Origin of the sequence: Ramlibacter sp. AN1133, from assembly GCF_037890035.1 — a bacterium.
In the GTDB taxonomy this organism is placed as follows: Bacteria; Pseudomonadota; Gammaproteobacteria; order Burkholderiales; family Burkholderiaceae_C; genus Ramlibacter.
Map to the genome: position 1 here is coordinate 170,737 of NZ_JBBKTQ010000007.1, position 107,405 is coordinate 278,141.

Here is a 107,405-nt window from a genome sequence, read left to right on the forward strand (position 1 = left end):
CGGGCTAAACCAGCATGGATAGCGATGGATATAGGTGGTGTGGGGCCGCGGGCCCGCAGCGTGACTGTTGCAGCGGCCCAACCGAAGCGCCGTTCAGTCCCGCGCCACTCAGTTCCGCGCCACTCAGTCCCGCGAGCCATTCAGTCCCGCGGGCCGTCCAGTTCCCGCGGGCCGCTCAGTCCCGCGCGCCGGTCTGGCGCAGCACGCTGTCGCTCAACTTGCCACCGAAGAATCCCCCGCGGTCCAGCAGGCGCCTGGCCAGCCGCGCGAGTGCCTCCCGATCGCGCACCTCACCCGCGAGCAATGCGCGAGCGTAGCGGCCCGTGACGTTGGCGGCATCGAGGCGATCCGCCACGTCCAGGTGGAACGTCGACTCGGCACCTTGGCCAGCGAGGCCCAGCACGAGGCCGAGTGCCCCGTGCGTTTCGGCGAAATTGCGGTCGATCTCCAGCGCCGCGCGGAAGGCCTCCAGGGCGCCGGCGCGGTCGCCTTGCAGGAGCCGGGCCCAGCCGAGCGCGTGCCAGGTCCCCACATGAGCGGGCATGGTGCGCACCGCCTGCTCCAACTGCGCTTGCGCCTGCGGCAGGTGCTGCGCCTGCAGGCTCGCCATGCCCAGGGCGGACCAGGTGCGGCCGTCCTCGGGATTGCGCGCGAGGGCCTGCTGCAGGAGTTGCCCGGCTTTCGCCGGTTCGCCCATGGCGAGGGCGACGGATCCGCGGGCCACCAGCGCTTCGACCTGCTCGGGCTCCGCGGCGAGCGCGGCGTCGGCCCATTCGCGCGCCTCGGCGAACTCCTCGAGGTCCAGTGCGATGAGGCTGGCGGCACCGGCTGCCTTGGGCTGCAGCGTGCCCGCCGCCGCCTGCGCCTTCGCCCACGCCATGGCTTCGTCAAGCTCCTGCAGCCGGTGCATCGCGCGCAGCCAGAGCAGTTGCAGCGCGCCGCGCTGCTCCGGTGCATCGCCGAGGGATGCCTCCAGCCAAGGCTGGACGATGTCGCGGCAGGCCTGGGCGTTGTCCTGCAGCAGATGCACGTAGCCGAGATCGTGGGCGAGAACGGGATGGTCGCCGGCGACGGAACCCACGCTCTCCAGCAGGTCGGCCGCCCGCGAGAGCTCGCGCCGGGCGATCGCGATGCGCGCGCGCCGGAACATCCACTGCGCGGCATCGAGCTGAAGGCGTTCCGCCTCGCAGATGAACGCTTCCGCCTGTTCATGCCGGCCGCAGGCGATCGCGGCATCGCAAGCCTCCGCCAGCAGCGTGGCATTGGCGGGATCCTGTTCCAGGTAGGCCACCAGGCGCTGCAGGCGTTCGGCGGCGGAGGAAACGGCGGCGGTCATCCGGGCAGCATAGCCGCATGCCCCGCCAGTCCGCAGTGGCGCATCGTGCGATCGGAGGACGGCGTGCGACCCGCCGCCTTCAGCGGCGCCGCTCCCGCACCGCCCCCGCCAGCTCCCGCAGCACCTCCTCCGTCCCGGTCCACCCCACGCAGCCATCCGTGATCGACACCCCGTGCGCCAGCGGCACTCCCGGCTTCAGGTCCTGCTTTCCCTCCTGCAGGTGGCTCTCGATCATCACGCCCATGATCCGCTTCTCGCCGCCGCGGACCTGCCGCGCGACCTCTCGCGCGACCCACGGCTGCCGCCGCCAGTCCTTCGCCGAATTCGCGTGCGAGCAATCCACCATCACCCGCTCCGTCGTGCCCGCCTTGCGCAGGATCGCGCAGGCCGCCTCGATGTCCTGCGGCTCGTAGTTGGGCCCGCGCGAGCCGCCGCGCAGGATGATGTGGCAGTCCTCGTTGCCCTCGGTCTCGAACACCGCGCCCACGCCCATCTTGGTCATGCCCAGGAAGGCATGCGGCGAGCGGCAGGCGATGCATGCGTCGGCGGCCATCTGCACGCTGCCGTCGGTGCCGTTCTTGAAGCCCACCGTGCAGCTCAGGCCCGAGGCGAGTTGGCGGTGGCTGGGGCTCTCGGTGGTGCGCGCGCCGATCGCGCCCCAGGAAATCAGGTCCGAGATGTACTGCGGGCTCAGGAGGTCCAGGAACTCCGTGCCGGCGGGCAGGCCCAGCTGCGCGATCTCCAGCAGCAGCTCGCGCGCCAGGCGCAGGCCCTCGTTGATGCGGAAGCTGCCGTCCAGGCGCGGGTCGTTGATGTAGCCCTTCCAGCCCACCGTGGTGCGCGGCTTCTCGAAGTACACGCGCATCACCAGCAGCAGGTCGTCCTTCAGCTCGCCGGCCAGCGCGTGCAGGCGGTGCGCGTATTCCATCGCCTGGCCGTGGTCGTGGATGGAGCACGGGCCCACCACGCACAGCAGGCGCGGATCGCGCCCGTGCACCACGTCGGCCACCTGCGCGCGGCTGCGCTCGACGAAGGCCAGCACCGCGTCGTCCACTGGCAGCTCGTACTGCAGCAGCGCGGGGGAGATCAGCGGGCGCACGTCGCGGATGCGCACGTCGTCCAGGCGGGTGGACTGGGGCATTTCCTCGGCGCCTTCGGGGCGGGGGGAGAGTTCTTTCATCGGGGGAGCTCCAGATGCAGGCGCGCGGCCGGTGGGGTGTGCGCAGCGGTTGCCGGATTATCTTCGGCGCCGGAGCGGGCGCCGGGTCGTGGCTGTGACGGGGAGCAGCCAGCCGCAAAGCGACCAGGGATCCTGCGCGGCACCGGGCAAGGTTGACATTCCGTACCCGACGTCGGCCGGCGCCCTAACCCAAATGGAGGATGCATCCGCTTCATCAACTTCGCTTCGTCGGCGTGCAGTTGCCCGAAGGAGTTCGTGAGCCGAGTCCTACGTGCGCAGGCGGCGCTCGGAGGCACGCCGGTGATCGGACGTCCATACCATCGCATGCACGCGAAAATTCCGCCTTTCAGGGAGGGCACATGTTCAACCAGTCTCGTCACTGCGGCGCGCGGATCCCCGTCCGCGCAAGGGCGTCGGCCCCTCTCTGTCGAACGTTTCCCGATTCCCTCGGGGGAGTCACCGTCATGGCGTCTTTCTCCAACCCCAGTCTCGCGCCATGATCCTGGAGCTTGGCGGCGGTGCCCAGCTTCTCCGCCTGTTCGGCTGGGTATTGTGGGCGCTCATTGCCGCAGGGCTGGTTGCCGCCCTGGTGTTTCCCCCCACCCGGCCTCGAAAAGCGTTGTGGGCGCTGCTGGTGCTATCGCCCGTGCTCGCCATGGTACTCACCGGGTGGCACACGCGGTCGGAGTTTCAGGATCGGCAGGCTGAGGCCCAAAGACTCTTCGACGAGCATTGCAAGACGGCCGGAGTACGCATCTTCAGAACTGTCGCGAACGTCGATAGCGTGCTGCTGATGAAGCGGCGCCTCGAGAACTGGGACACGAGAGAACAGTACGCGTTGGTTGATCCGTACGGCACTGACACATCCGGCGACGGCTACGCAGAATCGTTCCTGTGGGGCCGCAACAAGAACGGATCCCCAATGTCCACGGCACCCTCCCCATTCGGATACCGATACGTAGTGATGGTGAACTCCGATGGTAAGGGGTACACGCGCTACGAACTGACGGGGAGGCTGGACGAGACCGGTCAGCTCGAGGTCCTGCGCACACCGACGAGTTCGTTGCCACGCTACGCGGTTTCCTTTGAGGACATCTCGTCTCGCAATGACCGTGACCACTGGATCGCGGGCAGCAGATTGTTCGTTGTCGACAGGAACAATGGTGACGTGCTCGCCGAGCGAGTGGGATGGATGTTTGATCGTGCCCTGGGCGCGGCGGACGGCATGCGCCATCCCTGGTTCTTCGCCGCCTTTAACGCGTGCCCGCCCTTCCCCACGATTAACAACGGCGTGCCCAAGCAGAGGGGGCAAACGCGGAGCTTTGTCGAGCGTGTCCTAATTCCTGCCCGGGAGACCAGCAAGTGATTCCGACTGCACAACAGATCCTGAAATACGCCCACCTGCAACTCGCATCCGAGGCAAGTGGGTTAGAGCCAGAGCTCAAGGGAACTGATCTAAGTAACGTCCTAGAACAAGGGAACTTTCGCGCCAGTGCCTTCACTCGTACAGAGGCTGACGCTTTCGCCGGCGACGGTTGGAAGGTCCTAGCACATGTCGAGAAGAACTCCGGGTTCAGCGGCACGCTATTCCGGGACAAGGCCGGCAATCTCGTGCTGTCTTTCCGCAGCACCGAATTTGCCGACGATGCAGTGCGCGACAACCAGCAGACCAACAAGACTGAGATCCAAAACCACGGCTGGGCGTTCGGCCAGATCGCAGATATGGAAGCGTGGTACGCCGACTTGCTGAGGGACCCAGACGCGCTTGGCGCCGGTCAGCGCTTCGCCGTGACGGGGTTCTGGCGCCGGTGGCGACCCGCGCGACGTGCTCGCGCAGGACATCGACGCCACCCACGTGGATTACCAGATCGCCGTCCTGAAGGCCGGGGGGCTCACCCAGGCATATCGCACCGACCTTGCGCAGGTCAAAGAAGATGTAGACGCCGGAACCCGAGCCCACGGGCCAGCTTATGAAAACTTCTACGACGTGCTCGGCACGGTGTACGGCGCAGACGACCCTTCAGCAGTTGGGAACTCCCAATTGCATTACGGGGTATTGGTGAACGTCGCGATCGAGAATCAGCCTCTCTACCGAGGAGCCGCGCTCCAATTTGCCGTTGCGGAGTCAATCAAGTACCTGAGCTGGAAACTGCTCGTTCCGAACTTCTCATTCAATGACTTCGGGGACACACACAGCCTGATGTTGATCATCAACGGCCTGAGCGCCAGGGCGGCCCTGGAGCGGTTGGATCCCTCACTCTCCGCAAGCACGTTCGCTGCGATCTTCACCCAATCCTCCAGTGCATCTGCGTGGCAGGACGCGAGCAGGGTCACGCGTGGCGGTTGTCCGAAGGACCTCGTAGGCGACTTCTACGTGCGCAGGCGGCGCTCGGAGGCACGCCGGTGATCGGACGTCCATACCATCGCATGCACGCGAAAATTCCGCCTTTCAGGGAGGGCACATGTTCAACCAGTCTCGCCACTGCGGCGCGCGGATCCCCGTCCGCGCAAGGGCGTCGGCCCCTCTCTGTCGAACGTTTCCCGATTCCCTCGGGGGAGTCACCGTCATGGCGTCTTTCTCCAACTCCTGTCTCGCGCCATGATCCTGGAGCTTGGCGGCGGTGCCCAGCTTCTCCGCCTGTTCGGCTGGGTATTGTGGGCGCTCATTGCCGCAGGGCTGGTTGCCGCCCTGGTGTTTCCCCGCACCCGGCCTCGAAAAGCGTTGTGGGCGCTGCTGGTGCTATCGCCCGTGCTCGCCATGGTACTCACCGGGTGGCACACGCGGTCGGAGTTTCAGGATCGGCAGGCTGAGGCCCAAAGACTCTTCGACGAGCATTGCAAGACGGCCGGAGTACGCATCTTCAGAACGGTCGCGAACGTCGACAGCTTGCTTCTGATGAAGCGGCGTCCTGAGAACTGGGACACGAGAGAACAGTACGCGTTGGTTGATCCGTACGGCACCGACGTATCCGGTGAGGGGTACGCCAAGTCTTTCCTTTGGGGACGTGACAAGAACGGGCATGTCTTGTCCACAGCCCCCGGGCCGTTCGGCTATCGCTACGTCGTTATGGTGGACGCGAAACCCGGCAGCTACACGCGATACGAGCTGAGTGGCAGGCGTGGACCGGCCGGCGAGGTTGAAGTCCGGTCAAGCGCCACGACATCGGTGCCGCGTTACGGCGTCTCCTATGAGGATATTTCCTCGCGAGAGGATCGCGATCACTGGATCGCTGGCAGCAGACTGTTCGTCATCGATACGCAAACCGGCGAACTGCTCGCGGAGCGCATCGGGTGGATGTTCGACCATGCGCTCGGTCAAAACACCGCGGCCAGGGACCCCTGGGCCTTCGCCGCGTCCAAGGCGTGCCCCACCTTTCCCACCGTGAATCAGTACGTGCCACTGCAGGCGGGCCAGACGAGGGACTTTGTCGAACGTGTGCTCATTCCGTCGCGGGAGACCAGTAAATGACGAATTTATCTTCACAGCAGATGCTGAAATATGCCTATCTGCAACTCGCTTCCGAAGCGACGGGGTTGGTCGACGGCCTCGAAGGCGAGCGTTTGGCTGATGTCTTAACCGTGGGCAACAGCCGCGCCAGTGTCTTCACGCGTACAGAGGCCAATACCTTCGTCAGCGACGGCTGGACGGTCGTAGCACACGTCGAGAAGAACTCCGGCTTCAGCGGCACGCTGTTCAAGGATAAGGCCGGTAACCTGGTCCTGTCGTTCCGCAGCACCGAGTTCGCGGACGACGCAGTGCGCGACAACCAGCAGACCAACAAGACTGAGATCCGAAACCACGGCTGGGCGTTCGGCCAGATCGCAGATATGGAAGCGTGGTACGCCGGGTTGCTGAGGGACCCAGACGCGCTTGGCGCCGGTCAGCGCTTCGCCGTGACGGGGTACAGCCTGGGCGGCCACTTGGCGACAGCCTTCGACATCATGCGACACGAGGACGGCACCAGCGGGCGTATCACTGAGGTTTTCACCTTCAACGGGGCGGGCGTAGGACAAACGCAATCGAGTCTATCGCTCCATACGGTGATAGATACGTTCAGCGCAGCACGCGTCGACGGCTCCAATGCCGCGAGCTTCGGTACGTCGGTCGCCGCCAATTTGTACGCACAGATGTCCGCGCAGATGAATGGCGCCGCCACAGTGGAAGTGGCCGATGGGTTCATCGGACAGATAAACGCTGCTGTGACGCAGCTGTCAACCAGCGACCCCGGTACACACAGAAGCTGCGGGAGCTGAACCTTCTTCAAACTGCAGCGCTTCGTGTGCACGATGTTCTCGCCGAGATTGTGCGCGTAAACGACCTCCACAACTCTGGCGCCGGTGGCGACCCGCGCGACGTGCTCGCGCAGGACATCGACGCCACGCACGTGGACGCCAGGTACTTGACGCCCCCGATCATCGAGCCGAGATAGAAGAACGCAGCGGCCCACCCGGCACTCAACAGCAGCCAGGCAAGTGCGGGAAGGTGGTTCATGGCAGCTCGCTTTCGCCTGTCCGACGCGGTTCCTCCACTATATTGCCTCCCCATGCCAGCCACCGTTGGAACCGCCTCCTTCGCCGAGATCCCCTGGGCCGGCCAGCCCGTCCGCATCGAATACCAGTGGGTCGGCACCGCCACCCCCGGCGCTCCCACCCTCGTCTTCCTGCACGAGGGCCTCGGCTCCGTCGCCATGTGGCGCGACTTCCCCGCGCGGCTGTGTGAGGCCGCGGGCGCGCGCGGGCTCGTGTACTCGCGCCCGGGCTACGGCCGCTCCACGCCGCGCGGCGCCCACGAACGCTGGTCGCCCCGCTTCATGCACCGGCAGGCCGAGGAGGTTCTGCCCGCCTTGCTGCGCGCGCTGCAGATCGATCCGGCGCGCGAGCCGCTCTGGCTGTTCGGCCACAGCGACGGCGGCTCCATCGCCCTGCTCTACGCCGCGTTGTTCCCCGACGCGCTGCGCGGCGCGATCGTGCTGGCGCCGCACATCTTCGTGGAGGACATCTCCGTCACCAGCATCCAGCAGGCCCGCGAGGCGTACCTGCGCACGGACCTCAAGCAGCGCCTGGGCCGCTACCACGAGGATGCGGATTCGGCCTTCTGGGGCTGGAACGACATCTGGCTGGACCCGGCCTTCCGCGGCTGGAACATCGAGCGCGATATCGCGACGATCCGCTGCCCGCTGCTGGCGGTGCAGGGCGTGGACGACGAATACGGCACGCTGGAGCAGATCCGCGGCATCGCGCGCATCGTGCCCCACGCGCAATTGCTGGAGGTGCCGGAGTGCGGCCACTCCCCGCACAAGGACCAGCCGCAGGCCGTGATCGACGCGGCCGTGCGCTTCATCCGCGCGGCGCCCTGAGCTCCCCTTCGCGGCCGGCCAGGAACACCGGGCCGTCGAACTTCACGCCGGGGCCCAGCGCGCGCTCGTCGAACCAGCCCTGGTTGACTTCCAGCACGAAGCGCACGGCGTGTTCCGAGGATTCGCCCTCCAGGTCGTGCGGCTGAAGGTCCGCGACCTTCAGTACCGTGCCGTCCTCGCGCAGGAAGGCGATCGACAGGGGCAGCGGCGTGTCCTTCATCCAGAACGACAGGACCTGGCACGCGTCGCACACGAACAGCATGCCTTCGTCGGGCGGCAATTCGCGCCGGTGCATCAGGCCCTGCGCCCGTTCCTCGTCGCTGCGCGCCACGTACACCTGCAGGCTGTGCTCTCCGGCCGTGAGTTGCATGCGGGGAAGGTTCATGCGTTGCCATGGTGCCGCGACCCTGCGATGCGCCTCGTAGGACAGCTCCAACGCGCCGACGCTGGCGCGTGCAGCCGCACGTTGTAGGATTCCCCGTGCCTTCTCCCGCAGTCCCATCCCCCGCCCCCGAGCCCGCCGCCGCCACGCGCGCCGCCGTCACCCTGCTGGCCACCGCGAGTTTCTTCAGTGGCGCCGCCCTGCGCATCTGCGATGGCCTGCTGCCGCGGATGGCGAGCGATTTCTCCGTCACGGCGGGCACCGCGGGCCAGGTGATCTTCGCCTTCGCTGTCGCCTACGGCTTCTCGCAGCTCGCCTACGGGCAACTGGGGGACCGCTACGGCAAGGCCCGCGTGGTGTGCATCGCGCTGTTCGCGTCGGCGGCCGGTTCCTTCGCCTGCCTGTTCGCGCCGGACCTCACGGTGCTGGTGCGCCTGCGCGTGCTGTGGGGCGCGGTGGCCGGCGGCGTGATCCCGATGTCCATGGCCTGGATCGGCGACAACGTGCCGTGGGAGAAGCGGCAGGCCACGCTGGCGCGGCTGCTGCTCGGCACGCTCTCCGGCATGACGGCCGGCCAGCTCGCCGGCGGCCTGTTCGCCGATTCTGCGTGGGGCTGGCGCGGCGCATTCGCCGCGCTGTGCGTCGGCTATCTCGTGGTGGGCACGCTGCTGCTGGTGCGCCTGCGCAGCATCGGCGGCCACACGGCGCCGCAGGCCCTGCGCGGCAACTGGCTCGCTCCCGCGCGCGACATCCTGCGCCTGACATGGCCGCGCGTGGTGCTGGCCGCCGTGCTGGCGGAAGGCATCTTCCTGCTCGGACCGCTGGCCTACCTGCCGGCCTACCTGCACCAGCGCTTCGGCCTGGCGCTCTCGGTGGCGTCGGGCTACGTGGCCCTGTATGCGATCGGCGGCGTGCTGTACGCGATGGTGGCGCAGCACGTCGTGCGGCGCTTCGGCGAGCGGCGCATGGTGCTGTGGGGCGGGATCATGGTGGGCGCGGGCTTCCTCGCGTGGTGGTTGATCCCCTACGGCTGGATTGCCGCGCCCGTGGCGCTGGCGGTCGGCTTCGGCACCTACCTGTACCACAACACCCTGCAGACGCACGGCACGCAGATGGCGCCGGCGGCGCGCGGCACGGGCATGTCGCTGTTCGCCTTCTCGTTCTTCGTCGGCCAGGCCATCGGCGTGTCGCTGGCCGGCCAGGCCTTCGACCGCTTCGGCGCGGCGCCCGTGCTGCTGCTTCCGGCCCTGGTGCTGCCCTGCGCGGGCTGGGCCTTCGCGCGGGCCCTCCAGCGCCGCGCCGCGGCCTGACGTACGCTAGCGGCCTGTGCAAAAGGCAGGAGGAGCCCCCGTATGCAGGCAGCGTTCTACACCAGGCAGGGTCCCGCGGCCGAGGTGCTGCAGGTCGGCGAGCAGCCCACCCCGCAGCCCGGTGCGGGCGAGGTGCGCGTGCGGCTGCGCACGTCCGGCGTCAACCCGTCCGACTACAAGGTGCGCAAGGGCGGCTTCGGCCGCACGCTGGCGTATCCGCTCGTGATCCCGCACAGCGACGGCGCGGGCGTGATCGATGCGGTAGGCGAAGGCGTGCCTGCCAGCCGCATCGGCGAGCGGGTCTGGATCTGGAACGGACAGTGGATGCGGCCCTTCGGCACGGCGGCGCAATCCATCGCCCTGCCCGCGGCGCAGGCGGTGCCCATGCCGGAATCGCTCGGCGACGCGGATGCGGCCTGCCTCGGCATCCCCGCGCTCACGGCGCTGCACGCGGTGCGGCTCGCGCAGGTCCGGCCGGGCATGAACGTGCTGGTGTCCGGCGGCGCGGGATCGGTGGGGCACTACGCCATCCAGTTCGCCAGGCTGCGCGGCGCCACGGTGCTCACCACCGTGAGCAGCGAAGAGAAGGCCGCCCATGCCCGGCGCGCCGGCGCCGCCCACACCATCAACTACCGCGACGAGGACGTCGGCGCGCGCGTGCAGCAGCTCACCGGCGGCCGCGGCGTGGACGCCGTGATCGAGATGGACTTCACCGCCAACGCGCGCCTGTATCCCGCCTGCGTGCGCGCCGGCGCAGCGATCGTGGTGTACGGCATGGGCCAGGTGGAGGCGAACCTGCCCACCTTCTGGTTCATGCGCAACCGCATCACCGTGAAGTTCGTCTACGTCTACGAGATGGAAGCCGACGAGCGCGAGGCCTGCCTGCGCGAACTCGGAGCGCTGCTGCGCGAAGGCGCGCTGCAGCACACCGTGGCCCTGCGCCTGCCCCTCGCCGACATCGCGCGGGCCCACGACATCGTGGAACAGGGCCGGGTGATCGGCAACGTCGTCCTCGACATCCCCCAAGGAGACCACTGACATGGACCTGCAACTTCGTGGCCGCCACGTGCTGATCACCGGCGGCAGCCGCGGCATCGGCCTCGCGTGCGCGCGCGACTTCCTGGCCGAGGGCTGCAAGGTGAGCCTGGTCGGCCGCAACCTGGAGCACATGGACCGGGCCCTTGCCGGACTGCGCTCGCTGGGCGAGGTCGACGGCTTCTGCGCGGACCTGGCCGACCCGGCCGCGGCCCTGAAGGTGGTGGACGCGGCGCAGGCGGCCCTCGGCCCCATCGACGTGCTGGTGAATTCCGCCGGCGCCGCCCGCCGCACGCCGCACGACGAACTGCAGCCGCAGGCGTGGCACGACGCGATGCAGGCCAAGTTCTTCACCTACATCCACGTGATGGACCCGGTGGTCAAGCGCATGGGCGCGCGCGGCGCGGGAGCGATCGTCAACGTGATCGGCATGGGCGGCAAGGTCGCGACCACGACGCACCTGGCCGGCGGTGCGGCGAACGCGGCGCTGATGCTGGCCACAGCGGGTCTCGCCGCCGCGTGGGGGCCGCGCGGCGTGCGCATCAACGCGGTGAACCCCACGCTCACGCTGACCGAGCGGCTGGCCGAAGGTTTCGCGGTGGATGCGCGCCTGCGCAACACGAGCCAGGAGGAGGTGCGGCGGCAAGCGGAGAAGAAGCTGCCGCTGGGACGCATCGCCACGCCGGAAGAAGTCGCGGCCGCGGTGGTGTTCCTCGCCTCGCCGCGCGCCTCCTATATCTCCGGCGCGATCCTGTCCATGGACGGCGCGGCGACGCCCCTCGTGGTCTAGTGGTGCGTGGCCAGCGGCCGCTCCTCGATCAGGTGATCGAGGGTGGCGACCAGCGCTTCGGTGTCGACGGGCGCCACCATGTAGGCGTTGGCACCGGCTTCCATGCCGGCCCTCTGTTCGGCCTGGCTCACGAACACGGCGGACACGTGCACCACCGGGAGTGAAGCCGTGCCCGCGCGCTGGCGCAGCAGCCGGCAGACCTCGAATCCGAGCAGGTCCGGCAGGTGGACGTCGAGCACCACGGCCGACACGAAGTCGACGAGTTCCAGCGCCTCGGCACCGGCGGCGGCCTCCACTGTATTGAAGCCCGCCGCACGCAGCACGCGCGCGGTGGCATAGCGGGTGGATTCGTTGTCATCCACCACGAGGACACTGTGGTGCGATCGGTCGATCATCTCGGGGGGGCGCGCTAAGGAAAGATTTCGCAGTGTAAGCCGAGGGCACGGCCCTGCCCAGCCACCCCGGATTAAGTGGCTCCCGTATGCTGGAATACATGCATCTCGTGCAATTGTTGCTTCCCCTGTACGGCCAGGACGGCGCCAGGTTGACGCCCACTCTCTTCGCCGCGGTGCGCGCGGAAATGGTCGAACGCTTCGGCGGGCTCACCGCCTATTCGCGCGCGCCCGCCAGCGGCCTCTGGGCGCAAGGCGAAGGCGAGCGGGTGGAGCACGACGACGTCGTGGTCTACGAAGTGATGGTTCCCCGGCTGGAGCGCGCCTGGTGGAAGACCTACCGCGAGGAACTCACCGCGCGCTTCCGGCAGAAGGAACTGGTGGTACGGGCGCAGCGCATCGAGACGCTCTGAGGCGTGCCGCAGCTCGGCCGCATGGTCGCCTGAATAGTGTTTGTCCTACTCCCTGCAGCGTGGTCTCTTACCAGAATGGGCCCGTAGCCCACCCTGAAAGGATCTGTTCCGATGAAAGTCGACATCTACCGGCGCGAGGAACCGCATCAGATGTTCAGCTATCTGATCGTCCCGCAGGGACAGGACATCCCACCGGAAGCGGACAACGTCGACTGGCACGTGCGCCAGCTCGCCGTGGACGTGGACGACACGCAGGAGCACCTGCACCCCTACGAGATCGACAACCCGCGCGCCCAGATTGCCGAAAAGGGCTACGCCATCACCAGCGTCTACCACCAGGTGCCGGCCCAGGCCGCGCCCTGAGTCCGGGGGGCGGCCGGAGTTCGCCCGACCGCTCCTACATCCGTCGGAAGAGGCGCGACGCGCATTGCCGCGTCGCGCTGACGAGCCAGGCGCCGCGCCGCCCCGAAGATCGCTCCATCAGTCGAACGGTTTTCGAGGACGGAACGATGTTTGCCATTTCAGTGCTTTCTTCCATCGCGCAGTCCCGCTTCGGGCAGTGGCTGCGTGCCCTGTCGACGCTGCCGCGCCGCACGCGGTATTGAGCCCTCAGGGATTCGAGCCGCCGCCCAGCGAGCGATACAGCTGCACCTGGTTCTGCAGCCGCGCCAGCCGCGCCTGCACCAGCGCCTGCTGCGCCGTGAACAGCGAACGCTGCGCATCCAGCAAGTCCAGGTAGCTCGCGACACCGTTCTCGTAGCGCAGGCGCGCCAGGCGGTAGCGGACTTCTTCCGCCTCCACCACCGCGCCCTGCGCACGCACCTGCTCGCCGTAGGTCGCGCGGCCCGCCAGCGCATCGGCCACCTCGCGGAAGGCCTGCTGGATCGCACGCTCGTACTGCGCCACGGCGATGTCGCGCGAGACCTGGGTCGAAGCGAGGTTCGCGCGGTTGCGGCCCGCATCGAACAGGGTCTGCACCAGCGCCGGCGCCACGGTGAAGCCCCAGGAGCCGCCCTTGAACAGGCCGGCCAGGTCGGAGCTGGCGGTGCCGATGCCGGCGGTGAGCGAGATGCGCGGAAAGAACGCGGCGCGCGCGGCGCCGATGTTGGCGTTGGCCGCCAGCAGCTGCTGCTCGGCCTGCCGAACGTCGGGCCGGCGCACCAGCACCTCCGAAGGCAGGCCGGCGGGCACGTCGGCCAGGCTCACCTTCTCCGTCGTGAGGCCGACCTCGTACTGCGGCGCGACCGGCTCGCCCACCAGCAGCGCCAGGGTGTTGATGTCGTTGGCGCGCTGCCGCTGCAGCTGCGCCAGCGTCGCCCGCGCCGTTTCGTAGAGCGACTGCGCGAGCCGGAAATCGATCTCGGACGAAGCGCCGTTGTCGAACCGCAGCTTGGTCAAGCGCAGCGACTCTTCGCGCGTGGCCATCGTCTGCTGCGTCAGCGCCAGCAGCTCCTCATCGGCCGCGAGACTCAGCCAGGTGCTCGCCACGCTGGACACGAGCGTCATCTGCGCGGCGTTGCGGCCTTCCTCGGTGGCGAAGTACTGCGCCAGCGCCGCCTCGCTCAGGCTCGCGATGCGGCCGAAGAAGTCGATCTCCCAGGCGCTGAAGGCGACGTTGGCCTGCAGCGTGGTCACCTCGTTGCCGTTGACGGGGCTCGGCGCGCGCGAGGCGCTGGCCGTCCCGGCCACGGTGGGCAGGCGGTCCGCATTGCGGATGTCGTACTGCGCGCGTGCCTGCGCGATGTTCAGCACCGCCACGCGCAGGTCGCGGTTGTTGCGCAGCGCCGTGGCGATCAGGGTGCGCAGGCGCTCGTCGGTGAAGAACTGCTGCCAGGGCAGTGCGGCGGCCGGCGTGCCCTGCTCCGTCGCCGGATACGGGAAGGCGTCCGGCACCGGCAGCGCGGGTCGTTCGTACTTCGGGATCAGCGAGGTGCAGCCCGCGAGCACGAGTGCGGCCGCCAGGGCGGAGAAAGTCCTCATGCGCGAACTCATATCTGGTCTCCCGCGGTGGCGCCGGCAGGCAGCTCGTGCTGCAGCTCGTGCCGGTACAGCTTGTTCTGGCGCTCGCTGCCGTGGAAGAAGCCGCGCACCACCACGAAGAAGATGGGAACGAAGAAGACCGCCAGGCCGGTGCCGGTGAGCATGCCGCCCAGCACGCCGGTGCCGATGGCACGCTGGCTCGCGGAGCCCGCGCCGCTGGCGATGGCCAGCGGCAGCACGCCGAGGCCGAAGGCCATGGAGGTCATGATGATCGGGCGGAAGCGCAGGTGCGCCGCCGCCAGCGCCGCCTCGACCACGCCCTTGCCCTGCGCCTGCAGGTCCTTGGCGAACTCGATGATCAGGATGGCGTTCTTCGCCGACAGCCCGATGATGGTGATCAGGCCCACCTGGAAGTAGACGTCGTTGGCGTAGCCGCGCAGCAAGGTGGCCAGCAGCACGCCCAGCACGCCCAGCGGCACCACCAGGATCACCGCCATCGGGATCGACCAGCTCTCGTACAGCGCCGCCAGGCACAGGAACACCGACAGGATGGCGAAGCCGTACAGGATCAGCGCCTGCGAGCCGGCGAGTTTTTCCTCGCGCGACTGGCCGGTCCACTCGAAGGCGAAACCGGTGGGCAGTTGCGCCGCGAGGCGCTCCATTTCGTCCATCGCGGCGCCGGTGCTGAAGCCCGGCGCCGGGGCGCCGGAGATGCGCATGGCCGGATAGCCGTTGTAGCGCACCGACTGCATCGCGCCCGTCACCCAGCGCGTGGTCGCGAAGGCCGACATCGGCACCACCTTGCCCTGCGTGCTCGGCACGTTCAGGCGCAGCAGGTCCTCCGGCTGCATGCGCGCCGGCGCATCCGCCTGCACCACCACCCGCTGCAGCCGGCCGCGGTTGGGGAAGTCGTTGATGTAGGCCGAACCCAGCGCGGTGGAGAGCACGCCGTTGATCGCGTCGAAGCTCACCCCCAGGGCCTGTGCCTTGTCGCGGTCGATGTCCACCTGCAGCTGCGGCGCGTCTTCCAGGCCGTCCGGGCGCACCTGCGTCAGCACCTTGCTCTGCGCCGCCATGCCCAGGAGCTGGTTGCGCGCGGCCAGCAGCGCGTCGTGGCCGTTGCCGCCGCGGTCCTGCAGGCGGAAGGTGAAGCCGGACGCCGTGCCCAGTTCGGGGATCGGCGGCGGGCTGAGCGGAAAGATGAAGGCATCGCGGATGCGCGACAGGGCGCCGAAGGAGCGCCCCGCCAGCGCCTGCGCGGAGTGCTCCTCGCCCTTGCGCTCGTCCCAGTCCTTGAGCGTGACGAAGGCGAGCGCTGCGTTCTGGCCCTGGCCCGAGAAGGAGAAGCCCAGCACGCCGACCATGCTCTGCACCTCGGGCTGCTTTAGGATGAAGGCTTCCACCTGCTCCATCACGTTGCGCGTGCGCTCCAGCGTGGCGCCCGGGGGCAGCTGCACGTTGACCAGCATGTTGCCCTGGTCCTCCTGCGGCAGGAAGGAAGTGGGCAGGCGCGTGTAGACCAGCGCCGCCACCCCGGCGATCGCGCCGTACACGATCAGGTAGCGCGCGGCGCGCCTGAGGAGGCGCGCGACGATGCTTTCGTAGCCCTTGGCGGTGCGCTGGAACACCCGGTTGAAGCCGCCGAAGAAGCCGCGCTTTTCCTCGTGGTGGCCGGCCGGCACCTGCCGCAGCAGCGTGGCGCACAGCGCCGGCGTGAGCGACAGCGCCATCGTGGCGGAGAAGCTGATCGAAGCCACCATCACCGCCGCGAACTGGCGGTAGATGTTGCCGGTGGAGCCGGCGAAGAAGGCGAGCGGCACGAACACCGAGATCAGCACCACGGTCACGCCGATGATGGCGCCCTGGATCTGGCCCATCGCCTTGCGCGTGGCCTCGCGCGGCGGCAGGCCCTCGTGGCTCATGATCCGCTCGACGTTCTCCACCACCACGATGGCGTCGTCCACCACGATGCCGATCACCAGCACCATGCCGAACATGGTCAGCACGTTGATGGAAAAGCCCAGCGCCAGCAGCGCGCCGAAGGTGCCGAGCAGCGCCACCGGTACGACGAGCGTGGGGATGATCGTGTAGCGCCAGTTCTGCAGGAACAGGTACATCACCAGGAACACCAGTGCCACGGCTTCCAGCAGCGTCTCGACCACCTGCTTGATCGAGATGCGCACGAAGCGCGAGCTGTCGTACGGGATGTCCCATTTCATGCCGCGCGGGAAGTACGGCGCGAGTTCGCCCATGCGCTTGCGGATCGCGTCGGCGGTGGCCAGCGCGTTGCCCGAAGGCGCGAGCTGCACGCCGATGCCCGTCGACGGTTTGCCGTTCAGGCGCGCCGCGGTGGCGAAGTTCTGCGCGTTCAACTCCACCCGCGCCACGTCCTTCAGGCGCACCGTGGAGCCCTCCTGCGTGGAGCGCAGCACGATGTTGCCGAACTGCTCCGGCGTGGTGAGCTGCCCCGGCACCACGATGGTGGCAGCGATGGACTGGCCGGTGATGTTGGGCAGGTCGCCCATCGTGCCGGCCGAGACCTGCGCGTTCTGGGCGCGGATCGCGTTGTTGACGTCGTTGGTGGACAGGTTGTAGCCCACCAGCTTTTCCGGGTCGATCCAGACGCGCATCGCCGCCTCGGTGCCGAACAGCTGCGCCTGGCCGACGCCGGGGATGCGCTGGATTTCCGGCAGCACGCTGCGCGAGGCGTAGTCGCCCAGGTCCACCGGCGTGAACTTGGGGTCGTCGGAAGACAGGATCGTGAACAGCAGGAAGTTCGAGCGCGACTTCTCCACCCGCACGCCCTGCTGCGTCACGGCCGACGGCAGGCGCGGCGTGGCGCGGGCGAGGCGGTTCTGCACGTCGACCTGCGCGAGGTCGGGGTTGGTGCCGGGCTCGAAGCTGATGGTGATCTGGCCGACACCGTTGGCCTGGGTGACCGACTCCATGTAGATCAGGCCCGGCGAGCCGTTCATTTCCTGCTCGATCACGCTGATGACGCTTTCCTCCAGCGTCTTGGCGGACGCGCCGGGGTAGACGGCCGTGAGCACGATGGAGGGCGGTGCCACCGGCGGGTACTGCGAGATCGGCAGCTTGGTGATGGCGACGGCGCCGATCACGATGATGAACAGCGCGATCACCCACGCGAAGATGGGGCGGTCGATGAAGAACTTGGACATGGAAGGCGGTCCTCAGCTCCGGGCGGACTGCGAGGAGGCGGCCGAAGCCGGCGCGGAGGCCGCGGCGGCCGGCGCGGGCGCGGCGGGCTTCGCCGCCGAGGCGGGCGAGGTGGAAGTGCCCGCCGGACCGGTCGATGCGCCCCAGGGCACGGGCTTGACCGGCGCGCCCGGGCGCACCTTCTGGAAGCCGTCCACCATCACCTGCTCGCCGGGCTGCAGGCCCTCGAGCACGACCCACTGGCCGTTCTGCGAGCCGCCGATCTTGATGGTGCGCGGCGCCACCTGCCCCTTGGTGTCGACCACCATCACGGTGTCGCCCTGCGGCGAGCGCGTCACGGCCTGCTGCGGCAGCAGCATCGCGTGCTGCGCCTTGGCCTGTTCGACCTTCACGCGCACGTACATGCCGGGCAGCAGCATGGCGCGCGGGTTCGGCACTTCGGCGCGCAGCGTCACCTGGCCGGTGTTCTGGTCCACGCTCAGGTCCGCGAACAGCAGCCTGCCCGGTTGCGGGTGCTCGGTGCCGTCTTCCAGCTGCACGCGCACCTGCGCGCCCTCGGTGCCGGCGCGCTTGAGGCGCCCCTGTTCGAGCGCGCGCCGCAGGTTCATCACTTCGGTGACCGACTGCGTGAAGTTGACGTACAGCGGGTCGATCTGCTGGATCACGGCCAGCGGCGTTGCCTCGCCCTGCCCCACCAGCGCGCCTTCGGTGACGAGCGAACGGCCGATGCGCCCGGAGATCGGCGCGGTGACGGAGGCGTAGCTCAGGTTGATGTCCGCCGTGCGCACGGCAGCGCGGGCCGCAGCGACGTCGGCTTCGGCCTGCTTCTCGGCCGCCACCGCGTTGGCGTATTCCTGCTTGCTGATCGCATTGGCTTCGACCAGCGGCTTGTAGCGCTGCGCCAGCGCCGCGGCCTGCGAGTGGTTGGCCTCCGCCTTGGCCAGCGAAGCGCGCGCGCTCTGCTGCGCCGCTGCATAGGGGCTCGGGTCGATGCGGTACAGCACCTGACCGGCGCGCACGTCGCTGCCCTCGCGGAACAACCGGTTCTGCACGATGCCGGCCGCGCGGGCGCGCACCTGCGCGACGCGCGAGGGCTCGAGCCGCCCGGGCAGCTCGGTCACGAGGCCGACGTCGCCGCTGGTGACCGTGACCACGCCGACTTCCGGCGGCGGCGGGGCGGCACCGGCGCCGGCCCCGCCCGCGGGGGCGGAAGTGCCGGAGCCCTGGCCGCAGGCGGCGAGAAGGAGCACGAGGAGGAGGGACGCAAGGACCTGCGGCACGCGAGCAGCCATGGGTTTTGTTGTTCGGTGAGGGTGGACAGGGAGACGGCGGCTCGTGGCGCACCGGCGCAAGCCGCGAGTATACATACAGCTTTGCATGTATATTCGGGCACCAACATGGTCCGCCGCTCCAAGGAAGACGCCCTCGCCACCCGCAACAGCCTGCTGGATGCGGCCGAGCGCGTGTTCCTCGCGCAGGGCGTGGCCGGCACCTCGCTCAACGACATCGCGCTGGAGGCCGGCACCACGCGCGGCGCCATCTACTGGCATTTCCGCGACAAGGCGGACCTGTTCAACGCGATGATGGACCGGGTCGTGATGCCCCTGCAGTGCGCACTGGAATCGGTGCAGGAGCCCGCGGGCGGGGACCCGCTCCCGCGGCTGAAGAAGGCCCTGCGTGCGGCCTTGCGCCAGACGGTGCAGGACCCGCAGACGCGGCGCGTGTTCGAGGTGGCCACGCACAAGGTCGAGTACGTCGACAGCCTGTGCGCCGTGCGCGAGCGCCACCGCGCCATGCGCGAGCGCGTGGTGGGCCAGTTCCGCCAGGCCTTGCTGCACAGCGCCGAGGCGCGCGGCGTGCGCCTCGCCATTCCGGCCAGCACCGCGGCCCAGGGACTGCACGCCCTCGTCGACGGCCTGATCCAGGACTGGCTGCTCGACCCCGAGGGCTTCGACCTGGAGGCGGTGGGCAGCAAGGCGATGGACGCCTACCTGCACGGCGTCGGCCTGCAGTAGGACGAGGCTGGCGGGCGGCGTCGAACGCCGCTTTCAGCGCAAAGCATGCCTGGCGCGTCAAGGGGAGGTGCCCCTTGCAAGGGCATGCATCCAAGACCGACATACCAGGAGAACCGCATGAAACTGCAGACCCTCGCCCTCGGCCTGGCCCTCGCCATGGCCGGCTCCGCCTTCGCCGCCACCACCGGCGACATCACCGTCACGCGCGACACGCCCCACGGCACCGTGACCAGGCACATCGTGAAGACCAACGACGATGCCCGCCATCGCGACCGTCACATGAAGCGCGTCGTGGTCGTGCACCCGCAGCACCGCCACCACGTCAGAAAGGTCGTGGTCTACCACCCAGCGCGCCACGGCCGGCACGAGGTGAACCGCACGGTCGTCATCCACAAGAGCTGACGCCGCGCGTGAAAGCAAAAGGTCCGGCAGATGCCCTAGCCGCTCTCCAAAGGAGTTGGTAAGCCAGCATGGTGGCCCCGAGCCTCAGTTGATGAATGGGGCCCTTCCTTTGTCCGATCGAACCTCCTCACTGAGCGGGACTTCAGGTGCAGCCCCGTGAGGGGGTCGAGCTGGTCCTCCCGCTTGCCGTACTCCTCCTCCGGCTACCGCATATCGGCGCCCGCTTAGGAAGGGGTTGGGCGCCGCTCAGTCCGGCCGCTGGCTCTCGCGCAAAATCGGCTGATCGTGCTGCTCCCTCGCCAGGCGGGCGAGCAGCGCCGCGAAGGCCCTGATGTCCTTGTCCCCGCTCGCCTCATCCAGGGCGGCCAGGTATTCCGTGCGGCTCTGCACCGTCACGATGGTCCAGCGGTATCCACCTGTCGTGAGCATCAGGTTCATGATGAACCGGCTGATCCGTCCGTTGCCGTCCTGGTACGGGTGGATGTAGACGAAGATGAAGTGCCCGAGCACAGCGCGCACGGCCGCGTCCTCTTCCTTTTGCATGAGCTCCAGGAACACGGGCATGCACTGGCGCACCCATTCCACAGCCGGCGGCACGTGCCGCGCGTTGCGGATGTAGATCGGGATGTTCCGGTATCCGGCGAGTGAAGCTGCGGAGGCGAGACCCGCTTGCACGCTGGGTCCGTACATCGTGCGATACCAGTTGCTGAAGTCCTTGCGGAACACCTCACCGGCAGGCTCGCCCTTCGACAGCACGCGCTCGATCAACTCCACGACATGATGATGCAGCTCGTAGTACCCGCGCGCGTTCATCGCGTTGTACAGCTCCTGGTCCGATTTGTCGCCATCGGGATTCCAGGACCCGGAACGCACCTTGCGGATCAAGTCGTCGGTGACCCTGAAGCCTTCGATCGAGAGGGAGTGGTACGCATCCGCCACGTAGCGGTCCTCAATGTCCTTCAAGAAGGCCGGCAGGTTGGTAATGTCCATTCGAGGGACGCCGGCGAACTCATCCAGCACCGCGGGCCGCATGTCGGCCCACATAGCGCGAATGCGCTGCACGTGCGGCGACTCGTTCTCCCGCCAGTCGTAAGCCGGCAGCTCGCAGTCGAAGGGGTTGCTCTCGACGATTCGGTGGCCAGCGGCCTTCATCGTCGCCGCGATGTCATCCGCGGCCTCCGCCCGCCCCACTGCGCGCAGGGCGCCGACCATCCGGCCGGCGATCGTGGCGTGGTGGCCCTGGAGCAGGGTGCGCGCCAGCTCGATTGCGTCGACGGCGCGCATCGCGATCTGCGCGGCCAGCCGCTGGCTCACGAAGAACTGCGGGCTCACTCGCACCAGCGCGTCTTCCAGCGCCAACAGGCGCAGCCCAGAGGGCGCAAGCGCTGCGCGTGGGCTCAGGGTCTCCTCCTTGACCTTGTACAGCAGCAAGGAGCACTCGTGCGGCAGTTTCAGCACTTGGTTGTTCGCGTCCGGCGAATGCACAACTAGCTGCCGGATCGCGCCAGTCTCGCCGCTGTGGCGCAGGACGGAGATCTCCGGCGACGCCTGCCAGCGCTCCCCGAAGCGAGAGTTCGCGTAGGCGGCCACGAACTGGTCCATGTTCGCGTACCAGAACGTCGACGATCCGGGCGGCTCCCCGGGGCGGTTTGCGATGTACCAGCCCGGAATCACCTGGGAGATGAATCCCTGCGCCTGCAGTCTGTCGCGGTGCACCCGGCTCATCGCGGGGTACTTGGAGAGTTCGAAAATGGGCCCGGCTGCGTCCTGCACTTGCTTGAGGATCGCCATCGAGTTCGACAATTTGATATGCGGGCGAGCCATACTTCGGTTGTATTTGGTTGCTCTAGTTTGTTGCGTCAGTGTAGCTATAGTATGTTGCTTTAGTCAAACTCTAGTCTGTTGCATCGCCCAAACTCTAGTCTTTTGCGCTGACCGCACTCTACTTAGGTGCTACAGAGCCAGATTTACTTTAGAAATCAATGATCTTCACGTGGCAAACCCCTGGCGGAATAGGTGAGGCGAGGCGCTCCGCAGAGCGCGGAGACGCAGCGCCAGCCGGTCCAACCGGTGGCTCACCAGCTGGAGACACGCCGCTGAATTCGAGGCAGGTTCCTGGACGGGCTTGCCTGAGCCCCGGTCGCAGGCATCACTACCTCAAGCGCGAGTACCCCCTGCTCCGCTAGCTCACGCGCCACTAGCTTGCCGCCTACAGCTCAACGGCGAGTTGGCTGCTCTGGCGTGAAGTACACGAGGTCCCCGGGTGCAATGCGGCCGGGCCGCCAGGCCCAGGCGCATTGCAGATGTCTTCCAGTCTTCGCCCACCTCGCAGTAGTTGAAATGGATCCGGAAGATTGTGACCAGCTTCAACAAGACGTGGGTGACCTAGATGCCGGCCGCCGTCGGCGGAAACCGCGGCGGCCAAGGGGTGGGCGAGCCGGAGGCCAAAGAAGAATCTTCCTCAGACAACGAAACGCCCCAGCCAAAAGACTGGGGCGGATTGAGGCGCGATCAGGGCTGGCTTACCAACTCCTTTGGAGAGCGGCTCCGGCAGATGCCGGACCTTCTTCCTTGATTGGGAACCGGCGGCCAAGGACCCCACCTTGCCGCCAGTCCCGGTCCTGAAGCGGCCGACCCGGCCGCCCCTCACTCAGGACTTGTTGAACTTCTTCTTGGCGTCGACCACGCACTTGTCCTTGGCGTCGCCCTTCATCGCCTCGCAGCGCTCCTTGGCCGCTGCGTACTGTGCATCGGCCGTGTCCTTGGAGGCATCCTTGCGCGCTTCGGCGGCCGCGCCGGAGTTGGCGCCGCTCTGCGCCGCCTTGGCATCCGCCTTGGCGTGGCCCTTGGCCGCGGTGTGGGCCGCCTTGGCGTCCTTCTTGCAGACGTCCTTGGCGTTGCCCTTCATGTCGTCGCACTTCTCCTTGGCGACGTCGTAGTCGGCATCGGCCCGCGCGATCTTCACCTTCTCGTCGGCCTTGGCGCTCGGCTTGTACTGGGCGTCGAGTTCGGCCCTGGCGACCTTGTCCTTGCCCTTGGCCTCGGCCCTGCAAATGTCCTTGGCGTTGCCGTGCATGCCGTCGCAGGCCTTCTTGTCGGCCTTGTACTGGGCCTCGATCTTCTCCTTCGCAGCCTTGAACGCGTCCTTGTTCATGCCCGTCGTGGTGTCCGCCGCGAAAGCGCTCGCGGTGAAACCCAGGCACAACGCGGCAGCCAGTGCGATCAGATCCTTCTTCATGGTGTAGTTCCTTTCCAGAGGTTTGAACACGTACCCTCTCAGGAAACGGCCCAGGGCATGCCCCAGCAGTAGGAGGCGTCAGTCGAAAGTTGTCAGCCTGCGGACTACAGGGCGTGGGACCAGCGCGGCCGCAAGCCCTGCGTGACGTCTGATCCGATGTCCGCGCGGGCCGGCTTCCTACACGCCCTGCCCCGGCTGCGACCCACGATTGGCGGAGTCACCATCCAGGAGAAACCATGTCCGACGACAAGAGCAAGGCCCAGGGCCAGGACCGCCAGCGCATCAACGTCAACGAGGACTACGAGTTGCGCGACTGGAGCAAGAAGTTCGGCGTGACGCCGGAGGAGCTCAAGCGCGCGGTGGCGAAGGTGGGCGACCGTGCCAACGATGTCGAGCGGGAGCTGAAGGCGAAGTAGGCGGCCTCAGGGCTGCACGACGAGCTCCGGCTGGAGCTCGCGGATACGTTCTTCCAGGTAGTAGCCCCCGTACTCCGTGTAGCGCAGGAACGCGCGTCCGCACTGCGCGCACTGCGCCACGTCGCAGCGGTTGTACGGAAAGAACGCCGGCGCGATCGGGGCGTCCGGCGACCAGCCGTGCGTGCCCCCCGGGTGGTGCTCCTCGAGCGTGGGATCCACCACGTCCGGCCGCCGCAGCGTCGCCACCGTGCGCAGCACGCCGCGATCGAGCGAGCCCGGCAGCGCCTCCCAGCCCGGCGCGCGCACGGCCGCGCAGGCGGGACAGGGCTGGCGCGGCTGTGCCGCGGCCAGGCGGCGCAGCCCTTGCGCATCGAGAACGGGCACTTCGGCTTCGGTCATTGCGCGATTGTGCGCGAGCGATGTACGCTGCCGCCCCATGAACGACCACCCCCACGACCACGGGCCCGGCGAGACGAAGTGGAAGCATGACGGCGTGCGCGTGATCCCCGGCACCCAGCTCGATGCGAACGTTCCTTCCACGCCCGGCATGGACCGCAAGGCCGCGATCAACTTCGCGCGCGTGGGCGCGCAGAAGCTGTGGGCCGGCACCGTCACCATCCACCCGAACGCGAAGACCGGCGCGCACCACCACGGCCACCTCGAAAGCGTGATCTACGTGGTCAAGGGGCGGGCGCGCATGCGCTGGGGCGAGCATCTGGAATTCACCGCCGAGGCCGGGCCCGGCGACTTCATCTACGTGCCGCCCTATGTGCCGCACCAGGAGATCAACGCCAGCCCCACCGAGGTGCTGGAGTGCGTGCTGTGCCGCAGCGACGGCCAGGCGGTGGCGATCAACCTGGACATCGCACCGGTGGAAAAGCCCGAGCAGGTGCTGTGGGTGGACCCCACGCATCCGCACGGCGGCGTGTGACCAGCGCGAAGGATCCGCGATGCAATACCGTCCCCTCGGCCGCTCCGAGCTGCAGGTCTCGCCCCTGTGCTTCGGTGGCAACGTGTTCGGCTGGACCGCCGACGAACGCACGTCCTTCTCGCTGCTCGATGCCTGGATCGACGCCGGCTTCAACTTCGTGGACACCGCGGACGTGTATTCGCGCTGGGCGCCCGGCCACACGGGCGGCGAATCGGAGTCGGTGATCGGACGCTGGGTGCGCCAGGGCGGCCGTCGCAGCAAGCTGGTGATCGCGACCAAGGTGGGCAACGACATGGGCGAGGGCCGCATCGGCCTGAAGCCGGAACGCATCCGCGCGGCGGTGGAGGAGTCGCTGCGCCGCCTGCACGTCGAATGCATCGACCTGTACCAGGCGCACCGCGACGACGAGTCGACGCCGCTCGATGCGACGCTGGAGGCCTTCGGCCGGCTGATCGCGCAGGGCAAGGTGCGCGCGATCGGCGCCTCCAACTACGGCGCGCCGCGGCTGCAGCAGGCGCTGGACGCGAGCGCGCGCCTGGGCCTGCCGCGCTACGAGAGCCTGCAGCCCCTGTACAACCTGTACGACCGCTTCGAGTTCGAGGAGGACCTGCAGGCCCTGTGCCGGCGCGAGCACGTGGGCGTGATCAACTACTACGCCCTGGCCGCCGGCTTCCTGACGGGCAAGTACCGCAGCCCCGAGGACGCGGCGAAGAGCGCGCGCGGCAAGACCGTGGTGCAGAAGTACCTGAACGCGCGCGGCCAGCGCATCGTGCGCGCGCTCGACGAGGCCGCCGAACGCAGCAGCGGCACGCCCGCGCAGGTGGCGATCGCGTGGGTGATGGCGCAGCCCGCGATCACCTCGCCGATCGCGAGCGCGACGTCGATGGCGCAGCTGCAGGACATGCTGAAGGCCGCGGAGCTGAAGCTCGATGCGGCGACGATGGCGCTGCTGGACGAGGCGAGCGCGGCGCACTGAAACGCCGGGGCTCGGCGCTTCGCCTCACGCCAGCAGGCCGATCTCCCGCAGCCGCTCCGCCAGTCCGCGCGCGAACATCTCGTACCCGCGATCGTTCGCGTGGATCGGGTCGGAGCGCAGGGCCGGGTCGCTCAGCACCCTGGCCCAGCCGCCTTCGTACAGCGGCAGCTTCAGCTCCGAAGCGAGATTCCCGTACATCGGATGGTCGCCGAGCGAGCGCGCCACGGCCGCCAGCGCGCTGACCTCCGGCACGGCGACCAGCACGACCGGCGTGTTCGACGCCCGGGCCTGCTCGCAGATCGCGCGGATGTTGGCGCGGGTCTCGGCGGGCGGCACATGGCGCAGGAAGTCGTTGCCTCCGATGCTCACGATCACCAGCGCCGGCGAATGCTGCTGCAGCAGTTGCGGCAGCCGCGCGAGCGCGAGCGCCGACGTGTCGCCCGGCACTCCCGCATTGACCACGTTCCACCGCGTCAAGCTCGCCAGCACCGCGGGGTAGCTGGCGTCCGCCGACGCCCCCGTGCCGAAGGTGATGGAGTCGCCCAGCGCCAGCACGGTGGCCCCGGCGGGAATCGCCGCCATGCGCGGCTGGCGCCGGCATGCCGCGAGCGCGCAGGCAGCGCCGGCGCCCAGCAGCACGCTGCGGCGGCGCATCACTGCGGCTCGATCTTCGCGTCCTTGATCGCCTTGGCCCACTTGGCCGTCTCGACGCGCGTGCGCTGCGCCAGCGCCTCCGGCGTGCCGGGCTCGACGGCGAAGCCGATGGGCGCGAACTTCTCCTGCAGCTCCCGGCTGCCGGCCGCGGCGTTGATCGCGTGATTGAGTTTCGCGATCACCTCGGGCGGCGTGCCGGCCGGCGCGAACATCGCGAAGTAGGCGATCAGCTCGTAGTCCTTCAGGCCGAGCGCCTCGTTGACGGTGGGCAGCTCGGGGATGGCCGGCGAGCGCTTCGTGGACGTGACCGCCAGCCCGCGGATCTTGCCGCCCTTCACCTGCGGCAGCATCACGGCGAAATCGGCGGTGAACATCATCACCTGGCCGCCGATCAGGTCCGTCATCGCGGCGGGCCCGCTCTTGTACGGCACGTTGGTGAGCTGCACGCCCGCCATGCTGGCGAGCATCTCGGTGGAAACCAGCTGCGAGGTGCTGGCGCTCGCGAAGGTCACGAAGCCCGGCTTCGCCTTGGCCATGGCCATCAGCTCGCGCAGGTTCTTCGCCGGCACCTCGTTGTTCACCGCCACGATCAGCGGCACCGAGCCCATGTAGCCCAGCGGCGCGAAGGCCGTGTCCTGGTTGTACGGCAGCTGCTTCATCAGGCTCTTGAGCGCAGCGTTGGTGCTGTTGGTGCCGATCAGGATGGTGTAGCCGTCGGGGGTTGCCTTGGCCACCTCGGATGCGCCCAGCATGCCGTTCACGCCGGGCTTGTTGTCCACCACGATGGTCTGCCCGAGCACCTTCGCCATCTCGGCGGCAAAGGCGCGGCCGATCTGGTCGGTGGCGCTGCCCGGCGCGAAGGGCACGATGGCCTTGATCGGCCTGGCGGGATAGGGGTCGGCCGCGAGCGCGGCGGCGGAACACAGGACGGCGGCGGCCAGCAGCGTCGCGCAGCGGATACGAGAAAGCACGGGAACCTCCGGGTCGGGGTAGTGCCGCGGATTCTAGGGGGCTCGCCTGGAGCGCGAGGGATGGCCGAGAATCGGCAGCGCCGTGAAGCTTCGCAACCTCCTCCTCCTCGCCCTCGTGCCGGTGGCGCTCGTGCTCGCCGCCGTGCTGGTGCGCGAAGCATCGTGGCGTCGCACCTACCCGCTGGCCAAGCCGCAGGCCGCCGCACCCGACGATGCCTTCGTGGCCGAAGTGCGCGCCATGCCGGACAGCCCCCTGCTCGCGCCTCGGAGCTCGGGGGTGTTCGTGCGCGCACGCTGGGCACTGCTGCGCAGCGTCGACCCGCAGCTGGTGTTCGTGGGCTCCTGCGACAACGTCGACACGCGCTGGATGTCGCGCCGCCGGCTCGTGATCGAGTGCCAGCTGCGTTCGGGCGAGCCGCGCCTGCTGCGGGCGCTGGTCGAGGACGTGGTGATCGAACTGGTGATCCAGCCGCACTTCGCGCGTGCCGCGCCTCCCGCCGCGGCCCTCAGAGCTCGCGCACCTGCACCTTGCGCCACTTGATCGGGCCGCCCGGCGCGTTGGCGCCCAGGCCGTATTGCAGCGCGATGCGGCCGGCCGGGAACTTCGCATCCTCCACGTCCACCGTCTTCACGCCGTTGAGCACCACCGTCAGGCGGTTGCCCTTGGCGGTCACCTCGTAGACGTTCCACCGGCCGCCCGCCTTCGGCATGGGCACCACCTTCGCCACGTTGACGATCGCACCGGTGCCGTAGGTGGGATCGGGCCGCTGGTCGAAGATGTTCACTTCGTAGGAGCTGGCCGATTCGATCTTCGCCGGGTTGGTGGCGCGGATGAAGATGCCGCTGTTGGTGGTGGTGTCCGCCCAGAACTCCGCGCGCAGGGCGAAGTCGCGCCACGATTGCCTGGACACGAGGAAGCCGCCGGCGCCGCGGTCGGCGACGATGGCGCCGCCCTCCGGGCGCCAGTTCGCCTCGCCCACGCGCTCGAAGTTCTCCAGCCCGTGGTCGCCGTCGATCAGGGTCGTCCAGCCGACGCCCATGCCGGGCAGGCTGGAGCAACCCCACAGGACGCTTGCCGCGGCGATGGCGCCGCAGGCCAGGAAGGCCGATCGCTTCATGTTGTCTCCTGTCGTGGAAGGGGGGCGCCCATGCTACGGGCATTCCGGCGCGCGCAGAAGGGGGCGGCAGCGCACTCGCTATGCTGTGGCGGATGACCCCCGACACATCCCCGAGCGCTCGCGCGCTGGTGCTCCTGAACGCGCGCTCCGGCACCGGCTCCGGTCCCGGGCGCGGCGAGGAGCTGGCGGCGCTGTTCGCGGCCGAGGGCCTCGAGGCCGAAGTGGTGCTGGCCGACGCCGCGCAGGACCTGCAGGCAGCCATCGCCCGCGCGCAGTCCGAGGGTACGCGGCTGGTGGTGGCGGGGGGCGGCGACGGCACGCAGGCCGCCGTGGCTGCCGCACTGGCCGGCACCGGGTGCGCCCAGGGGGTGCTGCCCATGGGCACCCTGAACCACTTCGCCAAGGACCTGGGCATCCCGCTGAAGCTCGAGGATGCGGTCCGCACCATCGCGCGGGGCCGGGTGCTGCAGGTGGACGTGGGCGAGGTGAACGGCCGCATCTTCATCAACAACTCCAGCCTCGGCCTGTACCCCGAGATCGTGCGGGAGCGCGAGCTGCAGCGCCTGCGCCTGGGCAAGGGCAAGTGGCGCGCGCTCGCCAGCGCCACCCTGCGCGCGACCGAGCGGCCGCACGGCATCGCGGTGCGCATCGAGTCCGAAGACGCGTCGGAGGACCAGGTGCGGCGCACGCCCTTCGTGTTCGTGGGCAACAACCGCTACACGATGGAGGGGCTGGACATCGGCGGGCGCGAAAACCTGCAGCGCGGAGAGCTGGCGCTGTACCTGGGGCGCAGGCGCGGGCGCCTGGCGCTGCTGCGGCTGGCGCTGAGCGCGCTATTCAAGCGCCTGGACCAGGCGGAGGATTTCGAGATGGTGACGGGGGCGGCCTTCGTGATCAGCACGACCGATGCGCGCATCCGCGTGGCCACCGACGGCGAGATCGCGATGCTCGACACGCCGCTGCACTATCGCATCCGGCCCGGGGCGCTGCGGGTGATGGTTCCCGCCGAGGCGCCCGGCGCCGCTTGATCCCTATTCCGAGCTGATCTTGCGATCGCGCACGATCGCGCCCCACTTGGTCGACTCCTTGCGCATGAAGTCGCCCAGTTCGGCGCGCGACGTCGGGTGCGGCGTGAGGCCGTGCTTCTGCAGCTGCTCGCGGATCGAGGGATCGTTCAGCACCTTCACGATCTCCTGGTTCCAGCGGTCCAGGAGGGGCGCGGGCGTCTTGGCCGAAGCGACGAAGGCGTACCAGTTCAGGGCCTCGAAGCCCGGATAGCCGGACTCCGCCACGGTGGGGATGTTGGGCAGGTAGGCCGGGCGGGTCAGGCCCGTGGTGGCCAGCGGCGTGAGCTTGCCCGATTCGATGTGCGGCAGGGCCGTCGGCGGCGCCGCGAAGTACGCGGTGAAGCGGCCGGCCAGCAGGTCCGGCATGGCCGCGGAGCCGCCCTTGTACGGCACGTGCGTCATTTCCACCTTGGCCTGCTGCGCGAACAGCTCGCCGGTGAGGTGCGAGGCGGAGCCCGGGCCGGTGGAGGCGAAGGTGACGGAACCCGCCTGCTTGCGCGCCAGCGCCACGAAATCCGCCAGCGACTTGATGCCGGAATTGGCGTTGACCACCAGCACGTTCGGGAAGTTCACCCCGCCGGAGAGCGGCGCGAGGTCCTTGAAGGGGTCGTAGCCCACCTTCATCATGTGCGGCGCGATGGTCAGCGGGCCGATCGAGCCGAGCAGGATCGTGGAGCCGTCGGCGGGGCCGTTGGCCACGAGCTGGTGGGCGATGTTGCCGCCCGCGCCGGCCTTGTTGTCCACCACCACGCTCTGGCCGATGTTCTCGCCCAGCTTCTTGGCGATGAGCCGGGCGGCGGCATCGGCGGCGCCGCCGGGCGCGAAGCCCACGACCATCGTCACGGCCTTCTTCGGCGGGAAGTCCTGGGCCTGCCCAATGCCGGCCACGGCCATTGCGGCGAGCCCGAGCGCGGACCGCAGCAGGTGGCGCTTGTTCATTCCATGTCTCCTTGCTTGTTCGGAAGACCGGATTGTGCCGGGGCCGCCGGCCGCAGGGCGAGCAGGTCGCGCTCCAGCAGCGCGATCCAGCCCGGATCCGCCGCGTAGCTGCGGAACCAGCCCGCGCCGGTGATCGTGGCCACCCCCTCGGCCTCGTCCGCGGAGGTCGGCTCCGTGCGCGACACGCAGACGTGCTGCAGCGCCAGGCCGCTGCGCACCAGCGCGTCGGCCAGGGCCTGGCGTTCGGCGGCAGGCAAGGCGGCAAAGGGAATGTGTTTCATGGGGTCCGGCTCCTCGATCCGCGGCGGATTCTGGCAAGGAGTCCTGAGGACATCATTTCCCCCCGGTAAACGCAAGGCCCGGAAGGAGGAGCCGTGCGATAAATCCGGCCCGGCGGCGCTCAGGACGCCGCGGACAGGGCCGGCGGCCGCCGCGTCGTCCAGGGTGCGATCGCCTCGAAGGCACGCGCGAGCGCCAGCACCGGCAGGTCCGCGCGCGCCGGGCCGGCGAGCTGCAGGCCCATGGGCAGGCCCGCGGCACTGAAGCCCACCGGCACGCTCGCCACCGGCAGCGAGGCCAGCGTGAAAGGCGTGACGATCTCCATCCAGCGGTGGTACGTGTCCATCGCGACGCCCGCCACCGACTGCGGCCAGTGCAGCCCGGCGTCGAAGGGGAAGACCTGCGCGCTGGGCGCGGCGAGCACGTCGAAGCGCTCGAACAGCCGGCGGAAGGCCTGGTACACGGCGCTGCGCTGGACGCTCGCCTGGTACAGCTGCGCCGCCGTGAGCCCGAAACTCTGCTCCACCTCCCAGCGCGCCTCCGGCTTCATGCGCTCGCGCAGCTGCGGCTGGGCGTACAGCGCGCCCAGCTTGCCGCCCACCAGCATCTGCCGCAGGCGCAGCCAGGCCGTCCAGTTGGTCTCGCGCGGAATGTCCAGCGTGCACGGCTCGACGACGCAGCCGGCGGACTCCAGCTTGCGCAGCGCCTGCTCGCACAGCTCGCGGATGCCCGGCTCCAGCGGCAGGTCGGGCCATACGCTGCCCAGCCAGCCGATGCGCTTGCCCGGCGCGCACGCGATCGGGTCCTGCGCCTCGGCGTCCGGCAGCGGATCGGCCAGCGATAGCGGCGCGCGGGCGTCCCAGCCGGCCATGGTGCACAGCAGCCGCGCCACGTCCTCCGTGGTCCGGCCCATCGGGCCTTCGGTCCCCAGCTGCTGGAAGAACACGTCCTCGGCCGGCACGGCGGGCACCCTTCCGCGCGAGGGGCGGAAGCCGACGATGTTGTTGAAGGCGGCCGGGTTTCGCAGCGAGCCACCCATGTCGCTGCCGTCGGCCACCGGCAGCATGCCCAGCGCGATCGCCACCGCGGCGCCGCCGCTGCTGCCGCCGGCGGACTTGCGCGCATCCCAGGCGTTGCGCGTGATGCCGAACACCTCGTTGTAGGTGTGCGAGCCGAGGCCGAACTCGGGCGTGTTGGTCTTGCCGATCACGATCGCGCCGGCGCTGCGGATGCGCTGCACGAAGAGCGCATCGCCACCCGGCATGCGCCGCCCGACCGCCGGTGAGCCCAGCGTGGTGGGCAGCCCCTGCGCGTCGCTCAGGTCCTTGATCGCGATCGGGAAGCCGTGCATCCAGCCGGCGCGCTCGCCGCGCGCCAGCGCCGCGTCGCGCGCGTCCGCTTCGGCCAGCAGTTCCTCTTCGGAGCGCAGCGACACGATCGCGTTGTGGCGCGGATTGAGCTGCGCGATGCGCGCGAGGCTGGCACCCATCAGCTCGCGGCAGGAAAGCTCGCGCGCGGCGATGCGCCGCGACAGCGTGCCGGCGTCGACGCCCAGGATGTCGTCGGCCACGCCTCAGGCCCCGGCGAAATGCGCTTCGTGCTGCCGCCGCAGCTCGCGCTTGAGCAGCTTGCCGCTCGGGTTCTTGGGCAGTGCCTCGCAGAACACCACCCCCTTGGGCGCCTTGAAGCCCGCCAGGTGCTGCTGGCAGTGCGCCAGCACCTCGGCCTCGGTGAGGCTGTGGCCCGGCTTGGCGACCACGACGGCCAGCACCGCCTCCACCCAGCGCGGGTGCGGCACGCCCACCACCGCCACTTCCGAGACGCCCGGCAGGCGATAGACCATCTCCTCCACTTCCCGGCTGGCCACGTTCTCGCCGCCGGTCTTGATCATGTCCTTCTTGCGGTCGACGACGGTGATGTAGCCCTCCTCGTCGATCGTGGCCAGGTCGCCGGAATGGAACCAGCCGCCCTCGAAGGCCGCGCGCGTGCGCTCGTCGTCGTGGAAGTAGCCGAGCATCAGGTGCGGCGATCGGTGCACGATCTCGCCGACCTGGCCCGGCGGCACGTCGCGCATCGCGTCGTCGACCACGCGCGTTTCCACGTTCAGCACGGCGCGGCCGCAGGAGCCCGGCTTGCGCAGCTGGTCCTCGGGGCCCAGCATGGTCGCCAGCGGCGCGATCTCGGTCTGGCCGTAGAGGTTCCAGAAGCGCACGTCGGGCAGGCGTTGTGCCAGTTCGCGCAGCACTTCCACCGGCATGATCGAGGCACCGTAGTAGCCCTTGCGCAGGGAGGACAGGTCGGTGCTGTCGAACAGCGGCGAGCGCAGCAGCGCGATCCACACGGTGGGCGGGGCGAAGAAGGACGTGATGCGGTGCTTCGCGATCAGCGGCAGCAGGTTGTCGGGCGTGGGCTTGGCGGTGATGAGGCTGGTGCCGCCCACGTAGACCATCGGCCCCAGGAACACGTCGAGCTGCGCGCAGTGGTACAGCGGCAGCGCGTGCAGCATCACGTCGCCGGCGGCGATGCTGGCGTCGACGGCGCAGCTTGCGTACTGCCAGATCACCGCGTCGTGCGTGAGCATGGCGCCCTTGGGGCTGGATTCGGTGCCGCTGGTGTAGACGATCTGCGCCAGGTCGCCGCCCTGCAGTTCCACTTCCGGCGGCGTCGCGCGCTGCTCGATCAGTTCGTCGAAGCGCGTCATGCCGGCGGCGGGCTGCGACGGCTCTTCCGAGGGCAGCCAGAGGAACTGCCGCACCTGCGTGTCGAGGGCGGCCGCGTTGCGCGCGAGCTCCGCCAGCCCCGAGTCGGTCGCCAGCACCTGGGCGCCGGCATGCCGAAGGATGTACGCGGCCTCCTCGGCTTTCAGCATGAAGTTGATCGGCACCAGCACGGCGCCCAGGCGCGCCAGGGCGAAGCGCAGCGCGGCGAAGGCATGCGAGTTGCGCGCGAGCACGGCGACGTTCGTGCCCTTGGCGACGCCCATGCGCGCCAGACCGGCAGCCAGCCGGTCGACGATCTCGTCGAAGTCACGGAAGCTCCAGCGCGTCTCGCCGCACAGGATGGCGGGCTTGTCCGGATAGCGCTTGGCGGTGCGGCGCAGCAGGTCGGCCAGGGTCTGGCGGCGGATGGCGGTGTCCACGGGCTCCTCCTGTCTTGGTCGGGGGCATTATGGTGCCGCAAAAGGAAACGCCCGCGGCTGCGGGCGTTTCCGGGGGTGGCCTAGTTCAGGACCCTATGACCTGGTACTGCTTGCCCGGCCCGAGCAGGTGGCGGACCTGCTGCGCGAGCGAGCCGAACATCCGGCCCGCCAGGCCCGGCTCCTCGGTGCCGAACAGGATCCGGTCGCAGCCGAACTCCCGTGCCGCCTGGGCGATCGTCTCCGCCGTGCGGCCCACCAGCACCGTGGCCGTGTACGGGATGCCCGCGGCATCCAGCAGCGACCGTGCATAGGCGAGGTCCTCGTCGCCCGCGTCCTGCTGCAGCTGCTGCAGCTCGCGGGTGCCGAAGAACATCGCGACGTGGCCCGAGAGCTTCGGCTGCACCCGCACCAGGCGGATGCCGACGAACTCGTCGCGGTAGATCCGCACTGCCTCCTCCACCGCCGAGCGCGTGCGCGCCGGGCTGTGGGGATCGACGGCCACCAGCAGCTGGCGCATGGCGCGTCAGGCCGCCGGCTGGTCGGCAGCGGCCTCTTCCTGCGCGCTTTCGGCGCGGCTGGCGAGGTACTTGCCGAGGGCCACGACGATCACCGCGCCCACTGCCGGGGCCACGGTGTGCAGGTAGTGCATGTTGGCATCCACGTACGCCTTGATCGCGGGGTCGCTCACCGCCATCTCGCCGGCCACCCAGCCCAGCAGCGCAGCGCCGATGGTGATGATGATGGGGAAGCGGTTCATCAGCTTCAGGATGATGGTGCTGCCGAAGATGATCAGCGGGATGCTGATGACGAGGCCGATGATCAGCAGCGGGACGTTGCCCTTGGCGGCGGCGGCGACGCCGATCACGTTGTCGAGGCTCATCACGAGGTCGGCGATGATGATCGTCTTGATGGCCGCCATCAGGCCGGCATTGCTCTCGATGTCTTCCTCGCCGTCGTCGCCCTTGAGCAGGCCGATGCCGATCCACAGCAGCAGCGCCGCGCCCACCAGCTTCAGGTAGGGCTGCGAGAGCAGGAAGACGGCGAAGAAGGTCAGGATCACCCGCAGCACGATGGCGCCGATGCTGCCGAAGATGATCGCGTTCTTCTGCTGCTTGGGCGGCAGCGACCGGCAGGCCAGTGCGATCACCACCGCGTTGTCACCCGACAGCACGATGTTGATCAGGATGATCTGCATGAGGGCAACCCAGAAATCCGGGCTGGTGAGGAAGGCCATGTTGTCTCCTGGAAGATTCTGCGGACCCCGGTCGGATCCGATCCCTGGAGACTACGGACTTCCGCTGACAGCCCCTTAGTGGGTGGCTGTCGGCATGTTGTCGGCCAGCTGTCAGCGCGCTTACAGCGCCTGCACGACCTCAGGGTTGTCCCTGGCTGCGACGCCGCTCGGCCGGAACAGGACGCTGAAGGTGTTGCCCACCCCGTCCACGTCCTCCTCCAGCGTGATGCGCGCGCCGTGCAGCGTGGCGATCTCGCTCACGATCGCCAGCCCGAGGCCGCTGCCGTCCTCCTGCGTGCCGAGCAGGCGGTGGAAGCGCTCGAAGATGCGCGCGCGTTCGGCCACCGGGATGCTCGGGCCGTCGTCGCTGATGGCCAGCTTGCACTGGCCGTCGCCCGCGTGGCCGGTGCGAACCGTGACGCGACCGCCCTGGTGGCTGTAGCGGATCGCGTTGTCGATCAGGTTGTTGACCAGCTCGCGCAGGCGGTCGCGGTCGGCGTCGATCACCAGCGGCTCGTCGACCCCCTCGAAGCCCAGGTCGATGTTGCGCTTGATGGCCAGGGGCACCCACTCCATGCTGACTTCCAGCGCGAAGGCGTTCAGGTCCAGCGGCTGCAGGTGCACCGACTCCAGCGCGCCGGGCTCGTTGCGCGCCAGCGAAAGAAGCTGCCGCACCAGCCGCGACAGGCGATCCGCGCTGATGTACAGCTGGGCCAGCGAATGCCGCACGCGCTCCGGGTCGCTCTCGCGCAGCGCCAGCTCGATCTGCGCCTTCAGGCCGCTCACGGGCGTCTTGAGCTGGTGCGCGGCGTCGGCGACGAAGCGGTTCTGGAAATCGAAGGTCTTGCCCAGGCGCGCCATCAGCTCGTTGACCTCGTCCACCAGCGGCCGCACTTCGCCGGGCACGTCGTGGGTCTCGATGCGGCTCAGGTCCAGGTGCGAGCGGTCGGAGACGGCGCGGCGCAGCCGCTGCAGCGGCTCCAGCCCGCGCGAGACGCCGAACCACACCAGCGCCGTCGCCATCACGATCAGCAGCAGCTGCGGCAGCACCACGTTGGCCACCATCTCCAGCGCCAGCCGGTTGCGCTTGTTCAGCGTCTCGGCCACCTGCACCTGCACCAGCGGCGCGCCGGGCGATTCGTCGGCGCGCATGCGCGCCACGATCATGCGCACCGGCTGCCCGTGCACCGTTTCCTGGGAGAACAGCGGCTCGCCGCCGGGCGCGACCCGCCGTCCCAGGGGCAGCGCGGTGTCGCCGCCCAGCACGGTGCCGTCGCCGGCGTCGACGCGAAAGAACAGCCGGTCCTGCGCGTCCATCAGCAGGATCGTGGCGGCCGTCTCCGACAGCTCCAGCCGCAGCCGCGCGCCGTCGCGCCGCACGTGCAGCACGATCTCGCGGGCGATCTCGTGCAGCGCGCGGTCGTAGGCGAGGTTGGCGAGCCGCTGCGAGGTCCAGAACGCCGCCATGGCGTCGAGGACCAGCAGCACCAGCAGCGGGCCCAGCAGCCAGGCGAGCAGCTTGCGCTGCAGGCGCGGCTCATTCTTCGGCATCGTTGCGTTCCATGAGGTAGCCCATGCCGCGCACGGTGCGGATCTCGCAGCCCAGGGGCTCGAGCTTCTTGCGCAGCCGGTACACGTACACCTCGATCGCGTTGGCGCCCACCTCGTCGCCCCAGCCATAGAGGTGGTTGACCATCTGCTCCTTGCTCACCACGCGGCCCTCGCGCATCAGCAGCAGTTCCAGCACGGCCAGTTCGCGCGGCGACAGGTCCAGCGCCTTCTTGTCGTGGAACACGCGCCGGCCCACGGTGTCGAAGCGCAGCAGGCCGTGTTCGAGGTAGGGCGTGGATTGCGTGCCGCGGCGCAGGAGGGCGCGCACGCGCGCTTCGAGCACCGGCAGGTCGAAGGGCTTGGACAGGTAGTCGTCGGCACCGAGGTCCAGCCCGCGCACCTGGTCCTCCATGGTGTCGAAGGCGGTGAGCATCAGGACCGGCATCGTGGACTTGCGCCCGCGCAGGCGCTTGAGCACCTCCAGGCCGCTCAGGCCCGGCAGGCCGATGTCGAGGATGGCCAGGTCGTAGATCGCCAGCGACAACGCGCGGTCCGCCTCCTCGCCGGTGGAGACGATGTCGACGGCATGGGCCGACTGCACCAGCGCGCGCGAAAGCGCGTCGGCCAGCACCTTGTCGTCTTCGACTACGAGGATCCTCATCGGAGGGGAATGCTACCTCTTCCCCTCCGCCGGATTCCGCGTCAGTTGCGGTTCGGGTTGTTGGGGCGCGCGTCCAGGCGGTTCGGCACGCCGTCGCCGTCGCTGTCGCCGCGGGCCCAGCCGCCCCGCTCGCGCACCCAGCCGCCGTTGCGTTCCACCCAGCGGTCGGAGCGATAGTGGTGGCCGCGGCGCGAGCGCACCCAGTGGCCGGGCCGCCAGACGTAGCGGCGCCCGTTCCAGTCCCAGAAGCCTTCGGCCCAGACGAAGCCGCGGCGTGGCGGCGGCACCCGCTCCCCGCGTGGCGGCGGCGGGGCAATCCGCACGACGACCTGCGCTTGCGCCGGCACCAGCCAGGCCCCGAGCGACAGGGTGACCAGGCCACCCAGGAATGCTCTCTTGTCCATGTCGACTCCGATCATCGCCGCCTCGCGGGCGGCTGCAGCGGAGCTTGGCGCCGCCTGCGCGCAGCCCCCGTAGGACGGCGCCCCAGCAAGGCAAGCCGCGTGTAAAGGATGTTCAGGCGGGCCGGTAGCGGCCGGGCCGGTGGTTGTAGACCAGCGCCAGGTTCAGCGCCACCACCGCCAGGATCGACAGCGCCAGCTTGCGCGCATCCCCCACGGTCCAGGCGCCGCCCAGCACGATCAGCGCGTCCATCGCCATCTGCGTCTTGCCCGCGGGCCAGCCGAAGCGGTCCTGCAGGCGCAGCACGAGGATGTTCAGGCCACCCGTGCTGGCGCCGTGGCGGAAGATGATCAGGATGCCCGCCCCGCACAGCAGCCCGCCCAGCACGGCGGCCAGCGCGCCGTCGATCTGCTGCAGCGTGAGCGCGTGCGGCAGCCACCACGTCAGCAGCGACAGCAGGCTCACCGCGACGGCGGTGCGCAAGGTGAAGCCACGGCCCATGCGCGTCCACGCCAGCAGGTAGAACGGCAGGTTCACGAGGAACAGGACCGCACCGAGGTCCAGGCCCGTCGCGTAATGCAGCAGCAGCGCCACGCCGACGATGCCGCCCGGCACCAGGCCGGCGCACTTCATCAGGAAGATGCCCAGGGCGACGAACAGGGTGCCGGTCACCAGGCCCTGCACGTCGTCCTGCAGGCGGCGCCAGTCGGCGGCGGAAAAGCGGGGGAGAGCCATACCCGGGCGACGATACGGCGGCCGCGCCGCAGGGGGATTGACGCACGTCATCGAGAGCTGCGGCACAATCGCCCCACCATGCCCGGTTTCGCCCTCTTCATCGGAGACCACCTCGCCCGCAGCGTGCGCGGGGTGCCGGGCGCGCCTCCTGCCTGACGACGCCCCCTCGCCGGCCCTCGCCGGTCCTCTTCACCGTCGTCTTCACTTTCCGCAGGAGTTTCCATGGCTGATCTGTTCGACAACCCCATGGGGCTGATGGGCTTCGAGTTCGTCGAGTTCGCCTCCCCCGTGCCCAACCAGCTTGAGTCGCTGTTCGAGAAGATGGGATTCACCCTGGTCGCCAGGCACCGTTCCAAGGACGTGCTGCTGTACCGCCAGGGCGAGATCAACTTCATCGTCAACCGCGAGCCGCGCAGCCTCGCCCACTACTTCGCCGCCGAACACGGGCCCTCCGCCTGCGGCCTCGCCTTCCGCGTGCGCGACGCGCACAAGGCCTACTTCCGCGCGCTCGAACTCGGCGCCCAGCCGATCGAGATCCCGACCGGCCCGATGGAACTGCGCCTGCCGGCGATCAAGGGCATCGGCGGCGCGCCGCTGTACCTGATCGACCGCTACGAGGACGGCAAGTCGATCTACGACATCGACTTCGAATTCGTCGAGGGGGTCGATCGCCATCCCCAGGGCGTGGGCCTGAAGCTGCTCGACCACCTGACCCACAACGTCTACCGCGGGCGCATGGCGTTCTGGGGCGGCTTCTACGAGAAGCTGTTCAACTTCCGCGAGATCCGCTACTTCGACATCCAGGGCGAGTACACCGGCCTGACCTCCAAGGCGATGACGGCGCCCGACGGCCGCATCCGCATCCCGCTGAACGAGGAATCCTCCCGGGGCTCCGGCCAGATCGAGGAGTTCCTGATGAAGTTCAACGGCGAAGGCATCCAGCACGTGGCGCTGCTCACCGATAACCTGCTGGAAACGGTGGACCGGCTGCAGATGAACGGCATCCCGCTGATGACGGCGCCCAACGACGTCTACTACGAGATGCTGCAGGAGCGCCTGCCCGGGCACGGGCAGGACGTGCCGCAGCTGCAGGCGCGCGGCATCCTGCTCGATGGGTCCACCGAGGGCGGGAAGAAACGGCTGCTGCTGCAGATCTTTTCCGAAACGCTGCTGGGCCCGGTGTTCTTCGAGTTCATCCAGCGCCAGGGCGACGAGGGCTTCGGCGAGGGCAACTTCAAGGCGCTGTTCGAGTCGCTGGAACGCGACCAGATCCGGCGTGGCGCGCTCGCGGTCGCCGCGCCCTGAGCGCCCTTGCGCGGTACGCGGCAGTCCGCGGATCGTGTCCCGTTGCAACGAAGGAATGGCCATGAAGGCCTGCCTCGTGATCGGTGCCTCGGGCACCGTCGGGCAAGACGATCCGCTACCGGCAGATCACGCCGGACCAGATGAACCAGGCGCTGCTGGGGCGGGCCCTGCCGCCGGCGCAGCCCCGAGTGGGCGCGCGCCGAGGCAGGCAGGACGGCGGCGCTAGCGCGGCCTCCGCGCCGCCTTGGCCGTCAGGCGGACTTGGCGGACGATTTTCCCGTCGCCGGTCCTACAGGGCCACTGCGCAGCCGCACCCACCATGCTCCCCACAGCGCAGAACTTCAGTCTTCATCCCGTGGCCTGCAGATGCGCTCTACGTTCTGGGAGAACAGTGATGAAAGCCGTTGTCTTCTGCGCCGCCGCGATGGCCGCCGCGTTTGCCGCCGCCCCCTCTTTTGCCCAGGAACTCGTCGCCCGCCAGGGTGACGACTCCGTGCGCCTGTCCGAAGCCGCCTGCAGCAGCGAACTCGTGCTGAGCCGCATCGAGCCCGGTGCCGCCGGCGAATACAAGGCCGCCTCGGCCGTGTTCCAGGGCCAGCGCTTCACCGCCTGCTGGCGGATGATGGGCAACGTGGCCCACCTGGTCTACGAAGACGGCGACCAGGGCATCATCCCCGTGGCGGAACTCAAGCCCGACCTGACCGCTTAAGCCAAACGCTGATCCGCCGCAGCTGCCCGCTCGTAGCGCCGGGCAGCCCGGCCTGCGCGTGTCATGCACAATCCCGGGCACCGCCCGGCACTCCATGACACGCGTCCTGATCATCGACGACGATCCCACCACGTCCACCACGCTGGCCGCCGTGGTGCGGCGCCAGGGTTGGGAACACCACATCTGCGGCGACCTCGCTTCGGCGTGGAAGGTGCTGCGCAGCACCCCGTTCGATTGCGTCCTGCTCGACCTCGGCCTGCCCGATGGCGACGGCACGGACCTGCTGCAGAAGCTGCGCCGTTCGCAGGCCGGCGAACTGCCCGACGCCAAGACGCCCGTGCTCGTGATCTCGGCGCGCTCGCAGCTGCGTTCGCGCCTCTCGGCGCTGGACCTCGGTGCCGACGGCTACGTCATCAAGCCCGTGCACCTCGAGGAAGTGGCGGCGGTGGTGCGGGCGCTCCTGCGCCGGCGCACCACCCTGTCCGCCGGGCAGATCATGCACAAGGACCTGGTGCTGGACCCCAACAGCCGCTTCGTGCAGCGCGCCGGACAGGCCGTCGAATTGACCGAGCAGGAATTCGCCGTGCTGCTGGCCCTGCTGGAAGACCGGCCGCGGGCGCTGAGCCGCGCCGAGATCCTCGAACGCACGGGCAACCGCGTGGGCGACGGGGGCGCGGTCGAAGTCCACGTGCACCACCTGCGCAAGAAGCTGGGCGACGAGCTGATCCAGACGGTGCGCGGCGTCGGCTACCGGATCCCCACGGACGGCGCGGCTTGAGCGGCGCGGACGTCCTCCTGTCCGTGCTGGCGATCAGCACGGGTGCGTCCATCGGCGCGCTCCTGCGCTGGCTGCTGGGCCTGCAGCTGAACCACGTCCTGCCTGCGCTGCCGCTGGGGACGCTCGCCGCCAACCTCCTCGGCGGCTATGCGATCGGCCTGGTCCTCGGCTGGCTGGGGCAGCACCCGGAATGGCCGCCGCAGGTGCGGCTCTTCCTCGTCACCGGGCTGCTGGGGGGGCTCACCACCTTCTCGACCTACTCCGCCGAGGTCGTGAACCACCTCGTGCAAGGCCGCCACGGCTGGGCGGTGCTGATAGCAGCCACTCACCTCGCGGGCTCGCTCCTGCTCACGACGCTGGGGCTGGCCACGGTGGGCGCCCTCGATTGAGGGTTTTCCCGTTAGGGAAACATCTGCTGCCAGGCCGACACTTTCTCTTACAGCCGCCAGCTCAAGCGTGGACCACACTGGGTCCATGGCAAGTAATGCACTTGACGTCGTCCGCAAGGTGTTCAGTGGGCACAAGCGCCGGAGCGCGGGCAAGCTCGCGCCGCGGGCGGACCTGATCTTCCGCCTGCGCGCGTGGCCGCGTTTGCCGGAGAACGGCCGCACCGCGGAGGTCTACCGCATGCTGTCGGTCATGAGCAGCCAGCCGGTCAACCGGCAGTGGCTCCTCGGCCGCTTCGAGCTCGGGCCCCGGCAGCTCGACGCCCTGCTGCACCAGCTGGTGGCGCAGGGCTCCGTGGAAGTGATCGACCCCGCGCGCTTCGCACGGGGCTGAGCGCTCAGGGCGTCGCGGGCGCGTCCGGGCGATCCGCCAGCCGGTCGGCCAGGCGCTGGATGTTCGACAGCGACACGAGGTGCGCCGTGACCAGGTGCAGCTCGCCGCTGCGGAACATGGCCAGCGCCACGGCATCCGGCAGCTCCAGCAGCTTCTTCTCGTCCACCACCAGCAGGCCGTTGAGGTTGAAGGTGCGGCCGTCGCGCAGGTTGGCCCGCGCGCCGGTTTCCTTCAGCAGGCCGTTGTCCTCCAGCCGCTTGCAGAACGCCTCGGTGCGCGCGTATTCGCGCTGGTACTGCGTGAGGAACTCCAGCGTCTGCTTGAGGAAGGGCGTCTCCTGCCCCTTCTCGTCGAACAGCGCCTCGCCCTGCGTGTCGCTCAGGCCGGGATAGGCCTCGTCGATGCACACCGCCAGTGCCTCGCCCGGCACTTCCGCCAGCACGAACGGGTAGCGGCGCAGGAACGCCGGCAGGTAGCGCGCCGCCCAGCGGTCCTGCGCGTCGACGAACAGGTTCTCCTGGTTGCGCAGCCCCAGCACCGCCACCGGCACGGTCTTGCCGTTGGGCGAGCGCGTGAAGACGATCGGGTACTCCTTGCAGGCCTCGTTGAATTCGGCCGCCGCGAGATACAGCGAATTGGACTTGCGCGCGAAGCCGAACCCGCCGGTCGGCTGCACGCGGCGGTTGCGGTGCTTCTCGCGATCCAGCAGCACCGGCTTCTCGTAGAACATCTGTTGCGCCATCGAAGAACTCCTCTCCTCACAAGATTCAACGTTCCGCTTCCGCGGCCTGCGGCACGGCTTGCGCCAGCACCTTGTCGATGCGCCGGCCGTCGAGGTCCACCACCTCGAACACCCAGTCGCCGCAATCGATCCTCTCGCCCGGCCGGGGCAGGTGCCCCGACAGCGACATCAGCAGGCCCGCCAGCGTGTTGTAGCGACCCTTGTCCTCTTCCGGCAGGCCGCGGATGTCCAGCCGCGCCTTGAGCTCGGAGACGGGCATCAGGCCGTCCAGCAGCCACGATCCGTCGTCGCGCCGCGTCGCCCAGGCCTCGGTGTCTCCCGCCGGCTGCAGTTCGCCCGTGATCGCCTCCAGCAGGTCGTGCGGCGTGATGAGGCCCTGCACGACGCCGTATTCGTCCACCACGAAGACGATGCGGGCGGCCTGCATGCGGAACTGCTCCAGCAGCTCCATGCCGCTGAGCGTTTCCGGCACGAACAGCGCAGGCAGCGCGTGCGGCTCCACCGGGCCCTCGTGCGCCGGGCCCAGCGAGATCAGGCGCGAGACGCTGATCACGCCCAGCACGTCGTCGAGCGAGCCGCGGCACACGGGATACCAGGAGTGCGCCTCGCCTTCGCCGGCGCGCCGCAAGGCATCGCGCACGCTGGTGGCGGCATCGAGCCAGACCACGTCGGAGCGCGGCACCATCATCGAGGTGAGCGGGCGGTCGTCGAGGTGGAACACGTTGCGCACCATCTGGTGCTCGTGCTGCTCGATCACGCCGGCGTCGACGCCCTCCTCCAGGCTGTGGGCGATCTCCTCCTCGGTCATGCCGCGTTGGCGCGTCGTGTCGATCGCCAGCAGCTTCAGGATCGCCTGGGTGGAGGCCGCCAGCAGTTTCACGAACGGCGAGGCCGCCTTCGACAGCCAGCGCATGGGGCGGGCGGCGAAGCGCGACACCGCCTCCGGATGCAGCTGGCCGATGCGCTTGGGCACCAGCTCGCCGAACACGATGTTGATGTAGGTGATGAGGGTCACGACGATCGCCGTGGCCGTGACGCCCGAAGGCTTGGCCGGAAAGCCATGCCCGCGCAGCCAGCCCGCGAGCTCGTCGCTGAACGCCGCCTCCCCCACGATGCCCGTGATCACGCTGATGGACGTGATGCCGACCTGCACGGTGGACAGGAAGCGCGTCGGCTGGTCCATCAGCTTGAGCGCGGCCTGGGCGCCGCGGTCGCCCGCCTCCGCCATGGCCCCGAGCCGCGCCTTGCGGCTCGACGCCAGCGCCATCTCGGACATGGCGAACAGGCCGTTCAGCAGGGTCAGGAACGCGATCAGCAGGAAATCCATGAATCAGGACAGAATGGGATGCGTTGCACTTTACTGCAAGGACCGGGCGGCCCGCCGCGCCGGGCCGCACCGACGGATGCTCCAAGACCCGAGACGACAAGCCCTGGACGATGTGCTGCGGGCCGACCTGCATGTCCATCCCCTCCCCTCGCAGCTGCCGCTGCTGGCCCACTACACCTCCATCCTGACGCTGGAGCGCATCGCGCAGACGGGCGAGATCTGGTTCTCCAACCCGCTGTACATGAACGACGTGGACGAGTTGCGCTACGGCATGAACCTCGGGCTGCACGCCGTGCGCAGCCACGCCGGCCTGCGCGAAGCCTGCCCGCCGGCGCACTACAACGCGCTGCTGGACGCCTTCGACGCGCTCTACGCCGCCTTTGACAGCGATTCGGCCTTCGACGTCTACGTCTTCAGCTGCTCGGAGCACGACGACGAGATCGGCGACGACGGCCTGCTGTCGATGTGGCGCGGCTACGGCGGCGACGGCAACGGCGTGGCGATCGTGTTCGACCTGTCCGCGCTGATGACCGACGATTCGCCGCTGCTGGTGCGCCAGGTGCAGTACCTCTCGTACGAGCAGAGCGAAGCCTGGATGGACCGCAAGCTGCAGGCGTTCGCCGAGGCCCTGCAGCGCGAAGGCGGCCCGGTCGAGGCCCTGCAGCCGGCGGCCGACGCGCTGTTCGAGCGGATCAAGCTGTTCGCGCTGTTCACCAAGCACCGGGGCTTCCACGAGGAGCGCGAGTGGCGCCTGGTCTACCTGCGCGAGCAGGACCGCCAGGGCGTGCTCACGCAGCAGCTGCACTACGCGATCGGCCCGCGCGGCATCGAGCCGCGGCTGCGCTTCACCACCGACGTGATCGGCGGGCCGGGCCACGGCCCGAGCCTGCGGGAGATGGTGCGGCGGATCATCCTCGGCCCGGTGCTGGCCACGCCGCTGGCGCTGCGCTCGGTGGAGCGCATGCTGGAGATCTACCAGCCCGCGTGGGCCGCTCGCGTGGCGCGTTCCAGCACGCCCTACCGCTCGCAAAGGGTGCCCGCATGGCCCATTACCTGATCGGCGACATCCAGGGCTGCGATGCGCCGCTCGCGCGGCTGCTGGCGAAGATCGGCTTCTCGCCCAGCCGCGACACGATCTACGTGCTGGGGGACCTGGTGAACCGCGGCCCGTCGTCGGCGTCGGTGCTGCGGCGGCTGATGGCCTGCGGCGACGCCGCGCGCTGCCTCCTGGGCAACCACGACCTGAGCCTGCTCGCCGTGGCCTGGGGCCACCGCGCGCCGCACCGCAACGACACGATGGACGGCATCCTGCAGGCGAGCGACCGTGCCGCCCTGCTCGATTGGCTGCGGCACCGCTCCATGGCGATCCATGCGCATGGCGTGCTCATGGTGCATGGCGGCGTGCTGCCGCAGTGGGACCTGGCGCAGACGCTGGCACTGGCCAACGAGATGGAAACGGTGCTGCGCGGGCCCGACCTGACGGACTTCCTGGCGCAGATGTGGGGCAACCAGCCGGACCACTGGGAGGACGGCCTGCAGGGCGCGGAGCGCCTGCGGGTGATCGTCAACGCGCTCACGCGCCTGCGTTTCTGCACGCCCCGGGGCGTGATGGACCTGAAGGCCTCGGGGCGCCTGGACCAGGCGCCGCCGGGCATGCTGGCCTGGTTCGACGTGCCGGGACGGCGCAGCGCGGATTGCTGCATCGCCTTCGGCCACTGGTCGACGCTCGGCTACCTGCGGCGGCCCGACATCATCGCGCTGGACACCGGGTGCGTGTGGGGCGGCTGCCTGAGCGCGCTGCGCCTCGACGAAAGCGGCGCGGGCGCGCACGAGCTCATTCAGGAGCAGTGCGAACAGGCGCAGGCGCCGGGGGAGTGACTATTCGGACTTGAACAGCGCCGCCACCTTGCGCTTGGGCTTGATGTTGGCGGAGACGCGGTTGCCCGCGGGCTTGGCGCTGGCCTCCCAGGCGGGGGCTTCCTCGCGCTGCGGCGGCTGGTAGGGCTGGTCGAAGAAGGGATCGGAGGCCTGCTGGCGCGATTCGCGCCGGCGCTCCTCCTGGCGCTCGCGCCGCTCCTCGTCGTCGCCCTGCTCCCGCCAGGCGCGGCGGCCGTCGTTGATGCGGCCGCGCGGGCGGTCTTCCTCGTATTCCAGCGGCTCGATCTCCAGCTTGCGCTTGAGGAGCCGCTCGACGTCCGCCACCAGGCGCGTGTCGCTGTGCCCGACCAGCGTCACGGCCAGGCCGGAGGCGCCGGCACGGCCGGTGCGGCCGATGCGGTGGATGTAGTCCTCGGGGTTGAACGGCACGTCGTAGTTGAAGACCGCCGGCACGTCCTTGATGTCCAGCCCGCGCGCGGCCACGTCGGTGGCAACCAGCAGGTCGACCTCGCCGCGCTTGAAGGCGTCCAGTGCCTTCAGCCGCTCGTCCTGGCTCTTGTCGCCGTGCATGGCGACGGCCTTGAGGCCATCGCGCTCCAGCGAGCGCGCCAGGCGCGCGCAACCGAGCTTGCTGTTGACGAACACGAAGGCCTGCGTGATCCCGCGCTGGCGCACGATCTGGCGCAGGGCCCGGCGCTTGTCGTCTTCCGGCACGCTGTAGAAATGCTGTTCGACCGTGGTCGCGGTGCTGTTCGGCTTCGAGACCTCGATCGTCACCGGGTCCTGCAGGTAGCTGTTGGCCAGCCGCTTGATCTCGGGCGAGAAGGTGGCGGAGAACAGCAGCGTCGTGCGCTGCTTGGGCAGGTACGACAGGATGCGCTGCAGGTCCGGCAGGAAGCCGATGTCCAGCATGCGGTCGGCCTCGTCGAGCACCACGTACTCGACCTGGTTCAGCACCGCGTTCTTGGCTTCGATGTGATCGAGCAGGCGGCCCGGGGTGGCGACCAGCACTTCGACGCCGCGCTTGAGTTCGGCGGTCTGGGGCTTCATGTCCATGCCGCCGAACACCACCGCGCTGCGCACGTTGGTGTACTTGGCATAGAGCTTGACCTGCTGGGCCACCTGGTCCGCCAGTTCGCGCGTGGGCAGCAGCACCAGCGCCCGCACCGGGTGCCGGGCGGGCGAGGTGGAGGCGTTCTCGTGCTTGAGCAGGCGCTGCAGCAGCGGCAGGGCGAAGGCGGCGGTCTTGCCGGTGCCGGTCTGGGCGGCGCCCATGACGTCGCGGCCGGTCAGGACCACGGGGATCGCCTGCGCCTGGATGGGCGTCATGCTCTCGTAGCCCATCTCGGCGACGGCGCGCGCGAGCGGCTCGGCCAGGTTCAGTTTGGAGAATGCGGATTCGGACATCAACCGGCTATTGTCTCATTTCCGCCAAACGGCGTCCGGCTGAGCTTTACAGGCTCCTGGTGTTGAAGGTATCGCAGGCCTTGACGCTGCCGTTCTGCAGGCCGTTGGAGAACCAGCGCTGGCGCTGCGCGCTCGTGCCGTGGGTGAAGCTTTCCGGCACCACCGCGCGGCCGGCGGACTGCTGCAGCGCGTCGTCGCCGATCTTCTGGGCCGCGTTCATCGCTTCCTCGATGTCGCCCTGCTCCAGGATGTTGCGCGCCTTCTGCGCGTGGTTGGCCCAGACGCCGGCGAAACAGTCCGCCTGCAGTTCCAGCCGCACGCTCAGGGCATTGGCCTCGGCCGGCGAGGCACGCGAGCGCGCCTGCTCCACCTTCTCGCTGATGCCCAGCTCCTGCTGCACATGGTGGCCCACCTCGTGGGCGATCACGTAGGCCTGCGCGAAGTCGCCCGGGGCGCCGAGGCGGTTCTTCATCGTTTCGTAGAAGCTCAGGTCGATATAGACCTTCTGGTCGGCGGGGCAGTAGAACGGGCCCATCGCCGCCTGGCCCGCGCCGCACGCGGTGCGCACCGCGCCGCGGAACAGCACCAGCTTCGGGTCGTGGTAGGTCGCGCCGCCCTGCTTGAACAGGTCGGTCCAGACGTCCTCGGTATCGGCCAGCACCGTGGACACGAACTTGGCCATCGGGTCGTTCGCCGGCGGCGCGGCCGCGGGAGCCGTCTGCGCCGGCGGGGCGCCCCCGCCGGTCATCATGCTCAGGAGCGTCAGCGGATTGACGCCCAGCAGCGCGCCGCCCACGAGGGCGATCACGATGGTGCCGATGCCGATCGCCCCGCCGCCGAGGCCGAAGCCGCCGCCCCCGCCTCCGGCGCGCATGTCCTCGACGTTCGATGATTCGCGGTTACCTTCCCAACGCATGTCGGTCTCCGTCCTGTAGAGTGAATGCATGCTACCTACAGGAAACGCGGCCGCACGTAGTCCGTTGTCCGTATTGGTGACCGGCTTCGATCCCTTCGGCGGGAGCGCGGTCAACCCCAGCTGGCAGGCGGTCCATGCCTTGCACGGCCGCGAGATCGCCGGCCACCGCGTGATCGGCGCCGAGTTGCCGACGGTCTTCGGCGCCTCGATCCGCCGGCTGGAGGAGCTGATGCGCGAGCATCGCCCGCGGCTGGTGGTCTGCACCGGCCAGGCCGGCGGCCGCGGAGCGATCTCGCTGGAACGCGTGGCCATCAACGTCAACGACGCGCGCATCGCCGACAATGCCGGCGCCAGGCCCATCGACACGCCCATCGTCGCCGACGGGCCGGCGGCGTACTTCACCACGCTGCCGATCAAGGCCATGCTGCAGGCACTGCTGGATGCGGGCGTGCGCGCCGAGGTCTCGCAGACCGCGGGCACCTTCGTCTGCAACCACACTTTTTACGGATTGATGCACCTGCTGGCCCGACCGGACTGGCAGGGCGTGCGCGGCGGGCTCGTGCACGTGCCCTGGCTGCCGGAACAGGGCCAGCCGTCGATGCGGGTGGACGAGATCGTGCGCGGGCTGCAGCTCGCCATCGCCTGCGCGCTCGCCACGCGCCACGACATCCGCAAGGAAGCCGGCGCGCTGAACTGAGGAGCCGCGAGAGGCCCCGCGCCAGCAGGTCAGCAGCACGGCCCGTAAAATGGAGCAGTGCCCATCCTGAACGCCGACCTGCATTGCCACTCCGTGGTTTCCGACGGCACCCTCACGCCGGAGGAACTGGCAGCCCGGGCAGCAGCCAACGGCGTCGAGCTCTGGTCCCTGACCGACCACGACGAGATCGGCGGCCAGCATCGCGCCGCCGCCGCGGCCCGCGCGCACGGCATGAAGTACCTCACCGGCACCGAGATCTCCGTCACCTTCGCCGGCGAGACGGTCCACATCGTCGGCCTGGGCTTCGATCCCGACGACGAAGGCATGCACCGCGGGCTGGAGCAGACGCGGGGCGGCCGCGGCGCCCGCGCTCTGGAGATCGCCGCCGGCCTGGCCGCGGCGGGCATTCCCGGCACCTACGAGGGCGCACTCAAGTACGTGGGCAACCCGGCCCTGATCTCGCGCACCCACTTCGCCCGCTACCTGGTCGAAACCGGCAGGTGCAAGGACACGAGCGAGGTGTTCCGCCGTTTCCTCACCGAGGGCAAGCCCGGCTTCGTGCCGCACCGGTGGGCCGGCCTGAAGGACGCCGTGCGCTGGATCCGCGATGCCGGCGGCGTCGCGGTGATCGCCCATCCGGCGCGCTACAAGTTCACCGCCAACGAGGAATTCGCCCTCTTCACCGAATTCAAGGCGCACGGCGGCACCGCGGTCGAAGTGGTGACCGGCAGCCACACCACGGCCGAATACGCGAAGTACGCCGACACGGCGCGCGAATTCGGCCTCGCCGCCTCGCGCGGCAGCGACTTCCACAGCCCCGGCGAAAGCCACACCGACCTCGGCCAGCTGCCCCTCCTGCCCGATCAGCTCACGCCGGTCTGGGACCTGCTGGCGGATCGCATCCAGTGAGCCGCGCCGCCGCGGCGCTGGCGCTGCGCCGGCCCCACGCACTGGCCGGCATCGCGATGACGGTCGGCGCCTGCGCCTGCTTCGCCGCCCTCGACACCACCACCAAGTGGGTGAGTACGGCGGTGCCGCTGCTGATGGCGCTGTGGTTCCGCTATTTCTTCCAGGCGGTGGCGACGACGGCGATCGTGGTGCCCACGCGCGGCCGCACCGTCTGGCGCACCCGGCGCCTGGCCTGGCAGCTGGTGCGCGGCGTGCTGTTGCTGGCCAGCAGCCTGCTGGCCTTCCTGAGCCTGCGCTACATGCCGGTGGGCGAATTCACGGCGATCGTGATGATCACGCCGCTGGCCGTCACCCTGCTGGCGGCCACCGTGCTGAAGGAGCACGTCTCGCCCCTGCGCTGGCTGCTGGTGGTGGGCGGCTTCGCCGGCACGCTGATCATCATCCGGCCGGGCGCCAGCCACTTCGGCTGGACCAGCCTGCTGCCGCTGGCGCTGGTCGGCTCCAATTCGGCGTTCCAGGTGCTCACGAGCAAGCTGGCGCGGACCGAGGACCCGGTGACCATGCATCTCTACACGGGCTGGACGGGCACCCTGCTGTCTTCGCTCGCCCTGCCCTTCGCGTGGACCGCGCTGCCGGACCTGCGGCTGTGGGCGGGCCTGTGCTTCATGGGACTCACGGCCACGGTGGGTCACTTCATCCTGATCCTGGCCTTCTACCGCGCGCCGGCGGCGACGCTCACGCCCTACCTGTACACGCAGATCGCCTTCGCCGTGCTGGGCGGCCTGCTGGTTTTCTCGCATGTCCCCGATCACCTGTCGCTCACGGGGATGGGCATGATCGCGGTCTGCGGCGCCGCCGGCGCCTGGCTGACCGCCCGCGAGCGGCGCGCCGCAGCCACCTGACGCCATGGCCCAATATTTCGAGTTGCATCCGGAGAACCCGCAGCCGCGCCTGTTGAAGCAGGCCGTGGCGATCCTCAACGCCGGCGGCGTGATCGCGGTGCCCACGGACTCCAGCTACGCCATCGCCTGCCACCTGGACGACAAGTCGGCCGCCGACCGCCTGCGCCAGATCCGCCGCGTCGACGAGAAGCACCACCTGACGATGCTGTGCCGCGATCTCAGCGAGCTGTCCAACTACGCGCGCGTCGACAACAAGCAGTACCGGCTGCTCAAGTCCATCACGCCCGGCGCGTACACCTTCATCCTCGACGCCACGCGCGAGGTGCCGCGCCGCGTGAGCCATCCCCAGCGCAAGACCATCGGCATCCGCGTGCCGGACCACAAGGTGCTGCAGGACCTGCTGGAAGCCCACGGCGCGCCGCTGCTGGCAACCACGCTGTTCGCGCCGCAGGACACCGACCCGATGAACGAGCCCGAGGAAATCCGCCGCCGCTTCGAGAAGCAGCTCGATGCGGTGATCGGCTCCGGCCCCTGCCCCGACCAGCCGACGACGGTGGTGGACCTCACGCCGATGCAGACCGGCGGCGACGCGATCCTGGTGCGCCAGGGCCGCGGCGACCCCGCGCCGCTGGGCCTCTGAGGCCGTCTGAGCCCGTCTGAGACAATGGGGCGTGGACCCCAATACGATCCAGACCATCCTGATCTACGCCCTCCCGGTGCTCTTCGCGATCACCGTGCACGAGGCCGCGCACGGCTACGTCGCCCGCCATTTCGGCGACAACACCGCCTACATGATGGGACGCGTCACGCTCAATCCCCTCAAGCACATCGACCCGATCGGCACGATCCTGATGCCGCTGATGCTCTATTTCGCGACCTCCGGCGCCTTCCTCTTCGGCTACGCCAAGCCGGTGCCGGTGAACTTCGGCCAGCTGCGCCACCCCAAGCGCGACAGCGTCTGGGTGGCGCTGGCCGGGCCCGCGTCCAACTTCATCCAGGCGATCCTCTGGGCCCTGGCGTTCACCCTGCTGGTGGCGGCGGGGGTGAACGAGCGTTTCTTCCTGTCCATGGCCAAGGCCGGCGTGCTGGTGAACCTGGTGATGTGGGCGTTCAACCTGTTCCCGCTGCCGCCGCTGGATGGCGGCCGCGTGCTGGTCGGCGTGCTGCCGCCGCGCCAGGCCTATGCCCTGAGCCGCATCGAGCCCTGGGGCTTCTTCATCGTCATGGGCCTGGTGCTGGCGGGAGTGGTCAGCACCTTCTGGCTGCGCCCGCTGATCGGCGCCGGCTACTGGTTCCTCGACGTCCTGCTCTCCCCGCTGACCTCCCTGCTTCGTTGACCGCATGCGCGAAACCGTCCGCTACCTCACCGGCATCACCACCACCGGCACGCCGCACCTGGGCAACTACGTGGGCGCGATCCGCCCCGCGGTGCAGGCGAGCCGCCGCCCCGGGACCGAGAACTTCTATTTCCTGGCCGACTACCACGCGCTGATCAAGTGCGACGAGCCGGCGCGCATCCAGCGCTCCACGCTGGAGATCGCGGCCTGCTGGCTGGCCGCGGGGCTGGACCCGGAACAGGTGTTCTTCTACCGGCAATCGGACATCCCCGAGGTGACCGAGCTGACCTGGCTGCTCACCTGCGTCACGGGCAAGGGCGTGCTCAATCGGGCCCATGCCTACAAGGCGCAGGTCGACAAGAACACCGCCGCCGGCGTGGACGTGGATGCCGACGTCACGATGGGCCTGTTCATGTACCCGGTGCTGATGGCCGCCGACATCCTGATGTTCAAGGCGCACCGCATCCCGGTCGGGCGCGACCAGGTGCAGCACATCGAGATGGCGCGCGACATGGCGCAGAGCTTCAACCACCTCTATGGCGAGCACCTCGTGCTGCCGGAGGCGCAGGTCGACGAATCGGTGGCCCTGCTGCCCGGCCTGGACGGCCGGAAAATGAGCAAGAGCTACGACAACGTGATCGGCCTGTTCGGCCCGCGCGAGCAGGTGCGCAAACAGATCTTCTCCATCGTGACCGACTCGCGCGCGCCGGGCGAACCCAAGGAGGCGGAGGGCTCGGCGCTGTTCCAGATCTTCCAGGCCTTCGCCTCGCCCGAGGAAACGCGCACGCTGCGCGAGGCCTATGCCGCCGGCATCGCCTGGTCGGACGCCAAGCAGCTCCTGTTCGAGCGCATCGACCGCGAGATCGCGCCGATGCGCGCGAAGTACGAACACCTGGTGAGCCATCCGCAGGAACTGGAGGACGTGCTGCAGGCCGGCGCCGCCAAGGCGCGCGGCCGCGCCGCGCCGCTGGTGCGCGAGCTGCGCGCCGCCGTCGGCCTGCGCAACCTGGCCTCGGCGGCCACCGGCGCGAAGAAGGACAAGGGCCGGGCGAGCCTGCCCGCCTTCAAGCAGTACCGGGAGGCGGACGGCCTGTTCTATTTCAAGTTCGTCGATGCCCAGGGCCGGCTGCTGCTGCAAAGCGCCGGCTTCGCCTCGCCCAGGGAGGCGGGGCAGTTCATCGCGGCGCTCAAGGCCTCCCGGGCCCTGCCGCAGGACGGCAAGGCGGCGTGCGCCGAGGGGGTGTCGCCGCAGCAGGTGGCGGCCGCGCTCAGGGAGCTGGCCGAGTCCGCAAACCAGGGGGCCGGGAGTTAGCCCCCACCGCGAAGCGTTATGCTTGAAAGAGTCGCAGGAATGACCTTGAATCCCACCATGAACGTTTATGTGGTCGACGACCACCCCCTGATGCGCGAAGCCGTCGTGATGCTGCTGCGCCGGATGCGTCCGGGCGCCAACGTCGTCGAACTCGATCGCATCGGCGGCATCGAGGCCGCCGTCAAGCAGCACGGCGCGCCCGACCTGATCACGCTGGACCTGAAGCTGCCGGACACCACCGGCACCTCGGGCGTCCACGAACTCAAGAAGCTGTTCCCGGAGACCCCGCTGGCGGTGCTCTCCGCCTCGCCCTCCAGCGACGCCGAAGAGGCCTGCATCGAGGCCGGCGCGGACATCTACATCGAGAAGTCCTCGGGCGCGCAGGAGATCGGCAACGCGCTGCGCGCGCTGCTGTCGGCCGACGGCCAGTTCGAGGAGCTGGCGCCGACGGACAACAAGCTGTCCAAGCGCCAGAAGCAGCTGATCGTGATGCTCGATCGCGGCCTGTCCAACCGCGAGATCGCCGACGAACTGGGGATCAGCGAGCACACCGTGAAGGTGCACCTGTGGCGGCTGTTCCGGCGCCTGGGCGTCAAGAGCCGCACCCAGACCATCCACTACGCCCGCACGCACGGCCTGCTCGCGAGCTGATCCCCGCCCCGGGCTTCACGGCCCGGTGGTTTCCTCGCGCTCCGGGAACAGGTGCGCCATCGTGGAGACGGCGCGCTCGCCCGCCTCCCGCGGGTCGGTGGGCTGCAGCAGCAGCCGGAACACCGTGCCGCGGCCCATGCGCGATTGCAGCGTGAGCGGGTGGCCCAGGATGTGGGTCAGCCGCGCCACGATGTACAGCCCCAGCCCGAAGCCCTCCTCGGTGCCGGTGTGGCCCGGCACCTTGTAGAACTCCCGGAAGATCTCCCGCTGGTAGGCCGCGGGGATGCCGACGCCGGTGTCCCAGATCTCGATGCGCAGCCCCGCGGCGGTGCAGCGCGAGGCCACCAGCACGCCGCCCTTCTGCGTGTACTTCACCGCGTTGGAGATCAGGTTGCCCACGATGCGCTGCAGCAGGATCGGGTCCGAGCGCACGGTGCCGGGGCACAGGTGCACGCGGAAGGCCAGGCCCTTGGCCTCGCACAGCGGCCGGTACTGCAGCTCCAGGTTGCGCAATAGCTTGCCCAGGTCCACCGCCTCCACGTTCAGGCGGATCTTGCCGGAGTCGAGCCGCGCCAGGTCGAACAGCGAGTCGAACAGGTGGTTGACGGCCTTGGTCGCGGCCACGATCTTGGGCGCCAGCTCGTTGACCAGTTCGGGCTCGCCGCGCAGCCAGTCGGCATACAGGCCCAGGGCGTGCACCGGCTGCCGGATGTCGTGGGCGGCGCTGGCCAGGAAGCGGTTCTTGATCTCCACGGCGTCCAGGGCCGCCTGCGTCTGGCGCGTCAGGGACTCGATCAGCTGCATGTTGCGGTACTGCAGCTCGAAGTTGCGCCGCAGCGTCTCGTGCAGCCGCTCGCCGGCGTGGCGCAGCACCTGCCAGAAGATCAGGAGCAGCAGGCCCACCCACCAGTGGTACACCGGGCCCTGCAGCTGCAGTTCCACCAGCATGCGCCAGGCCATCACCGCCAGCGCCGTGCCGGCGAGGATGTCCAGGTAGGCGCGCATCACGCCGATGCGCGCCGACAGGCTGTTGATCGAGAACATCGCCAGGCCCGCCATGATCAGCCAGCAGATGTACTGGTCCCCGAGCGGCGAGCGGTCGAAATAGAGCTCGGTGGTGAGGCCCCAGACCAGCGCGGAGACCGGCCAGACCCACCGGTTGCGGCGGAAGAAGGCCAAGTGCGCCTCGGTCGGCTGCGCCATGACCTTGGTGCGGTACTGGTGGATCACCCACAGCCGCCAGACGGCCACCGCACCCCAGACCACCACCCACGCGGCCAGGCGCTCCGGCTCGTTGTCGTCCGACAGGATGCCCACGACGATCGCCACCAGCAGCAGGGCGAGCCACTGGGTGCTGCGCTGGGTGCGCATCAGGCTGCGAACCAGTTCGCCTTCGACCCAATCGTGTTCGGCGGATGGGGGTGGCGCGGGCAGCGTCTCCGATTTCATTTCACCAGTCTAGAACATCGCCCGTTCGTGCCTTCCGATGCAGCGCGCGATGGCGAAGGAGCGCACCGACATAGCTAGAGGCATCGTCCTACAAGAGTCGCTCCGCAATGCGCACAGACTCTGCCGTTGCGTTGGCCTGACGCCCTCCAAGCCGGCAACGCAACTCCCCTGGACAGCGGGCGAGCCCCCCGCGTTCGAACCAACCTAGACGAGGACCCCATGGAACAAACCGTCCACGATTCCGACAACCTCAAGCCCGCGCCCAAGAAGTCGCTGCGCGGTTTCGCCGCGATGGATCCGCAGCGCCAGCGCGAGATCGCCAGCTTGGGCGGCCGCGCCGCGCACCAGAGCGGCCACGCGCACGAATTCACCAGCGAGGAAGCGCGCGCCGCCGGCAAGAAGCGCCATGCCCGCGCCAGCGACGGCGTCAGCGAAGCTCCCCGCGCCTGATCCCCCGGGGGCGTAGGACCACGCGCAGGCCGCCAGGGGCCGCGGGCCGACAGGCCCCTCCTGGCGCCGCTCCTACGATGGCTTGCATGCCATCCACGCAGGACGCGGGGTCTTTGCCCTCCACTCTCCCTCCCCCCTTTCCGCCGGCCGAAGCCACCGCCTCGCCGGCGCAGCAGCTTGCGCTGGCCAGCCGCGCCCTGTGGGTCGCGACGCTGTCGCTCATGACGGCGTACATGCAGAACGCGGCGCCGGCGCACCGCCTGCTGCTCGCCCGCCGCATCGCCCGCAACTTCGACACCCTGGCCCGCCAGGAGTGCTTTGCCGCCGGCTGCCGCGCGAGCTTCGAGCGACTCGCGCGCCGCTGGCAAGTGCGCGCTGACCAACTGGCGCCGGAAGCAGCCGCACCGCGCCGCGGCCTGATCGCGAGCTTCTTCTGATCGCGTCGCCGGCCTGAACGTTCGCGCCGCTGTCGACGGCTGCCTACAGGACCGGCGGCGCGCGTCCGACACCCTGCGGCCGGGCTCCTTCGCACACTGCGCTGAAACATCCGCACATACTTTTCCAATGGCAGATACCAAGGGCATGGCGAAGACTTCCACGCGCTCGTTGTGGAAGGGGGCCATCACTTTCGGCCTGGTGCACATCCCGATCGGCCTGTACTCCGCGACGGAGGAGACCGACGTCGACTTCGACTGGCTGGACCGCCGCACGCTCGACCCGGTGGGCTACAAGCGCATCAACAAGCGCACCGGCAAGGAAATCGACATGGCGGACGTGGTCAAGGGGGTGCAAACCGACAAGGGCCATTACGTCGTGGTGTCGCCGGAGGAAATCGCCGAGGCCTATCCCCGCACCACCCAGACCATCGAGATCGCCGCCTTCGTCGACGTGAACGAGGTGCCCTTCGTCTACCTGGAAAAGCCTTATTACACGGCCCCCATCAACAAGGGCGACAAGGTCTATGCGCTGCTGCGCGAGGCCCTCAAGCAGACCGGCAAGGCGGCGCTCGCGCGGGTGGTGATCCGCAGCAAGCAGCACCTGGCCGTGGTGCTGCCCTGCGGGCCGGCGCTGGTTCTGAACCTGCTGCGCTGGGGCGGCGAGATCCGCTCCTGGGCCGACCTGAACCTGCCGCCCGAAGGCAAGGCGGCCGGCCTCAAGGACACCGAGCTGAAGATGGCCAGGCACCTGATCGAGGAGATGAGCGGCCACTGGCACGCCGACGAACTGCGCGACAACTTCCACGACGCGGTCATGAAGCTGGTGCATGCGAAGGCGAAGGCCGGCGAGACGACGACGGTGGAACCGCTGGAAGAGGCGCCGCAGGCGCAGGGCGCCGACGTGATCGACCTGACGGAGCTGCTGCGCCGCAGCCTCAAGGGCGGGGCCAGGCCGGCCCAGGCGCCGGCGCCGGCGGCCGCGAAGAAGGCTGCGGGCGCCTCCCGCACTTCCAGCCGCGAGCCGCAAAGGGAACGCGCCGTGGCTTCGGCCACGCCGCGCAAGCGCGCCACCAGGACGGCGGCGAAGAAGACCGCCGCCACGAAGACCCCCCGCGCCAGGCGCGCGGCCTAGACCGTACCCGATGGACTCCACCCTCTACCTGGCCCTCTGGCTGGTCGCCCTGCTGGTCGCGATCGGCATCCTCAGCTGGCTGCTGGCGCGCCACCAGGGACGCCACGACCTGCGCCGCCTGCAGGCGCAGCGCCTGCTGGAGGCCTTGCAGCGTTACTCCGACTGGGTCTGCGCGCAACGCCTGGCGGCCGTGTTCCAGGGCGAGCCGCCCGAAGCGGCCGAGGCCCTGGACGCCGCCTGCACCATCCGCATGGCCTGGTTCCCGGAGCTGGCCGGCGACATGGCCCAGCTCATGGGGGTGCACAACCGCATCATCCAGTTCCTGGGCACGCAGCAGGCCCTGTGGCTGCGCGACCCCGAGCACTGGCTGGAATCCGACCACGACAAGCGCTTCATGGCGCTGTGGCGGCAGCACCGCATCGCCCTGCAGGCACTGCTGGCACGGCTGGAAGAGGCCAGCAGCGTCACGATCCGGCCTGCCGCCGCTCGGCGCGAATCCACCTATGCATGAACCCCTTGCAGTCACAGCGGAGGACACCATGAGGCCCATCGGCACCCTCGGCGCACTGGCGGCCGGCGCTCTGGCCATGTACTACCTGGACCCGGAGCTGGGCGCCCAGCGCCGCCGCCTGCTGGCGGAACTGGTGCGCAGCGGCCTGCCGCACGAGCGGCGGCAGGCGCGCCAGCGCCTGCGCGCCTACCACCGCATCACGCAGGCCGACCCGCAAAGCGACGCCGAGCTGCGCGACCGCATCCAGGCCCGCCTGGACCGGCTCGTGAGCCACCCCGGCGCCATCGACGTCAGCGTGGCCGAGGGCGTGGTGCGCCTGGGCGGCCGGGTGCTCGCCAAGGAACGCGCAGGCCTGCTGGAGCAGGTGCAGCAGATGGCCGGCGTGCAGAAGCTGGTGAACGCCATGGCCTCGGTGGACGATCCGCAGGACCTGGGCCGGCGCGCCGCGCCGCGGCAGGCCGTCGCCGGGGAGCCCGCGGGCCCCGGCGATCCGCAGCCGGCCGCCTGAAGGGCGGCCCGCGCGAAACGGTTACGTGTCGCGGACAGCGTCGCCGCTACCATGTGGCCGCTCCCATCGCCATGAACCGCACCGCCCGCTTCATTGTCGTCGCCGCCCTGGTCAGCATCGTGCTGCTGGGGCTTTCCATGTACCTGCATTCCTGGGGCGGCGTCGTGCTGCTGGTGCTGGCCGCCGCCGCCGTGGCGTGGTACCGCGCGCAGGTCGCCGAAGGCGAGGCGGCCGAGCGCTTCTTCGGCGACATGGGCGAGGAAACGCGGCTCACCAATTTCCAGGCCGGGGGCGCCAGCGAGATGCCGCTGGACGCCACGGCGCCGGGTTCCGTCCGTCGCCCGGACGCCCAGGGACCAGGCTGAGTCGCCCGCGCCGGCAAGCGCTGGCGAGCCGCTCCGACCCGGGTTGCAGGACCGCGACTACACGCCGGCCGAGCTGGACCTCCTAAGTTGCAGGCAGTCCCTGAACTTCCGGAGGTGACATTGAAAGCCACACTGAGATCCACCGCGCTGGCAGCGATGCTGCTGGCGCCCCTTGCCGCCACGCTCGTCGTGCAGCCCGCGCAGGCCGCCCCGGCGCGCGTCGCCATGCCGAAGGTCACCAACATGTCGGTGAACTCGGACTCGGGGCTGACGCCCGGGGCCACGCTGCGCCTGCAGGTCTATGCGACGCCGAACGCGCGCCGCACCACCGTGACGCTGGGCGACGGCGGGCCCACCGTGCACCTGCGCCAGCAGACCGCGGGCAACTACGCGGGCTCCTATGTCGTGCGCCGCAGCGACCGCATCGACCCCACCACGCTGATGACTGCGCGCGTGACCTTCGGCGACCGCGTGTATTCGCGCCAGTTCAACTTCCCGCCGTCCTTCCAGGCGCTCGCCGCCATGGGCGCGGCACCGGCGGCGCCGGCGCATGCGCTGGCCATCGAACGCTTCGTGATGCGGCCCATGGGCCGGCTCGAGCCGGGGCGTGAACTGCGCTTCCGCCTGGTGGGCGAGCCGGGCGGCGACGCCTGGATGGACATTCCCGGCGTGATCCGCGGCGTCGACCTGAGCGAGGTCCGCCCGGGCGTCTACGAAGGCACGTACACCATCCGCCGCCGCGACGACCTCGATGCGTTCCGCAACGCCGTGGCCACGCTGCGCAGCGGCAACCAGCGCGTCACCGCGCGGGTGGACGTGCGCGGCGACGACCGGGAGGTGCGCGACGAGCGCCCGCCGCAGATCACCGAACTCACGCCCGCCAACGGCGAGCGCATCGGCGAGCGCGGCCGCACGCACGTGCGCGCCCACCTGTCCGACGAGGGCAGCGGCATCGATCCGGCCACCGTGCGCCTGCGGCTGAACGGGCGCGACGTGACCGCCGACGCGCGTGTCACGCCGGACGAACTGCACTACCGCGCCGACCTCGACCCGGGCCGCTACAACGCCGAATTGACGGTGCGCGACCAGGCGGGCAATGCCAGCACCAAGAGCTGGTCCTTCGACGTGATGCCCGATCGCGTCGGCGGTGCCGGCAGCGTCGAACTGCCCCTGCAGGTCACGAGCCACAGCAACAACATGGTGGTGGACACCGCCGGCAACCTCTCGATCCAGGGCCGCACCGCCCCGTATGCGAACGTGCGGGTGCAGGTGGACGCCGTCGCCAGCGTGGCCGGCCTGCTGGGCCTGACGCAGCCGGTGGCGGACCAGACGGTGCAGGCGGACCGCAACGGCCATTTCGCCGTGGCGCTTGCGCCGCGCGGCGGCCTGCCGATCCCGGGCACGCGCTACGACGTGCACGTGACGGCCACCAGCGGCAGCCAGACCGCCGAAGAGCGCCTCACGCTGATCCAGCGCCAGGGCTGACGCTTCTGCGCTGCGGTCACCAGCCCCGCCGAGCACGGCGGGGCTTTTTCTTTGGTGCGGCTGACAGGCGGGCCGAAATGAGGAGTCAGCGGGCTGGTCAAAACGGTTTCCCTCGTCGATACTTCTTGAAACAGTTGTGACGAATCCGATTCATCCGGCTGTGGGGTTTCTGGGATGTCGTGGGGACGGGCTCTGTGTGCAAGCGGGGCCCGCTACAAAGCCCGGCGCGGTGCGCCGGGCTCTTTTTTTGGGGAAACGGCGGGGCGCCTTCCCCGGATCCGGGGAAGCTCAGCCCAGGGCGCAGGCCTGGACCACGACGTACACGCAGGAACCGGCCAGCAGCAGCAGCCATGCGCCGGGGCGGCCGTCGGGCAGCAGCAGCGACACGGTCGCCCTGCGGGAGGCTTCGCACTCGCGGCCCTCGCCGGCGTGCAGGGCGGCGCCGCGCTCGCGGGTGCGCTCGGGCGCGCCGGCAACAGGGTACTGGGACGAGGCGAACATGGCGGTCTCCGTTCTGTGCCTCGATGCTCACGCATAAGCCGGGCCAGCGATTGCGGCAGGTCAACCGCAGCCCGTCCGTGCTGCACCGCAGCGCCGGTGGTGAGTGCCCCAGTGCCGCCGCAACCCTAGTCGGATCCGAGTTGCAGGCGGCTCGGCTGCCGGCGCTCCACCTGGTACTTGAGCAGCGCCGCAGCGCGGTACACCGCATGCGCGAACTTGCCGTACGGCAGGGTGAGGAACAGCGCCAGCACGGTGCCGAGATGCAGCGCCAGCAGCAGCGCCATCGCACCCGTGTCGCGCCAGGCCAGCAAGGCGAGGCCCGTGAGGCTGGTGGCGAACAACAACACGATGAAGGCGCGGTCCATGGGCCGCTGCCGCGGATCGCCATGCAGCGGGTGGCGGCGCAGGTTCAGCCACAGCAGGCCGGCGGGCCCGACCAGCAGGCCGATGCCTCCGAGCGTCCCGAGCAGCACCGGCAGGCTCGTCACCGGATACGGCGCATGCAGTCCCAGCACGTAGTGATACAGCGTGGCCACGCAGGTCGCCGCGAAGCAAAGCAGGAAGCCGTAGAAGGTGAAATGGTGGAAGCGCCGGCGCGCCAGCGTGAAGGCGTCGTCCTTCTCGTTGCAGCCGTCGCCGTGGCCGCCGTCCAGGTAGGTGAGCGCGAGCACGTTGCGCGTCGCCTCGGCCGCCGCGCTGGCGCCGACCGGCCCCGGCGACTGGCCGCGCCAGAAGCGCGCCGCGCCGACGCCCAATGCGACCAGCGCGAACAGGAAGGCGGCGCCGAACATCCAGCCCAGCATCGCATGGGGGAAGACCGCGTAGAAATTTCCCGCCATCGGGGCATGCCACAGCCTGCCATGCATGGCGAGCAGCAGCACGAGGAACAGGGCGAGGCCGCCGGCGGTGGCCAGCGCCAGCGTCACGCCGTTGCGGCGGTACAGGCCGCCGAGTGCGCGCGGCCATGCGTATCCGGTGTAGGTCTCCCGGCGCACCTGCGCCATCGCGCGCGGCACGTTCACCGCGAATTCGTGCGGCGGCGCGTACTGGCAGGCGTGCAGGCAGGCGCCGCAGTTGTGGCACAGGTTGGCCAGGTAGTGCACGTCGGCGGCGGCGAAATCGAGGCGGCGCGTCATCGCCGGGAACACGGCGCAGAAGGTCTCGCAGTAGCGGCAGGCATTGCAGATCTGCAGCTGCCTCGCGACCTCGTCGACGGCCGGGGGGCCTTCGGCCAGCGCCACGGCTTCGCGCGCCAGCGCGTCAAGCGACTGCATGGGCGGCCTCCTTGCGCGCGGCGTGCGCCGCTTGCGTGCCGGCGATGCGGCCGAAGGCCGTGCCGATGCTCATGCCCACGCCGGCCGTGTAGCCCTGGCCCAGCACGTTGCCGGCCATCATCTCGCCGGCCACGAACAGGTTGTCGCTCGCGGCGCCGCCGAAGTACACGCGGGCCTGCTCGTCGGTCTTCAGCCCCAGGTAGGTGAAGGTGATGCCCGGGCGCAGCGCGTAGCCGAAAAACGGCGGCTGGACGATCGGGCGCGCCCAGTGCGTCTTGGGCGGGGCGAGGCCTTCGGTGTGGCAGTCGTCCAGCACCGTGTGGTCGAAGCTGCCGACGCGGCAGGCGGCGTTGTAGTCGGTGAGGGTCTGCATGAAGCGCTGTTCGGGCAGGCCCAGCGCGCGGGCCAGTTCGGGCAGGCTGCCCGCCTGCACGCCGGGGAACACCGGCGGCATGAAGCGGCCGATGGCCTGGCTGTCGATGATGCAGTAGCCGATCTGCCCCGGCTGCAGGGCCACCAGCCGGCCCCAGATCGCGTAGCGCTTGGGCCAGAAGTCCTCGCCCTCGTCGTAGAAGCGTTCGGCGTCGCGGTTGACCATCACGCCCAGAGAGACCGCGTCCACGCGCGTGACGATGCCGCCGTCGTACAGCGGCGCCCGGGCGTCGATCGCCACGCAGTGAGCCTGCGTGGGGTCGCCGATGATGTCGGCACCCTGCTGCGTCATGTGCCGGATCAGCACGCCCTGGTTGAAGCGGGTGCCGCGGATCAGGAAGTTGTCCGCCGGCCATTCGCCGCGCTCGTTGCGTCCCCAGGCCTCGCGCAGCCATTCGCGGTTCGATTCGAAGCCGCCGGCGGCCAGCACGCAGGCCTTCGCCTCGATGCGCTGGCCCTGCACGTACGCGGCGACGAAACGTCCCGCGCGCAGTTCCAGCCGGTCCACCGGCGATTCGTAGCGGACCTCCACGCCCAGGTTCGCCGCGCTGCGGTAGTAGGCGTTGACCAGCGCCTTGCCGCCGCCCATGAAGAAGGCGTTGGTGCGCGACAGGTGCAGCGTGCCCGCCAGCGAGGGCTGGAAGCGCACGCCGTGCCTGCGCATCCACGGCCGGCAGGTGGAGGAAGCGCGGATCACGAGGCGCGCCAGGCGCTCGTCCGTGTTGCCGCCGGTGACCTTCAGCAGGTCCTGCCAGAACTCCTCTTCCGGATAGGCGTCCAGCAGCACGTCCTGCGGTGCGTCGTGCATGCAGCGCAGGTTGCGGGTGTGCTGGGAATTGCCGCCCCGCCATTCGCGCGGGGAGGCTTCGAGCAGCAGCACGCTGGCGCCGGCTTCGCGGGCCATGAGTGCTGCGCAGAGGGCGGCATTGCCGCCACCGATGACGAGGACGTCGTGCATGGTCAAACTGTAGGCGAGCCGTTCGCCCAGCGCCAGCCGCGAGGACTCAGCCCGGTATCACGAAGCGTGATGGCTCCAGCGCGCACCCGCCCACTGGCCGGCCTCCACCAGCGCGCGGGCGGATTGCGCCAGCACCACCCGCACCGCGAGGCCGGCGGGCGAAAGTTCGTCGTCCGAGAGGCTGCACAGCGAATTCAGGCGCCGCACCCGGGCGTCGGCGATCTCGGCCAGCTCGAAAGCCTCCCCCGCGTCGGCAAAGCGGGCCAGCGCCGCGCGCGGCTGGATCGTGCAGCCCAGGCCGGCGCGCACCGCGTCCATCACCATCGCCAGGGAGTCGACCTCCATCGGCAGCAAGCGCCGCAGCCGGCGGCCGGAGAAGGCGGCGTCCAGCGTGGCGCGCAGGCCGTGCGGGCCGCTGGGCAGGATCAGGGGCAGTTCCCCGAGCTGCGCCAGGCGGATGCGCGCCGGCAGCGGCTCGCGCTGGCCGGCCCGGGCGCGGATCAGGAACAGCTTCTCCTCCACCAGCGGCGTGACGCTCCAGCGCCGGCCCGGATCGGTGTCGAACAGCACCGCCAGATCGAGCTGGCGTGCATTGAGCATGGCAGACAGGTGGCCCGAGAGGCTTTCCACCATGTGCAGCCGCACGTCCGGATAGCGCTCGCGCACCGCCTGCATCAGCGGCAGGCCGAGCACCGAGGCGGTGGTCGGCGCCAGCCCCACGCTGACGCTGCCGGACAGCCGCGCCTGCTGCGCCGCGCGCGCGGCCTCGTCGGCGTGCCGCAGCGCCAGCTGCGCCTCGCGGAAGAACGCCAGGCCGGCCTCGGTGGGGACCACGCCCTTGGACGTGCGTTGCAGCAGCCGCGTGGCCAGCTCGCCCTCCAGCCGCGCGACCTGCTGGCTGAGCGCCGACTGCACCACCTCCAGCTCGATCGCCGCCCGGCTCATGCTGCCCGATTCGACGATCCGCACGAAGTACCGAAGCTGCCGCAGTTCCATCCCGCGAGCGTACACCGCTCGCGATCAGTTCCCGTGATGGCCGCCTCAGAAGCTCCTGGGCAGCCCGAGCAGGTGCTCGGCGACGTACGAGTAGATCAGGTTGGTGGAGATCGGCGCCACCTGGTACAGGCGGGTCTCGCGGAACTTGCGCTCCACGTCGTATTCGTGCGCGAAGCCGAAGCCGCCGTGCGTCTGCAGGCACACGTTGGCGGCTTCCCACGAGGCCTTGGCTGCCAGGTACTTGGCCATGTTCGCTTCGGCGCCGCAGGGCTTGTGCGCATCGAACAACGTGCACGCCTTGAAGCGCATCAGGTTCGCCGCTTCCGTTTCGATGTAGGCATCGGCGATCGGGAAGGCCACGCCCTGGTTCTGCCCGATGGGCCGGTTGAACACCACGCGCTCGCCGGCGTACCTGCGCGCCTTGTTCACGAACCAGTACGCGTCGCCGATGCACTCGGCCGCGATCAGCGTGCGTTCCGCGTTCAGGCCGTCGAGGATGTAGCGGAAGCCGTGGCCTTCGGAGCCGATCAGGTTCTCCGCCGGGATCTCGAGGTTGTCGAAGAACACCTCGTTGGTCTCGTGGTTCACCATGTTCGGGATCGGCCGCACGGTCATGCCGTGGCCGATGGCCTGGTGCAGGTCGACCAGGAAGATGCTCATGCCCTCGCTCTTCTTCTTCACCTCGGCCAGCGGCGTGGTGCGTGCCAGCAGGATCATCAGGTCCGAGTGCTGGATGCGCGAGATCCAGACCTTCTGCCCGTTGACGACGTAGCGGTCGCCCTTGCGCACGGCGGTCGTCTTGAGCTGGGTGGTGTCGGTGCCCGTGGTGGGCTCCGTCACGGCCATGGACTGCAGCCGCAGCTTGCCGCTGGCGATGGCGGGCAGGTACTGCTGCTTCTGCGCGGCCGAGCCGTGGCGCAGCACGGTGTTCATGTTGTACATCTGGCCGTGCAGCGCGCCGGAGTTGCCGCCGGAGAAGTTGATCTCCTCCATGATCACGGACGCCTCGGCCAGGCCCAGGCCCGAGCCGCCGAATTCGGACGGGATCAGCGCCGCCATCCAGCCGGCCTCGGTGAGCGCGTCCACGAAGGCTTCGGGATAGCCGCGGTCGGCGTCGATCTTCTGCCAGTAGGCGGAGTCGTAGCGGCCGCACAGGTCGCGCAGCGCTTCGCGGATTTCCTGGTACGCGTCGGGAGCGGGGATCTGGGTGTTCATGGGGCGTAATGATGCGCCAGGCGACACCCGCCTCGCCTTCCCCGCCGGCCGCAGCCCGCGCGCCGGCTGCGGGAAGACGCCGGTCGTCAGGCCGGGTGCGGTGCCATCAGCTCGGTCTTGCGGGCCTCGAGCTGGAGGCCGAGCTGCAGGAGGTCGAGGCCCTTGGCCTTGCGCGCCTCGGGGAACATCTTCTCCCGCTCGTCGTTCACGTGGTGCAGGATGGCATCCTCGAGTTCCAGCATCAGCCGGGCGTCGGTGGGCGTGCTCTCGACGCGGGCGATCAGCTCGCGCGCTTCCTGGTGCTCCTTCTTCGAGTGCTGCAGCAGCTGCTGGTCCCCCGTGGCGCGGCCGAAGGCGGGATAGAAGATCTCCTCCTCGATCTGCGCGTGCACCGTGAGTTCCTGGCAGATCTGCTGCGCGAGGAGGCGCTTGCGGTTGTCGTCGTGGGCGGCCTTGTACTGCTGGAACAGCGCCGCGACCTTGTTGTGGTCGGCGTCGAGCAATGTGATGGCGTCCTGCTGGGGCATCTTGTTTTCTCCTGGGATCGTTTCGACCCCCCAAGGTACGCGCCCCGCGCCGCATCGCAACCCGGCTGCGGGCAGTCCGCATGTAGGCCGCAACCGACGCGCGCTCCGCCACCCACCAGCCACGGCGGCGTCGGCTATCCTCGCGCCATGGCACTGTGGATCCTGGCCGGGAGCAACGGCGCGCTGTCCTCGCGCCGCCGTTTCGCTGTCGCTGGCCTGCTCGCCGGCGCGCTGCTGGCGCAAGGCTGCGCGGCGGCCGAGCGCGTGGCGCTGCTGCGCTACTCCGTGCCCGTGCCCGCGCAGTGGCAGCCGCAGCCGCCCGCCAGCAGTTTCCGGCTCGCACAGTTCCGCGTGCCGGCGGCATCGGGCGCCGGCGATGGCGAGGTGGTCGTGTTCCACTTCGGCGCCGGCCAGGGCGGCAGCGCCGCGGCCAACATCGCGCGCTGGACCTCGCAGTTCGCGGGCCCCGACGGCAAGCCGGTGAGTCCCAGGACCGAGGCGTTCACCACCGGCGGCCTGCCCGTCACGCTGGTGGAACTCGCGGGGACGTATGCGCGCGGCGTGGGCGGCATCAACGGCGCGCCCCGGCCGGACCAGAAGCTGCTCGCCGCGGTGGTCGAAGCGCCGGAAGGCAACGTGATCTTCCAGCTGCACGGCGACCGTGCGACCGTGGACGCCAACCGCGGCGCGTTCGTGGACATGGTCAGGGGCTGGAAGCCCTAGCAGCCTTTCGGATCACTCCACCCGCAGCACGATCCCGCGCGTGGCCGCGCGCGACTCCAGCAAGGCATGCGCCGCCGCCGCGTCGGCGAGCGGGAATTCGATCGGCGCCTCCACCTTCAGCCAGCCACCCGCCAGGGCCCCGAAGAGCGACTGCGCCATGGCCTGCAGCGCCTCGCGCTGCGCCGCGTAGTGGAAGACGACCGGCCGCGACAGGGTCGTGCTGCGGGCCTGCAGTTCGCTCATCGCCACCGGCGGCACCGGCCCCGAGGCCTGGCCGAAGTTGACCAGGTGCGCGCACATCGCCAGCGAGCCGAGCGAGCCCGCGAAGCTGTCGCGGCCCACGCCGTCGTAGGCCACGTCGACCCCGCGGCCTTGCGTGATCGCGGCCACGCGGGCAGCCACGTCCTCTTCGCGGTACAGGATCACCTCGCTGCAGCCGGCCGCCCGGGCGATCTCCACCTTCTCCGGCGAGCCGACCGTGCCGATCACGCGCGCGCCCAGGTGCGTCGCCCACTGCGCCAGCAGCTGGCCCACGCCGCCGGCGGCCGCCTGCACCAGCACCCACTGCCCCGGCGCGATGCGATGCACGCGGTGCACCAGCATGTCGACGGTGAGGCCCTTGAGCAGCACCGCGGCGGCCGTGCGGTCGTCGATGGCGTCGGGCAGCTTCAGCGCGATGCGCGCCGGCAGCAGCCGCTCGCTCGCATAGCAGCCATAGGAACGGGTGGCATAGGCGACGCGGTCGCCGGGACGCCAGCCCTCGACGCCCGGGCCGACCTGTTCGACCACGCCGACGGCCTCGATGCCGGGCACCCCCGGCGGCGTGAGCGTGCGGTACAGCCCGGAGCGCACGTAGACATCGTGGAAGTTCACGCCCGCGAAGGTCTGGCGCAGGCGCAGCTCGCCTTCGCCCGGCTCGCCCACGTCGACGCTGTCCGCCTGCAGGACCTCGGGGCCGCCATATTCCCGCACCAGGATCGCCTCTGCCATCTGCCGCCTTTCCGTTCGATGGCGGGATTGTCGGCGCTTCAGGGCACCGGGCGGATGACGCGGCAGGGGTTGCCGCCCGCGAACACGCCGGCGGGGATGTCGCGCGTGACCACGCTGCCCGCACCGATCACGGCGCGGTCACCGATGGTCACCCCCGGCAGGATCACCGCCGCCCCGCCGATCATCACGTCCGAGCCGATCGGCACGTTCGTTCCTTGAAGCGCGCAAGCTCATCCGTGAGACTTGCCGGATGCACCACCGACGCAAGTCGACACCGCGGGCCGCGAACTCGCCAGCGCAGCCCCCGCAGCCCCCGCAGCAGAAGATACCGCCCGCCAGGTCGCCGCCGAGAACCGGGGAAGGTTCCCGCAGCGTGCTGGAGGCGCTGAGACTGCAGCGCGACACGCGACCCGGCGACCTTCCCGGTCTCCCGGCGGAGGAAGAGGAGGAGAAGAAGAAGCCGGCCGGGTGAGGACGGCGCGCTACGCCGCGGCCGATCCGGCCGCTGACGTCGCGCGTGCGTAGCCCTGCGCGCCCGGCAGGCCGAGCCGGCGGCGCAGCGCGTCCTCGTACTCCCAGTCCGCGGCGCAGTCGCTGTCGCAGAACAGGCGCTGCTCCAGGCCGTCGCTGTTGCCGCAGTTGTGGCAGCTGCCCACGGGCTGCAACGCGCCGACGCGCTGGCGTTGCGCGGCCAGCGCATGCGTCAGATGGCGCTGCTCGGAATCGAATGCGAGATCTGCTTCGTCTGCCATGGCTGGTCCTGCGTGACGGTTCGCGCGAAGGTGCGACCCTGTAGAGGCGCATTCTTCGGCGCGCGCCTGCGCTGGCGGCGTCCGGCTTGTCAAACGTTGGCGTAGGACGCCGGCCTGCGATGGCGCCAGCGCAAAGAGGCGGCCCCGTGGCCGAAGGTCGGGCCCCCTCGCCCGGGGAGCGCGGGGTGCATGTTCCCGGGCCGCGCCGCGAGACACCGACAAGCCCTTGATTTCATTGCAGATCCACGGCGGCACCGGGCCGCGGTGCATGCCGCGCATGTACTTCGGGTCTTTCCGCGCAGCGCCGCGAACCGCCGCCTGCTCGCGCAACTGCTTGATTTCAAACGGTTCCGCCGCTGCCTTCGGCGATGGCACGACTGATGCTCTGACCCTGGCAACACCAACGGAGAACATCATGACAGCACTGCGCACCGTTCTCGCCTTCAACGGCCCGATGCCCGCGTACGAAACCCCGGCGGCGATCGCCAGGATCCCGGGGCTGCTGAAGAACATGGCGCTGTTCCTGGCCTCGCCCTTCATCGGCCTGGCCTACGCGGTCCTGCTTCCCTTCGTCGGCCTCGGCATGCTGCTGTGGATCGCCGGCGAGGGGATGAGGAAGTCCCGTCGCGTGGCCGTCGTCCACGTCGAAGAACCGGCGGCTGCCGAAGAAGCTGAGGCGCCAGCGGTGCACGTGGAGATCGCCGCCGAAGAACGGCAGGCGAGCGGACTGGCCGGTGCCGCGCTGCTCGCGCTCAAGCTGCTGGCCGCGCCCTTCGCCGGTCTCGCCTTCGTGGTCGCGATGCCCTTCGTGGCCCTCGGCGCCCTCGCCTGGGCCGGCATGAAGGCGGTCAGCCACCGCACCGCCTGAGCTCCATCCTTCCACTTGAACGAAAGGGCTGCGCAAGCAGCCCTTTCGTCACGTCGAAAACCCCGGCGAGCGGAAGAATCCGCTCCTGCCAGACAGGAGCGCACGACGTCCCCCTCTCCTTCACGCCGTACTGCACGCGCGACGCCGGGGACAGGACACTAGTCCTCGCGCGCCCCCAGCGGCACGTTGCGGCCCGACGCCTGAGGCCCGAGCAGCCGGATCAAGGAGGCCAGGTCGCGATCGAGCCGCGCCAGCGTCCTGTCGTCCAGTTGCCTGAGGGCGCCGGGCAGCACGCCTTCGAACGGACCCGGCGCCTGGGCCAGCGCCTTGCGTCCGCGCGGCGTCGCATGAAGCTGCACGGCCCGCCGGTCCTCGCCTTCGCGCTCGGAGACGACCATGCCTGCTTCCTGCAGGGCGCGCACCAGGTTGCTGGCGGTGGACTGGTGCACATCCATCGCCCGGGCCAGCTCGTTGACGCCGATCCCCGGCTGCGCGTGGACGACGCTCAGCGCCCACACCTGCGCGCCCGAAATCCCGGACGTCCGCTCGACGGCGCGGAAGTGGGTCTTGACCGAGTTGAACACCACGCGGAAGCGCCGCAGCACCTTCGCGGCCGCATCCGGCGGGTGCTGCGGGGTCTGGCGTCGGGACGGGATCGTTTTCGCGGCCGGGCTCATGCGCGAGCAGGATACCCGGGAACGCCGCGTGGCCGCCTCCTCAGCGCGGGGGGTAGACGATGTCGACCCGGCGGTTCTGGGCCCAGGCGGCCTCGTCGTGGCCCGTGGCGCGCGGCTTCTCCTCGCCCCAGCTGATGGCCTCCACCTGCCTGTCCTTCACACCCAGCAGCCGCAGCGCGCGCTGCACGGCCTCGGCGCGCTTGTTGCCGAGCGCCAGGTTGTACTCCGCGCTGCCGCGCTCGTCGGCATTGCCTTCCAGGCGCACCGCCACGTCCGGGTGGCTGGCGAGATAGTCGCCCTGCAGCTGCACCACGGCGCGGTCCTCGGGGCCGATGCCGAAGTCGTCGTAGTCGAAGAAGATGCTGCGCTGGCGCGCCAGCGGGCTGTTGGGGTCCAGGTACTCCGGCCGGGCGGCCGTGCGCGGCGCGGGCGAAGCCGTCGCCGGTGCCGGCGGGGTCACCGCGACCACGGGCGGATTCGGCCGCAGCGCCGCTTCGGGCGCAGGCGCATCCGCCGGCTTGGGAGGGGTGCTGCAGGCGGCAAGCAAGGCGGCCAGGGCGAGGGGAAGGAGCGATCGGATCGGATTCATCTTCGGGCCGGGAGTGGAAGCAGGAGCCCAGTATATGCATTGGTGCAAATGAACCTGCGCGCTCGGCAGTAACGGTTTGCGTGCCGCCCCTTACGGGCGAACCCGAAGCGGGCGCGCGCGGCGCCCGCCGGGCCCGTCGCGCGTGCCAGACTGCCGCGCATGAAGACACTGGGACTGCAACTGCGTTTCCTGATCCCGCTGATCCTGATCCTGGCCGGCGCCGCCTACCTGGCGGTGCCCGTGATGGACCGCCTCACGCTGCGCTGGTTCGCCCGCGACCTCGACATGCGCGGCGAGCTGGTGGCCAATGCGCTGTCCGAATCGGTGGCCGAAGCGGCCACCGACGCGCGCGGCCGCAAGCTGCAGGCGCTGTTCAACCGCGCGGTGACGGACGAACGGCTGGTCGCCCTCGGCCTGTGCTCGCCCACCGGCCAGCTGCTGCGCAGCACCGACCATTTCCCGAAGGACATGAGCTGCGCGCAGGCGGCGGACCTGGCGAACGCCAAGGGCGCCAACCTGCACATCGAAGGCGGCCCGGTACACGTGAGCGTGCACCCCGTCAACGGCGAAGCGGGGCCGGTGGGCGATCTGGTGCTGATGCACGACCTGAGCTTCATCGAGCGGCGCAGCCAGGACACGCGGCGCTATCTCGTGATCCTGATCGCGGGCCTCGGCGCCGTGATCGCGCTGGTCACGCTGATCGTCGCGCAACTGAGCTGGCGCGGCTGGATCGCGGGGACGCGCGCGCTGCTGCACGGCGAAGGGCTGCTGCGGCCCAACTCGCCGACCTTTCCCGAGCTGGCGCCGCTGGCGGCCGACCTGCGCGAGCGGCTGCGCGAGGTGGAGGACGAGTACAAGCGCCTGCAGGGCGCGGACGCGGACTGGACGCCGCACCGGCTGCAGACGCTGCTGCGCACGCAGATGCGCGGCGACCAGGTGATCGTGGTCTCCAACCGCGAGCCCTACCTGCACGAGCGGCGCGGCGACCGGATCGAGATCTGCCGCCCCGCCAGCGGCCTGGTGACGGCCGTGGAGCCGGTGATGCGCGCCTGCTCGGGCACCTGGATCGCGCACGGCAGCGGCAGCGCCGACCGCGAGGCCGTGGACCGCCACGACCACGTCGCGCTGCCGCCCGGCCAGGACGAATACCAGCTCCGGCGCCTCTGGCTCACCCCCGAGCAGGAACAGGGCTACTACTACGGCTTCGCCAACGAAGGCCTCTGGCCGCTGTGCCACGTGGCCCACGTGCGGCCGGTGTTCCGCGAATCGGACTGGGAACACTACCGCCAGGTGAACCGGCTGTTCGCCGATGCGGTGGTCGCCGAGGCCCGCAGCGAGGACCCGGTGGTGCTGGTGCAGGACTACCACTTCGCGCTGCTGCCCGCCATGGTGCGCGAGCGGCTGCCGCGCGCCACCATCCTGAGCTTCTGGCACATCCCCTGGCCCAACCCGGAATCGTTCGGCATCTGCCCGTGGCGCTCGGAAATCCTCGAGGGCATGCTGGGCAGCACGATCATGGGCTTCCACACGCAGTTCCACTGCAAGAACTTCATGGAAACGGTGGACCGCTACCTCGAGGCACGCATCGAGCACGAGCACTCGACGATCACCTTCCGCGGCGCGCAGACCTTCGTGGAGGCGTATCCGATCTCGATCGAATGGCCGCTGCCCGAACAGGCGAAGACATGGCCCAGCATCGGCCAGTGCCGCAGCGAGCTGGCCGAGCGCCTGGGCATCCCGCGCGACCACCGCATCGCGGTGGGCGTGGACCGCTTCGACTACACCAAGGGCATCCTCGAGCGGCTGCACGCGGTGGAGCGCATGCTGGAGAAGTACCCCGAATGGCAGAAGCGCTTCACCTTCGTGCAGGTGGCCGCGCCCTCGCGCAGCGCGCTCGAGGAGTACCGGCTGTTCCAAGAGCGCATCACCGCGCAGGTCGCACGCATCAACGCGCGCTTCGGCCGTCCGGACGCACCCGTGATCCGCCTGCTGGCGCAGCACCACGAGCACGAGGAGGTGACCAAGCTCTATCGCGCGGCGGACGTCTGCCTGGTCACCAGCCTGCACGACGGAATGAACCTGGTGTGCAAGGAGTTCATCGCGGCGCGCGACGACGAGCGGGGCGTGCTGATCCTCAGCCGCTTCGCCGGCGCCGCGCGGGAACTGACCGAAGCCCTCATCGTCAATCCGTACCACGTGGAGGAAACCGCGGACGCCCTGTTCCACGCCCTGAACATGCCGCCGGCCGAACAGCGCGAACGCATGGCCAGCCTGCGCAGCACGGTGCACGAATTCAACGTGTACCGGTGGGCCGGGCGCATGCTGTCCGACGCCGCCCGCCTGCGCCTGCGCCAGCGCGTGTCCACCCGCCTGCAGCGCCATTCCGGTTCGGGGACCATCGTGCCGCTGAACCGCAGGTCGCGGCCCTGAGGACGGCGACGCCGCTGCCGCCGGCGACGGAGAGGCTCACAATGCCGTCATGTCAAGCCTTTCAGCACGGCTCGCCGGATGGCGGCAGGGGGCGGGCCTCGGCGTGGCCAGGATGATCCTTTATGTCGCCGCCTACGTGGGGCTGGCCTGGATCAGCTTCATCTATCCGGCCCGCGGCCTGAACATCACGCCCTGGAACCCCCAGGCGGCGCTCGCCGTCGGCCTGCTGCTGTGGCAGCCCCGCAGCTGGTGGCTCGTGTGGGTGGCGGTCGCCTCGGGCGAGGCGCTGGTCGGCAGCGAGCCGGTGCCGTGGCCGGCGCTGGTGCTCTCCGCCGGCGTGGTGACCGCGGGCTACGCGGCCACCGCCGCGGCGCTCAAGCACTGGATCGCACCGAGGCTTTCGCTCGTGACGCGGCGCGACGTGGTGGTGTTCCTCGCGATCGTGGCCTGCGGCTCGCTGCTGGGCGCCATGCTGCGGGCGGCGGCACTATGGGCGACCGACGTCGTGCCCGCCGCGCGGATCCCCGCCGTGATCCACCGCGCCTTCATCGGCGACGGCGTGGGCCTGGTCGTCACCCTGCCGATGCTGTGGGTGCTGGCCAGCCGCGAGCGCACCGCCGCGACCCGCGCGATGCTGCAGGCGGGCGAGGCGTGGCTGATCGCGGCCGTGACGGGGCTGGCGATGGTGCTGGTCTTCGCCCAGCCCACGGGGGAACAGTTCAAGTACTTCTACCTGCTGTTCCTGCCCGTGGTGTGGGCGGCGGCGCGCTTCGGCGCCATCGGCGCGGTCTGGTCGGGCGCGCTGGTGCAGCTGCTCCTGATGCTCGCGGTGCAGACCGCGCCCTACCAGCCCCTGACGGTGTTCGAGCTGCAGGTGCTGATGGCGGCGCTGACCTCCACCGGCGTGCTGCTGGGGGCCACCGTGGACGAGCGCGAGGAGGCGCAGCAGGCGCTGCGGGCCTCGCTGCGCCTGGCCGCCGCCGGCGACATGGCGGCGGCGCTCGCCCACGAACTGAACCAGCCGCTCACCGCGATGAGCACCTATGCGCGCGCCTCGCAGCTGATGGCACGCAGGCTCGGCAGCGACCCGGACGCGCCCGTCGAGCCGCTGGTGGAAGTCACCGACAAGCTGGCCGACGAGGCCACGCGCGCCGGCGAGGTGGTCAACCGCCTGCGCAAGTTCTTCCGCGACCGCTCCACCGAGCTGCAGCCCACCGACATTTCCCACCTGATCGCCGATGCCGTGCAATCGCAGGCCAGGCGCGCCGAGAGCCTCGGCGTGCACCTCGACTCGGCGTGTGCGCCGGGCCTGCCGCCGGTCTGGCTGGACCCGGTGCAGATCGCCGTGGTCCTGCGCAACCTGCTGGCCAACGCGATCGATGCCGCGGCGGAGGATCGCGGCGGGCCTGCGGCGCAGCGCAGCGTCACCGTCCGCGCGCTGCAGGCGGACGACGAGGTCATCGTCACGGTGGTCGACAGCGCGCGCGGACTGGACACCGTGGAGGTCGGCCGCGTGTTCGAGAGCCGTCGTTCGGAAAAGCCGGGAGGCATGGGCGTCGGGCTGGCGATCAGCCGCTCCATCGTGGAGGCGCATGGCGGCCGGCTGTGGGCCGAAACGGGGCCGGGCGGCAAGTTCCATTTCAGCCTGCCGCTGACCGCGGGGGTTCCGTCATGAGCGCCGCCCTGCATCGACAGACGGTGTTCATCGTCGACGACGATCCGTCCGTGCGCGACGCCCTGGCGCTGCTGATCAGCCTGCGCGGCTACCCCACCGCCGTCTTCGCCTGCGCGGAGGATTTCCTGCGCGCGCTGGAGCCGCAATGGCGCGGCGTGGTGATCGCGGACATCCGCATGCCCGGGATGTCGGGCCTCGAGATGCAGGAGGCCCTGGCGCAGCACCCCTCGCGCCTGCCGGTCATCGTGGTGACCGCCCACGGCGACGTCGCGGCCGCGCGGCAGGCCTTCAAGTTCAACGCGATCGATTTCCTGGAAAAGCCCTTCGACCACGCCCACCTGCTGGCCTCCATCGAGCGCGCCATGAGCGGCCTGCCCCCCGACGCGGCCTCGATCGGCACCCGCCCCGCCGCCTCCGCGCTGTCGGCGCGCGAGCGCGAGGTGATGGCGCTGGTGGTGGAGGGTTTCGACAACCGCACGGTCGGCGAGAAGCTGGGCATCAGCCCCCGCACCGTGGAAGTGCACAAGTCGCGCGTCATGAGCAAGCTCGGCGCCCGCAACCTCGCGGAGCTGATTCGCATCGCGCAGGTGTCCAACGGGCCCGGTTGACGGCGCCTGCGGGATCGCCCGTACGGGCCGGCCAGGCCATCCGTGCGGTGCGGGGTGCAGAATAAGGGCTCGAGCGATACCTGATGGCGCCCGCCGGGGCGCCTTTTTTTCCTGCTGTTGCCGCCTTGCGTTCAGTGCCCGCCCTGCGCGAACCGAACCTTCGAAGAAGAACAACGGGTGATGACCAATAGAGCCGTCCCCGACGAGGTCCGTCGTTTCATCCTGACCAGCCTGCCCTCGGTGCCGTACCTCGAGGCCTTGTTGCTGCTGCGCTCCGATCCCGCGCGCGCCTGGGACTCCTTCGACGTGGCGAGCCGGCTGTACATCGGGGAGAACCAGGCGCTGGAACTGCTCCAGGCCATGCAGCAGTCGGGCCTTGCAGTGAGGACGGACGGCGGCGGCTTCCTGTTCTCGCCCAAGACGCCGGAGCTCTCCGGGGTCATCGAGGAGCTGGCCACCACGTATTCGCAAAACCTCGTGGGAGTCACCGACCTGATCCATTCCCGGGTGGAAAAGCGCGCGCACCAGTTCGCCGACGCCTTCCGGTGGAAGAAGGACGCGGGCTGATGGCGGCCGTGATCTATTCGCTGTGCGCGCTCACCAGCCTGAGCTGCCTGGTGCTGCTGTGGCGCAGCTACCGGGCGACCCGCTCCGGGCTGCTGTTCTGGAGCGCGCTGTGTTTCCTGTTCCTCACCGTGAACAACGTGCTGCTGGTGCTGGACAAGCTGTTCTTCCCCGATGTCGATCTCGGCATGTGGCGGCTCGTTGCCGCCGGCGTGGCGGTCCTGCTGCTGCTGGTGGGCCTCGTCTGGGGCGAGGAGTAGCGCATGGACCAGCTCCTCATGGGCGCCATCGCCGCCGGCTCGCTGTTCGCGGGGCTGTTCTTCTTCCGCTTCTGGTACCAGACGCGCGACCGGCTGTTCCTGTACTTCGCCGGCTCGTTCTGGCTGGAGGCCGCCAACCGGGTCGCCCTCGCGCTGATCAACCATGCCGACGAACAGGAGCCGCTGTTCTACCTCGTCCGCCTGCTGGCGTACGCCCTGATCGTCGCGGCGATCTGGCAGAAGAACCGGGGACGGCGATGAGCCGTCGCGTCCTTCTTCCGCTCGGGTCCCGCCCCATGCACTGCCGACCGGAGACAACCCGATGCAAGCTTCCGACCTGAACCTCGCCGCGCTGGCCCCCCGCGCCGTTTCCGAGCCCGTGGCCGGCGTGCTCGGCGGCATAGTCGCCGGCACGGCCTACCTGGTCGCGCAGGTGACCTTGACGGCGGCCGCCCATCCCGGCGGGGCGGCGGAGCCGTTGCAGCGCATCGCCGCGATGCTGATGGGCCCGGACGCGGCGCCGCCGCCCTCCGAGTTGAGCTTCACCGTTTTCGGGATGGCGCTCATCATCCATTTCACCCTGGCGATGGTGTTCGGCCGCCTCGTGGCCGTGCTGGTCGGGCACCGCCGTCCCGGCACCGGCGTGCTGGTGGGCGCGGCCACCGGGCTGGCGCTGTACGCGCTGGATTTCGGGCTCGTCGCGCCGCTGGCCTTCCCCTGGTTCGCGGACTCGATCCGGGCCGTGACCCTGGCCGACCACGTCCTGTTCGGCGCGGTGGCCGCGGGCGTCTGCATCGCCCTGCGCAGGCCGGCGCGGTGAGGGACGGGGCGCTTGCATGCATTTGTGCCAATGCATACACTGGTGCCGTTCCCAGGGTGGGAACGTCGTGATTCTTCCGTTGGTCGATGGCCCCGCTGGCGCGCGGGGCTTTTTTTTCGCCGCCAGCCCCAGCCCATGAAACCGGAACCCGAACTCAGGACCGAACCCGCGGAGCGGCCAGCACGGCCGCCCGAGAGCGCCGCCGGCATCCTGCTGCTGCTCGCCGGCCTGGTGATCGCCGGCGTGGTGGTCGCGTGGATCTGGCGCTCGCAGCGGCCGGAGCCCCGCGAGAGCCCCGTGCCGGCTGCAGTCACCGCTGCTCCCGCGGCGCCGGCCTCCGCGCCGGCCGCGCCGGCCGTGCCGACCGTCCGTTACCCGCTGCCGCAAGCGGGCGAGCTGCCGCTGGCCAGCGAGGACATCCCGGCGGCCCTCGCCGACCTGCTCGGGGCGAAGGCGGTCACCGCCTTCCTGCAGACCGACGGCTTCGCGCGGCGCGCCGTCGCCACCATCGACAGCCTGGGCCGCGAGCATTCGCCCGTTGCCGCCTGGCCGGTGCTGCCCACGGGCGGCCGGTTCACGGTCGAGGAGCGGCCCGACGGCCCGGTCATCGCCGCCGACAACGCGTCGCGGTACACGCCTTTCGTGCTGCTGGTGGGGACGCTCGACGTCGAGCGGGCGGCGAAGATGTACCGGCGGATGTACCCCCTGCTGCAGCAGGCCTATCGCGAACTCGGCTTCGGCGACCGCTACTTCAACGACCGCGTGATCGAGGTGATCGACCTGCTCCTGGCCACGCCCGAACCCGCCGAGGCGCCGCGCCTGCAGCTCACGCAGGTGAAGGGGCCGATTCCCTCCACCCGTCCGTGGGTGCGCTACGAGTTCGCCGACCCCGGGCTGCAGGGCCTGGCGGCGGGCCAGAAGATCCTGGTGCGCGTCGGGCCGGTGAACGAACGCCGGCTGAAGGCCAAGCTGGCCGAACTGCGCGAGCGCATCGTCTCCGGCGGCACGCCGGCCGCGGCCGTGGCGCCGGCGGCGCCGGCGGCTTCGGCGCCCGCCTCCGCCCCCGCATCCACGCCGGCGCCGGGCCGCTGATGCCCATGCCGGACGCGCTGCCCGCCGCCCTGGACCTCGCGTGGCCCGTCGCCGTCGCGCTCGCCTGGCTGCTGGGCGAGCTGGCGCAGCGCTGGAACATTCCCCGCATCGCCAGCTATGCCCTGGTGGGCTTCCTGTTCGGTCCCGCGCAGCTCGCCCTCATGCCCACGGGCGGCGGCGGGCTCGGCGGGCTGATCGCCAACACCGCCTTCGGCCTCATCCTGTTCGAATTCGGCTACCGCATCAACCTGCGCTGGTTCCGGCAGAACCCCTGGCTCGCCGCCACCGGCCTGCTGGACGTCGCCCTGTCCTTCCTCGCCGTGTACGCGCTGTCGCGGGTGATGGGTGCGGCCGTGCTCACCTCGCTGCTGCTCGCATCGATCGCCACGGCCACCTCGCCCGCCTCGCTGACGCGCGTGGTCAACGACCTGCGCAGCTCCGGGCAGGTGACCGAGCGCGCGCTGCACCTGAGCGCGGTGAACTGCCTGTGCGCGGTGTTCGCCTTCAAGTTCATCGTCGGCTTCTGGACCTTCGATACCGCCGGCGATGCGGTCAAGGCCCTGTCGAACAGCGCGGTGGTGGTGCTGGTCTCGATGGGCCTGGGCGTCGCGTTCGGCAGCGGCATGCCGCCGGTGCTGCGGCTGGTGGGCCGCTACCAGTCGGATGCCACGGTGGCCTTCGCCATCGCCGTGCTGCTGCTGGTGGCGCTGACGCACCTGCTGCACCTGTCGGCCCTCGTCGCCACGCTGGCCTTCGGGCTGGTGGCGCGCCACCGCCGCGTGACCCTGAGCCAGGCGCAGCGCAACTTCGGCGTGCTGGGCGACCTGCTGATCGTCTTCCTGTTCGTGTACGTCGGCGCCAGCGCGGACTGGCGGCGCGCGTGGGCCGGGCTGCCGCTCGGCGCCGCGCTGGTGCTGGTGCGCGCCGCCGCCAAGGTGCTGGCCATGAGCGCGTTCGCGCGCGCGAGCGGCACCACCCTGCGCAAGGGCATGCTCACGGCGCTGGCCATGACGCCCCTGTCCACCTTCGTGGTGCTGCTGCTCGAGGACAGCCGCCACGTGGGCATCGACCTGATCGACACGGTGGCCCCGGTGGCCGCCGCCACGCTGCTGCTGCAGTGGCTGGGCCCGATCGCGACGCAGCAGGCCCTGCGCGCGGCCGGCGAAGTCCAGGACCCGCAGCCCGGCAAGGCACGGGAGTAGGGACGATGCCGCTGGAACCCTTCGCGAAATCCGAGCCCCTGACCCTCGGCGTGGAGCTCGAGCTGCAGCTGGTCAGCCTGAGCGACTTCGACCTCACGCATGCCAGCTCCGACATGCTGGAGGTGCTGCAGCGCCGGCCCTTCCCCGGCACGGTGGTGCCGGAGATCACCGAGAGCATGATCGAAGTCGCGACCTCCATCCACCACCGGCACGACACGCTGCTGGCGCAGCTGCGCGAGATCCGGCAGGCGCTTGCCGGCGCGGGCGACCGGCTGAACGTCGGCGTGTGCGGCGGCGGCACGCACCCGTTCCAGCAGTGGTCGGAGCGGCGGATCTTCCCCAAGCCCCGGTTCAACCAGGTGTCGGCGCTCTATGGCTACCTGGCCAAGCAGTTCACCATCTTCGGGCAGCACGTGCACGTGGGCTGCACGTCCGGCGACGAGGCCCTGTTCCTGCTGCACGCCCTGAACCGCTACGTGCCGCACTTCATCGCGCTGGCCGCGTCCTCGCCGTTCGTGCAGCGGCACGACACGCTGTTCAGCTCGGCGCGGCTGAACTCGGTGTTCGCCTTCCCGCTCAGCGGCCGGGCGCCGTTCACCCTCGACTGGGCGGCGTTCGAGGGCGATTACTTCTCGCGCATGGAGCGCACCGGCGTCGTGCGCAGCATGAAGGACTTCTACTGGGACATCCGGCCCAAGCCGGAATACGGCACGATCGAACTGCGGGTGTGCGACACCCCGCTGACGGTGGAGCGGGCCGCCGCCCTCGCGGGCTACCTGCAGGTACTGTGCGCGTGGCTGCGCGAGCGCGGCGAGCCGGCGCCGGAGGAGACGGACTACCTGGTCTACAACTACAACCGCTTCCAGGCCTGCCGCTTCGGCCTGGAGGGCACGATCGTGCACCCGAAGACGTATGCCTCGCTCACCCTGCGCGAGGACATCGAGGCCACCGTGTCCGCGCTGCGCGGCGTGGCGGCGGACCTGCGGGCGGACGACGCGCTGGACCAGGTGCGGCGCATGCTCAGGGAGGGCAACGACGCCACGCTGCTGCGGCAGCAGCGCGGCGACGCCGGGAGCATGGAAGCCGTGGTCGACGTCGCGCTGCGGCGCTTTCGCGACTAGCGTGGCCGGCCGGGAAACGGGGCTGCGCCGCGGCCTGGGAGCCGGCGGCGCCGCCCCTCGCTTCAGGCCGCGACGGCCGCCAGCGCTGCGTTGAACGTGGCGCTCGGGCGCATCACGGCGGTCACCTTCTTGCGGTCCGGGAAGTAGTAGCCGCCGATGTCCACGGGCTTGCCCTGCACGGAGTTGAGCTCGTCGACGATCTTCTGCTCGTTCTCGCCCAGCTTCCTGGCCAGCGGCGCGAAGCGCGCGGCCAGTTCGGCGTCCTCGGTCTGCGCGGCCACCGCCTGCGCCCAGTACAGGGTCAGGTAGAACTGGCTGCCGCGGTTATCGAGCTGGCCGGTCTTGGGCGACGGGCTCTTGTTGTTCTCCAGCAGCTTGCCGGTGGCGGCGTCGAGCGTCCTGGCCAGGATCTTGGCCTTCTCGTTGCCGGTCTTGATGCCTTCGTCTTCCAGGCTCACGGCCAGTGCCAGGTACTCGCCCAGCGAATCCCAGCGCAGGTGGTTCTCCTCCACCAGCTGCTGCACGTGCTTGGGCGCCGAACCGCCGGCGCCCGTCTCGTACATGCCGCCGCCCGCCATCAGGGGCACGATCGACAGCATCTTGGCACTGGTGCCCAGCTCCATGATCGGGAACAGGTCCGTGAGATAGTCGCGCAGGATGTTGCCGGTGACGCTGATCGTGTCCAGCCCGCGGGCCACGCGCTCCAGCGTGAAGCGCATCGCGCGCACTTGGCTCATGATCTGGATGTCCAGGCCGCTGGTGTCGTGGTCCTTCAGGTAGGTCTTGACCTTCTTGATCAGCTCGTTCTCGTGCGGGCGGTACGGGTCCAGCCAGAACACGGCCGGCATGCCGGAATTGCGCGCGCGCGTGACGGCGAGCTTGACCCAGTCGCGGATCGCGGCGTCCTTGACCTGGCACATGCGCCAGATGTCGCCCTTCTCCACGTTCTGCGAGAGCAGCACTTCGCCGGTGGCCAGGTCGGTGATGTTGGCGACGCCGTCTTCCGGCACCTCGAAGGTCTTGTCGTGCGAGCCGTATTCCTCGGCCTGCTGCGCCATCAGGCCGACGTTGGGCACCGTGCCCATGGTCTTCGGGTCGAAGGCGCCGTGCCACTTGCAGAAGTTGATGATCTCCTGGTAGATGCGGGCGAAGGTCGACTCCGGCATCACGGCCTTGACCTCCTTGAGGCGGCCGTCGGCGCCGTACATCTTGCCGCCCTGGCGGATCATGGCGGGCATCGAGGCGTCGACGATGATGTCGTTGGGCGAATGGAAGTTGGTGATGCCCTTGGCGGAATCCACCATCGCCAGCTCGGGGCGGTGCTCGTGGCAGGCGTGCAGGTCGCGCTTGATCTCTTCCTGCTTGGACTCGGGCAGCGACTGGATCTTGTCGTACAGGTTGGCCATGCCGTTGTTCACGTTCACGCCGATCTCGTCGAACAGCTTGCCGTGCTTGTCGAAGGCGTCCTTGTAGAAGATCCTGACGCAGTGGCCGAACACGATGGGGTGCGAGACCTTCATCATGGTGGCCTTGACGTGCAGCGAGAACAGCATGCCGGTGTTCTTCGCGTCCTCGATCTGCTGCTCGTAGAAGGCCAGCAGGGCCTTCTTGCTCATGAACATGGAGTCGATGATCTCGCCGGCCAGCAGTGCGGTCTTCGGCTTGAGCACGATGCTCTTGCCGGACTTCGTGACCAGTTCCATCTTGACGTCGCGGGCCTTGTCCAGCGTCATGGACTTCTCGCCGTGGTAGAAGTCGCCGTGCGTCATGTGCGACACGTGCGTGCGCGAGGCGGGGCTCCACTCGGCCATCGTGTGCGGGTGCTTGCGGGCGTATTCCTTGACGGCGCGCGGCGCGCGGCGGTCGGAGTTGCCCTCGCGCAGCACCGGGTTCACGGCGGAGCCCAGGGCCTTGCCGTAACGCTGGCGGATGGACTTCTCCTCCTCGGTCTGCGGGTTCTCGGGGAACTCGGGGACCATGTAACCCTTGGCGCGCAGCTCGCGGATCGCGGCCAGCAGCTGGTTCTGCGAGGCGCTGATGTTGGGCAGCTTGATGATGTTGGCGTCCGGCTCCAGCGTCTTCCTGCCCAGTTCCGCCAGGGTGTTGGGCACCCTCTGCTCGGGGCTCAGGAATTCGGAGAACTCGCCGAGGATGCGATGGGCCACCGAGATGTCGCTTTCGACCACTTCGATGCCGGCCGCCTGCGCGAAGGTGCGCACGATGGGCAGGAAGGAGTGCGTGGCGAGGTAGGGGGCTTCGTCGGTGAGCGTGTAGATGATCCTGGAATGGTCAGCAGCCAAGGGAATGTCTCTCTCGAAGGGGTGGTCGGGCGGTAAAGCGATGCTTTGCATCGATTGTAGAGGTCCTGCCCTACAGCCCCATGACAACGCAAAAACGGGAAGAATGGCACCCCGGAGACGGCATGCGCCTGCGGAACCACCCCGAAATCACGGCAGCGATCCTGCTGGTGGGGCTGGCTGCGCTCCACGCCTTGCTCGGCGCCGCCGGCGGCTGGCCCCAGGGCGCGCTGCTCGCCGCCCCCCTCCCCCGGCCGCTGCCGCCGGTGGGCAGCAGCGCCCGCAAGGACATGGACTGGTGCCTGCAGAACGTCACGATGATCCACGACGTCTACTGGGCCAGCGCCTGCACCGTGGCTGCGGGGGAGCAGCGCGCCCGGCGCGTGGCCTGCCTGGCACACCCCCCCGGCAACGGCCGGTCCTGCGACGCGGGGCTCGAGCCGCCGGACGACTCCTCGGACTGCACGCTGCCGGACAGCCGCGCCCGCGACCTCAACGCGGCCCGGGCGAGGGCCGAACAGCAGTGCTTCGACCAGGCTGCGGCGCGTTGAGGCCCGGGTCGCGCGGCTGGGACCGGCCCGGCGCCAGCGTTCAGGCGTCCGCGCCCGCGTGCCCGGCCAGGTCCATCGCCCGCAGCGGCAGGCGCACGCGCACCCGGGTGCCCTGGCCCGGCGCGGTCGTGATCGCCAGCTCGCCGCCGACGAGGGCGGCGCGCTCCGTCATCGAGACCAGGCCGAAGTGCTTCCTGCGCTCCTCGGGCGTCTGGTAGCGCGCGAGCTCGAAGCCGCGGCCGTTGTCCCGCACCTCCAGCGCCAGCCCCTCGGCGTCCACGCGCAGGATGACCGCCACTTCCGTCGCGCCGCTGTAGCGGGCCGCGTTGGTGAGCGCCTCCTGGCAGATGCGAAAGCACGCCGTCTCGATCTCGTCGGGCAGGCGGTCCTCGAGTTCCGGCAGCACCTTGGTGACGCGCCAGCCGCTGGCGCGCGCCTGCTGCTCCAGCACGCTGTCGATCGCGTCCGCCAGGCCGAGGTCGTCCAGCATGGGCGGACGCAGGCGCAGCGACAGCCCGCGGATGTGGGCGATGGCCCGGTCCACGAGCCGCATGCCTTCGGCGGCCTTGTCGGGGCCGGCGTGCGGCTGCTGTTCCAGCTCGGTCAGGAGCAGGCGGATGAGCGTCAGCGCCTGGCCGGTCTCGTCGTGCAGTTCGCGGGCGATGTGGCGCCGCTCCTCCTCCTGCGCGGCGATCAGGCGCGTCGACAGCTCGCGCGCCCGCAGCGCCTCCTCGGCCTGGCGGCGCTGCGTCAGGTCGCGCACGATCTTGCTGAAGCCGGTGACGTTGCCCTGGGCGTCCTTCATCGGCGCGACCACGACGGTGGCCCAGAAGCGCGAGCCGTCCTTGCGCACCCGCCACGCCTCGGTGGCAAAGCGCCCGGAGCGGGCCGCGGCGGCGAGCACGCGCCCGGGCTCGCCGGCTTCGCGGTCCTCCGGGGTGAAGAAGCGGGAGAAATGCTCGCCGACGACCTCCGCCGCGGCATAGCCCTTGATGCGCGCCGCGCCCGTGTTCCAGGTCTGCACGCGGCCCTGCGCATCGAGCATCATGATGGCGTACTCGCTCACGCTGTCGGTCATGTCGTGGAAGCGCCGCTCGCTCGCGAGCAGTTCCTCCTCCGCCCGCTGGCGCCGCTGCTGCTGCCGGTACAAGACGGCGAGCACCGCCACCAGGGCGGCGACCATCGCGGCGATTCCCGCCCAGAAGGTGTGCAGCTCGCGTTCGTGTTCGTCCAGGGCCAGGTCGAGCTGGCGCGATTCCTCGATGGCCATGCGCTGGAGCACGTCGCGCAACTGCAGCATCTGCTGCGCCGGCTCGCCCGACTCGACGATCGCGCGGGCGGCCTCGATCCCGCCGCGGCGGCGCGCCTCCACGATGGCCGCCGCGCTGGCCAGCCGCGGGCCGAGCGCGGTCTCGAGGTCGGCCGTGCTCGCCTGCTGCGCCGGGTTGTCCGCGGTGAGCTCGCGCAGCCGCTGCACGTCGGCGCCGATGGCCCGGCGGGCGGCCTCGTAGGGCTGGAGGTCCTCGGTGCGGCCGGTGATCACGAAGCCGCGCTGACCGTTCTGGACGTCGACCAGGTCCGCGCGCGTGGTGGCGATGGTGGCGAGCACCTCGTGGGTGTGGGTGATCCAGTCCTGCGCCCGGGTCTGCTGCAGCGAGACCCAGTACATGCCCGCCGCGAAGCACGCGAGGGTGACCGAGGCGGCCACGAAGCCCGACAAGGTCAGGTCGCGCCGCCCGCTGCCGCCTGCCTGGTGCCCGTCCTGCTTGGTCATCGCGCTGCGCATTCTAGGCAAAGGCGAGGCCCTGGCCCGGGAACGCGAAGTTGCGGGCTGCGCGCGGGGTCGCGAACAGGCCGCCCGCGGGAGCGGGCCGCCGTCAGAGCACCGCGTATTCGAGCACGGCGATGAAGTGGCAGGCGCTCGCGCACAGCACGAGCAGGTGCCACACCAGGTGCGCGTAGCGGATGCGCTCGTCGAGGTGGAACACGATCGCGCCCAGCGTGTACAGCACGCCCCCGGCCACCAACAGCACCACCCCCGTGAAGGGGGTGTTGCTGATCAGGGGCTCCAGGATGAAGACGGCGGCCCATCCCATCGCGAGGTAGAGGGAGGTGGACAGCACCGGGTGCGTGAGCCGGTTGACGCACTTGGCGACGATGCCGAGCGCCGCGATCGTCCAGACGATCGCCAGCACCCACGTGCCGCCCGCCTCGGCCACGCTGCCCAGCATGAAGGGCGTGTACGAGCCGGCGATGAACAGGAAGATGGCGGCGTGGTCGAGCCGGCGCAGCAGGTCCTTCATGGCGCCTGGCTGCAGCCAGTGGTAGGCCGCCGAAACGGCGAACAGCAGGATCATGGAGCCGCAGTAGAGCGCGGCCGCCACGCCGTGCACGGCACCGGCGTCCAGGGAGCGGGCAATCAGTTGCGGGCTGAAGATGGCGGCGAGGACGGCACCCAAGCCGTGGCTCAGCGAGTTGGCAAGCTCTTCGCTCGCGGTCTGGCTTCGGGCTTGGGTGTGCGGCATGGTGCGTCCGGTACTTCCTGCACGCATGTTCCGGGCGCCGGGCGGCCCGCCCTGTCGTCCGTTCCGCACAGCCGCCGTGCGACAGCGGCAGGCAAGCCACGCAGGACGGCGCACCGCCGCAGTGCGGGCGCGTTCCTGCCGCGAAGGGAATCTTCAGCGCGGCGCGGGACGGCTCGCGCGCCAGCGGTCCGCGCCGTCGATCTCGGCCTTGGCCGCGGCCTGCGCCTGGGCGAACAGGTCGCCCTCCCCCATGGAGCCGCGCGTCTCGTGGACCATGCGCATCTCCCCGTCGTCGATGCGGTAGGCCCATCGGCCCTGCTCCGGCAGCACCGTCGCCTGCACGCGGCGCCCCTTGTATTCGAATTCGCGAAGCATGGTCCATGGTAGCCGGGATCGCGTCCGGCTGCCGGCCGGCGCTCGCGCCGGAGCAGAATGGCCTCCCCCCAGAACCGCGCGCGAGGAAAACGACGTGTCCCGCAAACCTGTCAGCCTGCACCGCCTTCGCGAAATGCATGCCGCCGGCGAGAAGATCGTCATGCTCACCTGCTACGACGCGGCCTTCGCCGGCGTGCTCGACACCGCCGGGGTCGACTGCATGCTGGTGGGAGATTCGCTCGGCATGGTGCTGCAGGGGCTGGCGAGCACCGTCCCCGTGACCCTGGAGCAGATGGCCTACCACACGCGCTGCGTGGCGCAGGGCAACCGCACGGCCTGGGTCATCGGCGACCTGCCGTTCGGCAGCTACCAGGAATCGCGCGAACAGGCGCTGCGCAGCGCCACGGCGCTGATGCAGGCCGGTGCGCACATGGTGAAGCTGGAAGGCGGCGGCTGGACCACGGAAACGGTGCGCTTCCTCGTGGAGCGCGGCATCCCCGTCTGCGGCCACCTGGGCCTGACGCCGCAGTCCGTCCACGCGCTCGGCGGCTGGCGCGTCCAGGGCCGCGACGACGACAGCGCGGGCGTGCTGCTGCAGCATGCGCGGGCGCTGGCCGACGCCGGAGCGGCCATGGTGGTGCTGGAACTGATGCCGTCCGCCGTGGCGGAGAGGATCACGCGCGAATTGCCCATCCCGGTGATCGGCATCGGCGCGGGCCCGGGGTGCGGCGGGCAGGTGCTCGTGCTGCACGACATGCTGGGGCTGAATCCCGGCAAGCCGCCGCGCTTCGTGCGCAACTTCATGGAGGGGGCCGGCTCCGTCGAGGAGGCGATCCGCCGCTACGTGCTGGCCGTCAAGGACGCGAGCTTCCCCGATCCGCAGCTGCACTGCTATTGAGCCGCGCTGCCGCGCCGCGCGCGCGGTTGGATGGAGACGCTAGGTGCGCGCCCGCCGCAGGCACTGCGCCCACGCGGCCACGTCGTCCTCGATCCTGCGCCACTCCCGGCCGGCGCAGCCCTGCGCCCGTTCGAGGCAGTGGCGCCGCTCCGCCGGCGGCACCTCGTAGCCGTAGGCCTGCAGCATCAGGAAGTGGCGCAAGGCCACGCGCCAGTGCCCGCGCTGCAGCTCGCGCCGCAGTTGCGCGAGCAGGACGTCGCCGGCGCTGGCGGCGCGGCCGCGCACTTCGCCAGGCCTCCCGGCGGCAGGCTCCCTGGCCGGCTCGGCCGCATACGGCAGCGCGCCGCACCAGCGCGTCTGCGGCCGATAGCTTCCAGCGCCCGCCGTGTCCATCACGCCTCCTGCGCCGCGGTGGCTTCCAGCAGCTTGCGCTTGAGGATCTTGCCGCTGCCCGTCATCGGGAACTCGGTCACGGTGCGGATCACCGCCGGCCGCTTGTACGGCGCCAGGTTCTCCTTCAGGTGGGCCTGCAGCGCCGTGGCGTCGAGCGCGGCGCCGTGGCGCAGCTCCACGTAGGCCTCGATGTCCTCGTTGCCGTCCGCCGCGGGCCGGCCGACGACGGCGGAGCGGGCGATGGCGGGGAAGGCGTTGAGCACCGCCTCCACCTCCGCGGGGTACACGTTGAAGCCCGAGCGGATGATCATTTCCTTCAGCCGCCCCACCACGAACAGCGCGCCGTCGGCATGCAGTTCGCCGAGGTCGCCGCTGGCGTACCAGCCGCCTTCCCGCATCACCGCCGCCGTCGCCTGCGGATCGCGGAAGTAGCCGGGCATGAGGCCCACGCCGCGCATCCAGATCTCGCCGCGCTCGCCGGCCGGCAGCTCGTGCCCGGTGGCGGGGTCCACGATCTTCAGCTCCGCGCCCTCGACGCGGTAGCCGGCGGAAGTGTCCTGGCGCCATTCGCCCAGGCGCGTCAGGTGCACCGAGCCCGCGTATTCCGACAGGCCGTAGCCGTGGTGCAGCGGGTGGCCGAAGGCGGCCTCGACGCGCTTCTTCAGCGCCATGTCGAGCGGCCCGGCCCCCGTGTAGACGTAGCGCAGGTGCCGCGCCGGCGGATGCGCCACGCCGATCTGCTCCATGTGGGCGAGCAGGCGCGCGAACAGCGTCGGCGGCCCCTGCAGCTGCGTCACGCCGTGGTTGGCCAGGTCGTCCAGCGTGTCGGCCGGGTCGAAGGCCGTGCGCATCAGGAGCGTCGCCCCCGCGTGCAGCGATGCGACCAGCACCGTGCCGAGCCCGAAGATGTGCGTCATCGGCAGGTAGGCATAGGAGCGGTCTTCCTCGCACAGGTTGCGCGAGGCGGCGGAGACGCGGCCGAAATGCGTCACGCCCTCGTGCGTCATCAGCACGCCCTTGGGGGCGCCCGTGGTGCCCGAAGTGAAGATGATCGCGGCGACGCGCTGCGCCAGCGGCCCGGTCTCGGCCACCGCCTGCGGGCGCGGCGCGCTGCGCAGCAGGCCCTCGACGGCCGAGGGGCGCGCGTCGAAGCGGTGCGCGTGCGCGGTCGCCGCCCGCGAGGCACCGCTGGTGAAGTAGTGCACGCGCGCATCGGCCTTGGCGGCAAAGGCGGCGACCTCGCCCGGCGCCATGCGCGCATTCACCCCGCACGACCAGGCGCCGACGCGGCTGCAGGCGAGGATCAGCGCCAGGTGCTGGGGGCAGTTCTCCGCGACCACCAGCACGCGGTCGCCCGCCAGCACGCCGTCGGCGCGCAGCTCCGCTTCCAGCGTGTCGGCCAGCGCGCCCACCTGGGCGTAGGTCAGGGTGGCGGGCTCGCCGTCCGCGCCGCGCAGGTGCAGGAACACGCGGTGCGGGCTGCGCTGCAGCCAGCCGTCGAACAGCTCGTGGATGCGCGCGCCCGCCATGCTCATTCGACCTTGATGTCCTTGGTGACCGTGGCCCACATGCCGCGCTCCTTGCGCGCCCGTGCGTCCACCGTGTCCGGCCCGCCGTGCCACAGCTCGTAGCCGGCGGCTTCCAGCTTGGCCTTGAGCTCCGGGTCCTTGAGTGCGGTGGCAAAGGCCTGCGTGTAGCGCGCGGCGAGCGCCTTGGGCAGTTGGGCCGGGCCGTACACCGCGTACCAGCCGCCCACCTCGTAGTCGGGGATGCCCGACTCGGTCATGGTCGGCACCTGCGGCAGCGACGGATTGCGCGTGGGCGAAGTGACCGCGATGGCGCGCACCTTCTCGCTCGCGATGTAGGTGCGGGCGGTGCTGATGATGTCGAACATCATCGTGAGCTGGCCGCCGATCACGTCCGTCATGGCCGGCGCGTTGCCCTTGTAGGGCACGTGCAGCATCTTCGTTCCGGTGCGCGCCGCGAGCAGCTCGCCGGAGAGGTGGTTGGAGCCGCCCACGCCGGCCGAGCCGTAGCTGACCTTGCCCGGGTTGGCCTTGGCGTATTCCACGAGCTCGCGCAGGTTGCGGAACGGCAGGTCCTTGTTGATCACCAGCACGTTGTAGTAGCTCAGGACGGGCGCCACCGGCGTGAGGTCCTTCGCCGGGTCGAACGGCAGCTTCATGACGTTCGGGCTGATCGTGACGGTGGGGCTCGCCGCGAACCAGAGCAGCGAGCCGTCCGGCCCCGCCTTGGCCACGCTGTCGGCCGCCGTGGTGGCATTGGCGCCCGGCTTGTTCTCCACCAGCACCGTGGCGCCCAGCTCGCGCGCCAGCACCGGCGCGATGGTGCGCGCCGCCTGGTCCACCGGGCCTCCGGCGGCGTAGCCCACCACCAGCCGCACGGTGGCGGGCACCTGCTGCGCCTGCAGCGCGCCCGCGGTGCCGGCCAGGGCCGTCACCAGCAGCGCGCGGCGCCATCCTTGGAATCCTTGCATGCCTTGTCTCCTTGTATGTTTCGTGCTCGCCCGGCCACCCCGGATCACTGCGACAGCCGGATGTTCGCGTCCTTGATGATCTTCGCGTAGATCGCCGAATCGGTGTGCAGGATCTTCTGGAATTCCTCGGGTTTGCCGCCCGCCTGCTGCAGGCCCAGGCCTTCGATCTTCGCCGCCACGTCGGGCAGGTGCAGGATGCGGTCGACCTCGTCGCCGAGCTTGCGCACCACGGTGGCCGGCGTGCCGGCGGGCAGGAACACGCCGAACCAGCCGTAGGGCTCGAACGAGTGGTAGCCCAGTTCCGCCAGCGTGGGCACGTCGGGCAGGCTGGGCATGCGCTGCGTGCCGGTGACGGCCAGCACCCGCATGGATTTCAGCTGCGGCCGGGCGCTGGCGCTGTCGATGAAGGCGGACGCGACCTGCCCGCCGATGATGTTGGTCAGCAGCGGGGCGGAACCCTGGAAGGGCACGTGCACGAGGTCGATGCCGGCCTGCATGTTCAGCAGCGCGCCCTGGATGTGCGCGGAGGTGCCGGCGCCGTAGGTGCCGAAGTTGTACTTGCCGGGCCTGGCCTTCACCATCGCCACGAAGTCCTTCAGGCTCTTCACCGGCGAGTCCAGCGGCACCACGAACAGCGACGGGCTGCGGGCGATCTGCGTCACCGGCGCGAAGTCCTTCAGCGGGTCGTAGGGCAGCTTCTCCATCAGGGGCGGCTGCTGGATCAGCGCCGTGATCCCGATCAGGATGGTGTGGCCGTCGGCGGGCGCCCGCGCCACCATCTGGTTGCCGATCGTGCCGCCGGCGCCCGGCTTGTTCTCCACGATCGCGGTCTGCCCCCACGACTCCTGCAGCTTCTGCGCGATCATGCGGGCCAGGGCGTCGGTGGCGCCGCCGGCCGGATAAGGGACCACGAGCTTCAGGGGCTGGCTGGGATAGGTGCCCTGCGCGAACCCGGGCGCTGCGAACGCGAGCGCCAGGGCAGCGGCCAGGCACAGCCTGCGCATCATCGAAGTCTTCATCTGCGTCTCCTCTGGGTGGGAAGCGATCAGCGCCGCGCCTCGCGCACGAGGTTGCGGGCGATCACGATCTGCTGGATCTGGGTGGTGCCTTCGTACAGGCGGAACAGGCGCACGTCGCGGTAGAAGCGCTCGATGCCGTGGTCGGCCACGTAGCCGGAGCCGCCGAAGATCTGCACCGCGCGGTCGGCCACGCGGCCGCACATCTCGGAGGCGAACATCTTGCAGCAGGAGGCTTCGGTCGAGACGTTCAGCCCCTGGTCGCGCCGGCGGGCGGCGTCGATCACCATGCAGCGGGCCGCGTAGATCTCGGCCTGGCTGTCGGCCAGCATGGCCTGCACCAGCTGGAATTCGGCGATCGGCTGGCCGAACTGCTTGCGCTCGATCGCGTAGTTCAGCGCGTCGCGCTGCATGCGTTCGGCGACGCCGACGCAGATCGCGGCGATGTGGATGCGGCCCTTCTCCAGCACCTTCATCGCCGTCTTGAAGCCCTGGCCCTCGCGGCCGCCGATCAACTGGCTGGCCGGCACGCGGGCGTTCTCGAAGATGACGTCGGCGGTGTGGGCGCCGCGCTGCCCCATCTTGCGGTCCTTCCTGCCGATGGTGATGCCCCGGGTGTCCGCGTCGACGATGAAGGCCGAGACGCCGCCGGCGCCCTTGTCCTCGGGATTCGTGCGGGCCATCAGCGTGAAGAGCCCGGCATGCGGCGCATTGGTGATGAAGCGCTTGGTGCCGTTGACGACGTAATGGTCGCCGTCGCGGATCGCGGTGGTGCGCAGCGAGGCGGCGTCCGAGCCGGCCTCGGGTTCGGTCAGCGCGAAGGAGGCGATCAGCTCGCCGGTGGCGAGCCGGGGCAGGTACTTCTTCTTCTGCGCCTCGGTGCCGTCGAAGAGGATGCCCTGCGAGCCGATGCCCACGGTGGTGCCGAAGAGCGAGCGGAAGCACGGCGAGGTCTGGCCCATGGCCAGCATCACCATCACCTCTTCTTCCATGGTGGCGCCGAAGCCGCCGTATTCCTCGGGGATGGTCAGGCCGAACAGGCCCAGCTCCTTCATCTCGCGCTGGATGTCCTGCGGGATCTCGTCGGTCTCGGCGACGAGGGCCTCGGCCGGCACCAGCCGCTCGCGCACGAAGCGCTCGACGGAGTCCAGCAGGGCCTGCAGCGTTTCGGGGTCGCGGATCATCGTGACGTTCCTCAGGCGCGTTCGAAGATCGCGGCGATGCCCTGGCCGCCACCGATGCACATCGTCTCCAGTCCGTAGCGGGCGCCGCGCCGCTGCATCTCGTTGAGCATGGTGGTGAGGATGCGCACGCCGGTCGCGCCCACAGGGTGGCCCAGCGAGATGCCGGAGCCGTTCACGTTCAGCCGGTCCTCCAGCTCGTTCATCGAGCTGCCCCAGCCCTGCACCACGGCCAGCGCCTGCGGCGCGAAGGCCTCGTTGAGTTCGACCAGGTCCATCTGGTCCATGCGCAGGCCGGTGCGCGCAAACAGCTTGGCCACCGCCGGCACGGGCCCGATGCCCATGCGCGACGGTTCGCAGCCGGCCACCGCCCAGCCGTTGAGGAAGGCCATGGGCTGCAGGCCCAGCGCCGCCAGCTGGTCCTCCGCGACCACCAGGCAGGCCGCGGCCGCGTCGTTCTGCTGCGAGGCATTGCCGGCCGTCACGATGCCGTCCTTCATGATCGGCTTGAGCTTGGCCAGCGACTGCATGTCGGTCTCGGGCCGCACGCCCTCGTCGCGGTCCACGCGCGTCACTTCGCCCTTGCGTCCGGGCACGTCGACCGGCACCACCTCCTGCGCGAACTTGCCGTCGGCCCAGGCCGCCGCCGCGCGCCGCTGGCTGCGCATCGCGAAGGCGTCGGCCTGCTCGCGGGTGACGTGGTAGTCCCGCGCCAGGTTCTCCGCCGTCTCGATCATTCCGCTGATGACGCCGAAGCGCTCCTCCGGCTGCGAGCGCACGCGGCCGCGCTCCAGGCGGTCGTGCAGCGTCACGGAACCGGCGCGCTTGCCCCAGCGGATGTCCGTGGTGTAGTGCTCCACGTTGCTCATGCTCTCGACGCCGCCGGCCATCACGACATCGGCCACGCCGGTCTGCACCATCATGGCGGCCGTCGCGATCGCCTGCACGCCGCTGCCGCAGCGCCGGTCCACCTGCAGGCCGGCGACCTCGATCGGGAAACCGGCCGCCATCGCGACCCAGCGGCCGGTGCAGGGCGTCTCGCCGTTGGCATAGCCGTGGGCGAAGATCACGTCGTCGATGCGGGCGGGGTCCAGCCCCGTGCGCTGCACGACGGCGCGCGCCACGATCGCGCCCAGTTCGCCGACGGGCACGGTGCGCAGCGCCCCGCCGTAGGCACCGATGGGCGTGCGCAGGGGACTGACGATGGCGGCTCTTCTCATGATGTCTCTCGCAGTGAAGGGTGGATATGGGGCGGGCCGGCCTTACACCGGGTCCCAGCTGAACACGTCGCCGGAGCGTTCCAGGTCGTAGAAGCTCGCCTTGAGCGCCGGCAGCGCGTGGCTGGCCACCGTCTGCGGGCTCCAGCCCTCGCTGCGGTGCACCGAGCGCACCGGCCGCGGCTGCGACATCAGGAAGATCTCGTTGTTGCGCACGGCGAAGATCTGGCCGTTGACGTCCCTCGCCGCATCGCTGGCCAGGCACACCGCCAGCGGCGCGATCTTGGCGGGCGTCATCTGCTTCAGGCGGTCGACGCGCGCCTGCTCTTCCGGCGTCTCGACGGGGATCGAGCCGATCATGCGGCTCCAGGCGAAGGGGGAAATGCAGTTGGAGCGCACGTGGAACTTCTGCATGTCCAGCGCGATGGACTTGGACAGCGCGGCCACGCCCAGCTTGGCCGCGCTGTAGTTCGCCTGGCCGAAGTTGCCGATCAGGCCGGAGGTGGAGGTCATGTGCACGTAGCAGCCGCTTTCCTGCTCCTTGAAGTGCGGCGCGGCGGCGCGGCTGACGTAGAAGCTGCCGTACAGGTGCACCTTGATCACGGCGTCCCATTCCTCCGCGCTCATCTTGTGGAAGAAGCGGTCGCGCAGGATGCCGGCGTTGTTCACCACCACGTCGATGCGGCCGAAGGCTTCCACGGCGGTGGCGACGATGCGGGCGGCCGCGGCCTGCTCGGAGACGCTGTCGGTGTTCGCCACGGCCTGGCCGCCGAAGGCCTGGATCTCGTTGACCACGGCCTGGGCCGGGCCTTCGTCCTTGCCTTCGCCCGCGACCGAGGCGCCGATGTCGTTGACCACCACCTTCGCGCCTTCGCGCGCCATCGCGAGCGCGATGTCGCGGCCGATGCCGCCGCCGGCGCCGGTGACGACGACGACCTTGCCTTCCACCATCTTCGTTGCGTCCATGGGTTCACTCCTCCTGTAGTGGCCACTGGAAGGCCAGCGGCTGCTTGTCGAAAAAGCGCTGCACCGCCTGGCGGTGCGGCGTGGTCTGGAAGCACAGCGCCTGGGCGTTGGCCTCGTTCTCCAGGGCGGCGTCGAGCGCGCCGGGATCCAGCGCGATGCGCTTGACCAGGCTCACGGCCAGCGGCGAGGCCGCAGCGAAGCTGTCGGCCAGTGCGAGGGCGCGCGGCAGCAGCCGGTCGGCTTCGTGCTGCTCCATCGCGATGCCCAGCGACAGGGCCTCCTGCGCGCCGACTTCGCGGGCAGAGAGGAACAGCTCGCGCGCCCGCTGGGCGCCCACCACGCGCGGCAGCGTGTAGGTGGCGCCGCAATCCGGCACCAGGCCCATGCGCATGAACACCATGGAAAAGCGCGCGCGCGGCGTCACGAGCACGAAGTCGGCGGCCAGCGCCAGGCTGAAGCCGGCGCCGTAGGCGGCGCCGTCGACGGCGGCGATCACCGGGCGGTCCAGCGTCAGCAGCTCGCGGAGGATCGCGTGCGTGCCGTGCATGCGCGCGCGCAGGGCGTCGCTTTCCAGCTGGCCGGCCGCGGCGATGCCGCGCAGGTCGCCGCCGGCGCAGAAGGCGCCGTTGGCGCCCGTCAGCACCACGGCGCGGATCTCCGGATCGGCCTTCACCTTCGCGATCGCCGCGGCCAGGCCCTCCTTCAGTTCGGGCGTGAGCGCATTGCGGGTGGCGGGGTTGTCGAGGGTCACCACCGCGGTGCTGCCCTGGCGCTCGAAGCGCACGCCGGCTTCACTCATGCTTTCTCCTTCGTGACGGCGGCGCCATGCTGCTCCTGCAGCTGGCGCCAGAGGATCTTGCCGGTGCCCGACTTGGGCAGAGCGTCGACGAATTCGACCAGCCGCGGCGCCTTGTAGACTGCCATGCGGCCGCGCGCCCAGTCGACGATGTCCTGCTCGCGCACCTCGCCGCGGAAACCCGGCTTGAGGGCGACGATCGCCTTGACCGCCTCGCCCTGCTTCGCGTCGGGCACGCCGATGATGCAGGCCTCGTGGATCGCCGGGTGCTCGTACATCATGTTCTCCACCTCGGCCGGCCAGACCTTGTAGCCCGAGGTATTGATCATCCGCTTGAGGCGGTCGCGCATGAAGAAGTAGCCCTCTTCGTCGACATGGGCCAGGTCGCCGGTGCGGAAGAAGCGCTTGCCATCGAGCTCGAGGAAGGCGTCGCGGTCGGCCTGCGGGTTGCGCCAGTAGCCGGTCATCACCTGGGGCGCGTGGGTCACCAGCTCGCCGACCTCGCCCTGCGGCAACTCCTGAAGCGTGACCGGATCGACGATGCGGGTGTCGACGCCCTGCGCCGGGATGCCCAGGCACTGGCGCTTGCCGCGCGCGAGCGGGTTGGCCTGCAGGAAGGAGGCGGTCTCGGTGAGGCCGTAGCCCTCGTTGTAGGTGATGCCGTGCCGATCGTGCATCAGGGTCGCCACGGTTTCCGGCATGGCGGCGGCGCCTCCGGACAGCAGCGTGAGGCTGGAGATGTCGCGCCGCTCCACCTCGGGGTTGGCGAAGAAGTCCAGGATCATCGCCGGCGGCGCGGTCCAGGCCGTGACGCGGTGGCGCTCGATCAGGCGGGCGGCCAGCGCCGGGTTCCAGCGCGGGAGCATCACCGAGGTGCCGCCGAGGAAGATCGGCATGTTCATGCCGTTCTGCAGGCCCAGCATGTGGAACAGGGGCGCGACCGCGAGCACCACGCTCTCGCAGTGCAGGCCCTTCCAGACGTGCGATGCCGCCAGCGACGCGATCACCGTACTGTGGGTGTGCATGCAGCCCTTGGGGTGGCCGGTGGTGCCGGAGGTGTAGGGGAGGATGGCGAGGTCGGTGGGATCAAGCTCCGGGAAGCCCCGGGTTCCCGCCTTCGCGGAAACGACGGAGAAGGCCACGCAGTCCGTGCGTGCGATCGGCCGCACCGGCTCCAGCACCCACCCGGGCATCTCGTCCTCGCAATCGAGGCCCACCGCCTCGCTGTACGCGTGCACCACGATCCGTTCGACCACGCCCGGCTCGAAGTTCTCCAGCAGCTCCTGCGCCACGAACGCGATGCGCGCGCCGCTGTCCTGCGCGTAGTAGCGCACTTCCTGCGCCTTGCTCATGGGATTGACCGGCACCACCACGCCGCCCGCCTGCAGCGTCGCATAGCAGGCGATCACGAACTGCGGGCAGTTCTGGCTCGCCACCAGCACGCGGTCGCCGCGCTGCAAGGCCAGCACCTCGCACAGGCAGGCCGCCATCGCATCCACGCGCTGCTTCAGCTCGGCATACCGCACGATGCCGCCGCAGTAGACGATCGCAGGCTTGTCCGGATAGCGGCGCGCGGCGATGTCCAGGTATTCCGGCAGGGTGGCCTGCGGCACCACCAGCTCGCGCGCCACGCCCTTGGGCCAGTACCGGAAATGCGGCCTGTCGCTGGCGGCCATCACTGCTTCTCCATCGCCCGGGCGATGATTTCCTTCATCACCTCGTTGGCGCCGCCGTAGATGCGCCCCACCCGCACGTCGGCATAGAGCCGCGCGATCGGGTACTCGTTCATGAAGCCGTAGCCGCCGTGCAGCTGCAGGCATTCGTCGACGATGCGGCAGCAGGCGTCGGTGGTCCACCACTTGGCCATCGCCGCGGTGGGCACGTCCAGCTCGCCGCGCATCAGGCGGGCGATGCAGTCGTCCACGAAGGCACGCGCCACCTGCACCTGCGTCTCGCACTCGGCCAGCTTGAAGCGCGTGTTCTGCATCTTCAGCAGCGGCGCGCCGAACACGTTGCGGTCCCGCACGTATTCGAGAGTGTCGGCGACGGCGCGCTGCATGGTCGCCACCGCGCCGACGGCGATCAGCATGCGCTCGCGCGGCAGCTGCTCCATCAGCTGCGCGAAACCGCAGCCTTCCTCGCCGCCCAGCAGGTTGGCGGCCGGGATGCGCACGTCGTCGAAGAACAGCTCCGTGGTGTCCAGCGTCTTCTGCCCCAGCTTGTCCAGCAGCGGGCCGCGACGGAAGCCCGCGCTGCCCTCGGTCTCCACCATCAGCAGCGAGATGCCCTTGGCGCCGCCGGTGGCGTCGGTCCTGGCCGCCACGCACACCAGCCCCGCGTGCAGGCCGTTGGTGATGAAGGTCTTGTTGCCCGTGATGCGCCAGGCATCGCCGTCGCGTCGGGCCTGGGTCTTGATGCGCTGCAGGTCGGTGCCGGCGCCCGGCTCGGTCATGGCGATGGCAGCGACGAGTTCGCCGCTCGCCATGCGCGGCAGCCAGCGGCGCTTCTGTTCCTCGCTGCCATAGGCCAGGAGGTAGTGGGCGACGATGCCGCTGTGCACGTTGTTGCTGAAGCCCTGCGCCATGGCGCGCATCTGCTCCTCGCAGATCACCGCCTCGTGCAGGAAGCTGCCGCCGCCGCCCCCGTACTGCTCCGGGATGCTGGCGCACAGCAGGCCGGCGGCGCCCGCCTTGTTCCAGATGGCGCGGTCGGCATGGTGCTGGGCCCGCCAGCGTGCGTCGTTGGGCACGCACTCGCGCTCGAAGAAGCGCCGCGCCGTGTCGCGCAGCAGCTCCAGCTCCTCGTCCATCCAGGGGCGCCGGACCTGCATTTCAGGGCTTCCCGCCGCCGCAGACCAGCACCTGCCCGCTGACGTGGTTGGACTCGGGAATGCAGAACAGGTACACCGCCCCGGCCGCTTCCTGCGGCGTGCCGCCACGGCCCAGCGGAATGGTGGACTCGGCGTTCTTCAGGATCTGCGGGTTCACGCCCACCCGGATCTGCTGGCCGGCGATGTCGATGCTGGCGCCGGCGGTGGCGTCGGCCTCGGTGAGGCGCGTTCTGATCAGGCCGAAGGCGACGCTGTTGACGTTGACCTTGTAGCGGCCCCACTCCTTGGCCATCGCCTTGGTCAGGCCGTTGATGCCGGCCTTGGCGGCGGCGTAGTTCGCCTGGCCGGCGTTGCCGTACACGCCGGAAGTGGAGGACACGTTCACCACCTTGCGGAACACCTCGAGCCCCTGCTGCGCTTCCTTCTTCGCCGCGTCGCGGATGTAGTTGGAGGCGGCGCGCAGGATGCGGAAGGGCGCCGTCAGGTGCACGGCGAGCATGGCTTCCCACTGCTCGTCGGTCATCTTCTGCACCACGTTGTCCCAGGTGTAGCCGGCATTGTTGACGATGATGTCCAGGCCGCCGTAGGTGTCGGTGGCGGTGCGCACGAAGCGGTCGGCGAAGCCGGCCTCGGTGACGCTGCCCGCGCACGCCGTGGCGATGCCGCCGGCCGCGAGGATGTCGGCCACGGTCTGCTGCGCCGGCTCGACGTCGAGGTCGTTGATGACGACGCGGGCGCCCTCGGACGCCAGCTTCAGCGCGATCTCGCGCCCGATGCCGCGGCCGGAGCCGGAGACCAGGGCGACCTTGCCTTCGAGTTTGCGGTTCATGGTGTCTTCCTTGTCAGTTCCAGGCGAGCAGCGCCTCGCCGGTCAGCTTCGTGCTGCCGTCCTGGTTGACCGTGGCGAGCTGCACTTTCGCGCAGCGCTGGCCGGCCTGTTCGAACTTCTCCACCACGCGGCCGGTGCAGGTGATGCGTTCGCCCACGTGCGTGATGGCGGCAAAGCGGATGTCCAGCGATCGGATGGCCGATTGCGGCACCCAGCCGGTGAGCACGCGCGCCAGCCAGGCGGCGGACAGCATGCCGTGCGCGAACACATCCGGCATGCCGGCGGATTTCGCGAAGTCGATGTCGACGTGGATCGGGTTGTGGTCGCCGGAGGCGCCGCAGTACAGGGCCAGCGTATGGCGCGTGAGCGGCGGCAGTTCCAGCGCGGGCAGCGCGTCGCCGCTCTGCAGTGCGTTCCAGTCGGGAAGCGTGGTGGTCATCGCGTGTCCCTCAGGCGTTGCGCACGACAGTCACGCAGCGCAGTTGCGCCACCAGCTCGTCGCGCTGGTTGTGCACGCTGGTCCTGCGCACCACGAACTCCAGCGCGCCGCCCTTCTTGTCGTAGATGTCGGCGATCTGCGGACGGAAGGTGAGCGTGTCGCCGGCGTAGGCCAGGCGGTGGAAGCTGAAGCCCTGCTCGCCATGGAGGATGCGCCGATAGTCGATGCCGAGCAACTCGCGCAGCGCGGCGGGGTTGGGCGACTCCATCTCCAGGCAGAAGAGGAAAGTGGGCGGCACCGGCAGGCCCGGGTGGCCGGCGGCGCGCGCGGCGGCTTCGTCGGTGTAGACCGGATCGTCCTGGCCGGTGGCCTGGGCGAAGAAGCGCAGCCGCCCCTTCTCGACTTCGACCTGGAAGGCCGGCAACGCGTGGCCGATGTGACGCTTGTCGATCATGGCTGCGTCAAACCGCCTGATACAAGGTGACGACGCAGGCGCCGCCCAGGCCCAGGTTGTGCTGCAGCGCCAGCCGCGCGCCTTCCACCTGGCGCTGTTCGGCCTTGCCGCGCAGCTGCTGCACCAGCTCGTAGCACTGCGCGAGGCCGGTGGCGCCCAGCGGATGCCCCTTGGACAGCAGGCCGCCGGAGGGATTGGTGACGATGCGGCCGCCGTAGGTGTTGTCGCCGTCGACGATGAACTTCTCGGCCGTGCCTTCGGGCGTCAGGCCCAGCGCCTCGTACGTGATCAGCTCGTTGGCGGTGAAGCAGTCGTGCAGCTCCACCACGTCCAGCTCCTCCGGGCCGATGCCGGCGGCTTCGTAGACCTGCTTGGCGGCGGCGACCGTCATGTCGTAGCCCACCAGCTTGCGCATGTCGTGGCTCTCGAAGGTCGAGGGCGTGTCGGTCGTCATGGCCTGCGCGGCGATCACCACGCCGGTGTCCAGGCCGTGTTTCTGAGCGAACTCCGCGGAGCAGACGATCGCGGCGGCGGCGCCGCAGGTGGGCGGGCAGCACTGGTAGCGCGTGAGGGGGTCGAACACGGGCGGCGAGGCCATCACCTCGTCGAGCGTCAGCGTCTGGCGGAACACGGCCAGCGGATTGCGCGCGGCGTGCTGGCGCGCCTTGACGGAGATACGCCCGAAGGTCTCGCGCTTGATGCCGTACTGCGCCATGTAGTCGCGCCCGGCGCCGCCGAAGAACTGCGCCGCGCGCGGCGCTTCCCGGCTGAAGCCCTGCTTCTCGGTCATCGCCGAAGCGAACTTCGCCATCGGCGAGGGCCGGTCGTCCCAGGCGCCCTTGAGCGCGCCGGGCTGCATCTGCTCGAAGCCGAGCGCGATCGCGCACTCGACCATTCCGCTTTCCACCGCCTGGCGCGCCAGGAACAGCGCGCTGGAGCCGGTGGAGCAGTTGTTGTTCAGGTTGAAGACGGGGATGCCCGTGAGCCCCACGCCGTAGATCGCCGCCTGGCCGGCGGTGGAGTCGCCGTACACGTAGCCCACGTAGGCCTGCTGCACCAGCTCGTAGGCGACGCCGGCATCCTCCAGCGCCAGCCTGGCCGCGCGCTGGCCCATCACCGTGTAGGGATCGCTGGCGCCGGGCTTGGTGAAGGGGATCATGCCCACGCCGACCACGTGGACGGGGCGCTGCATTCTGGTCATGGAAGCTCCTGGAGGGACATCGGGGCGATGCTGCGCAGTCTCGGCTTGCGCGCGAGGCGCAGCAATCGCGGAACGGGCCAAAAGGATTGGCGGAAACGATCAGGCCGGATCGCGCAGGTGGAAGGTGCCCATGGCCTGCCCCGGCGCGTGCTGCAGCCCGGCCCGGTCCGCGCCGGCCATCACCTGTCTCGCCGCGACGCCGCCGCTGCCGCCGAGAAGTCGCGCGGGCCGGTCAGGGCGAGGCCGCCGTCGACCGGGATGATCGCGCCGGTGATCCAGGAGCCCCAGTCGCTCGCCAGCAGCATGGCCATCCGGCTGATGTCCTCGATGCGGCCCAGGCGCCTGAGCGGCACGCGCTGCGTCATCGCGTCCAGGGTTTCCTCGGTGGGCGCCAGGCGCTTCAGGCCCTCGGTGCCGGCGATCGGCCCGGGCACGATGGAATTGATGCGGACGCCCAGCGGTCCCCACTCCAGTGCCAGCACCTGCGTCAGCATGTCGACGCCCGCCTTGGCGGCGCACACGTGCGCCTGGAAGGGGGTCGGCGTGAAGGCCTGGCCGGCGGAGATCTGGATCACGCAGGCGCCCGGCTTGCGCAGGTGGGCGTGCGCCAGCCGTGCCACGTTGAAGCTGCCCAGCAGGTCGATGTCCACCACCGTCTTGAACGCGTTCGGCGACATGTCGAGCGCGCTCGCCAGGAAGTTGCCGGCCGCGCCGGAGACCAGCACGTCGATCGGGCCGAAGCGCGCGCTCGCGGCGGCGAACGCGCGCTCCAGCGAGTCCGGGTGGCGCACGTCGGCGGCCAGCCCCAGCGCCTGCGTGCCCAGCGCCTGGAGCTGCCGCGCCGCCGCGGCCACCTTGTCGGGCGAGCGGCTGATCACCGTCACGCGGGCACCGGCGCGGGCGAACGCCTGGGCGATGCCGAAATTGATGCCGCTGGAACCGCCGGCCACGAACAGGTGGCGGCCGGTGAAATCGAGGGCGGAAAGGTCCATGGGTTCACCGCGGCGCGAAGCCGGCCTCCTGCAGCATCCGAAAGCGGCGAGCTTAGGCCGCGCAGCGCCCGAGTCCAATGGCGGGAAGCGCCAAAGGACCTGGCGAAACCGGTCAGCGCCCGACGGTGGCGGGCCTCAGCGCTCGGCGCCGGCGTGCGAGTGGCGGTACTCGCCGGGCGCCACGCCGGTCCACTGCTTGAAGGCGCGGTGGAAGGTGCTGGCCTCGGAGAAGCCGACGCGGTTGGCCACCTCCGGCAGCGGCAGGTGCGTCTGCAGCAGGAATTCGATGGCGGCGTCGCGGCGCAGTTCGTCCTTGATCTGCTGGAAGCCGCGGCCCTCGTCGCGCAGCCGCCGGCGCAGCGTCTGCGGCGTGACGGCGAGGGCCTCGCCCACTTCCTCCAGCGAGGGCAGCTCGCCGCCCAGGCGCTTGCGCAGCATGCGGCGGATCCGCTCGGTGAGGTTGCTGTTGTCGCGGTACTTCACGATCAGGTTGGCGGGCGAGCCGGCCAGGTACTCGCGCAGGCTCTGCGGCGACTGCACCACCGGCAGCTCCAGCCAGCGCGCGTCGAAGGACAGGCCGACGTGCGCCTGCGCCTGCCGCACCGGCACCTGGTACACGCGCGAGATGTCGCTGCTGGTCACGCCACTGGTGTAGTCCACCCCCAGCAGCGGGATGCGGCGCGCCACCAGCCACGACGCCGCGTTGAAGGAGAACAGCATGTACGCCTTGATCGCGAAGTCCAGCCGGGCGTCGGGCGCGGTGCGCGGCACGAACTGCATCCGCGCCGTGCCCTCGCCCACGGTCAGGCGCGGCGTGAAGTCCGCCAGCAGCAGGTGGTAGTAGGCGAAGCCGGCGCGCAGGGCCTCCTGCAGCGTGGCGCAGCGCACGAGTTGCCGCATGCATTGCCCGAAGCTGCCCGGCGCCACCGGCCGCGACAGCATGCCCCAGAATTCGTCGCGCAGCGTGCGCCGCAGCGCGCGGATCAGGAGCGCGTACTGCCCCTGCGAGATGCGCGCGAGCGGCGAGTCCAGCAGCGCGGGGGAGATGCCGGCGCGCGCCAGCAGCGGGGCGACGTCGAGGCCGCGATGCTGCGCCCCGCGCAGGATGCTGTGCACCTGCTGGATGGCGACGGTGTGGTGCGGGGAGGTCATGGCGCGGCTCGCGCCAGATTGTAGGGAGCCCTCCCTGGCGAAAGTGTCACGGCGGCCACCGCCGGCAGGGTGGGGGCGCCACGCACCACCCGCGCAGCCCCGCCTTGGCAGGAAGCGCCGCAAATGGTCGAATCGCGTCATGCCTGCGAACACCCCGGCCCCCTCCCTTCCCGCCACTGCATGCGAGCGCGTGCGCGAGGCCCTGCTCGCACGGCGCGAGATCGCGCTCGTCGACGTGCGCGAAGAAGAGCCCTTCGCCCGCGGGCATCCGTTGTTCGCGGCCAACCTTCCCTTCGGCCGCATCGAGCTGGACGCGTGGACGCGGATCCCGCGCCTCGATACCGACATCGTCGTCTACGACGACGGCGAAGGCCTGGCCGAAGCCGCCGCCCGCCGGCTGCAGGCGCTGGGCTACACGAACGTGTCGCTGCTCGCGGGCGGCCTGCAGGGCTGGCGCGCGGCCGGCGGCGAACTGTTCATCGACGTCAACGTGCCCAGCAAGTCCTTCGGCGAACTTGTGGAAAGCGTGCGCCACACGCCCTCGCTGCCGGCGCAGGAAGTGCAGGCGCTGCTGGCAGGCGGTGCGGACGTGGTCGTGCTGGATGTGCGCCGCTTCGACGAATACCGCACGATGAGCATCCCCGGCGCGATCAGCGTGCCGGGCGCGGAGCTGGTGCTGCGGGCGCGCGCGCTCGCGCCCGACCCGGCCACGCGCATCGTCGTCAACTGCGCCGGGCGCACGCGCAGCATCATCGGAACGCAGTCGCTGGTGAACGCGGGGCTGCCCAACCCGGTGGCGGCGCTGCGCAACGGCACCATCGGGTGGCTGCTGGCGGGGCAGGCGCTGGACCACGGCGCCGGGCGTCGCGCGGGGCCGGTCGATGCGGCGCAGCGCGCGGAGGCCGCGGCACGCGCGCGCGAGGTGGCCGGGCGCGCCGGTGTCCGCCTCGCGAGTGCCGCGGACCTGCAGCGCTTCCTGGCCGAGGCCGGGCGCACCACCTACCGGTTCGACGTGCGGACACCGGAGGAATTCGAGGCCGGCCACCTGACCGGTTTCCGCAGCGCGCCCGGCGGGCAACTGGTGCAGGAGACCGACCACGGCGCGCCGGTGCGCGGCGCGCGCATCGTGCTCGTCGACGACGACGGCGTGCGCGCCCGCATGACGGGCTCCTGGCTGGCCCAGATGGGGTGGGAGACCTGGGTGCTTCAGGCAGATTCCGCGCAGTTCGTGGAGCGCGGTCCCGTCCCCGCGCGCACGCCCCAGCCCGAGGGGCCGCTGGCCTGGGTCACGCCGGCCCGGCTCGCCGACTGGCTGCAGGGCGCCGCCGGGGAGACGGCAGTGCTCGACTTCTCGCCCAGTGCGCGCTACGTCGCCGGCCACATCCAGGGCGCGTGGTTCGTGTTGCGCTCGCAGCTCGCGCAGGCCCTGCAAGTCATCCCGATGGCGCGGCGCTACGTGCTCGCCTGCGGCGACTCCACCCTCGCCCGCCATGCCGCGCGCGATGTCGCGGCGCTGCGTCCGGACGCAGAGGTCCTCGTGCTGGAAGGCGGCAATGCGGCATGGGCCGCGGCCGGCCTGCCGCTGGAGAGCGGCGAGACGCGGCTCGCTTCGCCGCGCATCGACCGCTACCGCCGTCCCTACGAAGGCACGCAGGCATCGCCCGCCGCGATGCAGGCCTACCTCGATTGGGAATTCGGCCTGGTCGCGCAGCTCGCGCGGGACGGCACGCATGGCTTTCGCGTCATCTGAGCGCCGGGTCATGCTCCCGCTGCCCGCCCACGACCTGCTCCTTTCGTGGCTCCACACCCTGGTGGAAGCCACCGCCAACCTCGCCTTCGCGCTGTCCGGGCTGCTGGCGGGCATGCGCAAGCGGCTGGACATGGTGGGCGTGTGCGTGGTGATGGGGCTGGCGGCCTTCGGCGGCGGCACCCTGCGCGACGTGCTGCTGGACCGCCGGCCCTTCTTCTGGGTCGCCCATCCCGGCTGGCTGTGGATCCTGATCGCGCTGGGGGTCGGTGCCATCCTGTTCGTGCGTTCCAGCCACTTCGAGCTGACGGAACGCGCCATCCAGTGGCCCGACGCGCTGGGGCTCGGCCTGTTCACGGCCAGCGGAACGCAGCTCGCGCTGGCGCAGGACCTGCCCGCCATCGTGGCCGTGCTCATGGGCGTCTTCACCGCCACCTTCGGCGGCATCCTGCGCGACGTGGTCTGCAACGACATCCCCACCGCCCTGCGCGACCGCCGCCCGTATGCCGTGTGCGCGTTCGTCGGCGGCTGGATGTACGTCCTGGCCGACCATCTCGCCTGGACACCGGGCATGGCGCTGCTGCTCGCGGCGGCCACGGCCACGGGCACGCGCGTAGTGGCCCTGTGGCGCGGCTACGAGCTGCCGGCCGGGTACACGGCGGGCTCCCGCGACTAGGAAGCCAGGCGGCTCCTATCCGCCCAGGCGGCGCGTGATCGCCGCCGTCGCGTCGCGCACGGCCCGCGCGCCGGCGCTGTTCCAGTCGCCCTTGAGCCGGTCCTCGTGGTCCAGCGCGGTCAGCACCAGTGCCGGATGCCCCTCGTGGTCGAAGGCCGCCGCGCTGAAGGCATTGACGCCCGGAATCGGCCGGCCCGCCGCGCGCGCCACGCCATGGCGCTTCACCTCCGCGGCGACCTCGTCGACTTCCTTGCGCCAGCTCCTGGCCGGGGTGCGCGCCGCGCCGACTTCGTAGCCCGGCGAGAGCGTGATCGCGCGTTCCAGCTGCTCGGGAGGCATCACCGCGGCGAACGCGCGGCCGGTCGCCGTGCCCAGCACCGACATCACGCTGCCCACGCGCAGCATGATGTGCAGCGGCTGCTGCGCCTCCACCAGGCGCACGATGGTGGGCCCGAAGTTGCCCCACACGGCGATGGCCACCGCGTGGCCCGTCGTGCGGGCGAGTTCCTGCGCGATCGGCTCGGCGACCTTGAGCGGGTCGAGCTGGTGCAGGCAGGCCAGCCCGATCTGCAGCGCCGCGGCGCCCAGCGCGTAATACCCGCTGTCCGATTGCTGTTCCACCAGGCCGAGCCGCTGGAAGCTCACCAGGTAGGGGTGGGCCCGCGAGGGCACGAGCCCGGCGCGCGCCGCCAGCTCCTTCAGGGGCAGCGGATTGCGGCTCTCGGCCAGCGCCAGCAGCAGCCGGCCCCCCACTTCCACCGACTGCACGGCACGGCGGCTGTCTTCCGCCTCCTCGGCGGGCGGCTGGTTCCTGTGGGATGCGGGCATCCCCTGATTTTGTTCATTGCAAACCCGTTTGACAACACCGGCGGGCTGCGCCATGATTCGACAAATCAGTTTGCAATCAGCAAATCAGGAATCCGAACCCCGTGAACACTCCCACCAAAGCCTTTGCCTCCCAGGCCGACCTCGAGGAAAAGAAGGTCAGCTTCGTCCAGCTCTCCCCCAACGCCTACGCGTACACGGCCGAAGGCGACCCGAACACGGGCGTGATCGTCGGCGACGACGCGGTGATGGTGATCGACACGCAGGCCACCCCCGTGATGGCACAGGACGTCGTGCGCCGCATCCGCGAGGTGACCGACAAGCCGATCAGGTACGTCGTGCTGAGCCACTACCACGCGGTCCGCGTGCTCGGCGCCTCCGGCTACGCGCCCGAGCACGTGATCGCCAGCCGCGACACCTACGACCTGATCGCCGAGCGCGGCGAGCAGGACAAGGCCAGCGAGATCGGCCGCTTCCCGCGCCTGTTCCGCGCCGTCGAATCGGTGCCGCCGGGCCTGACCTGGCCCACCATGACCTTCGAGGGCCGCATGTCGGTCTGGCTCGGCAAGCTGGAAGTGCAGCTGCTGCAGCTCGGTCGCGGCCACACCAAAGGCGACACGGTGGCCTGGCTGCCGCAGCAGCGCATCCTGTTCGCGGGCGACCTGGTGGAATTCGACGCCACGCCCTATGCCGGCGACGCCTACTTCAAGGACTGGCCGCAGACGCTGGACAACATCGCCAAACTGGATCCGGTGGCCCTGGTGCCCGGGCGCGGCGCCGCGCTCACGACCCCCGGCCGCGTGCGCGAGGGGCTCGCCGCCACCCGTGCCTTCATCAGCGACGTGTACGCCGCGGTGCAGGAGGGCGTGCAGGCCGGCAAGGACCTCAACGCCGTCTACCGCGACACCTGCGCGAAGCTCAGGCCGAAGTACGGCCACTGGGTCATCTTCGACCACTGCATGCCCTTCGACGTGACACGCTGCTACGACGAGGCCACGCAATACCCCGACCCGCGCATCTGGACCGCCGAGCGCGACCGCCAGATGTGGGCCGCGCTCGAGGGCTGAAGCCCCGCACCGCGCATCCTTTCAACCCTGTGGAGACAAGACCCGTGAACCTGAACAAGCTTTCCCGCCGCAGCGCGCTCGCCTTCGCCGCGGCCGCCGCCGCCCTGCCCGCCACGCTGCTGGCGCAGGACAGCCGCCCC

Annotated in this window: 115 protein-coding genes and 1 pseudogene (1 of these 116 running past the window's edge); 56 read left to right on the forward strand and 60 right to left on the reverse strand. The window is 70.0% G+C overall.

Translation table 11 applies throughout. The features are described 5' to 3' along the window. Window positions 1–175: 175 nt before the first annotated feature. Both WG923_RS12060 and WG923_RS12065 read right to left on the reverse strand, forming a co-directional pair. Window positions 176–1,336, reverse strand: coding sequence for a tetratricopeptide repeat protein (locus tag WG923_RS12060; RefSeq protein ID WP_340351204.1), 1,161 nt, complete (start codon window positions 1,334–1,336; stop codon window positions 176–178). 79 nt (window positions 1,337–1,415) lie between these two features. After that, window positions 1,416–2,516, reverse strand: coding sequence for a 3-deoxy-7-phosphoheptulonate synthase (locus WG923_RS12065; protein ID WP_340351205.1), 1,101 nt, complete (start codon window positions 2,514–2,516; stop codon window positions 1,416–1,418). A gap of 496 nt (window positions 2,517–3,012) precedes the next feature. Between WG923_RS12065 and WG923_RS12070 the strand changes: the two genes are divergently transcribed. The 5 genes from WG923_RS12070 to WG923_RS12090 all read left to right on the forward strand — a co-directional run bounded on the left by WG923_RS12070 (window position 3,013) and on the right by WG923_RS12090 (window position 7,873). Next, entirely contained in the window at window positions 3,013–3,882 is an 870-nt protein-coding gene (locus WG923_RS12070; protein WP_340351206.1) for a DUF5336 domain-containing protein, read from the forward strand. A 459-nt stretch (window positions 3,883–4,341) separates the two neighbouring features. Next, a complete protein-coding gene (locus WG923_RS12075) occupies window positions 4,342–4,923 on the forward strand; it encodes a hypothetical protein (RefSeq protein ID WP_340351207.1) in 582 nt (193 codons plus the stop codon). 192 nt (window positions 4,924–5,115) lie between these two features. After that, window positions 5,116–5,985 (forward strand): hypothetical protein, encoded by an 870-nt coding sequence (locus WG923_RS12080; protein WP_340351208.1) that lies wholly within the window; start codon window positions 5,116–5,118, stop codon window positions 5,983–5,985. Continuing rightward, window positions 5,982–6,770, forward strand: coding sequence for a hypothetical protein (locus WG923_RS12085; RefSeq protein WP_340351209.1), 789 nt, complete (start codon window positions 5,982–5,984; stop codon window positions 6,768–6,770). Before WG923_RS12080 ends, WG923_RS12085 begins: the two co-directional genes overlap by 4 nt. A 290-nt stretch (window positions 6,771–7,060) precedes the next feature. After that, complete coding sequence (locus WG923_RS12090; RefSeq protein WP_340351210.1) at window positions 7,061–7,873, forward strand: alpha/beta fold hydrolase; 813 nt, start codon at window positions 7,061–7,063, stop codon at window positions 7,871–7,873. Here the strand turns inward: WG923_RS12090 and WG923_RS12095 are convergent. Continuing rightward, window positions 7,854–8,258 carry a DUF192 domain-containing protein gene (locus WG923_RS12095; protein ID WP_340351211.1) on the reverse strand — a complete coding sequence of 135 codons (405 nt, stop codon included), beginning with the start codon at window positions 8,256–8,258 and terminating at the stop codon, window positions 7,854–7,856. The genes WG923_RS12090 and WG923_RS12095 overlap by 20 nt on opposite strands. 95 nt (window positions 8,259–8,353) lie before the next feature. On the opposite strand from WG923_RS12095, the gene WG923_RS12100 reads away from it, so the two are divergent. The 3 genes from WG923_RS12100 to WG923_RS12110 are packed head-to-tail and all read left to right on the forward strand — an operon-like array spanning window position 8,354 to window position 11,390. Then, on the forward strand, window positions 8,354–9,565 hold the full coding sequence (locus tag WG923_RS12100; RefSeq protein WP_340351212.1) for an MFS transporter: 1,212 nt from the start codon (window positions 8,354–8,356) through the stop codon (window positions 9,563–9,565). A 42-nt stretch (window positions 9,566–9,607) separates the two neighbouring features. Further along, window positions 9,608–10,603, forward strand: coding sequence for an NADPH:quinone reductase (locus WG923_RS12105; RefSeq protein ID WP_340351213.1), 996 nt, complete (start codon window positions 9,608–9,610; stop codon window positions 10,601–10,603). A gap of 1 nt (window position 10,604) precedes the next feature. Continuing rightward, a complete protein-coding gene (locus WG923_RS12110; protein WP_340351214.1) occupies window positions 10,605–11,390 on the forward strand; it encodes an SDR family oxidoreductase in 786 nt (261 codons plus the stop codon). Here WG923_RS12110 and WG923_RS12115 read toward each other — a convergent pair. After that, window positions 11,387–11,752 (reverse strand): response regulator, encoded by a 366-nt coding sequence (locus WG923_RS12115; RefSeq protein WP_340351215.1) that lies wholly within the window; start codon window positions 11,750–11,752, stop codon window positions 11,387–11,389. The genes WG923_RS12110 and WG923_RS12115 overlap by 4 nt on opposite strands. 131 nt (window positions 11,753–11,883) lie before the next feature. Here WG923_RS12115 and WG923_RS12120 point away from each other — a divergent pair, with 131 nt between their 5' ends. Further along, window positions 11,884–12,195 carry a hypothetical protein gene (locus WG923_RS12120; protein ID WP_340351216.1) on the forward strand — a complete coding sequence of 104 codons (312 nt, stop codon included), beginning with the start codon at window positions 11,884–11,886 and terminating at the stop codon, window positions 12,193–12,195. Window positions 12,196–12,306: 111 nt separating this feature from the next. After that, window positions 12,307–12,558: a DUF6139 family protein gene (locus tag WG923_RS12125; RefSeq protein ID WP_340351217.1), complete on the forward strand. Its 252-nt coding sequence runs from the start codon at window positions 12,307–12,309 to the stop codon at window positions 12,556–12,558. Between the two features lie 246 nt (window positions 12,559–12,804). On the opposite strand, the gene WG923_RS12130 is transcribed toward WG923_RS12125, so the two are convergent. Genes WG923_RS12130 through WG923_RS12140 form a run of 3 tightly spaced genes read right to left on the reverse strand, consistent with a single transcriptional unit; the run spans window position 12,805 to window position 18,644 of the window. Further along, the gene (locus tag WG923_RS12130) at window positions 12,805–14,175 is read right to left on the reverse strand and encodes an efflux transporter outer membrane subunit (RefSeq protein ID WP_340351218.1); all 1,371 of its coding nucleotides are present in this window, start codon (window positions 14,173–14,175) and stop codon (window positions 12,805–12,807) included. An 8-nt stretch (window positions 14,176–14,183) separates the two neighbouring features. Further along, a complete protein-coding gene (locus tag WG923_RS12135) occupies window positions 14,184–17,354 on the reverse strand; it encodes an efflux RND transporter permease subunit (RefSeq protein ID WP_340351219.1) in 3,171 nt (1,056 codons plus the stop codon). A 12-nt stretch (window positions 17,355–17,366) separates the two neighbouring features. Then, window positions 17,367–18,644, reverse strand: coding sequence for an efflux RND transporter periplasmic adaptor subunit (locus tag WG923_RS12140; RefSeq protein ID WP_340351220.1), 1,278 nt, complete (start codon window positions 18,642–18,644; stop codon window positions 17,367–17,369). A 105-nt stretch (window positions 18,645–18,749) separates the two neighbouring features. Between WG923_RS12140 and WG923_RS12145 the strand changes: the two genes are divergently transcribed. Further along, window positions 18,750–19,367 (forward strand): TetR family transcriptional regulator, encoded by a 618-nt coding sequence (locus WG923_RS12145; protein WP_340351221.1) that lies wholly within the window; start codon window positions 18,750–18,752, stop codon window positions 19,365–19,367. A gap of 117 nt (window positions 19,368–19,484) precedes the next feature. Next, on the forward strand, window positions 19,485–19,769 hold the full coding sequence (locus WG923_RS12150) for a hypothetical protein (RefSeq protein WP_340351222.1): 285 nt from the start codon (window positions 19,485–19,487) through the stop codon (window positions 19,767–19,769). 246 nt (window positions 19,770–20,015) lie between these two features. Here the strand turns inward: WG923_RS12150 and WG923_RS12155 are convergent, their stop codons facing one another. Further along, entirely contained in the window at window positions 20,016–21,560 is a 1,545-nt protein-coding gene (locus WG923_RS12155) for a Fic family protein (protein WP_340351223.1), read from the reverse strand. An 859-nt stretch (window positions 21,561–22,419) separates the two neighbouring features. Next, complete coding sequence (locus WG923_RS12160; RefSeq protein ID WP_340351224.1) at window positions 22,420–23,007, reverse strand: hypothetical protein; 588 nt, start codon at window positions 23,005–23,007, stop codon at window positions 22,420–22,422. A gap of 236 nt (window positions 23,008–23,243) precedes the next feature. On the opposite strand from WG923_RS12160, the gene WG923_RS12165 reads away from it, so the two are divergent. Beyond that, a complete protein-coding gene (locus WG923_RS12165; protein ID WP_340351225.1) occupies window positions 23,244–23,423 on the forward strand; it encodes a DUF3606 domain-containing protein in 180 nt (59 codons plus the stop codon). A 6-nt stretch (window positions 23,424–23,429) separates the two neighbouring features. On the opposite strand, the gene WG923_RS12170 is transcribed toward WG923_RS12165, so the two are convergent. After that, a complete protein-coding gene (locus tag WG923_RS12170; RefSeq protein ID WP_340351226.1) occupies window positions 23,430–23,822 on the reverse strand; it encodes a hypothetical protein in 393 nt (130 codons plus the stop codon). A 37-nt stretch (window positions 23,823–23,859) separates the two neighbouring features. Here WG923_RS12170 and WG923_RS12175 point away from each other — a divergent pair, with 37 nt between their 5' ends. Next, window positions 23,860–24,354, forward strand: a complete 495-nt coding sequence (locus WG923_RS12175) for a cupin domain-containing protein (RefSeq protein ID WP_340351227.1) — start codon at window positions 23,860–23,862, stop codon at window positions 24,352–24,354. 19 nt (window positions 24,355–24,373) lie between these two features. Then, window positions 24,374–25,330 (forward strand): aldo/keto reductase, encoded by a 957-nt coding sequence (locus WG923_RS12180; RefSeq protein ID WP_340351228.1) that lies wholly within the window; start codon window positions 24,374–24,376, stop codon window positions 25,328–25,330. Between the two features lie 24 nt (window positions 25,331–25,354). Here WG923_RS12180 and WG923_RS12185 read toward each other — a convergent pair whose 3' ends face one another. Next, window positions 25,355–25,984 carry a GDSL-type esterase/lipase family protein gene (locus WG923_RS12185; protein ID WP_340351229.1) on the reverse strand — a complete coding sequence of 210 codons (630 nt, stop codon included), beginning with the start codon at window positions 25,982–25,984 and terminating at the stop codon, window positions 25,355–25,357. Beyond that, a complete protein-coding gene (locus WG923_RS12190) occupies window positions 25,984–26,955 on the reverse strand; it encodes a Bug family tripartite tricarboxylate transporter substrate binding protein (RefSeq protein ID WP_340351230.1) in 972 nt (323 codons plus the stop codon). Before WG923_RS12190 ends, WG923_RS12185 begins: the two co-directional genes overlap by 1 nt. An 82-nt stretch (window positions 26,956–27,037) precedes the next feature. On the opposite strand from WG923_RS12190, the gene WG923_RS12195 reads away from it, so the two are divergent. Further along, window positions 27,038–27,496: a hypothetical protein gene (locus tag WG923_RS12195; protein WP_340351231.1), complete on the forward strand. Its 459-nt coding sequence runs from the start codon at window positions 27,038–27,040 to the stop codon at window positions 27,494–27,496. Here the strand turns inward: WG923_RS12195 and WG923_RS12200 are convergent. Then, a complete protein-coding gene (locus WG923_RS12200) occupies window positions 27,462–28,073 on the reverse strand; it encodes a 3-keto-disaccharide hydrolase (RefSeq protein ID WP_340351232.1) in 612 nt (203 codons plus the stop codon). The genes WG923_RS12195 and WG923_RS12200 overlap by 35 nt on opposite strands. A 92-nt stretch (window positions 28,074–28,165) precedes the next feature. Here WG923_RS12200 and WG923_RS12205 point away from each other — a divergent pair, with 92 nt between their 5' ends. Further along, the gene (locus tag WG923_RS12205) at window positions 28,166–29,101 is read left to right on the forward strand and encodes a diacylglycerol/lipid kinase family protein (protein ID WP_340351233.1); all 936 of its coding nucleotides are present in this window, start codon (window positions 28,166–28,168) and stop codon (window positions 29,099–29,101) included. A 3-nt stretch (window positions 29,102–29,104) separates the two neighbouring features. Here WG923_RS12205 and WG923_RS12210 read toward each other — a convergent pair whose 3' ends face one another. From WG923_RS12210 to WG923_RS12255, 10 genes are all read right to left on the reverse strand, one after another. Further along, window positions 29,105–30,079, reverse strand: coding sequence for a Bug family tripartite tricarboxylate transporter substrate binding protein (locus WG923_RS12210; protein WP_340351234.1), 975 nt, complete (start codon window positions 30,077–30,079; stop codon window positions 29,105–29,107). After that, a complete protein-coding gene (locus WG923_RS12215; RefSeq protein WP_340351235.1) occupies window positions 30,076–30,360 on the reverse strand; it encodes a hypothetical protein in 285 nt (94 codons plus the stop codon). Before WG923_RS12215 ends, WG923_RS12210 begins: the two co-directional genes overlap by 4 nt. Window positions 30,361–30,479: 119 nt before the next feature. Continuing rightward, entirely contained in the window at window positions 30,480–31,928 is a 1,449-nt protein-coding gene (locus WG923_RS12220) for an amidase (RefSeq protein WP_340351236.1), read from the reverse strand. A gap of 3 nt (window positions 31,929–31,931) precedes the next feature. Next, complete coding sequence (locus WG923_RS12225) at window positions 31,932–33,497, reverse strand: acyl-CoA synthetase (protein ID WP_340351237.1); 1,566 nt, start codon at window positions 33,495–33,497, stop codon at window positions 31,932–31,934. Between the two features lie 85 nt (window positions 33,498–33,582). Beyond that, window positions 33,583–34,014 (reverse strand): universal stress protein, encoded by a 432-nt coding sequence (locus WG923_RS12230; protein WP_340351238.1) that lies wholly within the window; start codon window positions 34,012–34,014, stop codon window positions 33,583–33,585. A gap of 6 nt (window positions 34,015–34,020) precedes the next feature. Continuing rightward, complete coding sequence (locus WG923_RS12235) at window positions 34,021–34,731, reverse strand: TerC family protein (protein ID WP_340351239.1); 711 nt, start codon at window positions 34,729–34,731, stop codon at window positions 34,021–34,023. 120 nt (window positions 34,732–34,851) lie between these two features. Beyond that, window positions 34,852–36,282 carry a sensor histidine kinase gene (locus WG923_RS12240; RefSeq protein WP_340351240.1) on the reverse strand — a complete coding sequence of 477 codons (1,431 nt, stop codon included), beginning with the start codon at window positions 36,280–36,282 and terminating at the stop codon, window positions 34,852–34,854. Next, window positions 36,269–36,943: a response regulator transcription factor gene (locus WG923_RS12245; protein WP_340351241.1), complete on the reverse strand. Its 675-nt coding sequence runs from the start codon at window positions 36,941–36,943 to the stop codon at window positions 36,269–36,271. Before WG923_RS12245 ends, WG923_RS12240 begins: the two co-directional genes overlap by 14 nt. 41 nt (window positions 36,944–36,984) lie before the next feature. Beyond that, window positions 36,985–37,347, reverse strand: coding sequence for a YXWGXW repeat-containing protein (locus tag WG923_RS12250; RefSeq protein ID WP_340351242.1), 363 nt, complete (start codon window positions 37,345–37,347; stop codon window positions 36,985–36,987). Between the two features lie 112 nt (window positions 37,348–37,459). Then, window positions 37,460–38,080 (reverse strand): YitT family protein, encoded by a 621-nt coding sequence (locus WG923_RS12255; RefSeq protein WP_340351243.1) that lies wholly within the window; start codon window positions 38,078–38,080, stop codon window positions 37,460–37,462. A 222-nt stretch (window positions 38,081–38,302) separates the two neighbouring features. Between WG923_RS12255 and hppD the strand changes: the two genes are divergently transcribed. The 5 genes from hppD to WG923_RS12280 all read left to right on the forward strand — a co-directional run bounded on the left by hppD (window position 38,303) and on the right by WG923_RS12280 (window position 41,652). After that, window positions 38,303–39,385, forward strand: coding sequence for a 4-hydroxyphenylpyruvate dioxygenase (gene hppD, locus WG923_RS12260; protein ID WP_340351244.1), 1,083 nt, complete (start codon window positions 38,303–38,305; stop codon window positions 39,383–39,385). 394 nt (window positions 39,386–39,779) lie between these two features. Beyond that, window positions 39,780–40,094: a hypothetical protein gene (locus WG923_RS12265; RefSeq protein ID WP_340351245.1), complete on the forward strand. Its 315-nt coding sequence runs from the start codon at window positions 39,780–39,782 to the stop codon at window positions 40,092–40,094. 94 nt (window positions 40,095–40,188) lie between these two features. Further along, the gene (locus tag WG923_RS12270; protein ID WP_340351246.1) at window positions 40,189–40,872 is read left to right on the forward strand and encodes a response regulator transcription factor; all 684 of its coding nucleotides are present in this window, start codon (window positions 40,189–40,191) and stop codon (window positions 40,870–40,872) included. Next, the gene (crcB, locus tag WG923_RS12275) at window positions 40,869–41,261 is read left to right on the forward strand and encodes a fluoride efflux transporter CrcB (protein ID WP_340351247.1); all 393 of its coding nucleotides are present in this window, start codon (window positions 40,869–40,871) and stop codon (window positions 41,259–41,261) included. Before WG923_RS12270 ends, crcB begins: the two co-directional genes overlap by 4 nt. Window positions 41,262–41,346: 85 nt before the next feature. Then, window positions 41,347–41,652, forward strand: coding sequence for a hypothetical protein (locus WG923_RS12280; RefSeq protein ID WP_340351248.1), 306 nt, complete (start codon window positions 41,347–41,349; stop codon window positions 41,650–41,652). Between the two features lie 4 nt (window positions 41,653–41,656). On the opposite strand, the gene WG923_RS12285 is transcribed toward WG923_RS12280, so the two are convergent. Continuing rightward, the gene (locus WG923_RS12285; RefSeq protein ID WP_340351249.1) at window positions 41,657–42,394 is read right to left on the reverse strand and encodes a SapC family protein; all 738 of its coding nucleotides are present in this window, start codon (window positions 42,392–42,394) and stop codon (window positions 41,657–41,659) included. A gap of 25 nt (window positions 42,395–42,419) precedes the next feature. Beyond that, entirely contained in the window at window positions 42,420–43,721 is a 1,302-nt protein-coding gene (locus WG923_RS12290; RefSeq protein ID WP_340351250.1) for a hemolysin family protein, read from the reverse strand. Window positions 43,722–43,797: 76 nt separating this feature from the next. On the opposite strand from WG923_RS12290, the gene WG923_RS12295 reads away from it, so the two are divergent. After that, window positions 43,798–44,778, forward strand: coding sequence for a DUF2971 domain-containing protein (locus WG923_RS12295; RefSeq protein ID WP_340351251.1), 981 nt, complete (start codon window positions 43,798–43,800; stop codon window positions 44,776–44,778). Continuing rightward, complete coding sequence (locus WG923_RS12300) at window positions 44,763–45,599, forward strand: symmetrical bis(5'-nucleosyl)-tetraphosphatase (RefSeq protein WP_340351252.1); 837 nt, start codon at window positions 44,763–44,765, stop codon at window positions 45,597–45,599. The genes WG923_RS12295 and WG923_RS12300 overlap by 16 nt, the downstream gene beginning before the upstream one ends. Here the strand turns inward: WG923_RS12300 and WG923_RS12305 are convergent, their stop codons facing one another. Together WG923_RS12305 and ypfJ are read right to left on the reverse strand one after the other, a co-directional pair. Continuing rightward, window positions 45,600–47,006: a DEAD/DEAH box helicase gene (locus tag WG923_RS12305; RefSeq protein WP_340351253.1), complete on the reverse strand. Its 1,407-nt coding sequence runs from the start codon at window positions 47,004–47,006 to the stop codon at window positions 45,600–45,602. It abuts the gene before it with no gap. A gap of 46 nt (window positions 47,007–47,052) precedes the next feature. After that, entirely contained in the window at window positions 47,053–47,922 is an 870-nt protein-coding gene (ypfJ, locus tag WG923_RS12310; protein ID WP_340351254.1) for a KPN_02809 family neutral zinc metallopeptidase, read from the reverse strand. A 28-nt stretch (window positions 47,923–47,950) separates the two neighbouring features. Between ypfJ and pcp the strand changes: the two genes are divergently transcribed. Genes pcp through WG923_RS12345 form a run of 7 tightly spaced genes read left to right on the forward strand, consistent with a single transcriptional unit; the run spans window position 47,951 to window position 53,730 of the window. Beyond that, a complete protein-coding gene (gene pcp, locus WG923_RS12315; protein WP_340351255.1) occupies window positions 47,951–48,619 on the forward strand; it encodes a pyroglutamyl-peptidase I in 669 nt (222 codons plus the stop codon). 57 nt (window positions 48,620–48,676) lie between these two features. Further along, window positions 48,677–49,528, forward strand: coding sequence for a 3',5'-nucleoside bisphosphate phosphatase (locus WG923_RS12320; protein ID WP_340351256.1), 852 nt, complete (start codon window positions 48,677–48,679; stop codon window positions 49,526–49,528). A gap of 56 nt (window positions 49,529–49,584) precedes the next feature. Beyond that, window positions 49,585–50,430, forward strand: a complete 846-nt coding sequence (locus tag WG923_RS12325; protein ID WP_340351336.1) for a DMT family transporter — start codon at window positions 49,585–49,587, stop codon at window positions 50,428–50,430. A 4-nt stretch (window positions 50,431–50,434) separates the two neighbouring features. Then, window positions 50,435–51,070, forward strand: coding sequence for an L-threonylcarbamoyladenylate synthase (locus tag WG923_RS12330; protein WP_340351257.1), 636 nt, complete (start codon window positions 50,435–50,437; stop codon window positions 51,068–51,070). 31 nt (window positions 51,071–51,101) lie between these two features. Then, window positions 51,102–51,767 carry a site-2 protease family protein gene (locus tag WG923_RS12335; RefSeq protein ID WP_340351258.1) on the forward strand — a complete coding sequence of 222 codons (666 nt, stop codon included), beginning with the start codon at window positions 51,102–51,104 and terminating at the stop codon, window positions 51,765–51,767. Window positions 51,768–51,771: 4 nt separating this feature from the next. Then, window positions 51,772–53,079, forward strand: coding sequence for a tryptophan--tRNA ligase (locus WG923_RS12340; RefSeq protein WP_340351259.1), 1,308 nt, complete (start codon window positions 51,772–51,774; stop codon window positions 53,077–53,079). A gap of 57 nt (window positions 53,080–53,136) precedes the next feature. Beyond that, window positions 53,137–53,730, forward strand: coding sequence for a response regulator transcription factor (locus WG923_RS12345; protein ID WP_340351260.1), 594 nt, complete (start codon window positions 53,137–53,139; stop codon window positions 53,728–53,730). Between the two features lie 15 nt (window positions 53,731–53,745). On the opposite strand, the gene WG923_RS12350 is transcribed toward WG923_RS12345, so the two are convergent. Continuing rightward, the gene (locus WG923_RS12350) at window positions 53,746–55,179 is read right to left on the reverse strand and encodes a sensor histidine kinase (protein WP_340351261.1); all 1,434 of its coding nucleotides are present in this window, start codon (window positions 55,177–55,179) and stop codon (window positions 53,746–53,748) included. Window positions 55,180–55,398: 219 nt separating this feature from the next. On the opposite strand from WG923_RS12350, the gene WG923_RS12355 reads away from it, so the two are divergent. The 7 genes from WG923_RS12355 (at window position 55,399) to WG923_RS12385 (ending at window position 60,067) form a co-directional block, all read left to right on the forward strand. After that, on the forward strand, window positions 55,399–55,629 hold the full coding sequence (locus WG923_RS12355; RefSeq protein WP_340351262.1) for a KGG domain-containing protein: 231 nt from the start codon (window positions 55,399–55,401) through the stop codon (window positions 55,627–55,629). A gap of 86 nt (window positions 55,630–55,715) precedes the next feature. After that, window positions 55,716–56,066 carry a hypothetical protein gene (locus WG923_RS12360; protein WP_340351263.1) on the forward strand — a complete coding sequence of 117 codons (351 nt, stop codon included), beginning with the start codon at window positions 55,716–55,718 and terminating at the stop codon, window positions 56,064–56,066. Window positions 56,067–56,193: 127 nt separating this feature from the next. Then, on the forward strand, window positions 56,194–57,198 hold the full coding sequence (gene ku, locus WG923_RS12365; RefSeq protein WP_340351264.1) for a non-homologous end joining protein Ku: 1,005 nt from the start codon (window positions 56,194–56,196) through the stop codon (window positions 57,196–57,198). Window positions 57,199–57,208: 10 nt separating this feature from the next. Further along, window positions 57,209–57,709 (forward strand): hypothetical protein, encoded by a 501-nt coding sequence (locus WG923_RS12370; protein ID WP_340351265.1) that lies wholly within the window; start codon window positions 57,209–57,211, stop codon window positions 57,707–57,709. 28 nt (window positions 57,710–57,737) lie between these two features. Further along, window positions 57,738–58,217: a BON domain-containing protein gene (locus WG923_RS12375; protein ID WP_340351266.1), complete on the forward strand. Its 480-nt coding sequence runs from the start codon at window positions 57,738–57,740 to the stop codon at window positions 58,215–58,217. Between the two features lie 71 nt (window positions 58,218–58,288). After that, entirely contained in the window at window positions 58,289–58,582 is a 294-nt protein-coding gene (locus WG923_RS12380; RefSeq protein ID WP_340351267.1) for a hypothetical protein, read from the forward strand. 120 nt (window positions 58,583–58,702) lie between these two features. Beyond that, the gene (locus WG923_RS12385) at window positions 58,703–60,067 is read left to right on the forward strand and encodes a hypothetical protein (protein WP_340351268.1); all 1,365 of its coding nucleotides are present in this window, start codon (window positions 58,703–58,705) and stop codon (window positions 60,065–60,067) included. 288 nt (window positions 60,068–60,355) lie between these two features. Here the strand turns inward: WG923_RS12385 and WG923_RS12390 are convergent, their stop codons facing one another. The 6 genes from WG923_RS12390 to WG923_RS12415 all read right to left on the reverse strand — a co-directional run bounded on the left by WG923_RS12390 (window position 60,356) and on the right by WG923_RS12415 (window position 65,970). After that, complete coding sequence (locus WG923_RS12390; protein WP_340351269.1) at window positions 60,356–60,568, reverse strand: hypothetical protein; 213 nt, start codon at window positions 60,566–60,568, stop codon at window positions 60,356–60,358. Window positions 60,569–60,693: 125 nt separating this feature from the next. After that, window positions 60,694–61,842 carry a tricarballylate utilization 4Fe-4S protein TcuB gene (gene tcuB, locus WG923_RS12395; RefSeq protein WP_340351270.1) on the reverse strand — a complete coding sequence of 383 codons (1,149 nt, stop codon included), beginning with the start codon at window positions 61,840–61,842 and terminating at the stop codon, window positions 60,694–60,696. Continuing rightward, entirely contained in the window at window positions 61,829–63,232 is a 1,404-nt protein-coding gene (gene tcuA / locus WG923_RS12400; RefSeq protein WP_340351271.1) for an FAD-dependent tricarballylate dehydrogenase TcuA, read from the reverse strand. Before tcuA ends, tcuB begins: the two co-directional genes overlap by 14 nt. A gap of 57 nt (window positions 63,233–63,289) precedes the next feature. Then, the gene (locus WG923_RS12405; protein WP_340351272.1) at window positions 63,290–64,228 is read right to left on the reverse strand and encodes a LysR family transcriptional regulator; all 939 of its coding nucleotides are present in this window, start codon (window positions 64,226–64,228) and stop codon (window positions 63,290–63,292) included. A 45-nt stretch (window positions 64,229–64,273) separates the two neighbouring features. Next, window positions 64,274–65,443: an acyl-CoA dehydrogenase family protein gene (locus tag WG923_RS12410; protein ID WP_340351273.1), complete on the reverse strand. Its 1,170-nt coding sequence runs from the start codon at window positions 65,441–65,443 to the stop codon at window positions 64,274–64,276. Window positions 65,444–65,529: 86 nt separating this feature from the next. Then, window positions 65,530–65,970: a hemerythrin domain-containing protein gene (locus WG923_RS12415; RefSeq protein ID WP_340351274.1), complete on the reverse strand. Its 441-nt coding sequence runs from the start codon at window positions 65,968–65,970 to the stop codon at window positions 65,530–65,532. Window positions 65,971–66,117: 147 nt separating this feature from the next. On the opposite strand from WG923_RS12415, the gene WG923_RS12420 reads away from it, so the two are divergent. Further along, window positions 66,118–66,693 carry a hypothetical protein gene (locus WG923_RS12420; protein ID WP_340351275.1) on the forward strand — a complete coding sequence of 192 codons (576 nt, stop codon included), beginning with the start codon at window positions 66,118–66,120 and terminating at the stop codon, window positions 66,691–66,693. A gap of 12 nt (window positions 66,694–66,705) precedes the next feature. Here WG923_RS12420 and WG923_RS12425 read toward each other — a convergent pair whose 3' ends face one another. The 3 genes and pseudogenes from WG923_RS12425 to WG923_RS12435 all read right to left on the reverse strand — a co-directional run bounded on the left by WG923_RS12425 (window position 66,706) and on the right by WG923_RS12435 (window position 68,435). Continuing rightward, window positions 66,706–67,683: a quinone oxidoreductase family protein gene (locus WG923_RS12425; protein ID WP_340351276.1), complete on the reverse strand. Its 978-nt coding sequence runs from the start codon at window positions 67,681–67,683 to the stop codon at window positions 66,706–66,708. A 38-nt stretch (window positions 67,684–67,721) separates the two neighbouring features. Further along, window positions 67,722–67,898: pseudogene (locus WG923_RS12430) on the reverse strand (DapH/DapD/GlmU-related protein); the annotation flags it as partial. A gap of 267 nt (window positions 67,899–68,165) precedes the next feature. Beyond that, complete coding sequence (locus tag WG923_RS12435) at window positions 68,166–68,435, reverse strand: hypothetical protein (RefSeq protein WP_340351277.1); 270 nt, start codon at window positions 68,433–68,435, stop codon at window positions 68,166–68,168. 226 nt (window positions 68,436–68,661) lie between these two features. On the opposite strand from WG923_RS12435, the gene WG923_RS12440 reads away from it, so the two are divergent. Continuing rightward, window positions 68,662–69,303 carry a hypothetical protein gene (locus WG923_RS12440; protein ID WP_340351278.1) on the forward strand — a complete coding sequence of 214 codons (642 nt, stop codon included), beginning with the start codon at window positions 68,662–68,664 and terminating at the stop codon, window positions 69,301–69,303. Between the two features lie 158 nt (window positions 69,304–69,461). Here WG923_RS12440 and WG923_RS12445 read toward each other — a convergent pair whose 3' ends face one another. Continuing rightward, window positions 69,462–69,980, reverse strand: coding sequence for a MarR family winged helix-turn-helix transcriptional regulator (locus tag WG923_RS12445; RefSeq protein WP_340351279.1), 519 nt, complete (start codon window positions 69,978–69,980; stop codon window positions 69,462–69,464). Window positions 69,981–70,020: 40 nt separating this feature from the next. Continuing rightward, a complete protein-coding gene (gene pal / locus WG923_RS12450; protein ID WP_340351280.1) occupies window positions 70,021–70,569 on the reverse strand; it encodes a peptidoglycan-associated lipoprotein Pal in 549 nt (182 codons plus the stop codon). Between the two features lie 159 nt (window positions 70,570–70,728). Between pal and WG923_RS12455 the strand changes: the two genes are divergently transcribed. From WG923_RS12455 to WG923_RS12500, 10 genes are all read left to right on the forward strand, one after another. Next, window positions 70,729–72,999, forward strand: a complete 2,271-nt coding sequence (locus tag WG923_RS12455) for an alpha,alpha-trehalose-phosphate synthase (UDP-forming) (RefSeq protein ID WP_340351281.1) — start codon at window positions 70,729–70,731, stop codon at window positions 72,997–72,999. 49 nt (window positions 73,000–73,048) lie between these two features. Next, complete coding sequence (locus WG923_RS12460; RefSeq protein ID WP_340351282.1) at window positions 73,049–74,674, forward strand: ATP-binding protein; 1,626 nt, start codon at window positions 73,049–73,051, stop codon at window positions 74,672–74,674. Next, window positions 74,671–75,282, forward strand: a complete 612-nt coding sequence (locus WG923_RS12465) for a response regulator transcription factor (RefSeq protein ID WP_340351283.1) — start codon at window positions 74,671–74,673, stop codon at window positions 75,280–75,282. Before WG923_RS12460 ends, WG923_RS12465 begins: the two co-directional genes overlap by 4 nt. 180 nt (window positions 75,283–75,462) lie before the next feature. Further along, on the forward strand, window positions 75,463–75,849 hold the full coding sequence (locus tag WG923_RS12470; protein ID WP_340351284.1) for a hypothetical protein: 387 nt from the start codon (window positions 75,463–75,465) through the stop codon (window positions 75,847–75,849). Beyond that, on the forward strand, window positions 75,849–76,106 hold the full coding sequence (locus WG923_RS12475; RefSeq protein ID WP_340351285.1) for a DUF5985 family protein: 258 nt from the start codon (window positions 75,849–75,851) through the stop codon (window positions 76,104–76,106). Before WG923_RS12470 ends, WG923_RS12475 begins: the two co-directional genes overlap by 1 nt. Before the next feature lie 3 nt (window positions 76,107–76,109). Next, window positions 76,110–76,367, forward strand: coding sequence for a DUF5985 family protein (locus WG923_RS12480; RefSeq protein WP_340351286.1), 258 nt, complete (start codon window positions 76,110–76,112; stop codon window positions 76,365–76,367). A 61-nt stretch (window positions 76,368–76,428) separates the two neighbouring features. Further along, window positions 76,429–76,926 (forward strand): hypothetical protein, encoded by a 498-nt coding sequence (locus tag WG923_RS12485; RefSeq protein ID WP_340351287.1) that lies wholly within the window; start codon window positions 76,429–76,431, stop codon window positions 76,924–76,926. 135 nt (window positions 76,927–77,061) lie between these two features. Continuing rightward, window positions 77,062–78,018, forward strand: a complete 957-nt coding sequence (locus WG923_RS12490; protein WP_340351288.1) for a DUF3014 domain-containing protein — start codon at window positions 77,062–77,064, stop codon at window positions 78,016–78,018. Continuing rightward, window positions 78,018–79,220: a cation:proton antiporter gene (locus WG923_RS12495; RefSeq protein ID WP_340351289.1), complete on the forward strand. Its 1,203-nt coding sequence runs from the start codon at window positions 78,018–78,020 to the stop codon at window positions 79,218–79,220. Before WG923_RS12490 ends, WG923_RS12495 begins: the two co-directional genes overlap by 1 nt. A 5-nt stretch (window positions 79,221–79,225) precedes the next feature. Further along, window positions 79,226–80,341, forward strand: coding sequence for a YbdK family carboxylate-amine ligase (locus WG923_RS12500; protein ID WP_340351290.1), 1,116 nt, complete (start codon window positions 79,226–79,228; stop codon window positions 80,339–80,341). 62 nt (window positions 80,342–80,403) lie between these two features. Here WG923_RS12500 and WG923_RS12505 read toward each other — a convergent pair whose 3' ends face one another. Then, complete coding sequence (locus WG923_RS12505) at window positions 80,404–82,641, reverse strand: NADP-dependent isocitrate dehydrogenase (protein ID WP_340351291.1); 2,238 nt, start codon at window positions 82,639–82,641, stop codon at window positions 80,404–80,406. A 122-nt stretch (window positions 82,642–82,763) separates the two neighbouring features. Between WG923_RS12505 and WG923_RS12510 the strand changes: the two genes are divergently transcribed. Beyond that, complete coding sequence (locus WG923_RS12510) at window positions 82,764–83,189, forward strand: hypothetical protein (protein ID WP_340351292.1); 426 nt, start codon at window positions 82,764–82,766, stop codon at window positions 83,187–83,189. Window positions 83,190–83,229: 40 nt separating this feature from the next. Here WG923_RS12510 and WG923_RS12515 read toward each other — a convergent pair whose 3' ends face one another. From WG923_RS12515 to WG923_RS12525, 3 genes are all read right to left on the reverse strand, one after another. Further along, window positions 83,230–84,963: a CHASE3 domain-containing protein gene (locus WG923_RS12515; protein WP_340351293.1), complete on the reverse strand. Its 1,734-nt coding sequence runs from the start codon at window positions 84,961–84,963 to the stop codon at window positions 83,230–83,232. Between the two features lie 103 nt (window positions 84,964–85,066). Next, a complete protein-coding gene (gene trhA, locus WG923_RS12520) occupies window positions 85,067–85,714 on the reverse strand; it encodes a PAQR family membrane homeostasis protein TrhA (RefSeq protein ID WP_340351294.1) in 648 nt (215 codons plus the stop codon). A gap of 153 nt (window positions 85,715–85,867) precedes the next feature. Then, entirely contained in the window at window positions 85,868–86,089 is a 222-nt protein-coding gene (locus WG923_RS12525; RefSeq protein WP_340351295.1) for a hypothetical protein, read from the reverse strand. 94 nt (window positions 86,090–86,183) lie between these two features. Between WG923_RS12525 and panB the strand changes: the two genes are divergently transcribed. Beyond that, window positions 86,184–86,987 (forward strand): 3-methyl-2-oxobutanoate hydroxymethyltransferase, encoded by an 804-nt coding sequence (panB, locus tag WG923_RS12530; protein WP_340351296.1) that lies wholly within the window; start codon window positions 86,184–86,186, stop codon window positions 86,985–86,987. A gap of 39 nt (window positions 86,988–87,026) precedes the next feature. Here panB and WG923_RS12535 read toward each other — a convergent pair whose 3' ends face one another. The 16 genes from WG923_RS12535 to WG923_RS12610 all read right to left on the reverse strand — a co-directional run bounded on the left by WG923_RS12535 (window position 87,027) and on the right by WG923_RS12610 (window position 102,950). Continuing rightward, the gene (locus tag WG923_RS12535) at window positions 87,027–87,380 is read right to left on the reverse strand and encodes a hypothetical protein (protein WP_340351297.1); all 354 of its coding nucleotides are present in this window, start codon (window positions 87,378–87,380) and stop codon (window positions 87,027–87,029) included. Further along, a complete protein-coding gene (locus WG923_RS12540) occupies window positions 87,380–88,915 on the reverse strand; it encodes a class I adenylate-forming enzyme family protein (RefSeq protein WP_340351298.1) in 1,536 nt (511 codons plus the stop codon). Before WG923_RS12540 ends, WG923_RS12535 begins: the two co-directional genes overlap by 1 nt. After that, on the reverse strand, window positions 88,912–89,877 hold the full coding sequence (locus WG923_RS12545; RefSeq protein ID WP_340351299.1) for a Bug family tripartite tricarboxylate transporter substrate binding protein: 966 nt from the start codon (window positions 89,875–89,877) through the stop codon (window positions 88,912–88,914). Before WG923_RS12545 ends, WG923_RS12540 begins: the two co-directional genes overlap by 4 nt. Before the next feature lie 44 nt (window positions 89,878–89,921). Further along, window positions 89,922–90,896 carry a Bug family tripartite tricarboxylate transporter substrate binding protein gene (locus WG923_RS12550; protein ID WP_340351300.1) on the reverse strand — a complete coding sequence of 325 codons (975 nt, stop codon included), beginning with the start codon at window positions 90,894–90,896 and terminating at the stop codon, window positions 89,922–89,924. 26 nt (window positions 90,897–90,922) lie between these two features. Continuing rightward, complete coding sequence (locus WG923_RS12555; RefSeq protein ID WP_340351301.1) at window positions 90,923–92,077, reverse strand: acyl-CoA dehydrogenase family protein; 1,155 nt, start codon at window positions 92,075–92,077, stop codon at window positions 90,923–90,925. 11 nt (window positions 92,078–92,088) lie between these two features. Then, on the reverse strand, window positions 92,089–93,294 hold the full coding sequence (locus WG923_RS12560) for an acetyl-CoA C-acetyltransferase (protein WP_340351302.1): 1,206 nt from the start codon (window positions 93,292–93,294) through the stop codon (window positions 92,089–92,091). 42 nt (window positions 93,295–93,336) lie between these two features. Beyond that, entirely contained in the window at window positions 93,337–94,242 is a 906-nt protein-coding gene (locus WG923_RS12565) for an SDR family NAD(P)-dependent oxidoreductase (protein WP_340351337.1), read from the reverse strand. Between the two features lie 19 nt (window positions 94,243–94,261). Then, window positions 94,262–95,056: an enoyl-CoA hydratase/isomerase family protein gene (locus tag WG923_RS12570; protein ID WP_340351303.1), complete on the reverse strand. Its 795-nt coding sequence runs from the start codon at window positions 95,054–95,056 to the stop codon at window positions 94,262–94,264. Further along, window positions 95,053–96,729, reverse strand: a complete 1,677-nt coding sequence (locus WG923_RS12575) for a long-chain-fatty-acid--CoA ligase (RefSeq protein ID WP_340351304.1) — start codon at window positions 96,727–96,729, stop codon at window positions 95,053–95,055. Before WG923_RS12575 ends, WG923_RS12570 begins: the two co-directional genes overlap by 4 nt. Then, window positions 96,729–97,883, reverse strand: coding sequence for an acyl-CoA dehydrogenase family protein (locus tag WG923_RS12580; protein WP_340351305.1), 1,155 nt, complete (start codon window positions 97,881–97,883; stop codon window positions 96,729–96,731). Before WG923_RS12580 ends, WG923_RS12575 begins: the two co-directional genes overlap by 1 nt. Window position 97,884: 1 nt before the next feature. Beyond that, on the reverse strand, window positions 97,885–98,712 hold the full coding sequence (locus WG923_RS12585) for an SDR family NAD(P)-dependent oxidoreductase (RefSeq protein WP_340351306.1): 828 nt from the start codon (window positions 98,710–98,712) through the stop codon (window positions 97,885–97,887). Window positions 98,713–98,725: 13 nt separating this feature from the next. Next, on the reverse strand, window positions 98,726–99,151 hold the full coding sequence (locus WG923_RS12590; protein WP_340351307.1) for a MaoC family dehydratase: 426 nt from the start codon (window positions 99,149–99,151) through the stop codon (window positions 98,726–98,728). 10 nt (window positions 99,152–99,161) lie between these two features. Next, window positions 99,162–99,605 (reverse strand): MaoC family dehydratase N-terminal domain-containing protein, encoded by a 444-nt coding sequence (locus WG923_RS12595; RefSeq protein ID WP_340351308.1) that lies wholly within the window; start codon window positions 99,603–99,605, stop codon window positions 99,162–99,164. Between the two features lie 7 nt (window positions 99,606–99,612). After that, window positions 99,613–100,797 (reverse strand): lipid-transfer protein, encoded by a 1,185-nt coding sequence (locus WG923_RS12600; RefSeq protein ID WP_340351338.1) that lies wholly within the window; start codon window positions 100,795–100,797, stop codon window positions 99,613–99,615. A gap of 188 nt (window positions 100,798–100,985) precedes the next feature. Beyond that, the gene (locus WG923_RS12605) at window positions 100,986–101,798 is read right to left on the reverse strand and encodes an SDR family oxidoreductase (RefSeq protein ID WP_340351309.1); all 813 of its coding nucleotides are present in this window, start codon (window positions 101,796–101,798) and stop codon (window positions 100,986–100,988) included. Between the two features lie 135 nt (window positions 101,799–101,933). Further along, window positions 101,934–102,950, reverse strand: a complete 1,017-nt coding sequence (locus WG923_RS12610; protein WP_340351310.1) for an AraC family transcriptional regulator — start codon at window positions 102,948–102,950, stop codon at window positions 101,934–101,936. A 139-nt stretch (window positions 102,951–103,089) separates the two neighbouring features. Here WG923_RS12610 and WG923_RS12615 point away from each other — a divergent pair, with 139 nt between their 5' ends. Next, complete coding sequence (locus WG923_RS12615; protein ID WP_340351311.1) at window positions 103,090–104,700, forward strand: rhodanese-like domain-containing protein; 1,611 nt, start codon at window positions 103,090–103,092, stop codon at window positions 104,698–104,700. 10 nt (window positions 104,701–104,710) lie between these two features. Beyond that, complete coding sequence (locus WG923_RS12620) at window positions 104,711–105,373, forward strand: trimeric intracellular cation channel family protein (RefSeq protein WP_340351312.1); 663 nt, start codon at window positions 104,711–104,713, stop codon at window positions 105,371–105,373. 15 nt (window positions 105,374–105,388) lie between these two features. Here the strand turns inward: WG923_RS12620 and WG923_RS12625 are convergent, their stop codons facing one another. Then, window positions 105,389–106,201 (reverse strand): IclR family transcriptional regulator, encoded by an 813-nt coding sequence (locus tag WG923_RS12625; RefSeq protein ID WP_340351313.1) that lies wholly within the window; start codon window positions 106,199–106,201, stop codon window positions 105,389–105,391. A 101-nt stretch (window positions 106,202–106,302) separates the two neighbouring features. Here WG923_RS12625 and WG923_RS12630 point away from each other — a divergent pair, with 101 nt between their 5' ends. Together WG923_RS12630 and WG923_RS12635 are read left to right on the forward strand one after the other, a co-directional pair. Beyond that, window positions 106,303–107,265 (forward strand): MBL fold metallo-hydrolase, encoded by a 963-nt coding sequence (locus WG923_RS12630; RefSeq protein WP_340351314.1) that lies wholly within the window; start codon window positions 106,303–106,305, stop codon window positions 107,263–107,265. A 44-nt stretch (window positions 107,266–107,309) separates the two neighbouring features. Continuing rightward, a protein-coding gene (locus tag WG923_RS12635) for a Bug family tripartite tricarboxylate transporter substrate binding protein (RefSeq protein WP_445322921.1) crosses the window boundary here: on the forward strand, window positions 107,310–107,405 show its 5' end (the start). Its footprint extends 882 nt past the window's final position; only the first 96 of its 978 coding nucleotides appear in the window; the start codon lies at window positions 107,310–107,312; its stop codon lies off the right edge, out of view.

What these genes read in the sequence shown, in the direction of transcription:
- WG923_RS12455 (WP_340351281.1), top strand. Translation starts at nt 70,729, where the DNA reads ATGAAGACACTGGGACTGCAACTGCGTTTCCTGATCCCGCTGATCCTG.
- WG923_RS12205 (WP_340351233.1), top strand. Translation starts at nt 28,166, where the DNA reads ATGACCCCCGACACATCCCCGAGCGCTCGCGCGCTGGTGCTCCTGAAC.
- tcuB (WP_340351270.1), bottom strand. Translation starts at nt 61,842, where the DNA reads ATGCAGTCGCTTGACGCGCTGGCGCGCGAAGCCGTGGCGCTGGCCGAA.
- WG923_RS12495 (WP_340351289.1), top strand. Translation starts at nt 78,018, where the DNA reads ATGCCCATGCCGGACGCGCTGCCCGCCGCCCTGGACCTCGCGTGGCCC.
- WG923_RS12105 (WP_340351213.1), top strand. Translation starts at nt 9,608, where the DNA reads ATGCAGGCAGCGTTCTACACCAGGCAGGGTCCCGCGGCCGAGGTGCTG.
- WG923_RS12070 (WP_340351206.1), top strand. Translation starts at nt 3,013, where the DNA reads ATGATCCTGGAGCTTGGCGGCGGTGCCCAGCTTCTCCGCCTGTTCGGC.
- WG923_RS12525 (WP_340351295.1), bottom strand. Translation starts at nt 86,089, where the DNA reads ATGCTTCGCGAATTCGAATACAAGGGGCGCCGCGTGCAGGCGACGGTG.
- WG923_RS12360 (WP_340351263.1), top strand. Translation starts at nt 55,716, where the DNA reads ATGCCATCCACGCAGGACGCGGGGTCTTTGCCCTCCACTCTCCCTCCC.
- WG923_RS12300 (WP_340351252.1), top strand. Translation starts at nt 44,763, where the DNA reads ATGGCCCATTACCTGATCGGCGACATCCAGGGCTGCGATGCGCCGCTC.
- WG923_RS12510 (WP_340351292.1), top strand. Translation starts at nt 82,764, where the DNA reads ATGCGCCTGCGGAACCACCCCGAAATCACGGCAGCGATCCTGCTGGTG.
- WG923_RS12285 (WP_340351249.1), bottom strand. Translation starts at nt 42,394, where the DNA reads ATGGCGCAACAGATGTTCTACGAGAAGCCGGTGCTGCTGGATCGCGAG.
- WG923_RS12290 (WP_340351250.1), bottom strand. Translation starts at nt 43,721, where the DNA reads ATGGATTTCCTGCTGATCGCGTTCCTGACCCTGCTGAACGGCCTGTTC.
- WG923_RS12500 (WP_340351290.1), top strand. Translation starts at nt 79,226, where the DNA reads ATGCCGCTGGAACCCTTCGCGAAATCCGAGCCCCTGACCCTCGGCGTG.
- hppD (WP_340351244.1), top strand. Translation starts at nt 38,303, where the DNA reads ATGGCTGATCTGTTCGACAACCCCATGGGGCTGATGGGCTTCGAGTTC.
- WG923_RS12565 (WP_340351337.1), bottom strand. Translation starts at nt 94,242, where the DNA reads ATGGTGGAAGGCAAGGTCGTCGTCGTCACCGGCGCCGGCGGCGGCATC.
- WG923_RS12595 (WP_340351308.1), bottom strand. Translation starts at nt 99,605, where the DNA reads ATGATCGACAAGCGTCACATCGGCCACGCGTTGCCGGCCTTCCAGGTC.
- WG923_RS12245 (WP_340351241.1), bottom strand. Translation starts at nt 36,943, where the DNA reads ATGAGGATCCTCGTAGTCGAAGACGACAAGGTGCTGGCCGACGCGCTT.
- WG923_RS12155 (WP_340351223.1), bottom strand. Translation starts at nt 21,560, where the DNA reads ATGGCGATCCTCAAGCAAGTGCAGGACGCAGCCGGGCCCATTTTCGAA.
- WG923_RS12460 (WP_340351282.1), top strand. Translation starts at nt 73,049, where the DNA reads ATGTCAAGCCTTTCAGCACGGCTCGCCGGATGGCGGCAGGGGGCGGGC.
- WG923_RS12265 (WP_340351245.1), top strand. Translation starts at nt 39,780, where the DNA reads ATGAAAGCCGTTGTCTTCTGCGCCGCCGCGATGGCCGCCGCGTTTGCC.
- WG923_RS12480 (WP_340351286.1), top strand. Translation starts at nt 76,110, where the DNA reads ATGGACCAGCTCCTCATGGGCGCCATCGCCGCCGGCTCGCTGTTCGCG.
- WG923_RS12535 (WP_340351297.1), bottom strand. Translation starts at nt 87,380, where the DNA reads ATGGACACGGCGGGCGCTGGAAGCTATCGGCCGCAGACGCGCTGGTGC.
- WG923_RS12235 (WP_340351239.1), bottom strand. Translation starts at nt 34,731, where the DNA reads ATGGCCTTCCTCACCAGCCCGGATTTCTGGGTTGCCCTCATGCAGATC.
- WG923_RS12575 (WP_340351304.1), bottom strand. Translation starts at nt 96,729, where the DNA reads ATGGCCGCCAGCGACAGGCCGCATTTCCGGTACTGGCCCAAGGGCGTG.
- WG923_RS12185 (WP_340351229.1), bottom strand. Translation starts at nt 25,984, where the DNA reads ATGCGCCGCCGCAGCGTGCTGCTGGGCGCCGGCGCTGCCTGCGCGCTC.
- WG923_RS12120 (WP_340351216.1), top strand. Translation starts at nt 11,884, where the DNA reads ATGCATCTCGTGCAATTGTTGCTTCCCCTGTACGGCCAGGACGGCGCC.
- WG923_RS12580 (WP_340351305.1), bottom strand. Translation starts at nt 97,883, where the DNA reads ATGCAGGTCCGGCGCCCCTGGATGGACGAGGAGCTGGAGCTGCTGCGC.
- WG923_RS12135 (WP_340351219.1), bottom strand. Translation starts at nt 17,354, where the DNA reads ATGTCCAAGTTCTTCATCGACCGCCCCATCTTCGCGTGGGTGATCGCG.
- tcuA (WP_340351271.1), bottom strand. Translation starts at nt 63,232, where the DNA reads ATGCACGACGTCCTCGTCATCGGTGGCGGCAATGCCGCCCTCTGCGCA.
- WG923_RS12545 (WP_340351299.1), bottom strand. Translation starts at nt 89,877, where the DNA reads ATGCAAGGATTCCAAGGATGGCGCCGCGCGCTGCTGGTGACGGCCCTG.
- WG923_RS12350 (WP_340351261.1), bottom strand. Translation starts at nt 55,179, where the DNA reads ATGAAATCGGAGACGCTGCCCGCGCCACCCCCATCCGCCGAACACGAT.
- pal (WP_340351280.1), bottom strand. Translation starts at nt 70,569, where the DNA reads ATGAATCCGATCCGATCGCTCCTTCCCCTCGCCCTGGCCGCCTTGCTT.
- WG923_RS12230 (WP_340351238.1), bottom strand. Translation starts at nt 34,014, where the DNA reads ATGCGCCAGCTGCTGGTGGCCGTCGATCCCCACAGCCCGGCGCGCACG.
- WG923_RS12490 (WP_340351288.1), top strand. Translation starts at nt 77,062, where the DNA reads ATGAAACCGGAACCCGAACTCAGGACCGAACCCGCGGAGCGGCCAGCA.
- WG923_RS12435 (WP_340351277.1), bottom strand. Translation starts at nt 68,435, where the DNA reads ATGGCAGACGAAGCAGATCTCGCATTCGATTCCGAGCAGCGCCATCTG.
- WG923_RS12380 (WP_340351267.1), top strand. Translation starts at nt 58,289, where the DNA reads ATGAACCGCACCGCCCGCTTCATTGTCGTCGCCGCCCTGGTCAGCATC.
- WG923_RS12175 (WP_340351227.1), top strand. Translation starts at nt 23,860, where the DNA reads ATGAACGACCACCCCCACGACCACGGGCCCGGCGAGACGAAGTGGAAG.
- WG923_RS12110 (WP_340351214.1), top strand. Translation starts at nt 10,605, where the DNA reads ATGGACCTGCAACTTCGTGGCCGCCACGTGCTGATCACCGGCGGCAGC.
- WG923_RS12305 (WP_340351253.1), bottom strand. Translation starts at nt 47,006, where the DNA reads ATGTCCGAATCCGCATTCTCCAAACTGAACCTGGCCGAGCCGCTCGCG.
- WG923_RS12370 (WP_340351265.1), top strand. Translation starts at nt 57,209, where the DNA reads ATGGACTCCACCCTCTACCTGGCCCTCTGGCTGGTCGCCCTGCTGGTC.
- WG923_RS12165 (WP_340351225.1), top strand. Translation starts at nt 23,244, where the DNA reads ATGTCCGACGACAAGAGCAAGGCCCAGGGCCAGGACCGCCAGCGCATC.
- WG923_RS12250 (WP_340351242.1), bottom strand. Translation starts at nt 37,347, where the DNA reads ATGGACAAGAGAGCATTCCTGGGTGGCCTGGTCACCCTGTCGCTCGGG.
- ku (WP_340351264.1), top strand. Translation starts at nt 56,194, where the DNA reads ATGGCAGATACCAAGGGCATGGCGAAGACTTCCACGCGCTCGTTGTGG.
- WG923_RS12215 (WP_340351235.1), bottom strand. Translation starts at nt 30,360, where the DNA reads ATGAAACACATTCCCTTTGCCGCCTTGCCTGCCGCCGAACGCCAGGCC.
- WG923_RS12130 (WP_340351218.1), bottom strand. Translation starts at nt 14,175, where the DNA reads ATGAGGACTTTCTCCGCCCTGGCGGCCGCACTCGTGCTCGCGGGCTGC.
- pcp (WP_340351255.1), top strand. Translation starts at nt 47,951, where the DNA reads ATGCTACCTACAGGAAACGCGGCCGCACGTAGTCCGTTGTCCGTATTG.
- WG923_RS12420 (WP_340351275.1), top strand. Translation starts at nt 66,118, where the DNA reads ATGGCACTGTGGATCCTGGCCGGGAGCAACGGCGCGCTGTCCTCGCGC.
- WG923_RS12610 (WP_340351310.1), bottom strand. Translation starts at nt 102,950, where the DNA reads ATGACCTCCCCGCACCACACCGTCGCCATCCAGCAGGTGCACAGCATC.
- WG923_RS12550 (WP_340351300.1), bottom strand. Translation starts at nt 90,896, where the DNA reads ATGAAGACTTCGATGATGCGCAGGCTGTGCCTGGCCGCTGCCCTGGCG.
- WG923_RS12555 (WP_340351301.1), bottom strand. Translation starts at nt 92,077, where the DNA reads ATGATCCGCGACCCCGAAACGCTGCAGGCCCTGCTGGACTCCGTCGAG.
- WG923_RS12060 (WP_340351204.1), bottom strand. Translation starts at nt 1,336, where the DNA reads ATGACCGCCGCCGTTTCCTCCGCCGCCGAACGCCTGCAGCGCCTGGTG.
- WG923_RS12255 (WP_340351243.1), bottom strand. Translation starts at nt 38,080, where the DNA reads ATGGCTCTCCCCCGCTTTTCCGCCGCCGACTGGCGCCGCCTGCAGGAC.
- WG923_RS12600 (WP_340351338.1), bottom strand. Translation starts at nt 100,797, where the DNA reads ATGCAGCGCCCCGTCCACGTGGTCGGCGTGGGCATGATCCCCTTCACC.
- WG923_RS12585 (WP_340351306.1), bottom strand. Translation starts at nt 98,712, where the DNA reads ATGAACCGCAAACTCGAAGGCAAGGTCGCCCTGGTCTCCGGCTCCGGC.
- WG923_RS12325 (WP_340351336.1), top strand. Translation starts at nt 49,585, where the DNA reads ATGACGGTCGGCGCCTGCGCCTGCTTCGCCGCCCTCGACACCACCACC.
- WG923_RS12515 (WP_340351293.1), bottom strand. Translation starts at nt 84,963, where the DNA reads ATGACCAAGCAGGACGGGCACCAGGCAGGCGGCAGCGGGCGGCGCGAC.
- WG923_RS12355 (WP_340351262.1), top strand. Translation starts at nt 55,399, where the DNA reads ATGGAACAAACCGTCCACGATTCCGACAACCTCAAGCCCGCGCCCAAG.
- WG923_RS12340 (WP_340351259.1), top strand. Translation starts at nt 51,772, where the DNA reads ATGCGCGAAACCGTCCGCTACCTCACCGGCATCACCACCACCGGCACG.
- WG923_RS12140 (WP_340351220.1), bottom strand. Translation starts at nt 18,644, where the DNA reads ATGGCTGCTCGCGTGCCGCAGGTCCTTGCGTCCCTCCTCCTCGTGCTC.
- trhA (WP_340351294.1), bottom strand. Translation starts at nt 85,714, where the DNA reads ATGCCGCACACCCAAGCCCGAAGCCAGACCGCGAGCGAAGAGCTTGCC.
- WG923_RS12375 (WP_340351266.1), top strand. Translation starts at nt 57,738, where the DNA reads ATGAGGCCCATCGGCACCCTCGGCGCACTGGCGGCCGGCGCTCTGGCC.
- WG923_RS12445 (WP_340351279.1), bottom strand. Translation starts at nt 69,980, where the DNA reads ATGAGCCCGGCCGCGAAAACGATCCCGTCCCGACGCCAGACCCCGCAG.
- WG923_RS12330 (WP_340351257.1), top strand. Translation starts at nt 50,435, where the DNA reads ATGGCCCAATATTTCGAGTTGCATCCGGAGAACCCGCAGCCGCGCCTG.
- WG923_RS12150 (WP_340351222.1), top strand. Translation starts at nt 19,485, where the DNA reads ATGAAACTGCAGACCCTCGCCCTCGGCCTGGCCCTCGCCATGGCCGGC.
- WG923_RS12090 (WP_340351210.1), top strand. Translation starts at nt 7,061, where the DNA reads ATGCCAGCCACCGTTGGAACCGCCTCCTTCGCCGAGATCCCCTGGGCC.
- WG923_RS12570 (WP_340351303.1), bottom strand. Translation starts at nt 95,056, where the DNA reads ATGAGTGAAGCCGGCGTGCGCTTCGAGCGCCAGGGCAGCACCGCGGTG.
- WG923_RS12620 (WP_340351312.1), top strand. Translation starts at nt 104,711, where the DNA reads ATGCTCCCGCTGCCCGCCCACGACCTGCTCCTTTCGTGGCTCCACACC.
- WG923_RS12540 (WP_340351298.1), bottom strand. Translation starts at nt 88,915, where the DNA reads ATGAGCATGGCGGGCGCGCGCATCCACGAGCTGTTCGACGGCTGGCTG.
- WG923_RS12475 (WP_340351285.1), top strand. Translation starts at nt 75,849, where the DNA reads ATGGCGGCCGTGATCTATTCGCTGTGCGCGCTCACCAGCCTGAGCTGC.
- WG923_RS12085 (WP_340351209.1), top strand. Translation starts at nt 5,982, where the DNA reads ATGACGAATTTATCTTCACAGCAGATGCTGAAATATGCCTATCTGCAA.
- WG923_RS12560 (WP_340351302.1), bottom strand. Translation starts at nt 93,294, where the DNA reads ATGAGAAGAGCCGCCATCGTCAGTCCCCTGCGCACGCCCATCGGTGCC.
- WG923_RS12625 (WP_340351313.1), bottom strand. Translation starts at nt 106,201, where the DNA reads ATGCCCGCATCCCACAGGAACCAGCCGCCCGCCGAGGAGGCGGAAGAC.
- WG923_RS12485 (WP_340351287.1), top strand. Translation starts at nt 76,429, where the DNA reads ATGCAAGCTTCCGACCTGAACCTCGCCGCGCTGGCCCCCCGCGCCGTT.
- WG923_RS12170 (WP_340351226.1), bottom strand. Translation starts at nt 23,822, where the DNA reads ATGACCGAAGCCGAAGTGCCCGTTCTCGATGCGCAAGGGCTGCGCCGC.
- ypfJ (WP_340351254.1), bottom strand. Translation starts at nt 47,922, where the DNA reads ATGCGTTGGGAAGGTAACCGCGAATCATCGAACGTCGAGGACATGCGC.
- WG923_RS12425 (WP_340351276.1), bottom strand. Translation starts at nt 67,683, where the DNA reads ATGGCAGAGGCGATCCTGGTGCGGGAATATGGCGGCCCCGAGGTCCTG.
- WG923_RS12270 (WP_340351246.1), top strand. Translation starts at nt 40,189, where the DNA reads ATGACACGCGTCCTGATCATCGACGACGATCCCACCACGTCCACCACG.
- WG923_RS12295 (WP_340351251.1), top strand. Translation starts at nt 43,798, where the DNA reads ATGCTCCAAGACCCGAGACGACAAGCCCTGGACGATGTGCTGCGGGCC.
- WG923_RS12200 (WP_340351232.1), bottom strand. Translation starts at nt 28,073, where the DNA reads ATGAAGCGATCGGCCTTCCTGGCCTGCGGCGCCATCGCCGCGGCAAGC.
- WG923_RS12180 (WP_340351228.1), top strand. Translation starts at nt 24,374, where the DNA reads ATGCAATACCGTCCCCTCGGCCGCTCCGAGCTGCAGGTCTCGCCCCTG.
- WG923_RS12280 (WP_340351248.1), top strand. Translation starts at nt 41,347, where the DNA reads ATGGCAAGTAATGCACTTGACGTCGTCCGCAAGGTGTTCAGTGGGCAC.
- WG923_RS12210 (WP_340351234.1), bottom strand. Translation starts at nt 30,079, where the DNA reads ATGAACAAGCGCCACCTGCTGCGGTCCGCGCTCGGGCTCGCCGCAATG.
- WG923_RS12470 (WP_340351284.1), top strand. Translation starts at nt 75,463, where the DNA reads ATGACCAATAGAGCCGTCCCCGACGAGGTCCGTCGTTTCATCCTGACC.
- WG923_RS12415 (WP_340351274.1), bottom strand. Translation starts at nt 65,970, where the DNA reads ATGCCCCAGCAGGACGCCATCACATTGCTCGACGCCGACCACAACAAG.
- WG923_RS12410 (WP_340351273.1), bottom strand. Translation starts at nt 65,443, where the DNA reads ATGAACACCCAGATCCCCGCTCCCGACGCGTACCAGGAAATCCGCGAA.
- WG923_RS12240 (WP_340351240.1), bottom strand. Translation starts at nt 36,282, where the DNA reads ATGCCGAAGAATGAGCCGCGCCTGCAGCGCAAGCTGCTCGCCTGGCTG.
- WG923_RS12095 (WP_340351211.1), bottom strand. Translation starts at nt 8,258, where the DNA reads ATGAACCTTCCCCGCATGCAACTCACGGCCGGAGAGCACAGCCTGCAG.
- WG923_RS12345 (WP_340351260.1), top strand. Translation starts at nt 53,137, where the DNA reads ATGAACGTTTATGTGGTCGACGACCACCCCCTGATGCGCGAAGCCGTC.
- WG923_RS12405 (WP_340351272.1), bottom strand. Translation starts at nt 64,228, where the DNA reads ATGGAACTGCGGCAGCTTCGGTACTTCGTGCGGATCGTCGAATCGGGC.
- WG923_RS12125 (WP_340351217.1), top strand. Translation starts at nt 12,307, where the DNA reads ATGAAAGTCGACATCTACCGGCGCGAGGAACCGCATCAGATGTTCAGC.
- WG923_RS12590 (WP_340351307.1), bottom strand. Translation starts at nt 99,151, where the DNA reads ATGACCACCACGCTTCCCGACTGGAACGCACTGCAGAGCGGCGACGCG.
- WG923_RS12145 (WP_340351221.1), top strand. Translation starts at nt 18,750, where the DNA reads ATGGTCCGCCGCTCCAAGGAAGACGCCCTCGCCACCCGCAACAGCCTG.
- WG923_RS12465 (WP_340351283.1), top strand. Translation starts at nt 74,671, where the DNA reads ATGAGCGCCGCCCTGCATCGACAGACGGTGTTCATCGTCGACGACGAT.
- WG923_RS12605 (WP_340351309.1), bottom strand. Translation starts at nt 101,798, where the DNA reads ATGGACCTTTCCGCCCTCGATTTCACCGGCCGCCACCTGTTCGTGGCC.
- WG923_RS12390 (WP_340351269.1), bottom strand. Translation starts at nt 60,568, where the DNA reads ATGTTCGCCTCGTCCCAGTACCCTGTTGCCGGCGCGCCCGAGCGCACC.
- WG923_RS12615 (WP_340351311.1), top strand. Translation starts at nt 103,090, where the DNA reads ATGCCTGCGAACACCCCGGCCCCCTCCCTTCCCGCCACTGCATGCGAG.
- WG923_RS12160 (WP_340351224.1), bottom strand. Translation starts at nt 23,007, where the DNA reads ATGAAGAAGGATCTGATCGCACTGGCTGCCGCGTTGTGCCTGGGTTTC.
- WG923_RS12065 (WP_340351205.1), bottom strand. Translation starts at nt 2,516, where the DNA reads ATGAAAGAACTCTCCCCCCGCCCCGAAGGCGCCGAGGAAATGCCCCAG.
- WG923_RS12080 (WP_340351208.1), top strand. Translation starts at nt 5,116, where the DNA reads ATGATCCTGGAGCTTGGCGGCGGTGCCCAGCTTCTCCGCCTGTTCGGC.